Source organism: Pseudomonas sp. GW704-F2, assembly GCF_059423025.1.
On record NZ_JBWKXO010000025.1, the window covers coordinates 1 to 92,896 of the forward strand.

78 protein-coding genes and 1 pseudogene are annotated in these 92,896 nt (G+C 63.1%); 39 read left to right on the forward strand and 40 right to left on the reverse strand.

The genetic code is table 11. The features are described 5' to 3' along the window. Positions 1 to 179: 179 nt before the first annotated feature. Together nfuA and AC07W0_RS20295 are read right to left on the reverse strand one after the other, a co-directional pair. Positions 180 to 764, reverse strand: coding sequence for a Fe-S biogenesis protein NfuA (gene nfuA, locus AC07W0_RS20290; protein ID WP_003190728.1), 585 nt, complete (start codon positions 762 to 764; stop codon positions 180 to 182). A 94-nt stretch (positions 765 to 858) separates the two neighbouring features. Continuing rightward, positions 859 to 3,153, reverse strand: a complete 2,295-nt coding sequence (locus tag AC07W0_RS20295) for a fatty acid cis/trans isomerase (RefSeq protein WP_017846601.1) — start codon at positions 3,151 to 3,153, stop codon at positions 859 to 861. 164 nt (positions 3,154 to 3,317) lie between these two features. Between AC07W0_RS20295 and metH the strand changes: the two genes are divergently transcribed. Together metH and AC07W0_RS20305 are read left to right on the forward strand one after the other, a co-directional pair. After that, on the forward strand, positions 3,318 to 7,028 hold the full coding sequence (gene metH, locus AC07W0_RS20300; RefSeq protein ID WP_046485987.1) for a methionine synthase: 3,711 nt from the start codon (positions 3,318 to 3,320) through the stop codon (positions 7,026 to 7,028). A gap of 51 nt (positions 7,029 to 7,079) precedes the next feature. Further along, on the forward strand, positions 7,080 to 7,298 hold the full coding sequence (locus tag AC07W0_RS20305) for a DUF2970 domain-containing protein (protein WP_017846603.1): 219 nt from the start codon (positions 7,080 to 7,082) through the stop codon (positions 7,296 to 7,298). On the opposite strand, the gene AC07W0_RS20310 is transcribed toward AC07W0_RS20305, so the two are convergent. Beyond that, entirely contained in the window at positions 7,295 to 8,362 is a 1,068-nt protein-coding gene (locus AC07W0_RS20310; protein ID WP_017846604.1) for an ABC transporter substrate-binding protein, read from the reverse strand. The genes AC07W0_RS20305 and AC07W0_RS20310 overlap by 4 nt on opposite strands. A 422-nt stretch (positions 8,363 to 8,784) precedes the next feature. Here AC07W0_RS20310 and AC07W0_RS20315 point away from each other — a divergent pair, with 422 nt between their 5' ends. Together AC07W0_RS20315 and AC07W0_RS20320 are read left to right on the forward strand one after the other, a co-directional pair. After that, positions 8,785 to 10,443, forward strand: coding sequence for a nitrite/sulfite reductase (locus tag AC07W0_RS20315; RefSeq protein WP_017846606.1), 1,659 nt, complete (start codon positions 8,785 to 8,787; stop codon positions 10,441 to 10,443). After that, positions 10,427 to 10,921, forward strand: coding sequence for a DUF934 domain-containing protein (locus tag AC07W0_RS20320; RefSeq protein WP_017846607.1), 495 nt, complete (start codon positions 10,427 to 10,429; stop codon positions 10,919 to 10,921). Before AC07W0_RS20315 ends, AC07W0_RS20320 begins: the two co-directional genes overlap by 17 nt. 40 nt (positions 10,922 to 10,961) lie before the next feature. Here the strand turns inward: AC07W0_RS20320 and AC07W0_RS20325 are convergent, their stop codons facing one another. Continuing rightward, entirely contained in the window at positions 10,962 to 11,366 is a 405-nt protein-coding gene (locus tag AC07W0_RS20325) for a MerR family transcriptional regulator (protein ID WP_102618070.1), read from the reverse strand. Positions 11,367 to 11,436: 70 nt separating this feature from the next. Here AC07W0_RS20325 and AC07W0_RS20330 point away from each other — a divergent pair, with 70 nt between their 5' ends. Both AC07W0_RS20330 and poxB read left to right on the forward strand, forming a co-directional pair. Beyond that, positions 11,437 to 12,660 carry an NADH:flavin oxidoreductase/NADH oxidase family protein gene (locus tag AC07W0_RS20330; protein ID WP_046485990.1) on the forward strand — a complete coding sequence of 408 codons (1,224 nt, stop codon included), beginning with the start codon at positions 11,437 to 11,439 and terminating at the stop codon, positions 12,658 to 12,660. Positions 12,661 to 12,737: 77 nt separating this feature from the next. After that, positions 12,738 to 14,462 carry a ubiquinone-dependent pyruvate dehydrogenase gene (gene poxB, locus AC07W0_RS20335; RefSeq protein ID WP_102618071.1) on the forward strand — a complete coding sequence of 575 codons (1,725 nt, stop codon included), beginning with the start codon at positions 12,738 to 12,740 and terminating at the stop codon, positions 14,460 to 14,462. 104 nt (positions 14,463 to 14,566) lie between these two features. On the opposite strand, the gene AC07W0_RS20340 is transcribed toward poxB, so the two are convergent. Then, positions 14,567 to 15,124, reverse strand: coding sequence for an NADPH-dependent FMN reductase (locus AC07W0_RS20340; RefSeq protein ID WP_017846611.1), 558 nt, complete (start codon positions 15,122 to 15,124; stop codon positions 14,567 to 14,569). Between the two features lie 227 nt (positions 15,125 to 15,351). Between AC07W0_RS20340 and AC07W0_RS20345 the strand changes: the two genes are divergently transcribed. After that, positions 15,352 to 15,588: a hypothetical protein gene (locus AC07W0_RS20345; RefSeq protein WP_046383133.1), complete on the forward strand. Its 237-nt coding sequence runs from the start codon at positions 15,352 to 15,354 to the stop codon at positions 15,586 to 15,588. Positions 15,589 to 15,651: 63 nt separating this feature from the next. On the opposite strand, the gene AC07W0_RS20350 is transcribed toward AC07W0_RS20345, so the two are convergent. Then, on the reverse strand, positions 15,652 to 15,996 hold the full coding sequence (locus AC07W0_RS20350; protein ID WP_017846613.1) for a hypothetical protein: 345 nt from the start codon (positions 15,994 to 15,996) through the stop codon (positions 15,652 to 15,654). A 103-nt stretch (positions 15,997 to 16,099) separates the two neighbouring features. After that, on the reverse strand, positions 16,100 to 16,546 hold the full coding sequence (gene gspG / locus AC07W0_RS20355) for a type II secretion system major pseudopilin GspG (protein WP_057005423.1): 447 nt from the start codon (positions 16,544 to 16,546) through the stop codon (positions 16,100 to 16,102). Positions 16,547 to 16,697: 151 nt separating this feature from the next. Between gspG and AC07W0_RS20360 the strand changes: the two genes are divergently transcribed. After that, positions 16,698 to 17,591, forward strand: a complete 894-nt coding sequence (locus AC07W0_RS20360; RefSeq protein WP_017846615.1) for a LysR substrate-binding domain-containing protein — start codon at positions 16,698 to 16,700, stop codon at positions 17,589 to 17,591. Positions 17,592 to 17,596: 5 nt separating this feature from the next. Here the strand turns inward: AC07W0_RS20360 and AC07W0_RS20365 are convergent, their stop codons facing one another. From AC07W0_RS20365 to AC07W0_RS20385, 5 genes are all read right to left on the reverse strand, one after another. Next, positions 17,597 to 18,166 carry a GNAT family N-acetyltransferase gene (locus AC07W0_RS20365; RefSeq protein WP_102618072.1) on the reverse strand — a complete coding sequence of 190 codons (570 nt, stop codon included), beginning with the start codon at positions 18,164 to 18,166 and terminating at the stop codon, positions 17,597 to 17,599. Between the two features lie 20 nt (positions 18,167 to 18,186). After that, complete coding sequence (locus AC07W0_RS20370) at positions 18,187 to 20,442, reverse strand: Orn/Lys/Arg family decarboxylase (protein ID WP_017846617.1); 2,256 nt, start codon at positions 20,440 to 20,442, stop codon at positions 18,187 to 18,189. Between the two features lie 202 nt (positions 20,443 to 20,644). Beyond that, positions 20,645 to 21,385: a DNA polymerase III subunit epsilon gene (gene dnaQ / locus AC07W0_RS20375; protein WP_173677823.1), complete on the reverse strand. Its 741-nt coding sequence runs from the start codon at positions 21,383 to 21,385 to the stop codon at positions 20,645 to 20,647. 70 nt (positions 21,386 to 21,455) lie between these two features. Further along, positions 21,456 to 21,908, reverse strand: coding sequence for a ribonuclease HI (gene rnhA / locus AC07W0_RS20380; RefSeq protein WP_017846619.1), 453 nt, complete (start codon positions 21,906 to 21,908; stop codon positions 21,456 to 21,458). 87 nt (positions 21,909 to 21,995) lie between these two features. Further along, positions 21,996 to 22,754 (reverse strand): class I SAM-dependent methyltransferase, encoded by a 759-nt coding sequence (locus AC07W0_RS20385; protein ID WP_017846620.1) that lies wholly within the window; start codon positions 22,752 to 22,754, stop codon positions 21,996 to 21,998. 65 nt (positions 22,755 to 22,819) lie between these two features. Between AC07W0_RS20385 and gloB the strand changes: the two genes are divergently transcribed. The 7 genes from gloB to AC07W0_RS20420 all read left to right on the forward strand — a co-directional run bounded on the left by gloB (position 22,820) and on the right by AC07W0_RS20420 (position 32,692). Then, the gene (gloB, locus tag AC07W0_RS20390) at positions 22,820 to 23,587 is read left to right on the forward strand and encodes a hydroxyacylglutathione hydrolase (protein ID WP_017846621.1); all 768 of its coding nucleotides are present in this window, start codon (positions 22,820 to 22,822) and stop codon (positions 23,585 to 23,587) included. A 98-nt stretch (positions 23,588 to 23,685) separates the two neighbouring features. After that, positions 23,686 to 25,098: a lytic transglycosylase domain-containing protein gene (locus tag AC07W0_RS20395; RefSeq protein ID WP_026139979.1), complete on the forward strand. Its 1,413-nt coding sequence runs from the start codon at positions 23,686 to 23,688 to the stop codon at positions 25,096 to 25,098. 234 nt (positions 25,099 to 25,332) lie between these two features. Continuing rightward, positions 25,333 to 27,162, forward strand: coding sequence for an extracellular solute-binding protein (locus AC07W0_RS20400; RefSeq protein WP_102618074.1), 1,830 nt, complete (start codon positions 25,333 to 25,335; stop codon positions 27,160 to 27,162). Beyond that, positions 27,159 to 28,991 carry an extracellular solute-binding protein gene (locus AC07W0_RS20405; protein WP_102618075.1) on the forward strand — a complete coding sequence of 611 codons (1,833 nt, stop codon included), beginning with the start codon at positions 27,159 to 27,161 and terminating at the stop codon, positions 28,989 to 28,991. Before AC07W0_RS20400 ends, AC07W0_RS20405 begins: the two co-directional genes overlap by 4 nt. Then, complete coding sequence (locus tag AC07W0_RS20410; protein WP_102618076.1) at positions 28,992 to 30,065, forward strand: microcin C ABC transporter permease YejB; 1,074 nt, start codon at positions 28,992 to 28,994, stop codon at positions 30,063 to 30,065. 1 nt (position 30,066) lies between these two features. Continuing rightward, the gene (locus AC07W0_RS20415) at positions 30,067 to 31,086 is read left to right on the forward strand and encodes an ABC transporter permease (protein WP_102618077.1); all 1,020 of its coding nucleotides are present in this window, start codon (positions 30,067 to 30,069) and stop codon (positions 31,084 to 31,086) included. Position 31,087: 1 nt separating this feature from the next. Then, entirely contained in the window at positions 31,088 to 32,692 is a 1,605-nt protein-coding gene (locus tag AC07W0_RS20420; protein WP_046486006.1) for an ABC transporter ATP-binding protein, read from the forward strand. Between the two features lie 49 nt (positions 32,693 to 32,741). On the opposite strand, the gene ubiT is transcribed toward AC07W0_RS20420, so the two are convergent. The 8 genes from ubiT to AC07W0_RS20460 all read right to left on the reverse strand — a co-directional run bounded on the left by ubiT (position 32,742) and on the right by AC07W0_RS20460 (position 39,344). Further along, the gene (gene ubiT / locus AC07W0_RS20425) at positions 32,742 to 33,209 is read right to left on the reverse strand and encodes a ubiquinone anaerobic biosynthesis accessory factor UbiT (protein ID WP_017846628.1); all 468 of its coding nucleotides are present in this window, start codon (positions 33,207 to 33,209) and stop codon (positions 32,742 to 32,744) included. Continuing rightward, positions 33,203 to 34,093 (reverse strand): U32 family peptidase, encoded by an 891-nt coding sequence (locus tag AC07W0_RS20430; RefSeq protein ID WP_017846629.1) that lies wholly within the window; start codon positions 34,091 to 34,093, stop codon positions 33,203 to 33,205. Before AC07W0_RS20430 ends, ubiT begins: the two co-directional genes overlap by 7 nt. A 10-nt stretch (positions 34,094 to 34,103) precedes the next feature. After that, a complete protein-coding gene (ubiU, locus tag AC07W0_RS20435) occupies positions 34,104 to 35,099 on the reverse strand; it encodes a ubiquinone anaerobic biosynthesis protein UbiU (RefSeq protein ID WP_017846630.1) in 996 nt (331 codons plus the stop codon). A gap of 9 nt (positions 35,100 to 35,108) precedes the next feature. After that, complete coding sequence (locus tag AC07W0_RS20440) at positions 35,109 to 36,341, reverse strand: molybdopterin molybdotransferase MoeA (RefSeq protein ID WP_046383124.1); 1,233 nt, start codon at positions 36,339 to 36,341, stop codon at positions 35,109 to 35,111. Next, positions 36,338 to 36,892, reverse strand: a complete 555-nt coding sequence (moaB, locus tag AC07W0_RS20445) for a molybdenum cofactor biosynthesis protein B (RefSeq protein WP_046383123.1) — start codon at positions 36,890 to 36,892, stop codon at positions 36,338 to 36,340. The genes AC07W0_RS20440 and moaB overlap by 4 nt, the downstream gene beginning before the upstream one ends. Before the next feature lie 84 nt (positions 36,893 to 36,976). Continuing rightward, positions 36,977 to 37,624: a pyridoxamine 5'-phosphate oxidase gene (gene pdxH / locus AC07W0_RS20450; RefSeq protein ID WP_102618078.1), complete on the reverse strand. Its 648-nt coding sequence runs from the start codon at positions 37,622 to 37,624 to the stop codon at positions 36,977 to 36,979. 100 nt (positions 37,625 to 37,724) lie between these two features. Continuing rightward, positions 37,725 to 38,144, reverse strand: coding sequence for a membrane protein (locus tag AC07W0_RS20455; RefSeq protein WP_017846634.1), 420 nt, complete (start codon positions 38,142 to 38,144; stop codon positions 37,725 to 37,727). Positions 38,145 to 38,153: 9 nt separating this feature from the next. Then, a complete protein-coding gene (locus AC07W0_RS20460; protein ID WP_017846635.1) occupies positions 38,154 to 39,344 on the reverse strand; it encodes an NnrS family protein in 1,191 nt (396 codons plus the stop codon). Between the two features lie 161 nt (positions 39,345 to 39,505). Here AC07W0_RS20460 and AC07W0_RS20465 point away from each other — a divergent pair, with 161 nt between their 5' ends. The 11 genes from AC07W0_RS20465 (at position 39,506) to AC07W0_RS20515 (ending at position 53,798) form a co-directional block, all read left to right on the forward strand. Next, entirely contained in the window at positions 39,506 to 39,787 is a 282-nt protein-coding gene (locus AC07W0_RS20465) for a peptidylprolyl isomerase (protein ID WP_003208024.1), read from the forward strand. A gap of 130 nt (positions 39,788 to 39,917) precedes the next feature. Then, complete coding sequence (locus AC07W0_RS20470; RefSeq protein WP_102618079.1) at positions 39,918 to 41,777, forward strand: extracellular solute-binding protein; 1,860 nt, start codon at positions 39,918 to 39,920, stop codon at positions 41,775 to 41,777. Next, a complete protein-coding gene (locus AC07W0_RS20475) occupies positions 41,777 to 42,838 on the forward strand; it encodes a microcin C ABC transporter permease YejB (RefSeq protein ID WP_057005432.1) in 1,062 nt (353 codons plus the stop codon). The genes AC07W0_RS20470 and AC07W0_RS20475 overlap by 1 nt, the downstream gene beginning before the upstream one ends. Beyond that, on the forward strand, positions 42,838 to 43,860 hold the full coding sequence (locus tag AC07W0_RS20480) for an ABC transporter permease (protein WP_017846638.1): 1,023 nt from the start codon (positions 42,838 to 42,840) through the stop codon (positions 43,858 to 43,860). Before AC07W0_RS20475 ends, AC07W0_RS20480 begins: the two co-directional genes overlap by 1 nt. A 10-nt stretch (positions 43,861 to 43,870) precedes the next feature. Then, positions 43,871 to 45,448: an ABC transporter ATP-binding protein gene (locus AC07W0_RS20485; protein ID WP_017846639.1), complete on the forward strand. Its 1,578-nt coding sequence runs from the start codon at positions 43,871 to 43,873 to the stop codon at positions 45,446 to 45,448. A 106-nt stretch (positions 45,449 to 45,554) separates the two neighbouring features. After that, entirely contained in the window at positions 45,555 to 46,955 is a 1,401-nt protein-coding gene (locus AC07W0_RS20490) for a sigma-54 interaction domain-containing protein (protein ID WP_102618080.1), read from the forward strand. Between the two features lie 285 nt (positions 46,956 to 47,240). Continuing rightward, on the forward strand, positions 47,241 to 48,632 hold the full coding sequence (locus AC07W0_RS20495; protein WP_046486021.1) for a GntP family permease: 1,392 nt from the start codon (positions 47,241 to 47,243) through the stop codon (positions 48,630 to 48,632). A 7-nt stretch (positions 48,633 to 48,639) separates the two neighbouring features. Continuing rightward, on the forward strand, positions 48,640 to 49,413 hold the full coding sequence (locus AC07W0_RS20500) for a 3-hydroxybutyrate dehydrogenase (RefSeq protein ID WP_017846642.1): 774 nt from the start codon (positions 48,640 to 48,642) through the stop codon (positions 49,411 to 49,413). Between the two features lie 173 nt (positions 49,414 to 49,586). Further along, positions 49,587 to 51,542 carry an acetoacetate--CoA ligase gene (locus tag AC07W0_RS20505; RefSeq protein ID WP_102618081.1) on the forward strand — a complete coding sequence of 652 codons (1,956 nt, stop codon included), beginning with the start codon at positions 49,587 to 49,589 and terminating at the stop codon, positions 51,540 to 51,542. 139 nt (positions 51,543 to 51,681) lie between these two features. Then, complete coding sequence (locus tag AC07W0_RS20510; protein WP_102618082.1) at positions 51,682 to 53,490, forward strand: ATP-binding protein; 1,809 nt, start codon at positions 51,682 to 51,684, stop codon at positions 53,488 to 53,490. 32 nt (positions 53,491 to 53,522) lie between these two features. Beyond that, entirely contained in the window at positions 53,523 to 53,798 is a 276-nt protein-coding gene (locus AC07W0_RS20515) for a peptidylprolyl isomerase (protein WP_046383114.1), read from the forward strand. A gap of 105 nt (positions 53,799 to 53,903) precedes the next feature. Here the strand turns inward: AC07W0_RS20515 and AC07W0_RS20520 are convergent, their stop codons facing one another. From AC07W0_RS20520 to AC07W0_RS20555, 8 genes are all read right to left on the reverse strand, one after another. Beyond that, positions 53,904 to 54,812: a sugar kinase gene (locus AC07W0_RS20520; protein WP_102618083.1), complete on the reverse strand. Its 909-nt coding sequence runs from the start codon at positions 54,810 to 54,812 to the stop codon at positions 53,904 to 53,906. A gap of 117 nt (positions 54,813 to 54,929) precedes the next feature. Next, entirely contained in the window at positions 54,930 to 56,138 is a 1,209-nt protein-coding gene (locus tag AC07W0_RS20525; protein ID WP_017846647.1) for an amino acid deaminase, read from the reverse strand. Between the two features lie 9 nt (positions 56,139 to 56,147). Then, positions 56,148 to 56,912: an IclR family transcriptional regulator gene (locus AC07W0_RS20530; protein ID WP_026139982.1), complete on the reverse strand. Its 765-nt coding sequence runs from the start codon at positions 56,910 to 56,912 to the stop codon at positions 56,148 to 56,150. 166 nt (positions 56,913 to 57,078) lie between these two features. Further along, the gene (locus tag AC07W0_RS20535; RefSeq protein WP_017846649.1) at positions 57,079 to 57,468 is read right to left on the reverse strand and encodes a RidA family protein; all 390 of its coding nucleotides are present in this window, start codon (positions 57,466 to 57,468) and stop codon (positions 57,079 to 57,081) included. 23 nt (positions 57,469 to 57,491) lie between these two features. After that, the gene (locus tag AC07W0_RS20540; protein WP_102618084.1) at positions 57,492 to 58,274 is read right to left on the reverse strand and encodes an amino acid ABC transporter ATP-binding protein; all 783 of its coding nucleotides are present in this window, start codon (positions 58,272 to 58,274) and stop codon (positions 57,492 to 57,494) included. Continuing rightward, positions 58,271 to 58,933 (reverse strand): amino acid ABC transporter permease, encoded by a 663-nt coding sequence (locus AC07W0_RS20545; RefSeq protein WP_017846651.1) that lies wholly within the window; start codon positions 58,931 to 58,933, stop codon positions 58,271 to 58,273. Before AC07W0_RS20545 ends, AC07W0_RS20540 begins: the two co-directional genes overlap by 4 nt. An 11-nt stretch (positions 58,934 to 58,944) precedes the next feature. After that, entirely contained in the window at positions 58,945 to 59,607 is a 663-nt protein-coding gene (locus tag AC07W0_RS20550) for an amino acid ABC transporter permease (RefSeq protein ID WP_017846652.1), read from the reverse strand. Positions 59,608 to 59,659: 52 nt separating this feature from the next. Then, positions 59,660 to 60,508: a transporter substrate-binding protein gene (locus tag AC07W0_RS20555; protein ID WP_017846653.1), complete on the reverse strand. Its 849-nt coding sequence runs from the start codon at positions 60,506 to 60,508 to the stop codon at positions 59,660 to 59,662. A gap of 372 nt (positions 60,509 to 60,880) precedes the next feature. On the opposite strand from AC07W0_RS20555, the gene AC07W0_RS20560 reads away from it, so the two are divergent. Beyond that, entirely contained in the window at positions 60,881 to 61,243 is a 363-nt protein-coding gene (locus AC07W0_RS20560) for a thioredoxin family protein (RefSeq protein WP_046487241.1), read from the forward strand. Positions 61,244 to 61,248: 5 nt separating this feature from the next. On the opposite strand, the pseudogene AC07W0_RS20565 reads toward AC07W0_RS20560, so the two are convergent. The 3 genes and pseudogenes from AC07W0_RS20565 to rpiB form a co-directional block, all read right to left on the reverse strand. After that, positions 61,249 to 62,541: pseudogene (locus tag AC07W0_RS20565) on the reverse strand (TerC family protein); the annotation flags it as partial. A gap of 376 nt (positions 62,542 to 62,917) precedes the next feature. Continuing rightward, on the reverse strand, positions 62,918 to 63,898 hold the full coding sequence (locus tag AC07W0_RS20570; protein WP_017846656.1) for a sugar-binding transcriptional regulator: 981 nt from the start codon (positions 63,896 to 63,898) through the stop codon (positions 62,918 to 62,920). 63 nt (positions 63,899 to 63,961) lie between these two features. Beyond that, positions 63,962 to 64,423, reverse strand: coding sequence for a ribose 5-phosphate isomerase B (gene rpiB / locus AC07W0_RS20575; protein ID WP_017846657.1), 462 nt, complete (start codon positions 64,421 to 64,423; stop codon positions 63,962 to 63,964). Between the two features lie 283 nt (positions 64,424 to 64,706). On the opposite strand from rpiB, the gene AC07W0_RS20580 reads away from it, so the two are divergent. The 7 genes from AC07W0_RS20580 to dhaL all read left to right on the forward strand — a co-directional run bounded on the left by AC07W0_RS20580 (position 64,707) and on the right by dhaL (position 72,096). Continuing rightward, entirely contained in the window at positions 64,707 to 66,194 is a 1,488-nt protein-coding gene (locus AC07W0_RS20580) for a sugar ABC transporter ATP-binding protein (RefSeq protein ID WP_102618085.1), read from the forward strand. After that, positions 66,191 to 67,177 (forward strand): ABC transporter permease, encoded by a 987-nt coding sequence (locus tag AC07W0_RS20585; protein ID WP_017846659.1) that lies wholly within the window; start codon positions 66,191 to 66,193, stop codon positions 67,175 to 67,177. The genes AC07W0_RS20580 and AC07W0_RS20585 overlap by 4 nt, the downstream gene beginning before the upstream one ends. A 37-nt stretch (positions 67,178 to 67,214) precedes the next feature. Further along, positions 67,215 to 68,222 carry a substrate-binding domain-containing protein gene (locus AC07W0_RS20590; protein ID WP_017846660.1) on the forward strand — a complete coding sequence of 336 codons (1,008 nt, stop codon included), beginning with the start codon at positions 67,215 to 67,217 and terminating at the stop codon, positions 68,220 to 68,222. A 172-nt stretch (positions 68,223 to 68,394) separates the two neighbouring features. Continuing rightward, positions 68,395 to 69,150 carry an SDR family oxidoreductase gene (locus AC07W0_RS20595; protein WP_046383107.1) on the forward strand — a complete coding sequence of 252 codons (756 nt, stop codon included), beginning with the start codon at positions 68,395 to 68,397 and terminating at the stop codon, positions 69,148 to 69,150. A gap of 27 nt (positions 69,151 to 69,177) precedes the next feature. Beyond that, a complete protein-coding gene (locus AC07W0_RS20600) occupies positions 69,178 to 70,293 on the forward strand; it encodes an MDR/zinc-dependent alcohol dehydrogenase-like family protein (RefSeq protein ID WP_046383106.1) in 1,116 nt (371 codons plus the stop codon). Positions 70,294 to 70,446: 153 nt separating this feature from the next. After that, positions 70,447 to 71,448 carry a dihydroxyacetone kinase subunit DhaK gene (locus tag AC07W0_RS20605; protein ID WP_017846663.1) on the forward strand — a complete coding sequence of 334 codons (1,002 nt, stop codon included), beginning with the start codon at positions 70,447 to 70,449 and terminating at the stop codon, positions 71,446 to 71,448. A 3-nt stretch (positions 71,449 to 71,451) separates the two neighbouring features. Beyond that, positions 71,452 to 72,096 (forward strand): dihydroxyacetone kinase subunit DhaL, encoded by a 645-nt coding sequence (gene dhaL / locus AC07W0_RS20610; protein ID WP_017846664.1) that lies wholly within the window; start codon positions 71,452 to 71,454, stop codon positions 72,094 to 72,096. Between the two features lie 4 nt (positions 72,097 to 72,100). Here the strand turns inward: dhaL and AC07W0_RS20615 are convergent, their stop codons facing one another. Further along, entirely contained in the window at positions 72,101 to 72,973 is an 873-nt protein-coding gene (locus AC07W0_RS20615; RefSeq protein WP_046383104.1) for a LysR family transcriptional regulator, read from the reverse strand. 150 nt (positions 72,974 to 73,123) lie between these two features. Between AC07W0_RS20615 and AC07W0_RS20620 the strand changes: the two genes are divergently transcribed. Then, on the forward strand, positions 73,124 to 74,632 hold the full coding sequence (locus tag AC07W0_RS20620) for an MFS transporter (protein ID WP_102618086.1): 1,509 nt from the start codon (positions 73,124 to 73,126) through the stop codon (positions 74,630 to 74,632). 54 nt (positions 74,633 to 74,686) lie between these two features. Here AC07W0_RS20620 and sohB read toward each other — a convergent pair whose 3' ends face one another. Then, positions 74,687 to 75,712, reverse strand: a complete 1,026-nt coding sequence (gene sohB / locus AC07W0_RS20625) for a protease SohB (protein ID WP_046383102.1) — start codon at positions 75,710 to 75,712, stop codon at positions 74,687 to 74,689. Between the two features lie 195 nt (positions 75,713 to 75,907). Between sohB and AC07W0_RS20630 the strand changes: the two genes are divergently transcribed. Both AC07W0_RS20630 and AC07W0_RS20635 read left to right on the forward strand, forming a co-directional pair. Further along, positions 75,908 to 76,618, forward strand: coding sequence for a histidine phosphatase family protein (locus AC07W0_RS20630; protein WP_017846668.1), 711 nt, complete (start codon positions 75,908 to 75,910; stop codon positions 76,616 to 76,618). 56 nt (positions 76,619 to 76,674) lie between these two features. Beyond that, on the forward strand, positions 76,675 to 76,989 hold the full coding sequence (locus tag AC07W0_RS20635; protein WP_046487128.1) for an SCP2 sterol-binding domain-containing protein: 315 nt from the start codon (positions 76,675 to 76,677) through the stop codon (positions 76,987 to 76,989). Between the two features lie 179 nt (positions 76,990 to 77,168). Here AC07W0_RS20635 and AC07W0_RS20640 read toward each other — a convergent pair whose 3' ends face one another. Beyond that, on the reverse strand, positions 77,169 to 79,799 hold the full coding sequence (locus tag AC07W0_RS20640) for an MGH1-like glycoside hydrolase domain-containing protein (protein WP_102618087.1): 2,631 nt from the start codon (positions 79,797 to 79,799) through the stop codon (positions 77,169 to 77,171). 195 nt (positions 79,800 to 79,994) lie between these two features. Between AC07W0_RS20640 and hglS the strand changes: the two genes are divergently transcribed. Continuing rightward, a complete protein-coding gene (hglS, locus tag AC07W0_RS20645; protein WP_102618088.1) occupies positions 79,995 to 81,371 on the forward strand; it encodes a 2-oxoadipate dioxygenase/decarboxylase HglS in 1,377 nt (458 codons plus the stop codon). A 174-nt stretch (positions 81,372 to 81,545) separates the two neighbouring features. Here the strand turns inward: hglS and AC07W0_RS20650 are convergent, their stop codons facing one another. Further along, positions 81,546 to 81,770: a DUF465 domain-containing protein gene (locus tag AC07W0_RS20650; RefSeq protein WP_046383097.1), complete on the reverse strand. Its 225-nt coding sequence runs from the start codon at positions 81,768 to 81,770 to the stop codon at positions 81,546 to 81,548. A 174-nt stretch (positions 81,771 to 81,944) separates the two neighbouring features. On the opposite strand from AC07W0_RS20650, the gene tkt reads away from it, so the two are divergent. After that, positions 81,945 to 83,999, forward strand: a complete 2,055-nt coding sequence (gene tkt, locus AC07W0_RS20655) for a transketolase (RefSeq protein WP_102618089.1) — start codon at positions 81,945 to 81,947, stop codon at positions 83,997 to 83,999. 213 nt (positions 84,000 to 84,212) lie between these two features. Here tkt and AC07W0_RS20660 read toward each other — a convergent pair whose 3' ends face one another. The 5 genes from AC07W0_RS20660 to lexA form a co-directional block, all read right to left on the reverse strand. Continuing rightward, positions 84,213 to 86,732, reverse strand: a complete 2,520-nt coding sequence (locus tag AC07W0_RS20660) for an excinuclease ABC subunit UvrA (protein ID WP_102618090.1) — start codon at positions 86,730 to 86,732, stop codon at positions 84,213 to 84,215. Positions 86,733 to 86,981: 249 nt separating this feature from the next. After that, the gene (locus AC07W0_RS20665; RefSeq protein ID WP_162231508.1) at positions 86,982 to 90,074 is read right to left on the reverse strand and encodes an error-prone DNA polymerase; all 3,093 of its coding nucleotides are present in this window, start codon (positions 90,072 to 90,074) and stop codon (positions 86,982 to 86,984) included. Continuing rightward, complete coding sequence (locus AC07W0_RS20670; RefSeq protein WP_017846676.1) at positions 90,050 to 91,465, reverse strand: Y-family DNA polymerase; 1,416 nt, start codon at positions 91,463 to 91,465, stop codon at positions 90,050 to 90,052. The genes AC07W0_RS20665 and AC07W0_RS20670 overlap by 25 nt, the downstream gene beginning before the upstream one ends. Before the next feature lie 7 nt (positions 91,466 to 91,472). Then, positions 91,473 to 92,087, reverse strand: a complete 615-nt coding sequence (gene imuA, locus AC07W0_RS20675; protein WP_017846677.1) for a translesion DNA synthesis-associated protein ImuA — start codon at positions 92,085 to 92,087, stop codon at positions 91,473 to 91,475. Next, positions 92,087 to 92,704 carry a transcriptional repressor LexA gene (gene lexA / locus AC07W0_RS20680; RefSeq protein WP_017846678.1) on the reverse strand — a complete coding sequence of 206 codons (618 nt, stop codon included), beginning with the start codon at positions 92,702 to 92,704 and terminating at the stop codon, positions 92,087 to 92,089. The genes imuA and lexA overlap by 1 nt, the downstream gene beginning before the upstream one ends. Positions 92,705 to 92,896: the final 192 nt, after the last annotated feature.

Genomic DNA, 92,896 nt, shown 5'->3' on the forward strand with positions numbered 1-92,896 from the left:
GCTCCCGATAGCGGTGTATCTGTTGCTTGATAAGTCGACTGACCCGCCGCTATCGGGAGCAAGCTCCCTCCCACACTTAATGTTCAGCGTTAGGTAGGTCGCGTAAGAAGCTGAATTTTAAGCATAAAAAAACGGCGCTCACGGGGCGCCGTTTTTTTTGCTCGCAGTGAACACCTGACTCAGTAGTAGGCGTTTTCTTTCTGCGTATGGTCAGTCACATCACGAACGCCCTTGAGCTCCGGAATGCGCTCCAGCAAGGTACGCTCGATGCCTTCACGCAGGGTCACATCCGCCTGACCGCAGCCCTGGCAGCCGCCGCCGAACTTCAATACGGCGATACCGTCATCCACCACGTCGATCAAGCTGACCTGCCCACCGTGGCTGGCCAGCCCAGGGTTGATCTCGGTTTGCAGGTAGTAATTGATGCGCTCGTTGACCGGGCTGTCGGCATTGACGTTCGGCACCTTGGCGTTCGGCGCCTTGATGGTCAATTGGCCGCCCATGCGGTCAGTGGCGTAGTCGACCACCGCGTCGTCGAGGAACGCTTCGCTGAAGGCATCGATATACGCGGTGAAGCTTTTCAGCCCCAGCGCGGTGTCTTCCGGCTTCTCTTCGCCCGGCTTGCAGTAGGCGATGCACGTCTCGGCGTACTGGGTGCCAGGCTGGGTGATAAAGACGCGGATGCCGATACCCGGGGTGTTCTGCTTGGACAGCAGGTCAGCCAGGTAATCGTGGGCGGCGTCGGTAATGGTTATGGCAGTCATGGAAACTCCTCACAGGCTTGCTGGCAGTTTACGCCAAAATATTACGCAGATACAAAGCCCCAGTAATTTTGTCGGAAAAGCCTCACCATCGCCGTCAGAGGTTTTCATAGCGGTTCATATCCAGCACACCCTCTTCCACCGGCGTGGTTTCGCGGATGTAGGTCGACAGATCGTGGAAGTACTCCCAGAACTGCGGATGGCTGCGGCGCACCCCCCAACGATCGACGATCTTCTCGAAGTGCTGGGCGTCGCGGGCACTTTCCATGGCCGCGACGAACGCCGGCACTTGCTCGGCCGGGATATTGAACATGAAGTTCGGATAACTGCTCAGCACGCCGGGGTAGACCGTCAACGTGTCCAGGCCCGGTTGATAGCGAGAAGCCTCACCCAGCATGAACGCGACATTAGTGTGGGCACGGTTGCGCAGCAGGCTGTAGACCTCACGATGACCGGTGCGGGTTTCGATGCGCAGCATGGTCGCTTCCGGCAATTGGTCGATGACCTTGAGCCCCGCCGCCGGGCGCAACGTCAGGCGACTCAGGGCCTGCTCGGCATCGCGCAGCACCGGTTCGAGGCCCGGCCGCGAGCAGTAGGCGCCGGCACAGCGATTGATCGGGTCCGGGCTGGCATTGAGGTCGCCATAACGCGCTAGCAACTGGTTGACGAAATCGCGTTTCGGGTCTTTTTCATTCAGTTTCAGGCCGGTGGGTTTATCGTCGTCGATCGACTCATAGTCCATCCACAACTTGACCTTGCCGCCGTTCTGATACCAATCGTCGAGGAAATCGTCCCGCGAATTGGCCGGCATCAGGCGCAGGAAGTTCTGTTCGGCGCCATTGCGGATCAGGTCGAAGTACAAACGGGTCTGGGCCTGATGGGAGACGTTGCCGAACACGTCAAAATTGACCACCAATTGGTAGTAGGTGCGCTCCAGCAACGGGTAATCGAACAACCACATCGTCTGCGGGACTTCACCGATCAGGCCTTTATTGACCGACGCGCTGTCGAAGTGACGGAAGATGCTCAACAACGCATTGTCGTTGCCGGCCCACAGCGTCGACCAACCGGGCGCCGGCAACTCGCCATAGCGGTAGCGACGCAGCGCTTCGTACTCGTTGCGCTTGTCACGGTACTTGAGCCACAGGCTGAGCACGCTGCCCACGTCGTCGTTCTGCCCGGGCATTGCCAGCAACGGCGTGGCCCGGCCGCGATAGAGCGGATCGGTGATGTACAGGTCGTGTTCGGGGGCCTGGAACAGCGCCCAGAAATTGTCGCGGATCACGTCCGTGGCGATCTGGCCCCGGCACACCGGGCCACGGATGAAGGTGCGGACAAAGTACTCGGCGTTATCGAGCATGAACTGGTAGCGCGCCTGGGCCGGAATCGCCTCGAACGTCTCGAACGGGTTGGCACGACGGCCCGGACCGTAGCCCGGCAAGGCGCTGACCTGCCAGTCGCCGCTGTAGAACAAGGCTTTGACCCGTTCCATTTTCGCCGCGCTGAGCGGGTACGTGATGTGGGTCTTATGGACGATCACCCCTTGTATCGGCCACAGCCGGTAGTAGATCCGGGTACCGGGATCGTCGTTGGGGCGACGGGTATTGATCAGGTCGATCGGCTGCCCGCTGGGGGTGCGCGAGCGGACCCACTGGAAGAAATGCCCCGGCTCACCGCCTTCGAAATACAGATGTGCGATAAACAGGTGTTCAAACAGCCAGCGGGCGACCAGGCTTTCGCGGGCGCCGGGGGCGTTGAGCAGGTTTTCCCACTGCAGCACTTGCGCGGCTTCCTGGGCACTTGGCGCCACGCCCTGCTGGTCAATCGGCGCACCTGAGGCCAGCCAGCGTCGCAGGGTCTGGTACTGCTGGTCGCTCAAGCCGGTCACGGCCAGCGGCATGCCTTCATTGGGGTGCACGTCGGCGTAAGTGTCGAACTCCTCTGGCAGCGGGCACATGTTCTCGCGGTTCAGGCCCAGCACGATGTCGTCCGGCAGCTTGCCGTTGGGCTGCAACGGCGCGCGGCTGTGGCCCAGTTCGAGCATGCGCGCCATCAACGCAGCCTGGCTGCCTTGGGCGTCGAGCACGGAAGTGAAGCCTTCGTGCCGCCAGGCAGCCTTGCCGAACGCGTCGTAGAACAGACGCGTCGGCTTGGTCGCCTGACTGCGATCACCATCGTAGACCAGTACCTTGGTCGCCCCCCGCGCCGCGCCCTCGCCACTGCCCAGGTTCAACTGGCAGGCCGAGTCGTAGCAGGCATGGCACGCCACGCACTTCTCAGTGAAGATCGGTTGGATATCACGGGTGTAGGAAAGCGCCGGAGCGGGATCTTGGGCCTGTGTAGTGCTGCCAATCAGCAACAAAACGAAGCTGATGATGATGCGATACGGCATGAGCCTGGTCCCGATATGAAGCCAAAATAGAAAACCCCGCGGATTCTACCGATCTAACACGCGCACCAACATGAACGATATTCATGCAAAACCTGCACATGCTCCAAATCCACACAGGTTTGCTATGATCCACGCCCTCCGTAATGCCTGAACAGAGTAGTCCCATGTCCGATCGTAGCGCTCGTCTGCAAGCCCTTCACCAAGCCCTCAAGGAACGCATCCTGATCCTCGACGGCGGCATGGGCACGATGATCCAGAGCTATAAGCTGGAAGAACAGGACTACCGCGGCAAACGGTTTGCCGACTGGCCGAGCGACGTCAAGGGTAACAACGACCTGTTGCTGCTCAGCCGTCCGGACGTCATCGCCTCCATCGAGAAGGCGTACCTGGATGCCGGCGCCGACATCCTCGAAACCAACACCTTCAACGCCACCCAAGTGTCCCAGGCCGATTACGGCATGGAGTCGCTCGCCTACGAGTTGAACGTAGAAGGTGCCCGCGTCGCGCGCAAGGTGGCCGACGCCAAGACCCTGGAGACGCCGGACAAGCCACGCTTCGTCGCCGGCGTGCTCGGCCCGACCAGCCGTACCTGCTCGCTGTCGCCGGATGTGAACAACCCCGGCTACCGCAACGTGACCTTCGATGAACTGGTGGAGAACTACACCGAGGCCACCAAGGGCCTGATCGAAGGCGGCGCGGACCTGATCCTCATCGAAACCATTTTCGACACCCTCAACGCCAAGGCCGCGATCTTTGCCGTGCAGGGTGTATTCGAAGAGCTGGGCTTCGAATTGCCGATCATGATCTCCGGCACCATCACCGACGCCTCCGGCCGCACCCTGTCGGGCCAGACCACCGAAGCGTTCTGGAACTCGGTCAGCCACGCCAAGCCGATTTCCGTGGGCCTCAACTGCGCCCTGGGCGCCAGCGAGTTGCGTCCGTACCTCGAAGAGCTGTCGAACAAGGCCAACACTTATGTGTCCGCGCACCCTAACGCCGGCCTGCCCAACGAATTCGGCGAATACGACGAATTGCCGGCGCAAACCGCCAAAGTCATCGAGGAATTCGCCCAGAGCGGCTTCCTGAACATCGTCGGCGGCTGCTGCGGCACCACGCCGGGGCATATCGAAGCCATCGCCAAGGCCGTGGCCGGTTACGCGCCGCGCCAGATCCCGGACATCCCCAAGGCCTGCCGCCTGTCGGGCCTGGAGCCGTTCACCATCGATCGCCAGTCGTTGTTCGTCAACGTCGGCGAACGTACCAACATCACCGGCTCCGCCCGTTTCGCCCGGCTGATCCGCGAAGACAACTACACCGAAGCCCTCGAAGTCGCCCTGCAGCAGGTGGAAGCCGGCGCCCAGGTGATCGACATCAACATGGACGAAGGCATGCTCGATTCGAAGAAGGCCATGGTGACCTTCCTCAATCTGATTGCCGGCGAGCCGGACATCTCCCGCGTGCCGATCATGATCGACTCCTCCAAGTGGGAAGTGATCGAAGCCGGCCTCAAGTGCATCCAGGGCAAGGGCATCGTCAACTCCATCAGCATGAAGGAAGGCGTCGAGCAGTTCATCCATCACGCCAAGCTGTGCAAACGCTACGGTGCCGCCGTGGTGGTGATGGCCTTCGACGAAGCCGGCCAGGCCGACACCGAAGCGCGCAAGAAAGAGATCTGCAAACGCTCCTACGACATCCTGGTCAATGAAGTCGGCTTCCCGCCGGAAGACATCATCTTCGACCCGAACATCTTCGCGGTCGCCACCGGTATCGAAGAGCACAACAACTACGCCGTCGACTTCATCAACGCCTGCGCCTACATCCGCGACGAGCTGCCGTATGCGCTGACGTCCGGCGGCGTGTCCAACGTGTCGTTCTCGTTCCGCGGCAACAACCCGGTGCGCGAGGCGATCCACTCGGTGTTCCTGCTGTATGCGATCCGCAACGGCCTGACCATGGGCATCGTCAACGCCGGCCAGTTGGAGATCTACGACCAGATCCCCGCCGAACTGCGCGACGCGGTGGAAGACGTGGTGCTCAACCGCACCCCGGACGGCACCGATGCCCTGCTCGCCATCGCCGACAAGTACAAGGGCGACGGCAGCGTCAAGGAAGCCGAAACCGAGGAATGGCGCGGCTGGCCGGTCAACAAGCGCCTGGAACACGCGCTGGTCAAGGGCATCACCACGCACATCGTCGAAGACACCGAAGAGTCCCGGCAGTCGTTCGCGCGCCCGATCGAAGTGATCGAAGGCCCGCTGATGTCCGGCATGAACATCGTCGGCGACCTGTTTGGCGCGGGCAAAATGTTCCTGCCGCAGGTGGTCAAGTCGGCGCGGGTGATGAAACAGGCCGTGGCCCACTTGATCCCGTTCATCGAACTGGAAAAAGGCGACAAGCCGGAAGCCAAGGGCAAGATCCTCATGGCCACGGTGAAGGGCGACGTGCATGACATCGGCAAGAACATCGTCGGCGTGGTGCTGGGATGCAACGGCTATGACATCGTCGATCTGGGCGTGATGGTACCGGCGGAGAAGATCCTGCAGGTGGCCAAAGAACAGAAGTGCGACATCATCGGGCTGTCCGGCCTGATCACCCCGTCCCTTGATGAGATGGTCCACGTCGCCCGCGAAATGCAGCGCCAGGACTTCCACCTGCCGCTGATGATCGGTGGCGCCACCACCTCCAAGGCGCACACGGCGGTGAAGATCGAGCCCAAGTACAGCAATGATGCGGTGATCTACGTGACCGACGCCTCGCGCGCGGTGGGCGTGGCCACGCAACTGCTGTCCAAGGAATTGAAGGCCGGTTTCGTCGAGAAGACCCGCCTGGAATACATCGAAGTGCGCGAGCGCACCTCGAACCGCAGCGCGCGCACCGAACGCCTGAGCTACCCGGCGGCGATCGCCAAGAAGCCGCAGTTCGACTGGAGCGCTTACACGCCGGTCACGCCGACCTTTACCGGCGCCAAGGTGCTGGACAACATCGACCTCAAGGTGCTCGCCGAATACATCGACTGGACCCCGTTCTTCATCTCCTGGGACCTGGCCGGCAAGTTCCCGCGCATCCTCACCGATGAAGTGGTGGGTGAAGCCGCCACGGCGCTGTATGCCGACGCCCAGGAAATGCTCGCCAAGCTGATCGACGAGAAGCTGATCAGCGCTCGCGCGGTGTTTGGCTTCTGGCCGGCCAACCAGGTGAACGATGATGACCTGGAAGTCTACGGCGACGACGGGCAGCCCCTGGCAACCTTGCACCACCTGCGCCAGCAGATCATCAAGACCGACGGCAAGCCGAACTTCTCCCTGGCCGACTTCGTCGCGCCCAAAGACAGCGGCATCACCGACTACGTGGGAGGGTTTATCACCACCGCGGGCATCGGCGCCGAGGAAGTGGCCAAGGCTTACCAGGACGCGGGCGACGACTACAACTCGATCATGGTCAAGGCCCTGGCCGACCGCCTGGCCGAAGCCTGCGCCGAATGGCTGCACCAACAGGTGCGCAAAGATTACTGGGGTTATGCCAAGGACGAGCAACTGGACAATGACGCGCTGATCAAGGAACAGTACAGCGGCATCCGCCCTGCCCCCGGCTACCCGGCGTGCCCCGACCACACCGAGAAAGGCACCCTGTTCCAACTGCTGGACCCCGAGGCCCGCGAGATGCATGCCGGCCGCAGCGGCGTGTTCCTTACCGAGCACTACGCGATGTTCCCGGCGGCTGCGGTCAGCGGCTGGTACTTCGCCCACCCGCAGGCGCAGTACTTCGCCGTGGGCAAGGTCGACAAAGACCAGGTGGCGAGCTACACCGCACGCAAAGGCCAGGACCTGGCCGTGACCGAGCGCTGGTTGGCACCGAACCTGGGTTACGACAACTAAGCACGCGCAGATTGTCTATGCTTGCCTCACACATCTTGTGTCGAGGCACGTATGGACGATCCAGCCAACAACAAACCGCCTACCCTGTGGCAGATGCTGCACAGCGTCGTCGCCGCCGCCTTTGGCGTGCAGAGCGGCAAGAACCGCGCCCGCGACTTTACCCATGGCAAGCCCAGCCACTTTGTGGTCCTGGGCATTCTGTTCACAGTGGTGTTTGCCTTGACGCTGTTCGGCATCGTCAAGCTGGTGTTGCTGCTGGCCGGGGTCTAGTGCAGCAGCAGACGCATGCTGAAGGGGTAACCATAGGACGCAGGCTTGCCCAGGGCGGACAGTGCGCGGAAATTTACCGTCGGCATGGGCCCCAGCAAGCGCCGCGCCTGGGCGGAATCGATCAGTTGGAATAGCGCCTCCTGGCGGTCGCGCCCGCCGTGAGCGACGATGTCCACGCCCTTGGCATCATCATTGATCAGCACCATCGCCCACCCGCCCACGGTGAAATGCCCGGCGACCAGGGACGACAACTGCCCGTTCAGACGCGCCTGCAAGATCTCCGGCGAACTGTTGACCGCACTGAACAGCGCGTCCTTGCCAGGCACGCGCCCGCTGTCCCGAAACGCCTGCATGGCACCCAGCGCCATCTGATCGTTGGCCGACCACACCAGCGCCGTGTGCGGGTAACGCTTGAACAGCTGCGTCGCTTGCTCGAAGGCGCGCTCGCGGCTCCACTCTCCATAAACCAACTGACGCAGGCGCACCTCGGGGTGTTCGGCCAGCGCCCGGTGCATGCCCTGCTCTCGCAACAGGGCAACGGGAGTGGTCTTGATGCCGGAGAAGGCCAGCAGGTCGAGGGATTCGCCGGGCGCAACACGGCCGTGCTGGCGCAACATGTCCTTGAGCATCAGGTAGCCGGCCTCTTCGTCGTCGGCGACCAGGCTGCCGATCAGATCGATGCCCGTGCGGGCGCCCAACAATTGCACCTGGTCGGCGGTCAGCGCGCTGTTCACCACCAGTAATTTCACCCCACTGCCCTGGGCCATGCGCAGAATCTGCGGGGCGACATACTGCTCATTGACCAGCACCAGATAATCCGGCCGCTCGCGGCCTTGCAGTTCCTCCCGGGCCTGGACCAATGTGGTGTGAAGATCGCGCTCGCCATAGCGCACGCGCAAATCCAGGCCGAGGTCCTTGGCCGCGGCCTGCATGAATTGCGCGTAACTGACCCAAAAGGTTTCCGTCGACATGCCCGGGTTGAGAAACACCACCGACGCCGCCTGAGCCACGCCACAAAATGCTGGCCCCAGCAACCACACACACGCAAACAGAACCTTCACCATGGTTATTCAAGCCTTGAACATTGACCGCCATGATACTGGCAATCGGACAGTCATTCGAGGCTCAGTCAACGCTGTTTACTGGTGGCCAACCCAGAACACCGCCGTCCCTACCACGAGAATGATCAGAAATAGAATGGCCCAGGCATCCACGGTACTGTCGGGTTTACGGGCTTTTGTCGGATGGCTCATCGCATCGCCTCTTGTCGGTTTTATAGGTGATTGCATTCAGACTCGCCCACAGTAAAGTTGATGATTGCCCGCATGACAAATGCGTGTATACCGACAATCGTTCCCATTAGTCGATTTGGTTCTTTGCATATACTCAAACATCACTTTTGCGCATAAACGCAAACTGGTATCGTGCCCCGGCTCCGTTGGGAGTGCGCGGCCGTGCGCGCAGATTTGCCGAGAACAGGACCTATATGTACGTATACGACGAATACGATCAGCGCATCATCGAGGACCGCGTCAAGCAGTTCCGTGATCAGACCCGACGCTACCTAGCAGGTGAACTGAGCGAAGAAGAGTTCCGCCCTCTGCGCCTGCAAAATGGCCTTTATGTTCAGCGCTTTGCGCCGATGCTGCGGGTGGCCGTGCCCTATGGCCAACTGACTTCGCGCCAGACACGCATGATGGCCAAGATTGCCCGCGACTTCGACAAGGGCTACGCCCACATCAGTACCCGCCAAAACGTGCAGTTCAACTGGCCGGCGCTGGAAGACGTGCCGGACATCCTGGCTGAACTGGCCACCGTGCAGATGCACGCCATTCAGACCAGCGGTAACTGCCTGCGCAACGTGACCACCGACCAATTCGCCGGGGTTGCCGCCGACGAACTGATCGACCCGCGCCCCTGGTGTGAAATCGTCCGCCAATGGACCACGTTCCACCCAGAATTCGCTTACCTGCCGCGCAAGTTCAAGATCGCCATCAATGGCTCGACATCGGACCGTGCGGCGATCGAAGTACACGACATCGGCCTGGAGCCGGTCCACAACGCCGCCGGCGAGTTGGGCTTCCGTGTACTGGTAGGCGGTGGCCTGGGGCGTACCCCGGTGGTCGGCGCGTTTATCAACGAGTTCCTGCCGTGGCAGGACCTGCTGAGCTACCTCGACGCGATCCTGCGGGTCTACAACCGCTATGGCCGTCGCGACAACAAATACAAGGCGCGGATCAAGATCCTGGTCAAGGCGCTGACCCCTGAGGTGTTCGCGCAGAAAGTCGACGCCGAGATGGAACACCTGCGCGGCGGCCAGACCACCCTGACCGACGCCGAAGTCCACCGCGTGGCCAAACACTTCGTCGACCCCGAGTACAAAGCCCTGGGCAATCAGGACGCCGAACTCGCCGCGCTCGACCAGCAGCACCCAGGCTTCGCCCGCTGGCGTGTGCGCAACACCCTGGCGCACAAAAAGCCGGGCTATGTCGCCGTGACCCTGTCGCTCAAGCCTACCGGCGTCGCCCCCGGCGATATCACCGACAAGCAGCTGGACGCCGTGGCCGACTTGGCCGAGCGCTACAGCTTCGGTCAACTGCGCACCTCCCACGAGCAGAACATCATTCTCGCGGACGTTGAGCAGAGCCAACTGTTCACCCTGTGGGGCGAACTGCGCGAAGGGGGTTTCGCCACGCCGAACATCGGCCTGCTGACCGACATCATCTGCTGCCCGGGCGGCGACTTCTGCTCCCTGGCCAACGCCAAGTCGATCCCGATTGCCGAATCGATCCAGCGCCGTTTCGACGACCTGGACTACCTGTTCGACATCGGCGAGCTGGACCTGAACATTTCCGGTTGCATGAACGCCTGTGGTCACCACCACGTCGGCCACATCGGCATCCTGGGCGTGGACAAGAAAGGCGAAGAATTCTACCAAGTGTCCCTGGGTGGCAGCGCCAGCCGCGATGCGAGCCTGGGCAAGATCCTCGGCCCATCCTTCGCCCAGGAAGCCATGCCCGAGGTGATCGGCAAACTGATCGATGTGTACATCGAGCAGCGCACCGAAGATGAGCGTTTCATCGACACCTACCAGCGCATCGGCATTGACCTGTTCAAGGAGCGCGTCTATGCAGCGAATCATTAAGAACAACGAAGTCGTCGACGAAACCTGGCACCTGCTGCCCAAGGACGCGACCTTCGACGGCATCTCCAACTGCGACGACCTGATCGTGCCGCTGGCGCTGTGGCGCGAGCACGGTCATGCGCTCAAGGCCCGTGACGGCGGCCTGGGCGTGTGGCTGGACGCCGATGAAGAAGCCGAAGAGATCGGTGACGACGTGGCGCACTTCCAGGTCATCGCCCTGAACTTCCCGGCCTTCACCGACGGGCGCAACTACTCCAATGCGCGCCTGCTGCGTGACCGCTACGGTTACAAAGGCGAATTGCGCGCGATTGGCGACGTGTTGCGCGACCAACTGTTCTACCTGCACCGCTGCGGGTTCGATGCCTTCGCCTTGCGCCCCGACAAAGACCCGTATGAAGCGCTGGAAAGCCTCAAGGACTTTTCCGTGACGTACCAGGCTGCAACGGACGAGCCGCTGCCGCTGTTCCGTCGCCGTTAAGCGTTAACGTAGTGAAAAGCCCTGGCATGCCAGGGCTTTTTTATACATCGAGTTTGATCGACGCCAGCACCTGTTTCTGCTCCATGGAACACGGCACACCCTCCGGCTGCGCGCGTACCGCCGCGATCACGCCCAGCAACTGCGCCTTGCTGTGCGCCAGTTGCGCCTGCATCCCTTCGATCTGCTGCACCTTACGCTCCAACGCCTCAATCAGCGCCTCGCGCTTGTGCTCGCCCGGCGTCGGCATCAGCGCCTTGAGTTCCTGCAAGGTAAACCCGGCCTGTTGCGCGCTCTGGATCAGTTGCAGGGTTTGCAGGGCCTCGGCGGCATAACGCCGATAGCCGTTGGCCTGCCTGCCCACCTGGCTGATCAACCCTTCGGCCTCATAAAACCGAATACGCGACGCCGCCAGCCCGCTCTGTTTCGCCAGTTCACCAATATTCATCGCCATGCCCGCTTGACATTAAAGTTAACTTTAAGCTTAGCCTGAGGCCTCCCCCGCTCAGGAGTCAACCATGTCACCTTTCGAACCCTTGCAACTGCCCAACGGCCAAGTCCTTGTCAACCGTATCGCCAAGGCTGCGATGGAGGAGAATATGGCCGACGCCCAACAAGCGCCGTCCCGTGAATTGAAGCAGTTGTACCAGGCCTGGGCGGATGGCGAGCCCGGCTTGCTGCTGACCGGTAACGTGATGATCGACCGCCGCGCCATGACCGGCCCCGGCGGCGTTGCGCTGGAGGACGAGCGGTCACTGGATAGCTTTCGCGAATGGGCGGCCGTCGGACGCAACAACGGCGGGCACTTCTGGGTGCAGCTCAATCATCCAGGGCGCCAGACGCCGGCCAACCTGCGCCAGCAAGCCTTGGCGCCGTCCGCCGTGGCCCTCGACCTGGGTATTTTTTCGAAGATGTTCGCCAAGCCCAGGGCTATGTCCGAAGACGAGATCCAGAACGTGATCACGCGCTTTGCCACCAGCGCGCGCCTGGCCGAGAAAGCCGGGTTTACAGGCGTGCAGATCCACGCAGCGCATGGCTACTTGCTCAGCCAGTTTCTCTCGCCCTTGAGCAACCGGCGCACCGATCACTGGGGCGGCTCGCTGCAGAACCGCGCACGCTTGCTGATTGAAGTGATCAAGGCTGTTCGCGCCAGTGTCAGCCCCTCGTTTTGCGTGGGGGTGAAACTCAACTCGGCAGACTTCCAGCGCGGCGGCTTCGACGCGGACGACGCGCGCGCCGTGATTGAGCTGCTCAATGCCCTGCCCATCGACCTGCTGGAGCTGTCCGGCGGCAGCTACGAAGCACCGGCCATGCAGGGCGAAGCCCGGGACGGGCGGACCCTGGCCCGCGAAGCGTATTTCCTGGAAATGGCCCGCGAACTGGCGACCCTCGCAAACATGCCGGTGATGGTCACCGGTGGCATTCGCCGCCTGCCGGTGGTGCAGCAAGTCCTCGACAGCGGCATCGCCATGGCCGGTATCGCCACCGCCCTGACCCTGGAACCGCAACTGATCAAACACTGGCGCGAAGGTCGCGACCCCAACCCGCAACTCACATCGATCAGTTGGCAGCGCAAGCCCCTCGCCGCCCTCGCCGTGGTGCGTCACCAGATGCGTTGCCTGAGCCGCGGCCATCGCCCCAATCCCAAGGTTGCGCCGTGCATGGCACTGGTCCGCGATCAATGGTTTATCGCCCGGCGCACTCGCCAATACCGCGCAACCATGACGCAATCTTCACATTAAGCACGGAGCATTCGCCGTGATCGAACTGTCCTCTATTGATCAGCCACTTTTAACCTCACTGACGATTGGAGTTCTTCATGGCGAAAATCAACCTGGCCCAGCAATTGGCAACCACCCTTGAACAGGCGGGCATCAAGCGCATCTGGGGCCTGACCGGCGACAGCCTCAATGGCCTCACCGACGCACTGCGCACCATGGACAGCATCGAGTGGATGCATGTGCGCCACGAAGAGGTCGCCGCGTTCGCCGCCGGTGCCGAAGCCGCCGCCACCGGCGAGTTGGCGGTGTGCGCCGGCAGTTGCGGGCCGGGGAATCTGCATTTGATCAACGGCCTGTTCGACTGCCATCGCAACCATGTACCGGTGTTGGCCATCGCCGCACAAATCCCCTCTTCCGAAATCGGTTTGAACTACTTCCAGGAAACCCATCCCCAGGAACTGTTCAAAGAGTGCAGCCACTTCATCGAACTGGTGACCAACCCCGAGCAGATGCCCCAAGTGCTGCATCGCGCCATGCGCGCGGCAATCCTCAATCGCGGCGTGGCGGTGGTGGTGATCCCCGGGGATGTGTCGCTGCTGGAAGTGGAAGACACGCTCAAACCTTGGCCGGCCCTGCATGCGCCGCGCACCCTGCCGGCGGAACAGGACCTGCAACGCCTCAGCGAAATCCTCGACAGCAGCCAGAAAGTCACCTTGCTGTGCGGCAGCGGTTGCGCCGGCGCCCATGCCCAAGTGGTGGCCCTGGCCGATGCCTTGGGCGCGCCAGTGGTACACGCCTTGCGCGGTAAGGAGCACGTGGAATGGGACAACCCGTTCGACGTGGGCATGACCGGCCTGATCGGTTTCAGCTCCGGTTACCACGCCATGCTCAATTGCGACACGCTGATCATGCTCGGCACCGACTTTCCGTACCGCCAGTTCTACCCCACCGACGCGAAGATCATCCAGATCGATCGCAACCCCCAGGCGCTGGGTCGACGTGCCACCCTGGACCTGGGCATCGCCGCTGACGTGAGCGAGACCATCGATGCACTGCTGCCGCGCCTGACCCGTAAGGCCGACCGCAGCTTCCTCGAAACGTCCTTGAAACACTACGAGAAAGCCCGCCAGGGCCTCGATGACCTGGCGCAAGCATCGAAGGCCAACCGGCCGATTCACCCGCAATACGTGGCGCGCCTGCTCAGCGAACTGGCCGACGACAATGCGATCTTCACCGCCGACGTCGGCTCGCCCACCGTGTGGGCGGCGCGCTACCTGAAAATGAATGGCAAACGGCGCCTGATCGGCTCGTTCAACCACGGCTCGATGGCCAACGCCATGCCCCAGGCCATCGGTGCCCAGGCGGCTTTCCCCGGGCGACAGGTGATCTCAATGTCCGGCGACGGCGGTTTTACCATGTTGATGGGGGATTTCATTTCGTTGGCGCAGCTGAAACTGCCGGTGAAGGTCATCGTGTTCGATAACGCATCACTCGGTTTTGTCGCCATGGAAATGAAAGCCGCCGGCTACCTTGAGGCCGGCACCGAGCTGAAAAACCCGGACTTCGCCGCCATGTCCAACGCGATGGGCATCCTGGGCATTCGCGTGGAGCAATCCGAAGACCTCGAACCGGCCCTGCGCCGCGCCCTGGCCCATGACGGCCCGGTGCTGGTGGACGTGGTGACGGCGACCCAGGAGCTGGTGATGCCACCCAGTATCAAGCTGGAACAGGCCAAGGGTTTCAGCCTGTACATGCTCAAGGCAGTGATGAGCGGGCGCGGGGATGAAGTGATCGAGCTGGCGCGCACCAACTGGTTACGCTGATGTGAACACAGGCTGACGGGCTTGCTCGCGATTGCGCGGCTTCAGTGCATGCATCTTCAACTGATACATCGCCATCGCGAGCCAGCCCGTTTCCACATCGGCGATCAGCCGTGCTGTTTTTCTACCCACTTGCCGTAGGCATCGATAAACGCCTGCAGGAACGGCTTGGTTTTCTCCGACAGCTTGCCCGCCTCGTCGAACACACTGCCCGCGCCGCCCAGGTAGGCTTCCGGCTGCTGCATGCACGGCACGTCGAGGAACACCAGGGACTGGCGCAGATGGTGGTTGGCGCCAAAGCCGCCGACAGCCCCCGGCGACACACTGATAATCGCCCCCGGCTTGCCGCTCCAGGCGCTTTGCCCGTAAGGGCGCGAGCCCACATCGATGGCATTCTTCAGCGGGGCGGGCACGGAGCGGTTGTATTCGGGGGTCACGAACAGCACTGCGTCGGATGAACGCACTTGTTGACGGAAAGTACTGTAGGCTGCGGGCGGTGATGCCCCGTCGATGTCCTCGTTGTAGAGCGGCAAATCGCCAATTTCGACAATGTTCAATGTGAGGTTGGCGGGGGCCAGTTCGGCCAATGCCAGGGCGACCTTGCGGTTGATCGACTCTTTTCTCAAGCTGCCCACCAGGACGGCAATCGTGTAGACCTTGCTCATTGAGGTTTCCCGACGTCTGACTAAAGGAGCTTGTAGTTATAGAGCCTTCGCGACGCGTTCACCAGAAGGTTTTGATAATTCCCCCGGCGTCTGCCTCGCGACCACCCGCGTAGGAAGCGTCTGAAAACATCAACGAATAGTATTTTTTTTCCATAGGTAAACTACCCCGCTCCATGACGGTCTACAGAACCGCAAATCGAGTGTTTATCTCCAGAGGTTCTAAACAGATGGCAGCAGTACTTGTCGGACAGTTCCATGCCAGAGACGCAGAAGGACGCGTGTATTCGGTGCATGAGTTCCAGGAATCCACCCCGCCGCTAGACGGCCTGGCTGGCTCGGCGCCCACCACAACCTACAAGCTGGCCATTGGCGACCGTGTAGAAAAACTGGAAGGCGATGAATTCAAATTGATTCAGTCCGGGACCATTATCGTCCGCGAATCGGAAACCGTCCGCGCGCAATAAGCTTGAGCCCCCGAGCGTACCAGCTCAGTCCTGGCCATTGACGGCATAGACTGGGCCGGGCGATCACGGCCGGCGAACCTCCGTCACTTCAATCCCAGGGTCTCCCTCAACCTGTTTGAGCGTGACCATCAGTCGCCCCTTCTCGCCCTCGACGTCATACATCAAGCGCTTGTAGCCCGGCGTACCATACGCGGGATACGCCACCACCTGCCTGACCAGCGTGATGCCCAACACCGCACCCACCTGCGCGCCCACCTGTTCCTGGGAACGGATGAACGCATCGAGTGCGAGGTTTTCGGACGTAGTGTCGTCGGGATTGCTCAAGAGATAAGCGGCCACGCCTCCCACGGTCACCAGGACCAGCAGTTGCCTGGCCGTTACCCCGAAGAAGTTCGCGGGCATCGGCATTTGAGACCAGACCTGTTTTTGTTGTAAGTACCGGGTAACCGGCATTGGTCGTTGATGATCAGACCAACCATTCTAAACAGGTCGATGGGTAATGCCAGATGAATCAGTTGTCGCCGTAGGTAATATCCTTGTTATCCCCGACACCGCCCAACGTCCGATCCTTGCCGAAGGAGAACAGGTCGAACGGAACCTGGGGTTGGCTCGGCGGAAAGTGATACTGATAAGCAACACCCCACGGATCGGTCAGCAGCTCCTCGTTGACATAGGGGCCTTTCCAATTCGCGTCGGCGGCGGGCGGCTTGATCAACCCCTCCAGGCCTTCCTCATCGGTCGGATAGCGGCCAGTGTCTTGATGGAAGTGCTCGACGGCCTTGCCCAGCTCGGCGACCTGGGCCTTGGCCGTAGCGATTTCCGTCAGGGTCATCTCGCCAAACAGCCGCGGCCACAATGCCAGGGCCAACACGCCGATGACGACGAGCACCACCAGCACCGCCCACCGCGTAAAGCCGCCGTGGGTGCGCCGGTTGCCGACTATGACTGGTGCAGACATTCTGAGCCCCCTTGTCGCTCGGTTGATACGCTCGTTATATGCCCTGCTTGTTGCAGTTGCGCAAGGCTAACGTAAGTCGATGCGAATCAACGCTCCCGCTGTTTTTTTCCAGGCCATTGAATCCCGGCCCTGCTGACCCTAGACTCCGGCCATGCGTTTACGTCATATCGAAGTGATTCAGGCCATCTTGCAGACCGGACACCTCGGCACGGCCGCCGAATGGTTGCAGCTTTCTGTGGGCGATGTGGACGCGACGCTCAAGGACGCCGAGCAGCAATTGGGCTTTATGTTGTTCGCCAGCGTGCGTGGACGCCTGCAGCCAACACGGGAAACCCTGGAGTTACAGGCGCAAATCGCCCATGTGTATGAAGCGCTGGAGCCGGTACAACGCTTGGCCAGCCGCCTGAAGCACCATCACGCGCCAACCCTGCGTGCCCTGTGTACGCCGCCCCTGGCCAATCAACTGCTGCCGCAAAGCATCGCCGTGCTGCGCCGACGCTTCCAGGACACGCCGTGCAACCTGTCGAGCCAGCCGACCCGCGAGATTGTCAGGAGCCTGTTGCTGCACGAGGCCGACGTGGGCCTGAGCCTGCATGACCCGGAACATCCGCAAATCCAAAGCAGCGTATTGGCCCAGGGCAAACTGCAACTGCTCGCGCCCCATGGCTGGCTCAAACCCAAGCAGAAGTACATCGCCCTGCAGGACCTGGCCGGGCAGTCGATGATCGGGCTGGAGGGCCAGGACCCGCTCAGTCGCCTGCTCGACGCCAAGCTGCAAGCCCTGCGCCCGCTGCCGGTGGTGCAGACGCGGGTGCAGACTTACCAGATGATGCGCAGCATGGTGGAGGCCGGTGAAGGCCTGGCGATCGTCGATCCGTTCACCGCGTTCGGCGCCCGGGAGGCCGGGCTGGACGCGTGCCCGGTATCGCCGCCGATCATGGTCAGCCTGTATGCGCTGACCCTCCGGGAGGGCGTGACCTCACCGGCACTGAATGCACTGCTGGAGATTGTCACGCAGAAAGCCGAAGGCCTGCTCGCGAGCTGAACGCGTCAGACCGCTTCGACTTCCGCCTTGAACAAGCGATACCAGAAAATCGCCACCTCACGGGTTTGCGGGTCGATCCCGCGATAGCGCAGGTGGTCGATCCCGCCCACCACGTACCCACAACGCTCATACAGGCGGCAGGCGCCGAGGTTGTTGTTCTGGGTCTCCAACATCATGCCCGGCAGGTTTTTCTTGCGACTCCAGAACTGCGCCACGTCCAGCAGCGCCTTGGCCACGCCGTGACGGCGCGCGGGCAACGCCACGGCCAGCTCATCGACGTGCGCGAAGCCATTCCAATTGGTACTGACCACGACATGCCCGACCGGTCTGTCGTCCAGAAAGGCCATGAAGATCGCGCTGTCGGGCGCGTCGCGAAAGCTGGCGAACTCCTCCGGGTCGATGCCGTAGCACTTGCGGTACGGCAGGATGCGCTCCACGAGCCACTGTTCGACCCGCTTGCCCAGCTCCGGCACGCCATAGGCGCTGACCTCAAAACTGAAATCATTGCCCCACACGTAGGCGTCGAAGCCTTCGTCGGCGACCCGCACACTGAGCCCTGGATACTTCGGGTTCATTACAGCTTGCATAAACATCCTTATCCCTTGATGCAATCGACGGTGTAACAACGACCACTGCCGTCGTCTTCGTGTTGCAACCCATGAACATCCGCGACAAAGCCGGGGAAACTGCTATCGAACGTGCGGGCAAAGGCCAGGTAGTCGATGATCGAACGCGTTGACTCGGTAAAGCGCTCACCCGGCATGATCAACGGAATGCCCGGCGGATAAGGCACCAGCATCACCGCGGCGATGCGCCCAGCCAAGGCATCGATGGACACCGCCTCGACGTCACCCCTGACCAATTGGTCATAGGCGTCGGCCGGTTTCATCGCGATTTCGGGCAACACGGTGTACATCCGCTTGAGGTGTTTGGCGGTGGCGTTGCTACGGTAACAGCTATGTAATTGGTCGCACAGGTCGCGCAGCCCCAGGCCTTGATAACGCACTGGGCCCTGGGCAAATACCGAAGGCAGGCAACTGGCAAGGCTGACATTGGCGTCGTAGTTGCGTTTGAATTCCAGCAATTCGGTGAGCAAGGTACTCCATTTGCCCTTGGTGATGCCCATGGAAAACAGCACGAGGAACGAATACAGGCCGGTTTTTTCCACCACCAGGCCACGCTCCCAGAGGAATTTGCTGACCACCGCAGCGGGAATCCCGCAGTCGCTCAACGCGCCGCCAGCAGTGAGCCCGGGCATCACCAACGTGACTTTGATGGGGTCCAGCAGCACGTAATCTTCGGCCACGTCGCCAAAGCCATGCCAGTCGTCCTCGGGCTGCAACAGCCAATCCGCCGTGGCGACCCGGTCGATGCCGGCCACGGACGGCGGCTGCCAGATGGAAAACCACCAGTCTTCGGCAGCGATGTGCTGGCGCAGGTTGGCCAGGGCACGGCGGAAGCTCAAGGCTTCGTCGAACATTTCCTGCAGCAGCGAGCGCCCCGCCGGGCCTTCCATCATCGCCGACGCCACGTCCAGCGAGGCGATGATGCTGTATTGCGGCGAGGTGGAGATATGCATCATGAACGCTTCGTTGAACCGATCGCGGTCCAACTGCCGAGCGCCGCCGTCCTGCACATGGATCATCGAGGCCTGGCTGAATGCCGCCAGCAACTTGTGCGTGGAATGCGTGGTGAACACCAGCGGGCTGTCCGGCGTGCGCGACGTGCCCATGCCATAGCGCCCGGCAAAGAACTCGTGGAACGCCGCGTAGGCGTACCAGGCCTCGTCGAAGTGCAGCACCTCGACACTGTTGCCCAATTGCTGCTTGATCAGCTCGGCGTTGTAGCACAGGCCGTCGTAGGTGGAGTTGGTGACCACCGCCAGCTTCACTTTCGCCGGCCGCCCGCGGGTCAATGGGCTGGCCTCGATCTTGGCGCGGATCGACGCGGGGCTGAATTCACTGAGGGGAATCGGGCCGATAATGCCCAGTTCGTTGCGCTCCGGGCACAAGTACAGCGGGATCGCGCCGGTCATGATGATCGAGTGCAACACCGATTTGTGGCAATTGCGGTCGACCAGCACCAGATCATCTCGAGCGACCATCGAGTGCCAGACGATCTTGTTGGCGGTCGAGGTGCCATTGATCACAAAGAAGGTGTGATCGGCACCGAAATTCCGCGCAGCACGCGCTTCGGCTTCGGCCAACGGCCCGGTGTGATCGAGCAGCGAACCCAGTTCCGGCACAGACACGGACAGGTCGGAGCGCAGCGTGTTTTCCCCGAAGAACTGATGAAACGCCTGCCCCACCGGGCTTTTGCGATAGGCCACGCCGCCACCGTGACCGGGGGTGTGCCAGGAATAATTGGAGTCGGCGGTGTGTTGCACCAGGGCTTTGAAGAAGGGCGGCAGCAAGCCGTCGAGGTACGTGCGCGCGGCGCGGGCGACTTGCCTGGCGAGAAACGGCACGGTGTCTTCGAACAGGTAAAGAATGCCGCGCAGTTGGTTGAGTTCGCTCATCGCATCAGCCGGGGCGTTTTCCAGGGTGACTTGTTCACCCAGGGCGAAAATCGGCAGGTTGGGCGCCCTCAGTCGCGCGAGGCGGATCAGTTCGACCATGTTTTGCAGCAGATGGGTGTTTTCCCCAGCACCTTCGGCGGCGATCAGCATGCAGGCCAGGCCATGGTGGGTCGAGGCCACCAGCCGGCCTTCGGCGTAGTCCACCGCAGAAAAGATACTGAAGCCCTCTTGTTCCAACTCTTGAGCGATACCCCGAACCCGGTCGCCGGCAACGGTGTCGGCCTTGATGTCGCGATGCACGATAAGGATGGGGAACTTCAGGTCTTTGTACATGGGGGCTTTGAGTCCTGAGGATGATGCACTCAGGGTAGAAGCTGTGAGCGGATGTAGCGAATGAAGATTTTGAAAGCAGCGACTGACCAATGTGGGAGGGAGCTTGCTCCCGATAGCGGCGTGCCAGTCGACATTGATGCCACAGATCCACCGCTATCGGGAGCAAGCTCCCTCCCACATTGCTGGATTGCGCTCAACCAGATTATTGCTGGGTCAGTTGGGTCCACAACGCCGGCGCACCCGCCGACTTGGCAATCGCTTCAAGCCGCGCCGCATGCTCGGCCAGGTCCTGCTCGCTGGCGCGGATGATCGGCGTCGGTTTGCGATCCGCCGGCAGGCGACGGATTTCCGAAGGGCGATTGCCCGAACCCTCCGCCGAACCGGCACCGTCAGAAGCATTGCCGGCCAGGGACAGGCTGGTCTGCCCGCCGGTCATGGTCAGGTAAACGTCGGCCAGGATCTCGGAGTCGAGCAACGCGCCGTGCAGCTCACGGCCGGAGTTGTCGACGCCATAGCGTTTGCACAAGGCATCCAGGCTGTTGCGCTGGCCCGGGTGACGCTCACGGGCCATCATCAAGGTGTCGAGGATCGAGCAGTGCCGGGAAATATCCGCGCGATCCGTCTGCCCCATCAGGGCAAATTCGTTATTGATGAAGCCGACGTCGAACGCCGCGTTATGGATGATCAACTGCGCGCCGTTGATGAACTCGAAGAACTCGTCGGCGACTTCCGCGAAGCGCGGCTTGCCTTTGAGGAATTCGTCGGTGATACCGTGGACGCCGATCGCGCCCTCGTCACTTTCGCGGTCCGGTTGCAGGTAGACGTGGAAGTGACGACCGGTGAGGCGACGGCCCATGAGTTCGACACAGCCGATTTCAATGATCCGGTGACCATCGGTCACCGGCATGCCGGTGGTTTCGGTATCGAGTACAACAGATCGGATGGCCATCAGGGTTCAGCTCTCAACGGTGTGGTGTATTTCAAGGGGCGCAATCTTAACACGTCAGCCGGCATCAGCCCTGCTTGTAGCCCCGCACTTCGTCGACGCCACGGTTGGCCAACTGGTCGGCACGCTCGTTGCCATGGTGGCCGATGTGCCCGCGCACCCATTTCCAGGTGATGTTATGGCGGTTGCATTGCTCATCGAGCAGTTGCCACAGGTCGGCGTTCTTGACCGGCTCTTTGGCCGCCGTCTTCCAGCCGCGCTTCTTCCAGTTGACCATCCACTCGTTGATGCCCTTCATCACATATTGCGAGTCGGTCACCAGCAGCACGTCGCAACGCCGCTTGAGCTCTTCGAGGCCGCGAATGGCGCCCATCAGCTCCATGCGGTTGTTGGTGGTGTTGGCTTCGCCGCCCCACAATTCCTTCTCCACGCCCTTGCACACCAGCAAGGCGCCCCAGCCGCCGGGGCCAGGGTTGCCTTTACAGGCGCCATCGGTGAAGAGTTCAACGCTATCGGTCATCGGTTACATCCATCAAAACGGGTTGCCGGGCTTAGGCCGGCAGTATCCCGAGGCCGACTGATCCGGCCTGAAATCAAAAAGAGGGTTCTACGGTTGGCTTTGCTTGCGGTTGACCTTGGCCATCGGCATCGGCACCAGCTTGCCCATGGGTTGGCGTAGCACCTGACGCACCGGCCGCAGCCCGACCACGATCTTGCGTGCGACCAGTAAATAGAAGCCGCCACCCGACAGTTGCCAAGCCCCCGCCCGACGCTCCCAGCCGGCCAGACGGGCCTGCCACTTGGTCGACGCCAGCGGCGGACGATAGCACCCGAAGCGGCGTTTCTCCAGCGCGAAGCCCAGCAGGTTCAGCCAGTCCCCCACCCGCGACGGCGAAATGCAACGGGCCTGGCGCAGGCCGTCATGGGCGAACACATGGCGCAGGCCCCAGCTGCTCCAGGGGTTGATACCGACAATCAGCAAATGGCCACCTGGACGCACGCTGCTGGCGGCTTCGCGCAACAAACCATGGGGTGACAGGCAGAAATCCAGGCCATGCTGCAGCACCACCACATCGGCGGCGTGCTCGCTCAACGGCCAGGCCTGCTCTTCGCAGACGATCTCCACCCCCGGCAACGGCGCGCCCAGGCGCACATTGCGTTGCACCTGCGGCGCGGACGGCGGCGTCTGGGCCGACGGGCCGTAATGCACCAGGTAACCGCCAAAGAACCGGCCCAGCTCGTCTTCGAGCATGCGCCGTTCTTCATCCAGCAAAAATTGCCCGATCGGCCCGGACAGCCAGTCACGGGCCGCGCTGATCAGGGCCAGCCATTCAGGATCGGCCTGGGCGAACGCTTTATCAGTCATTGCATTCTCCAACTCGCCTAGACGTTCTAAGATGCACCAATGTGTTCAGCTTGGCGAATCGAAGAATGATACAGATCAGTGCCCTGCCCGCCTTCACCGATAACTACATCTGGTTGTTACAGGAACCCCAGTCCCGCCGCTGCGCCGTGGTCGACCCCGGCGATGCCGCCCCCGTGCTGGCCTGGCTCAAGCAGAACCCGGGGTGGACGCTCAGCGACATTCTCGTCACCCACCATCACCATGATCATGTGGGCGGCGTCGAAGCGCTGAAACGCGTGAGCGGCGCCACGGTCTACGGTCCGGCCCACGAAACGATCCCGGCGCGGGACGTTGCCCTGCAGGACAACCAGCGCATCAGCGTGCTCGGCTGGGACTTCGCGGTGTACGCCGTACCCGGCCACACCCTCGGCCATATCGCCTTTTACCACCCAGGCGTGCTGTTCTGCGGCGACACGCTCTTCGCCGGCGGTTGCGGCCGCCTGTTCGAAGGCACGCCGGCACAAATGCATGCCTCGCTGCAACGCCTGGCCGCCCTGCCCGCCGACACGCGGGTGTACTGCACCCATGAATATACACAGAGCAATCTCAGGTTTGCCCAGGCAGTGGAACCGGACAACGCCGATATCGCCGAACGGGTGGAAAACGTCAACCGACTGCGCGCCCGTGGCGAGATCACGCTGCCGTCCAACCTGGCCCTGGAAAAACGCACCAACCCGTTCCTGCGTACCGCTGAAACATCCGTTAAACAAAAAGCGGACGAACGGAACGGCCGCGACAACCGCTCTGGGGACGAGGTATTTGCTAGCTTGAGGGCTTGGAAAGATAAGTTCTAACGTGACGCAATCTGATACGTAATTTCTGAATGGTTGACCGGAACCAAAGCGCTTTCTAGAATCGCCCGACATTTTTGCCCGGAACTTACTTCCAGCCAATGTCGTCATCTACTCGTAAATCCAATCATTCAGACGCATTGACCCGCCTGGCTCAAGCCGTGGCGGTGGCTGTCTCCGCAACTCTGGCGGGCTGCCAATCAACAAATTTCGCTGCACAATCCACCGTGCAACCCAAACCGAATCTTGCTGCCAAGATCAAGCAAAAACCTATTTGGCTCTCAGAGAAGCCGAGCCCCGAAGCGCCCCAGGATGTCTGGGAACGCATGCGTCGGGGCTTTCAATTGCAAGACGGTCTCGGCGTCAACCCGCGTATCGAGCAACAACGCCTGTGGTTCGCCAGCAACCCGTCCTTCCTGGAGAACGCCGGCGAACGCGGCAGCCTCTACATTCATTACATCGTCGAACGCCTTGAAGAACGCAACATGCCCCTGGAGCTGGCGCTGCTGCCAGTGATTGAAAGTGCCTACAACCCAATGGCCTATTCGCGCAGCGATGCCGTCGGCTTGTGGCAGTTCATTCCCTCCACCGGGCGCTACTTCAACCTGCGCCAGACCCGCGCCTACGACGGTCGTCGCGATATCACCGCGTCCACCACCGCCGCCCTGGACTATCTGACACGTCTGCATGACATGTTCAACGGCGACTGGCTGCTGGCCCTGGCCGCGTATAACGCCGGCGAAGGCACGGTAAGCCGGGCGATCGAACGCAATGAGAAGCTCGGCCTGCCGACCGACTACTGGAACCTGCCCCTGCCCCAGGAAACCAAGGACTACGTGCCCAAGTTCCTGGCGCTGTCCCAGGTGGTGCTGGCCCCCGAGGCCTACGGCATCAACCTGAACCCGATTGCCAACACGCCGTACTTCAAAATGGTTGAAGTCAAGCAAAGCATGGACCTGTCACGGGTCGCCGCGCTGGCCGAGATCGACGAAGACGAACTGTTCCAGCTCAACCCGGCGCTGAAACAACGCACCACCCTGGACGGTCCCCAGCATTTGCTGGTGCCCAGCTCCAAGGCACAACTGCTGACCAGCAGCCTTTCGGCGATGAAGCCTGAAGAATTGCTGGCATTACGCCCTAAAAAGCCGGTTTTCGACGAAGTCGAGAGCAAATCCGTGGCCGGCCGCAGCCGTAGCTACAAAGTGCGCAACGGCGACAACCTGACGCTGATCGCCAAGGCCAACAAGGTCGACGTGCATGATCTGCAGCGCTGGAACAAGCTCAACGGCCAGGCACTCAAGGTCGGCCAGACCCTGGTGATGCAGGACACGCGCAAGCTGGTGGCCAAGGCCGACAGCAAGAAGCCGGTGCAGTACAAGGTCAAGAAAGGCGACTCGCTGTATATCGTCGCCAAGCGTTTCAACGTCGAGATGCAACATCTCAAGCGCTGGAACCCACGCACTGGCATGGCGCTCAAGCCTGGGCAGATGCTGGTGGTTTCCGGGCCAAGATAAACCGCAGGCAAGCGCGCTCCTGTGGGAGCTGGCTTGCCTGCGATGCAGACACCGAGGTGTATCAGTTACATCAGGGTGATGCCATCGCAGGCAAGCCAGCTCCCACATTTGATCTCTACGCCGCTCAATACCTCGCCAGCCTCCTGCCACCCTTCCCAACAGCCTTTTTCCAACCGGAACAAGCTGTTACTGTACCGATTATAAAGCCCAAGCTGCCTGGATCGGATCTCTGACTTGACGCGTCCCCTCCTTCTACTAATAAGTCTGGCCTTGAGCTTTGCTGCGCACGCGACGATTACCGAAAGCCACGGTTATGCGCAGTTCGGCACGCTCAAGTACCCGACCAAATTCACCCACTTCGATTGGGTAAACCCTGCAGCGCCGAAAGGCGGGACGTTGCGGGTCATGGCGTTTGGCACGTTCGACACCCTCAACCCTTATACCTTCAAGGGTTCGAGCCCGGTTTCCACACCGAACTTCCTGCAATACGGCGTCAATGAGCTGAACGAACCGTTGATGGTCGGCACCAGCCAGTACGCGCCGTCCGGCGATGAGCCGACCTCCAGCTACGGGCTGATTGCCCAATCGGTGGAGTACAGCGAGGACCGCAGCTGGGTGGTGTTCAACCTGCGCCCGGAAGCGCGCTTTCACGATGGCAAGCCGATCACCGCGTATGACGTGGCGTTTTCCTATCGTACCCTGCTGACCGAAGGTCATCCGCAGTACCGCACCAACCTGCAGGAAGTCGCGCGGGTCGACATCCTCAACCGCCACCGTATCCGTTTTGTGTTCAAGCGCGCCGGCAACCCGTTGCTGATCCTGCGCCTGGGCGAACTGCCGGTGCTGCCCCAGCATTACTGGAAAAACCGCGACTTCAAGGCCACCACCTTCGAACCACCGCTGGGCAGCGGGCCCTATCGCCTCAGCAAGGTCACCCCAGGCCGGCAACTGGTGTTCGAGCGGGTCAAGGATTATTGGGGCAAGGACCTGCCGGTCAACCAGGGTTTCTATAACTACGACAAGGTCGAAGTGGAGTTCTACCGCGACAGCGACGTCGCCTTCGAAGCCTTCAAGGCCGGCGAGTTCGATATCTATATCGAGCATCAGGCCAAAAACTGGGCGAATGGTTATGACTTCCCGGCGGTCAGCCGCGGCGACGTGATCAAGGCGCAGATCGCCCACCAGATCCCGACCCAAAGCCAGGGCCTGTTCATGAACACGCGGCGCCCGACCTTCAGCCAGGCCAAGGTGCGTGAAGCCCTGGGGCTGATGTTCGACTTTGAATGGACCAACCGCACCCTGTTCAGCAACGCCTATAAACGCACCTTGAGCTATTACCCCAACAGCGAATTTTCGGCGACCGGCGTCCCGGTCGGCCATGAATGGTTGATGCTCTCGCCCTACCGCGACCAACTGCCGGCCAATCTCTATACCCAACCGTTCAGCCTGCCCCGGACCGACGGGCACGGCATCCCTCGCGAGACCTTGCGCCGTGCCCTGGCCCTGCTCGGCGAAGGCGGCTGGAAGCTGTCCGGGCAGCGCCTGCTCAACAAGGACGGGCAACCGCTACGCTTCGAGATCCTGCTGGTCAACCCGAACCTGGAGCGCATCCTGCAGCCCTACGTGGAAAACCTGAACAGTGTCGGTATCGACGCGCGCCTGCGCACGGTCGACCGGGCGCAGTACAAACAACGCCTTGATCAGTTCGACTTCGACATGATCCTGATGACCCTCAACCAGACCCTCAGCCCCGGCCTTGAGCAGTGGCAGTACTTCCACTCCAGCCAGGCGGCGATCAAGGGCAGCAAGAACTACGCCGGCATCGCCAACCCGGTGGTCGACCGCCTGCTCGAACAACTGCTGGCGGCACACACCCGCGACGAACAACTGGCCGCCGGCCGGGCCCTGGACCGGGTCCTGCTGTGGCAGCATTACAGCATTCCCAACTGGTACCTCAACTATCATCGCCTGGCCTACCGCAACCGGTTCGCCTTTGTCACCACGCCGCCCTACAGCCTGGGCCTGAGCGCGTGGTGGCTGAAAGCTTCGGAGAAAGCCCAATGATGTCTTTGCGTACGGCACTGCTCGGCAGTCTGTTGCTCTGCACGGCGGCCAACGCCGCCCCGCAACATGCGCTGACCCTCTACGACGAGCCACCCAAGTACCCCGCCACCTTCAAGCACTTCGACTACGTCAACCCCGATGCCCCCAAGGGCGGCACCTTTCGCGAGTCGAGCATGGGCGGTTTCGACAGCCTCAACCCCTACATCAGCAAGGGCGTGCCGGCGGACAATATCAGCCTGATCTACGACACCCTGGCCATGCAGAGCCTGGACGAACCCATCACCGAATACGGCCTGGTGGCCGGCAAGATCGAAAAAGCCCCGGACAACAGCTGGGTGCGCTTCTACCTGCGCCCCGAAGCACGCTTCCACGATGGCCACCCGATCCACGCCGAAGACGTGGTGTTCACCTTCCAGATGCTGATGAAGGAAGGCTCGCCGCTCTACCGCACTTACTACGCCGACGTCGACGAAGTGGTCGCCGAAGACCCGCTGCGGGTGCTGTTCAAATTCAAGCGCACCAACAACCGCGAATTGCCGCTGATCCTCGGGCAACTGCCGGTATTGCCCAAGCATTGGTGGGCCACCCGCGACTTCACCAAGGGCAACCTGGAAATCCCGCTGGGCAGCGGGCCGTACAAGGTCGCCGAGGTCAAGGCCGGGCGCATGATCCGCTACGAGCGGGTCAAGGACTACTGGGCCAAGGACCTGCCGGTCACCCAAGGTTTCTACAACTTCGATCAGCGCATCACCGACTATTACCGTGACAGCACGGTAGCCCTGGAAGCGTTGAAGGCCGGGCAGTTCGACTACTGGCTGGAGTTCAGCGCAAAGAACTGGGCCAACGCCTACAACATTCCGGCGGTGGCCGAGGGGCGCCTGGTCAAGGAAGAGATCCCCAACGGCAACCCCACCGGCATGCAGGGTTTCGTGTTCAACACACGCAAGCCGATGTTCCAGGACGTGCGCGTGCGCAAGGCCATCAGCCTGTTGCTGGATTTCGAATGGAGCAACAAGCAGCTGTTCAACGGCGCCTACACCCGCACCCGCAGCTACTTCGAGAACTCGGAGATGGCCGCCACCGGCCTGCCCGGCCCGGACGAACTGGCGATCCTCGAACCGCTGCGCGACAAGATCCCCGCCGAAGTCTTCACCCAGGCCTTCGAACCGTCCAAGACCGACGGCAGCGGCATGATCCGCACCCAGCAGCGCGAGGCCTACCAACTGTTGCAGGAAGCCGGCTGGCGCATCGTCGACGACAAGATGGTCGACGCCACCGGCAAACCGGTGAGCATTGAATTTTTGCTGGCGCAGACCGAGTTCGAACGCATCCTGCTGCCCTTCAAGCGCAACCTGGCAGACCTGGGCATCGACCTGGTGATTCGCCGGGTCGACGTCTCGCAATTCGTCAATCGCCTGCGCTCGCGGGATTTCGACATGCTGGTGGGCAGCTTCCCGCAGTCCACCTCGCCGGGTAATGAACAACGCGAATTCTGGAAATCCTCCAGCGCCGACAAGCCCGGCAGCCGCAACTACATGGGCCTCAAGGACCCGGCCGTCGACCAACTGGTCGAAGAACTGATCGACGCCGACTCGCGCAAAAGCCTGATCGCCCATGCCAAGGCCCTGGATCGCGTGTTGCAATTTGGCTACTACGTGATCCCCAACTGGCACATCAAGACCTTCCGCGTGGCGTACTGGGACCATCTCGGTCATCCCAAAGTGCCACCGCGTTATGACGTCGGCACCGCCACCTGGTGGGCCAAACCCGACGTCAAACCTGCCACCACCCTGGACACGAGCGCCGACCCGGCGAGCGGAGGCGATTAAATGCTGGCCTATATCATTCGCCGCCTGTTGCTGATCATCCCCACGCTGTTCGGGATTCTGCTGATCAACTTCGTCATCATCCAGGCCGCCCCGGGTGGCCCGGTGGAGCAGATGATCGCCAAGCTCGAAGGCTTCGAAGGCGCCACCAGCCGCATTGCCGGCGGCGGCGCCGAAGTCGCAGTGGCCGGCTCCAGCTACCGTGGCGCCCAAGGCCTGGACCCGGCGCTGATCAAGGAAATCGAAAACATGTACGGTTTCGACAAGTCGGCACCGGAACGCTTGTGGATCATGGTCAAGAACTATGCCCGGCTGGATTTCGGCGACAGCTTCTTTCGCGACGCCAAGGTCATCGACCTGATCAAGGAAAAGATGCCGGTGTCGATCTCCCTCGGGCTGTGGAGCACGCTGATCATGTACCTGGTCTCGATCCCGCTGGGGATCGCCAAGGCCACGCGACACGGCAGCCACTTCGACGTATGGACCAGCTCGGCGATCATCGTCGGCTACGCGATCCCGGCGTTCCTGTTCGCGATCCTGCTGATCGTGGTGTTTGCCGGCGGCAGTTACTTCGACTGGTTCCCCTTGCGCGGGCTGACCTCCAACAATTTCGATGAGCTGAGCTGGGGCGGCAAGATCCTCGACTACTTCTGGCACCTGGCCTTGCCCATCACCGCGCTGGTGATCGGCAACTTCGCGACCATGACGCTGCTGACCAAAAACAGCTTTCTCGACGAGATCAACAAACAGTACGTGGTCACCGCCAAGGCCAAGGGCCTGACCAACCACCGCGTGCTCTACGGCCATGTGTTCCGCAACGCCATGCTGCTGGTGATCGCCGGTTTCCCCTCGGCGTTCATCGGGATCTTCTTCACCGGCTCGCTGCTGGTGGAAGTGATCTTCTCCCTCGACGGCCTCGGCCTGATGAGCTTTGAAGCCGCGATCAACCGCGATTACCCGGTGGTGTTCGGCACGCTGTTTATCTTCACCCTGCTCGGGCTGGTGGTGAAGCTGATCGGTGACCTCACCTACACCCTGGTCGATCCGCGTATCGACTTCGCCAGCCGGGAGCATTGAGATGAATCTGTCCCCCCTCAATCGCCGCCGGTTCGAGCGGTTCAAGGCAAACAAACGTGGCTGGTGGTCGCTGTGGCTGTTCCTGATCCTGTTCGGCCTGAGCCTGGGCGCCGAGCTGATCGCCAACGACAAACCGCTGGTGGTGCATTACGACGGCGACTGGTATTTCCCGGCGCTCAAACGCTACCCGGAGACCACCTTCGGCGGCGAGTTCCCCCTGGAGGCCAACTACAAGAGCCCGTATATCCAGGAGCTGCTCAAGGCCAAGGACGCGTGGACGCTGTGGGCGCCGATCCCGTTCAGCTATCAGAGCATCAACTACGACCTGAAGGTGCCGGCCCCCGCGCCGCCGTCTTCGGTCAACCTGCTGGGCACCGACGACCAGGGCCGCGACGTCTTGGCGCGGGTGATCTATGGCTTTCGCGTGTCGGTGCTGTTTGCCCTGACCCTGACCGTGCTCAGCTCGATCATCGGCGTGATCGCCGGGGCCCTGCAGGGCTTCTATGGCGGCTGGGTCGACCTGGCCGGGCAACGCTTCCTGGAGATCTGGTCGGGCTTGCCGGTGCTGTACCTGCTGATCATCCTCGCCAGTTTCGTGCAGCCCAACTTCTGGTGGCTGCTGGGGATCATGCTGCTGTTCTCGTGGATGAGCCTGGTGGACGTGGTCCGCGCCGAGTTCCTGCGCGGGCGCAACCTGGAATACGTGCGTGCGGCCAGGGCGCTGGGCATGCAGAACGGCGCGATCATGTTCCGCCATATCCTGCCCAATGCCATGGTCTCGACCATGACCTTCATGCCGTTCATCCTCACCGGCGCCATCGGCACCCTGACCGCCCTGGACTTCCTCGGCTTCGGCCTGCCGGCGGGTTCGCCGTCGCTGGGGGAACTGGTGGCCCAGGGCAAATCCAACCTGCAAGCGCCGTGGCTGGGCATGAGTGCCTTTGCCGTGCTGGCGATCATGTTGAGTTTGCTGGTGTTTATCGGCGAGTCCGCTCGCGATGCCTTCGACCCGAGGAAATGAGATGAATCAGGACAATCTGATCGAAGTCCGCGACCTCTGCGTCGAGTTCGTCACCGGCGAGCATCACCACCGCGTGGTGAACCACGTCAGCTTCGACATCAAGCGCGGCGAAACCCTGGCGCTGGTCGGCGAAAGCGGCTCCGGCAAATCGGTGACCGCCCACTCGATCCTGCGCCTGCTGCCCTACCCTTTGGCGCGGCACCCCGCCGGCACCATCGAATACGTCGGCCAGGACCTGCTGACCCTCAACGAAAAAACCATCCGGCATATTCGCGGCAACCGCATTGCGATGATCTTCCAGGAGCCGATGACCTCGTTGAACCCGCTGCACTGCATCGAGAAGCAGATCAACGAAGTGCTCGGCCTGCACAAAGGGCTGACCGGCAAAGTCGCGACCCGGCGCACCCTCGAGTTGCTCGAACTGGTGGGCATTCCCGAGCCGCATAAACGCCTCAAGGCGCTGCCCCACGAACTGTCCGGCGGCCAGCGCCAACGGGTGATGATCGCCATGGCCCTGGCCAACGAGCCGGAGCTGTTGATTGCCGACGAACCGACCACCGCCCTCGACGTGACGGTGCAGTTGAAGATCCTCGAGCTGCTCAAGGAACTGCAGGCGCGCCTGGGCATGGCGTTGCTGCTGATCAGCCACGACTTGAACCTGGTGCGGCGCATTGCCCACCGTGTGTGCGTGATGCAACAGGGTTGCATCGTCGAACAAGCCGATTGCGAAACCTTGTTCCAGTCGCCGCAGCACCCTTACACCCAGGAGCTGCTCGCCGCCGAACCCAGCGGCGGGCCCGCCGCCACCGCCGTCGGGCCACCGTTGCTGGAAGTGGACGACTTGAAAGTCTGGTTTGCGATCAAGAAAGGCTTTTTGCGCAACACCGTCGATTACGTCAAGGCGGTGGACGGCATCAACTTCAGCCTGCCCCAGGGGCAAACCCTGGGCATCGTCGGCGAAAGCGGCTCGGGCAAGTCCACCCTCGGCCTGGCGATCCTGCGCCTGATCGCGAGCAAAGGCGGGATTCGCTTCGAAGGCCAGCAACTCGACCGCCTGAGCCAGCAACAGGTGCGCCCGTTGCGCCGGGAAATGCAGGTGGTGTTCCAGGACCCGTTCGGCAGCCTCAGCCCGCGCATGTGCGTCAGCGAGATCGTCGGCGAAGGCCTGCGCATTCACAAGATGGGCAGCCCGGCGGAGCAGGAAGCGGCGATCATCGCAGCGCTCAAGGAAGTCGGCCTCGACCCGCAGTCGCGGCATCGCTACCCCCACGAGTTCTCCGGCGGCCAGCGCCAACGCATCGCCATTGCCCGCGCTCTGGTGCTCAAGCCGCGCCTGATTCTGCTCGACGAACCGACCTCGGCGCTCGACCGCACGGTGCAGCGCCAAGTGGTGGAATTGCTGCGCGGTTTGCAGGCCAAGTACAACCTGACCTATCTGTTCATCAGCCATGACCTGGCGGTGGTGAAAGCGTTGAGTCACCAGTTGATGGTGGTCAAGCATGGGCAGGTGGTGGAACAGGGCGACGCTCCGACGATTTTCGCCAACCCGCAGCATGCCTATACCCGGCAGTTGCTGGAGGCGGCGTTTCTGGTGCCGACGCCTTAGCCCAGGGCCGTGACCTATCCGTTCAGCGCGAAAGGATAGGTCGTTCGCCTCAGGCCGCCAGCCCGCGCCCGGCCCGCTCCAGGTTGCGCCACAACCAGCCCGGCAATACGTCCGGGTCCAGGCTGTCGATCAGGTTCTTCAAGCCCAGCCCCAACTCCGTGTCGCCTTCAATCACCAAGCGACGCCGGAAGAACAAGGTGTCCGGATCTTCCTGGCGACTGGCCAGCAACAAGAACTCGCGCCAGTTACCACTGATGGTCACCTGGGCCTCGGCTTTTTCAGCGATGCGCAAGCCATCCCGCGCCAGCGTCAGGTACCAGCACAGCCCAAGGTCGGGGATGCGCAGGCACATCCAGCGCCCGCGCAACAGGTCGAAGCCACCATCGCGCAACGGCTCGGCCAGGCAGCGGTTGAGGCCTTGCTGCAAGGCCAGGCGCTGCACCCGGAACGGCACGTGGCGCACCAGCGGCAACAAGCGATCGGCGCCCTTGAGCAGCCATTGTTTGCGACTCAACACAGGCCCACCTCCTCGACCCGCAGCATGCCGGCCTGGCCATGCCAATAACCGTTGCAACCGTCGACGCACAACGGCGGCATCGCGCCCTGGCGCACCTGGTCGAACGCCTGGACCACACCGACCATCCCTTCGGCGCGTGGGCTCAGGCGCAACAGGTCAGCGCCACACGCGACCAGGCCGGGGTAATCGGCGAGCAGGTTGGTGACATCGGCCGACATCGTCTGAATCCCGTTCAAGGTGAACAACGGTTGCCCTTCCTGGCTGGTCAGGGCCATGCCGTCGGGGTAGTTGATGCAACAGAACTGGCAATCGTCCTTGGGCCGGTTTTCCGCGCGGGCGGTGAAGCAACGGGCCGAGTACGCCAGGGGCAAATGCCCATAGGCGAAAATCTCCACTTCGGGCAGCGGCCGGCCGAGTTCGCGCACCTGTTCCAGCACATCGGCAATCAGGCTTTGCGAGCACTCCACCGGCGGCACCCAGCGCTGCATGCCCGCATCGAGCAATTGCACCAGGGCGTGGCCGTTGTACAGGTTGAGCGCCGGGCCGCCGACAAAGGGCAGCTTGCGCTCGATCAGCAACTGCACCGCGCCCATGTCGTTGGCCTCGACCAGCACCTCGCCGTTGTCGCACAGGCGGCGCAGGCTCGACAGTTCAGAGGCGGCTTCGATCAAGGTCAGGCTCGACAGCACGATCTGCGCCGAGCTGCACGACTGCAACTCGCGGCCCAGGCCCAACCATTGATCCAGGGAAAACGCGCGGCGTTTGGAGCACACGGTTTCCCCCAGGTAAATCACGTCCAGGGGCAAGCCGGCCATGTCTGAATAGAAGCGCCCCAAGTGTTCCTTATCCCAATAAAACAGCACCGGTCCCAGGCTGAGCTTCATCTGTGTTTCCTCATTGCCATGCGCGATGGTAAGCACCCAGGGTGGTCTGGCTGCCTTCGGAAAGTCCGGCCAGCACCTGGCGCCACTGGTCCTTGACCACAAAATTGGCCGGGGCGCTGCGGTGGGCGTCGAGGGCGGCGCGCCAGACTCGGGTGACTTGTTCCACATAGGCCGGGCTGCGTTGCCGGCCTTCGATCTTCACCGCCTCCACGCCGATGGCGCTGAGTTCGGGCAACAGGTCCAGGGTGTCGAGGCTGGTCGGTTCTTCGAGGGCATGGAAGCGCTTGCCGCCGACCAGGAAGCGGCCTTTGCACAAGGTCGGGTAGCCGGCCGGTTCCTCCGGGGTGTAGCGGTCGATCAGCACTTCACTGAGGCGCGCGCTGAGGCCATCGGCGTCGTCGCTCCAGCGCACCGCCTTGGCCGGCGAGCACACGCCGCACAGGTTGGGCGACTCACCGGTGATATACGACGACAAGTGGCAACGCCCTTCGGCCATGATGCACAGGCTGCCGAAGCCGAACACTTCGATCGGCACCACGCTGCTCGCCGCCACCTGTTTGACCTGGGCCAGCGACAGCACCCGCGGCAGCACCGCACGGCGGATGCCATAACGTTCGACGTAGAACTTCAGCGCCGCCGCATGGGTGGCCGAGCCCTGCACCGACAAGTGCAACGCCATCTGCGGATGGTGCGCGGCAGCATAGCCGAGCACACCCGGGTCGCCGGCGATCAGCGCATCCACGCCATGATCGGCCGCACGGTCGACGGCGCGTTGCCAGCGTGACCAGATCTTCGGTTGCGGGTAGGTATTGACCGCCACATACAGCTTGCGCTGGTGCTGGCGGATATGGGCGACGGCGGCGTCGAACTGCTTGTCGTCCATGTTCAGCCCGGCGAAATGCCGGGCATTGGTGTCATCGCGAAAACCGACATACACCGCATCGGCGCCTTGGCGCACCGCGGCTTTCAGCGCAGGCAGGTTGCCTGCCGGGCAGACCAGTTGCATGGAGACTCCTCATTGAAACTCGGCGAAAGACAAGAAAGGCACCGGTGCATCCTTGAGCAGCAGTTGCTCGCGCTCGACAATCACCAGGCCATCGGCCCAGCAGGCGGCGGTGAGCATCGCCGAGCTTTGCTGGGGGTGCAGGACGGCGCGCAATTGCCCATCCGCGCCGGGGCTCAAGCGCGCGCGCAGGTACTGGCGGCGCTTGTTAGGGGTAGGCCATTCAAAACCGGCCGGCACCTGGACCGGCACCGGCAACACGCGCTCGACGCCCTGGGCGCGCAACAGGAACGGGCGCACCACCACCAACGCGGTGATCAGCGCGGCAGACGGGTTGCCGGGCAGGCCGATCCACGGTTTGCCCGCCACTTCGCCAAACGCCAGGGGCTTGCCGGGCTGGATCGCCAGGCGCCAGAAATCCACGCGACCGAGTTCCTGGATGGCTTGTTTGAGATGATCCTCCTCGCCCACCGACACGCCGCCGGTGGTCAGCAGCAGGTCGCATTCGGACGACGCGAGGATCAACGCGTCGCGGCTGGCGGCCAACGCGTCGGCCATCACCCCGTAGTCGAGCACCTCCACGCCCCAACCGCGCAATAACGCGGTCACCAGGTGGCGGTTGCTGTTGTAGATCTGCCCCGGCGCCAGCGACTCGCCCGGCTCGCGCAGTTCATCGCCGCTGCTCAGCAGGCACACGCGCAGGGGGCGATAGACCTTGACCCACGGAATGCCGGCCGACGCCAGCAGGCCGACTTCCTGGGCGCGCAGGCGCTGGCCGACACGCAACAGGCGTTGCCCGCGCTGCATTTCTTCACCGCGCTTGCGCACGTGTTCGCCCAGGCGCAGCGGCGGGCACCAGATACGCTGGCCGTAGACGCGGCAACGCTCCTGGGGCACCACGCTGTCGGCGCCGGGCGGCAGCGGCGCACCGGTGAAAATCCGTACTGTCTGCCCGGCCTGTAAAAGCTCATCGCTGCTGTGCCCGGCAGCAATCCGCCCGGCCAGCACCAAGTAGCCGCCCTGCTCCGGCACATCGGCGGCGCGCAGGGCGTAGCCGTCCATGGCGCTGTTGTCCCAGCACGGCAGGTCGAGAGGTGAAAACAGTTCTTCGGCGATCACCCGACCTGCGGCCTGGCCGAGGGGGATGACTTCGGTGGGCGGCGCAGGTGGCGCCTGCGCCAGCAGTTGCTCGATCGCCTCGTCCACCGGCATCAATTGCCCGCTGTCGCACACGCGGGTGTTCATGACCGCGCCTCGCAGGCGCTGAGCGCTTGTTCGAACTGAGGCTTGAGGTGCGCAACGAAGTTGCACGGGCCGGTGCGGCTGTCCAATTGGCTGAGCAGAATCTGGTCCCAGGCAGTACGGCACGCGCCGGGCGAACCGGGCATGCAGCACACCAGCACGCCATTGCTCATGCCCGCCAGGGCGCGGGACTGCAAGGTGGACATGCCGATTTCCGCCAGGGACACCTGGCGGAACAGCTCGCCGAACCCGTCCACTTGTTTATCCAGCAGCGGCAACACCGCTTGCGGCGTGTTGTCGCGAGCGGTGAAGCCGGTGCCGCCGGTCATCAGGATCACTTGCACCTGAGGGTCGGCGATCCACTGCGAAACACGGGCGCGGATCTGGTAGATATCGTCCATCACCAGGCCACGGTCGATCAGCACATGGCCGGCACCTTCAAGGCGCTCTACCAGGGTCTGCCCGGAGGTATCGGTGTCAAAGGTGCGGGTGTCGCTGATGGTCAGTACGGCGATGTTCAGGGAGACAAAACTGCGTTGGGTCAAATGGGCCATGATCAAGGCTCCAGGCAGGTAAAAAGATGCGCTCAGCCTGCGCCGCAACGGGCGCAGGGCCTATTCCTCGAAGGAGGTACCTCGTCAGGGCGCCAGCCGTGTGCGCTGCCAGGCGCCGTTTCGCAGGCGGTAGTCGAGGCGGTCATGCAGGCGGTCGGGGCGGCCTTGCCAGAACTCGATGCGGCGCGGTTGCAGGCAGTACCCGCCCCAGTGCTCGGGTCGTGGCGGTTGCTGGCCGGCGAACCGCTCGGTGACCTCACGCAGCAAACCTTCCAGCTCGCTGCGGTGGGTCAGCGGCTGACTCTGCGGCGAGGCCCAGGCACCGAGTTGGCTGGCGGCCGGGCGGTCGAGGAAATAGGCGTCCGACAGCGCCGGATCAAGGCGCTCGACCGCGCCTTCAATACGCACCTGGCGCTCCAGGCCGGGCCAGAAAAACGTCATCGCGGCATGGGGGTTGCTCGCCAGCTCCTCGCCCTTGGCGCTCTGGTAATTGCCAAAAAACACAAAACCTTCGGCGCTGAAGCCCTTGAGCAGCAGGATGCGGCAATGGGCGTACCCTTCGCTGTCGACCGTGGCCAGGGCCATGCTGTTGGCCTCGGCGGGAGGCGCTTCGGTCTTGCGCGCCTGGCTCAGCCACTGGCCGAACAACACCAGCGGATCGTCTTGCTCGCCGTCGTCCCGCAGGCCGTAGAGGGTGTAGTTGCGGCGCAGTTGCGCGAGGGACAGGGGCATGGGACGAACCTCCAGAGAATTCGCCACAGTGTGGGAACTGCGCAGGTTTTAGCCCTTGACCGCGATCAACAATCCGCCGCGTCATGGCGCCGCAGGCGGCTCACCACAATGACTTCGCCAGCACCACGATCACCACCATGTGCGCGAGAATGCTGCGCCGTATCCACAGCGCACGCTGGGGGCTCAGGCGCTCGCGGGTCAGCCAGTAGGCCAGCAGCAGGTAGTGCCCGATGATGCTCAGGGCGAGGAAGATTTTCAGGCTCAGGAACAGTCCGAAATGACTGTTCCATGGCAGACCGCGGTAATGCCAGGCCAGGCCGATACCCGCGCCATACAGCAGCACCACCACGCCATGCAGCACCCGCCGCGAACGCCGGGCGATCGCGTGTTCCGCGGTGAAACGCGCCGACCAGGCCAGCTCCTCGCGGGCGCTGTGCCAGATCACCACTTCAAAGAACAGCGTGCCGATAAAGGCGATCGCCGCCAGCAGATGCACGATCAACAACCACGAATACAGCATGCAATGCTCCTAACCGGGGTGCCCGTCGACCCGCGCCCGCCACAACATCGGGCCATACCGCCACAGGTACAAGCCCAGGCCGACCGACCAGCACAGCCCCGCCAGCCACAAGGCCGCCACGGGCCAGATCAACACCAGTGCCACCCGGCACACAGCCGCCAGGTTCAACAGGGCGAACGCCAGGGTCATCCCGCCCGGTGGCTGCAACGGCCGACCGGTATGGCCCAGGCTGACCCGCGCCACCATCGCCAGGATCAGCCCGGCCATGGCGCCGATCGTCAGCGCATGCACGGCCAGGCTCGGGTTGAGCGGCGCGCCGAAATGCCACAGCGCCATGCCCAGGCAGGCCACGGCCAACCATGCGTAGGCCAGGTGCAGCGACCACAGCAGCGGCACGCGCCACAGGCCACGGTCATGCCAGCGCGCCAAGCGCAGCAAGTGGCCCAGGCCAAGCACAGCGAACAGTACGCCGCTCCACCGGCTGGGGAACACCGCCAGCCCGCTGGCGTAAAGCAACGCCACCAGGATCGAACCGCCCAGCAACACACGGTCCAGCCACGGCCACGGCTTGACCGCATCGACCCGGCCCAGGCCACGTTGGGTGAAGAATGGAATCACCCGACCGCCGATCAGCCCCATCATCGCCGCCACCAGCCACAACCCCGTGAGCACCGCCTGGCGCTCCACGCCTTCGTCATGGGTCAGCAACCCATACAACGCCAACGCGTCTGCCACGGCGAGCAAGCCCAGCACCAGTACAATCGGGTAGTTACGGGTTTGCCTGACCTTCCACAGCGTCCAGCCCATCACCCCGGCCACCGCCAGCGGAAAACTCAGTTCCAGCACCGCCAGCAGCGGCCACGGCAGGTTCAGCAACCAACCCAGGCGCGCCGCCAGCCATAACCCGGCGAGCAACGCCAGGGGCGCGCCGCTGAGGCCGGGGCGGCCGGTCCAGGTCTGCACCGCGGTCAGCAAAAAGCCGGCGATGATCGCCACGCCAAAGCCGAACAGCAGCTCATGCCGGTGCCAGGCCAGCCAGCCGCCGGCCGGTTGCCAAGTACCGGTGGCGCCGCCCAGGGCGAACAGCCACAGAGGAATGACCAGCACCGCCAACAGGCAGGCACCGAGGAAAAACGGGCGGAATGCCAGGCGAAACAATGGGGGAATAGCCATGGCCTTGCGTCGATCGAGCACTTGCATAGCACGGCTCCTAAACAGATGAATGCGACAATCTTGCGCTGCAGCCTGCGCTTTGCCCTTGTCGTAGATCAAGCACGCCCGCCACAGACAGGGGAACTTTGCCAGGAAATAACCGCCTGAATCCGGTACGCTCAGCGTTTTTACTCAAGGAGTTAATTCCCATGGCCAAAGCCACTGCCCGTCACATCCTCGTTGCCACCGAAGACAAGTGCAACGAACTCAAGGCCCAGATCGAAGGCGGCGCCGATTTCGCAGAAGTCGCCAAAGCCAATTCCAGCTGCCCATCCAGCCGTCAAGGCGGCGACCTGGGCTCGTTCGGTCCAGGCCAGATGGTTAAAGAATTCGACACCGTCGTGTTCAGCGCCCCGGTCAACACCGTGCAAGGCCCGGTGAAAACCCAGTTCGGTTATCACCTGCTGGAAGTCACCAGCCGTCAGGACTGATTCAGTCCACGCTGATGCTTGAAACAACGGCCCGCCTTTTGGTGGGCCGTTGTGCATGGGATGACTGGCGATGCTCAGGCCGTTAGCGTACAAATCCCTATTCTCCTTCACCCGGCGCTCAAGGCAGATAATGCGACTGGCTTTTTCGACTCTATTCAGCTCCACCCTGGCTCTGCTGCTGGCCAGCACCGCTGTGATCGCGGCCCCGCAAACCTACCTGACCGTGTATGGCGAACCGGCCAAATATGGCGCCGGCTTCAGCCATTTCGACTACGCCAACCCCAACGCGCCCAAGGGCGGCAGCCTGCGGCGTTCGGCCATCGAAATCGGGCGCTTCGACCATGTGCTGCCCTATATCGACAAAGGCATCGGCGTGTCCCAGATCGACGGCTGGCTCTACTCGCCCCTGGCCCTGCGCTCCCTGGACGAGCCGTACACGGTCTACGGCCTGGTCGCCGAGAAGATGGAACGCGCGGACGACGGCCTGTCGCTGCGCTTCTACCTCAACCCCAAGGCCCGTTTTGCCGATGGCACACCGATCACTGCCGAAGACGTGCGCTACAGCTTCGATTTGCTGATGACCCAGGGCAGCCTGCGCTTTCGCACGCTGTTCGCCGACGTCAAACACGTCGAAGTCGAAGGCGAACGCCAGGTGCGCTTCGATTTTTCCAGCGATGAAAACCGCACCCTGCCGCTGGATATCGCCACCCTGCCGGTGTTCCCCGAGCACTGGTGGAAAACCCGCGACTTCGCCAACGGCGGCGGCTACGAAGCGCCGCTGGGCAGCGGCCCGTATAAGGTCAGCAAGATCGACGCGGGCAGCACCATCACCTTTACCCGCAACCCTGACTGGTGGGGCAAGGACTTGCCGGTCAGCCGTGGCCTGTACAACTTCGATCACCTGAGCCTGGAATATTTTGGCGACACCGAAGTGGCGCGCCAGGTGCTGCGTGGCGGCGCGTATGATTTCAACCGCGAGTTCTCCGCCACCGGCTACTCCATCGGCTACAACGGCCCGGCGCTGGATGACGGCCGCCTGCAACGGGCGCACCTGGCCAAAGAGATGCCGCAACCGGCCCAAGGCTATGTGTTCAACGTGCAGAAACCGATGTTCCAGGACCGCCGCGTGCGCCAGGCCCTGGCGATGCTGTGGGATTTCGAATGGGCCAACCGGCAGATGATGCGCAACCTGTACATCCGCCAACAGAGCTACTTCTCCAATAGCCCGCTGGCCGCGAGCGAATTGCCGACCCCGGAAGAGCTGGCGATCCTCGAACCCCTGCGCGGCCAGGTGCCCGATGAGGTGTTCACCCAGGTCTTCAAAGCGCCGGTCACCGACGGCAGCGGCATGATCCGCGACAAGCAACTGCAAGCCTTGGCCCTGCTGGAAGAAGCCGGCTGGAACCCCGACGGCGACAAGCTGGTCAACGCCGAGGGCGAGCCGCTGGAGTTCACCTTCCTCTATGCCCAACCCGGCCTCGAGCGTCTGTTGCTGCCGTACAAGCGCAACCTGGCGCAGATCGGCATCACCCTGATCATCCGTCGCATCGACTCCTCGCAGTACGTCAACCGGCTGATGACGCGGGACTACGACATGATCGTCACCGGCTTCCCGGTCACCACCTCGCCGGGGATGGAGTTGTACAACTACTTCGGCTCCAGCGCCGCGTTCGACCCGGGCGCCAACAACTACATGGTGCTCAAGGACCCGGCCGTCGACAGCCTGATCAAGGGCCTGGTGAAAGCCAACACCCAGGCGCAGATGCTCACCTACGCCCACGCCCTGGACCGGGTGCTGCAATGGAACTACCTGTGGATCCCCAATTACTACCCGCCCGGCACGTCCGCCGCGTGGTGGAACCGCTTCGGCCGCCCGGCGATCGAGGCGAAGAATGACGAAGCCCTGGAAACCTGGTGGGAAATCAGCCCCACGCCACTGACGAACGCACAAATGAGCGCGGAACTTAAAAAACGCGGAGGGATGCGCTGATGTTTGCCTATATCGTGCGGCGCCTGCTGTTGATCATCCCGACGCTGGTGATCATCCTGCTGGTCAATTTCGTGATCGTGCAGGCCGCGCCCGGCGGGCCGGTGGAACAGGCGATCGCCCACCTGCAAGGGATCGGCGGCGGCGGCATCGGCGGTTCCGCCGGCGAAGGCCTCGGCAGCGGCTCGCGGGCCAGCCGTGGCCTGGACCCGAAACTGATCAAGGACATCGAAAAACAATACGGCTTCGACAAGCCGGCACCGGAGCGCCTGTGGCTGATGCTCAAGAGCTACGCCCGGCTGGACTTCGGCAACAGCTTTTTTCGCGGCGCGACCGTCACCGACCTGATCCTGGAAAAGATGCCGGTGACCATCTCCCTCGGCCTGTGGGCCACGCTGATCACCTACCTGGTGTCGATCCCCCTGGGGATCCGCAAGGCGGTGCGCCATGGCAGCAACTTCGATGTGTGGAGCAGCACCGCCATCGTGATCGGCTATGCGATGCCGGCGTTCCTGTTTGCGATGTTCCTGATCGTGGTGTTCGCCGGCGGCACCTCGCTGAACTGGTTCCCGGTGCGCGGCCTGGTCTCGGAAAACTTCGACGAACTGAGCACGGTGGGCAAGGTCGCCGACTATTTCTGGCACCTGGTCTTGCCGGTTACGGCGCTGGTGATCGGCGGGTTCGCCACCCTGACCATCCTGACGAAAAACTCGTTCCTCAATGAGATCACGCGCCAATACGTGGTCACCGCCCGCGCCAAAGGCTTGAGCGAACGGCAGGTGCTGTACGGGCATGTGTTCCGCAATGCGATGCTGCTGGTGATCTCGGGGATTCCCCAGGCGTTTATCAGCGTGTTCTTTGCCGGCTCGCTGCTGATCGAGGTGATCTTTTCCCTCGACGGCCTCGGGCGCATGAGCTACGAAGCCGCGGTGTCCCGCGACTACCCGGTGGTGTTCGGTTCGCTGTTTATCTTTACCCTGTTCGGCCTCTTGATAAAACTGATCGGCGACCTCTGCTACACCCTGGTGGACCCGCGTATCGACTTCGCCGCGAGGAACGCCTGATGTTCAATCTATCTCCCGTGGCCCGTCGGCGTTTCGAGCGGTTCAAGAAGAACCGCCGCGGCTGGTGGTCACTGTGGCTGTTTATCGGCCTGTTCATCCTGACCCTGGGCGGCGAGTTGATCGCCAATGACAAGCCCTTGGTGTTGAGCTTCAAGAACGAGCTGTATTTTCCAGTGTTCAAGCGCTACACCGAGCAGCAGTTCGGCGGGCAATTGCCGTTCCAGGCCGACTATCGCAGCGACTACGTGCAGAAGCTGATCAAGCAGGACGGCGGCTGGATGCTGTTCCCGCCAGTGCCGTTCAGCGACGACACGCCCAACTACGAACTGACCCGCCCTGCCCCCAGCCCGCCCTCGGCGGTGAACTGGCTGGGCACCGACGACCAGTCGCGCGACGTGGTGGCGCGGGTGATCTTCGGCGCGCGGGTGTCGATCCTGTTTGCCCTGGCCCTCACCGCGATCAGTGCGAGCATCGGCATCGCCGCGGGCGCGTTGCAGGGTTACTACGGCGGCTGGGTCGACCTGATCGGCCAGCGGGTGCTGGAAGTGTGGTCCGGGTTGCCGGTGCTGTACCTGCTGATCATCCTGTCCGGTTTTGTCGAACCGAACTTCTGGTGGCTGCTGGGGATCATGGCACTGTTTTCCTGGCTGGCCCTGGTGGATGTGGTGCGCGCCGAGTTCCTGCGCGGGCGCAACCTGGAGTACGTCAAGGCGGCGCGGGCCTTGGGTTTGAGCGACGCCAAGATCATGCGCCGACACATCCTGCCCAATGCCATGACGGCCACCCTGAGCTACCTGCCGTTTATTTTGACCGGCGCGATTTCCACCTTGAGCGCCCTGGATTTCCTCGGCTTCGGCATGCCGGCGGGCAGCGCGTCGCTGGGTGAGTTGATCGCCCAGGGCAAGCAGAACCTGCAAGCGCCATGGCTGGGCCTGACGGCGTTTTTCACCTTGGCGCTGATTCTGTCGCTGCTGGTATTTATCGGCGAGGCGTTGCGCGATGCCTTCGACCCCCGTGCATGAGTGAGTCTGTATGAGCGACAACCTGATCGAGATCCGCGACCTCTGCGTCGCCTTCAGCGGCCAGACCGTGGTGCGCAACCTGAGCCTGGATGTGCGCCCCGGCGAGTGCCTGGCGCTGGTCGGCGAGTCGGGCTCGGGCAAGTCGGTGACGGCCCTTTCGATTCTGCAACTGCTGCCCGAAGCCGGCACGCAAACCAGCGGCTCCGTGCGCTATCGCGGCCAAGAGTTGATCGGCGCACCGGCGGCCACCCTGCAAAAGCTGCGTGGCGACCGCATCGCCATGATCTTCCAGGAGCCGATGACCTCCCTCAACCCGCTGCACAGCATCGAAAAGCAGATCGGCGAAACCCTGCTGTTGCACAAAGGTATGGGCGGCAAAGCAGCACAGGCGCGCATCATCGAGTTGCTCGAACTGGTCGGCCTCCAGAACCCCCTGGAACGGCTCAAGGCCTATCCGCACCAACTCTCCGGCGGCCAGCGCCAACGCGTGATGATCGCCATGGCCCTGGCCTGCGAGCCGGAACTGCTGATCGCCGACGAGCCCACCACCGCGTTGGACGTGACCGTGCAGCGCAAGATCCTGCTGCTGCTCAAGTCCTTGCAGCAACGCCTGGGCATGTCGCTGCTGCTGATCAGCCACGACCTCAACCTGGTGCGCAGCATGGCGCAGCGCGTGTGTGTGATGCATACCGGCGAGATCGTCGAACAGGCCGACTGCGAAACCTTGTTCAACGCGCCACAACACCCCTACAGCCGCTTGCTGCTCGACGCTGAACCGGCGGGCGAGGTGCTGTGCGGCGAAACGCGCGAAACGGTGTTGCAGGTCGACGACCTGAGCGTGCAATTCCCCCTCGGCGGCGGCCTGTTTCAGCGCAAGACCTACCTGCGCGCGGTGGACGGCATCAGCCTCAGCGTGCAGCGCGGCAAGACGCTGGGCATCGTCGGCGAGTCGGGCTCGGGCAAATCCACCCTGGGCCAGGCGATCCTGCGCCTGCTGGACTCCACCGGCAGCATCCGCTTCCAGGGCGTCGCCCTCGACGCGCTCAACCACAAACAGATGCGCCCGTGGCGCAAACAGATGCAGGTGGTGTTCCAGGACCCCTACGGCAGCCTCAGCCCGCGCATGTCGGTGCAGCAGATCATCAGCGAAGGCCTGGAAGTCCACGCACCGTGCAGCCTCGCCGAGTGTGACGCACAGGTGATCCAGGTGCTCAAGGACGTCGGCCTCGACCCGGCCAGCCGGTATCGTTACCCCCACGAGTTTTCCGGTGGCCAGCGCCAGCGCATCGCCATCGCCCGCGCACTGGTGCTCAAGCCGGCGCTGATGCTGCTCGACGAACCCACCTCGGCCCTCGACCGCACGGTGCAGAAGCAAGTGGTAGCGTTGCTGCGCGAGCTGCAGGACAAATACGGCCTGACCTACCTGTTCATCAGCCATGACCTGGCCGTGGTGCGCGCCATGGCCCACGACATGATCGTGATCAAGGACGGCAAAGTGGTGGAGCATGGCGCCAGCCATGATGTGTTTGAATCGCCGCAACACCCGTACACCCAGGAACTGCTGGCCGCCGCACACATCCCCTTGTAGGAGCGAGCTTGCTCGCGAAAAGCGCAAGGACACCGCGTTCAACCAGCAGGCGCGTCATCGTTAACGTTTTTCGCGAGCAAGCTCGCTCCTACAGGATTCTGCACGCATGAACACCAGCCTCAAGGACTACCAACAGGTTCGCGGCCTGGCCATCCAGTCGCTGTTCGAGATCATCGAGCAGTCCAGCGAAGGCACGGTGATTGTCGACCGCGACGCGAACATCGTGTGGATGAACGAGCGCTACGCCAAGCGCTTCGGCCTCAAGAGCGCCGACGAAGCCATCGGCCAACCCTGCGAACAGGTCATCGCCAACAGCCTGTTGCGCCAGGTGGTGCGCAACGACCAGCCGATCCTGCTGGATATCCAGGACACGCCCAAAGGCCCGTTGGTGGTGATGCGCCTGCCGATCCACAACGACGCCGGCGCGGTGATCGGCGCCATCGGCTTTGCGCTGTTCGATGAGCTGCGCAACCTGTCGCCGCTGATCGAGCGTTACCTGAGCATGCAGCAAGAGCTGGCGTCCACCCGTTCGCTGCTGCGTTCACGCCAGAGCAAGTACACCTTTGCGCACTTTATCGGCACCAGCGCCACCAGCCTCGAAGTCAAACGCCGTGCGCGGCGCAGTGCGAGTGCCGAGTCGCCGGTGTTGCTGCTCGGCGAAACCGGCACCGGCAAGGAGTTGCTGGCCCAGGCGATCCACGGCGCCTCGACGCGGGCGCACAAGGCATTTGTCAGCATCAACAGCGCCGCCATTCCCCATGACCTGCTCGAAGCCGAGTTCTTCGGCACCGCGCCCGGCGCGTTTACCGGCGCCGACCGCAAAGGCCGCCCCGGCAAGTTGCAGATCGCCCAGGGCGGCACGCTGTTTCTCGATGAAATCGGCGACATGCCCCTGCCGCTGCAAAGCAAGCTGTTACGGGTGTTGCAGGAGAAGGAATACGAACCGGTCGGCTCCAACGAGATGCGGCACAGCGACGTGCGGGTGATCGCCGCCACGTCCATGGACCTGGAAGCGGCGATCAAACGCGGCGAGTTTCGCGCCGACCTGTATTACCGGCTGAATGTGCTGCCGATCCAGGTGCCGCCGTTGCGCGAACGCCTGGAGGATATTCCGGCGCTGAGCGAAGCGATCCTCGAAGACCTGCGCAGCCACCACGAACTGGACCGCGAGGCCCTGGCGTTGTTGGCGCGGCATGCATGGCCGGGGAATATCCGCGAACTGCGCAACGTGCTGGAACGCGCGGCGTTGTTGAGCGATGACCGGGTGTTGGGCGCGGCTGAGATTCGCGCCGCGATCGGCACGTTCAGCCCGGTGGCGCACGAGGCGATGGAAACGCTCGAAGGCGAGACGTTCGCGGCGGCGCGGGAGCGCTTCGATCGGCAGTTGATCACCGCGGCGCTCAAGGCCTGCAGCGGGAATGTGGTGGACGCGGCCCAGCGCTTGGGGCTGGGCAGGTCGACCTTGTACAAGAAAATGGTCGCGCTGGGCCTGGCCGCATCTCAATAAAGAGACAAAATTCTCAAAACAAAGACAATCCTTGTGGGAGGGGGCTTGCCCCCGATGGCAGTGCCTCAGTCAGCCTATTCTTTACAGACCCACCGCTATCGGGGGCAAGCCCCCTCCCACCTTTGATGTGCTTTTGTCTCAGAATTGAGACCAGATCTGAAAAGCTTGTTCATGGATACAATAATATCTATTTATTTCAATAGGTTATGAACATGGCACGCATCTCGCTATAGCCCTCCTCCAACGCATCACCCCACAAAAATAACAATCTGATGGAGACACACCATGAGTGTGATCATTGCCTTGGCAGCCCTCGCGCTGCTGATGCTGGCTGCCTACCGTGGCTACAGCGTCATCTTGTTTGCCCCCATCGCCGCCCTCGGCGCTGTCCTGCTCACCGACCCGTCCGCGGTCGCCCCGGCGTTTACCGGGGTGTTCATGGAGAAAATGGTCGGTTTCATCAAACTGTATTTTCCGGTGTTCCTGCTCGGTGCCGTGTTCGGCAAGCTGATCGAGTTGTCGGGTTTCTCGCGCTCGATCGTGGCGGCCGCAATCCGCTTGCTCGGTACGCGCCAGGCGATGCTGGTGATCGTGCTGGTCTGCGCCCTGCTCACCTACGGCGGCGTGTCGCTGTTCGTGGTGGTGTTTGCGGTGTACCCGTTCGCGGCGGAGATGTTCCGCCAGAGCGACATCCCCAAGCGCCTGATCCCGGCGACCATCGCCCTCGGCGCGTTCTCGTTCACCATGGACGCGCTGCCCGGCACGCCGCAGATCCAGAACATCATCCCCAGCACGTTCTTCAACACCACCGCCTGGGCTGCGCCGTGGCTGGGGCTGATCGGCACGATCTTCGTGTTCTGCACCGGCATGCTCTACCTGGCGCGCCAGCGCAACAAGGCGCAACGGGCCGGTGAAGGCTACGGCACCGAACTGCGCAACGAGCCGGAAACCGCCGAGAACCTGAACCTGCCCAACCCCTGGATCGCGCTGTCGCCGCTGCTCCTGGTGGGCGTGATGAACCTGCTGTTCACCCACTGGATCCCGCAGTGGTACGGCAAGACCCACAGCCTCAGCCTGCCGGGCATGAGCGCGCCGGTGACCACCGAAATCGCCAAGCTCACCGCGATCTGGGCGGTGCAGGCGGCGTTGCTGGTGGGCATCGTCATGGTGCTGGTGTTCGGCTGGTCGGCGATCAAAAGCAAGCTCGCCGAAGGCAGTAAGAGCGCGGTCAGCGGTGCGCTGCTGGCGGCGATGAACACCGCCTCGGAATACGGCTTCGGTGCGGTGATCGCCTCGCTGCCGGGCTTTCTGGTGCTGGCGGACTGGCTCAAGGGCATCCCCAACCCGCTGGTCAACGAAGCGATTACGGTGACGCTGCTGGCCGGTATCACTGGCTCGGCGTCCGGCGGCATGAGCATCGCCCTGGCGGCGATGTCCGAGAGTTTCATTGCGGCGGCCCATGCGGCGAATATCCCCCTTGAAGTGCTGCACCGGGTCGCGGCCATGGCCAGCGGCGGCATGGACACCCTGCCCCACAACGGCGCGGTGATCACCTTGCTGGCGGTCACCGGGCTGACCCACCGCGAAGCCTACAAGGACATCTTCGGCATCACGATCATCAAGACCCTCGCGGTGTTCGTGGTGATCGGTACTTTCTACGCCACCGGCATTGTGTGAGGTTTTCATGACGAACTTGAACGGCAAGACCGCCCTGGTCACCGGCTCCACCAGCGGTATCGGCCTGGGCATAGCGCTGAGCCTGGCCGAGGCCGGCGCCAACCTGATCCTCAACGGCTTCGGCGACGCCAGCGCGGTGATCGCCCAGGTACAGGCGTTCGGCGGCAAGGTCGGGCATCACCCGGCGGACGTCAGCGACCCGGCGCAGATCGCCGACATGCTCGCCTACGCCGAGCGCGAATTCGGCGGTGTGGATATTCTGGTCAACAACGCCGGCATCCAGCATGTGGCGGCGGTGGACGAGTTTCCGGTGGAGCGCTGGGATGCGATCATCGCGATCAACCTGTCGTCGGTGTTCCACAGCACGCGCCTGAGCCTGCCGGGCATGAAGGCCAAGGGCTGGGGGCGCATCGTCAATATCGCCTCGGTGCATGGCCTGGTGGGTTCGGTGGGCAAGGCCGCCTACGTCGCGGCCAAGCATGGCGTGATCGGCCTGACCAAGGTAGTCGGCCTGGAAACCGCCACCAGCAACGTGACCTGCAACGCGATCTGCCCCGGCTGGGTGCTGACGCCGCTGGTGCAGAAGCAGATCGATGATCGCGCGGCCAATGGTGTCGACCCGCAGCAGGCGCAACATGATTTACTGGCAGAGAAGCAGCCGTCGCTGGAGTTCGTCACCCCGCCGCAACTGGGTGAGCTGGTGTTGTTTTTGTGCAGCGAGGCCGGTGCCCAAGTGCGCGGCGCGGCATGGAACATCGATGGTGGTTGGCTGGCCCAATAGACCAAACACAGAAAATCCAATGTGGGAAGGGGCTTGCCCCCGATGGCAGTGGGTCAGTACCGCATGTGCTAGCTGATACTCCGCCATCGGGGGCAAGTCGAATCGTCGCACCGCCCCTCCCACATTCGAACTCCACTGTTTGGAAGAACTGTACAAGAATAAGAGACGTGCTTATGTCCGAGATCCTCTGGCAACCCTCCGCCGAACGCATCCGTCACACCCGGATGGACCAGTTCCGGCGCTTTATCAATGACCGCTACAGCGTGCAGCTCGACGACTACCCGGCGTTGCACCAGTGGAGCATCGACCAGCGCGCCGACTTCTGGCAGGCGATCGTGGCGTTTTTCGACGTGCAGTTTCGCAGCCCGCCCAGCGCGGTATTGATCGAAGGCGCCGCGATGCCGAGCGCCGAGTGGTTCCCCGGCGCAACCCTGAACTTTGCCGAGCACCTGCTGCGCCGTCGCGACGCTCACCCCGCCGTGGTCGCCATCAGCGAAGACGGCCAGCGCGAGCAACTGAGCTACGCCGAACTGGCCGCCCACGTCGCCGGCCTGCAACGCAGCCTGCGGGCGGCCGGGGTCGGGCTGGGCGATCGGGTTGCCGCGTGCATGCCCAACACCTGGCAAACCCTGGTCGGCATGCTGGCCACCACCAGCTTGGGCGCGATCTGGTCGTGCTCATCGCCAGACTTCGGCACCCAAGGCGTGATCGACCGTTTCGGCCAGATCGAGCCCAAGGTGCTGATCGCCTGCGCCGGTTACCGCTACGCCGGCAAAACCATCGACCAGAGCGCCAAGCTCAACGAGATCCTCGAACGCCTGCCATCCCTGCAGCACCTGATCGTCGTGCCGTATGCCCGGCCCCAGGCGCGGGTCGAGGACTATCGGAGCGACGCCAACGTCGCGCTGTGGAGTGACTTCTACCAACCCGGCGGCACGCCTGAGTTCGTCGCGGTGCCGTTCGACCATCCGCTGTATATCCTCTATTCCAGCGGCACCACCGGCGTGCCCAAATGCATCATCCACGGCACCGGCGGCGTGCTGCTCACCCACCTCAAGGAGCACGGCCTGCATGCGGACCTGTCCCGCGAGGATTGCCTGTTCTACTACACCACCTGCGGCTGGATGATGTGGAACTGGCTGGTTTCGGTACTCGCGCTCGGCGCCACCGCCGTGCTGTATGACGGCTCGCCATTTCACCCTGGCCCCGAGCGCTTGATCGACCTGATCGACGCGGAACGGATCAGCGTGTTCGGCACCAGCCCCAAGTTCCTCGCCACCCTGGAAAAAGCCGGCCTGCAGCCGCGCCTGAGCCATGACCTGAGCAGCCTCAAGGGCCTGATTTCGACTGGCTCGCCGCTGTCGCCGCAGAGCTACGACTACGTGTACCGCGAGATCAAGGCCGAGGTGTGCCTGTCATCGATGTCTGGCGGTACCGATATCGTCTCCTGCTTCGTCATCGGCAACCCGGTGCTGCCGGTACGCCGCGGCGAAATGCAATGCAAGAGCCTGGCGATGGCCATCGAGGTGTGGGACGACCAGGGGCGGCCGTTGCTCGGTGAAAAAGGCGAACTGGTGTGTACCCGGCACTTCCCCGCCATGCCCATCGGCCTGTGGAACGACCCGCAGCAGAGCAAACTGCGCGCCTCCTATTTCAGCCAATTCCCCGGCGTGTGGGCCCAGGGCGACTACGCCGAACAGCGGCCCAACGGCAGCCTGCTGATTCACGGGCGCTCCGACGCGGTGCTCAACCCTGGCGGCGTGCGGATCGGCACCGCCGAGATCTATCGGCAGGTGGAAAAAGTCCCGCAGGTGCTGGAAAGCCTGGCCATTGGCCAACGCTGGCAAGACGATGTGCGAGTCGTGCTGTTCGTGCGACTCGACGATGGCGTCGAGCTGAATGACGCCCTCGAACAGCAGATCCGCCAGGTGATCCGCGCCAACACCACGCCACGCCATGTACCGGCGAAGATCCTCGCTGTCAGCGATATCCCGCGCACCATCAGCGGCAAGATCGTCGAACTGGCGGTGCGCAATGTGGTACACGGCGAACCGGTGAAAAACACCGACGCGCTGGCCAACCCGGAGGCCCTGGCACAGTTTCGCGACCGGCCTGAGCTGGCGCTTTAAGATGAAAGGTTTCAGCGCCAACGCACTCATTTGCAGAAAAAAACCCAATGCATGCTATTTTTCGGGGGTAGTCACCCACCGCTATCCCACCGGATAATCGCTGTTGTCATTTTTCAAAGCGTTACGCTCAGGGCTTTTTATGAAGGAAACATCCACCGGTAGCGAAGCCGCCGCATTGATTGCGCGGCTGGACTGGGCCAAAAACCCGCTCGGTGAGGCCAATGATTGGCCGCAAAGCCTGCGTACCGCCGTGGATATCGTCGTCCACTCGCCGATGCCGATGCAGCTGTTGTGGGGCCGCGAACTCATCCAACTCTACAACGACGCCTTCGCCCTGCTGGCGGGCAACAAGCATCCCGACGCAATGGGCCAGCCGGCGCACCAGACCTGGCCGGAATTGCACAGTTTCACCGCGCCGATCTATGACGCGGTCTTCAGCGGCCAGGTGCGCTCCTTCAGCGAGCAGCGCTTTGTGCTGCAACGCAACCAGCGCGACACCGAGATCTGGCTCGACCTGACCTACAGCCCGATCCGCGATGAACGCGGCAGCGTCGCCGGCATCCTCGTCACCGCCATCGAAACCAACGAACGCCGCCAGTTCACCCAGGAACTGCAACAGCGCTCCGAAGCCAGCCTCAAAGCCCAGCAAAGCACCGAGCAACGCCTGCGCCACCTCAACGAAAACCTCGAAGAGCGTGTGGCCCAGCGCACCCTGGCACTGGCCGAGGCCAACCAGCGCCTGCAAAACGAGATGGTCGAACGCGAACGCGCCGAAGACGCCCTGCGCCACGCGCAGAAGATGGAAGCGGTGGGCCAACTCACCGGCGGCATCGCCCATGACTTCAACAATATGCTCACTGGCATCATCGGCAGCCTGGACCTGATGCAACGCTACATCGCCGCCGGGCGCAGCGACGACATCGGCCGCTTTGCCGACGCCGCCGTGGCCTCCGCCCATCGCGCCGCCGCCCTCACCCACCGCCTGCTGGCGTTCTCGCGGCGCCAGTCACTGGACCGCCGCCCGCTCGACCCGAACCAGTTGGTGGCCTCGCTGGAAGACTTGTTCCAGCGCACCAAGGGCGCGCACATCACGCTCAAGGTGCAACTGGGCCACGATATCTGGCCGGTGAACAGCGACGCCAGCCAGCTGGAAAACGCCCTGCTCAACCTGGTGATCAACGCGCGGGATGCCATGCCCGATGGTGGCGAACTGCTGATCGAAACCGCCAACAGCTACCTCGACGGCACCGACATCTCCACCCCGGAACCGGTCAAGGCCGGTGATTACGTGATGCTCGGCGTGCGCGACAACGGCACCGGCATGGCGCCGAAAATCCTGGCCAAAGCCTTCGATCCGTTTTTCACCACCAAGCCCATCGGCCAGGGCACCGGCCTGGGGCTGTCGATGATCTATGGCTTCGCCCAGCAATCCGGTGGCCATGTGACCCTCCACAGCGAACCGGGCCAGGGCACCTGCGTGCGCTTGTATCTGCCGCGCCTGCACGGCACTTCCCTGGCAAGCAGCTTGCCGGCCAGCCTCAGTGAGGCCGCGCCCGTGGCCCTGGCCGGGGAGGCTGTGGTGGTGGTCGAGGACGACCCGGCGGTCCGCATGCTGGTGGTCAATGTCCTCGATGAACTGGGCTATACCGCGCACCAGGCCGCGGATGCACGCACCGCCTTGCCGCTGCTGGAATCAGACTTGCGCGTGGATTTGCTGGTGACCGACGTCGGCCTGCCGGGCATGAACGGCCGGCAACTGGCGGAAATCGCCCGTCAGCACCGCCCGGGCCTGCGCATCCTGTTCATGACCGGTTATGCGGAAAAAGCCGCCGAACGCCAAGGCTTTCTGGAAGACGGCATGGACATGGTGGCCAAGCCGTTTTCCATCGATGTGCTCGCCACCAAAATCCGCAGCATGATCAGCGTCGACGATCCAGTTCAGGCATAATCGCGCGCCGTCGCACACCCCGGTAGAGAACCATGAAAGCCCAAGCCCGCCATATCCTGGTGAAAACCAGTGAAGAAGCCGAACAGCTCAAGCAGCGCATCGCCAAGGGCGAAGCGTTCGATGTGCTGGCCAAGAAGTATTCCACCTGCCCGTCCGGCAAGCGCGGCGGCGACCTGGGCGAGATCCGGCCGGGGCAGATGGTCGGCGCGATTGATGCGGTGATCTTCAAGAAGCCGCTGCGGGTGGTGCATGGGCCGGTCAAGAGCAAGTTTGGGTATCACTTGGTGCAGGTGTTTTATCGGGATTGAGGGGTTGGCTTTAGGGCGCTATCGGGGGCAAGCCCCCTCCCACAGTTGACCGCATTGCGCTCACTGTGGGAGGGGGCTTGCCCCCGATCCGCCGCAGGCGGCCATTCACCCCCTAGGAATCAACGCCCCCGGCACCTGGATCACCCGGCTCGCCAACCGATGCCCGGCCAAGGCCGCCTCTTGCGGCGAGCCGCCCTTGAGCCGACTGGCCAGGTACGCCGCGCTGAACGAGTCCCCCGCCGCCGTGGTGTCTACCACCGTCTCGACCGGCAACGCCGGCACCGCAAAGCGCTGGCCTGCGCAACGAATCAAACAGTCCTCGGCACCGCGCTTGAGCACGACTTCCGCGACTGCCGGGTACGCCGCGAACACCTGTTCGCTGTCGGCATGACCAAACAATGCGCGCTCGTCATCTTCGGTCAGCAAGGCCATATCCACCTCGGCCAACACTTTGTGATAGGCCGCACGCGCCACCTCGACACTCGCCCACAAACGCGGCCGGTAGTTGTTGTCGAACACCACCCGGCCGCCGCGCCGACGGGTTTCGATCAAGGCCTGCAACAAGCGCTCGCGCCCGACTTCACCGAGCACCGCCAGGGTGATGCCGCTGAAATACACCACGTCATAGCCCGGCAACGCTGCCAGGATCGGAGCGGCGGCGGGCGTGGTGAAGCAGTCGCGCACGGCCGCTTCGTTGCGCCAGTAGAGGAATTTGCGCTCGCCGTTGGCGTCGGTCTGGATGCAGTACAAGCCCGGCAACCGCCCGGGCAGGCGCTGGACCATGCTCAGGCCCAGGCCTTCGTCGGTCCACTGTTGGCACATGGCGTCGCTGAAGCTGTCATCGCCCAGGGCGGTGACGTAGTCGACGTGGCCGAGCGCCCCCAACTCGCGGCGCAGGTACACCGCGGCGTTCAGGGTGTCGCCGCCAAAACTCTGGTGCAGGCTGCCGTCGGCGCGGTGTTGCAGTTCGATCATGCATTCGCCGATGAGGGCGATGCGGGGTGTGGTGTTCATGCCTGTTGTCTCCGGTGCGGCTGATGGCCCCTTCGCGGGCAAGCCCGCTCCCACCTTTGAATGTGTTCACACATCCAAAGGGCGCAGCGGGTTTGCCTGCGATGGAGGCGACGCGGTCTAGAAGCAGGTATGCAGTGACTCGATCACCTGCAGTTGCTCATCCACCAGGCAACCGACCTGCCACTTGTCGAACGTCAGGCACGGGTGGGAAGTGCCGAAGGAAATAATGTCGCCGATGCGCAGTTCAACCCCCGGCGCGACGCTCATGAACGCATGCTGGTCCATCACCGCGGTGACCTTGCACGCGCTCACATCATCGCCTTGCGCCGGCACGATCCCGGCCTTGTAGCGCTTGAGCGGCACCGGCAAACCGGCGTCGTAGGCCACATCGCGCTTGCCCAGGGCGACCACCGCGAAGCCAGGCTCAGGCAACGATTGCACGTGGGCCCAGACTTCCAGCGCCGGGCGCAGGCCTTCGCTGAGGTCGCTGCGCCGGTCGAGCACGCAGCATTGCGCATCTTTGTAGATGCCATGGTCATGGGCCACGTAGCTGCCGGGACGCAGCACGCTGAGGAAACGCCCGGCGGCGTTTTGCGCTTCGAAGGACTCGGCGATCAGGTCATACCAGGCCGACCCCGACGCGGTGACGATGGGCTTGGCCAGATCGAACGAGCCGTTGTTCTGCAGGTCCACCGCCAGGCGCACCAGGCTCGCGGCGAAGTCGCGGATGCCAGTGATGGCGTGTTCGCCGTGGATCACGCCTTCGTAGCCTTCGATACCGGTCAGGGCCAGCGCCGGCTGGGCCTTGATCGCCGTGGCCAGGTCGCGCACCTCCTGCTCGCTGCGGCAACCGCAACGGCCGCCGACCACGCCGTACTCGATCATCACGTTCAGGCGCAGGCCACGGGCGGCGAAGAACAGGCCCAGGTCGGCGACGTTGTCCGGGTGGTCGACCAGGCAGTGGAAGTCGAAGTCTGCGTCGGCCAGCAAGTCGGCGATCAACGCCATGTTCGGCGCGCCCACCAGTTGGTTGGCCATCAACACACGGCGCACACCGCCGGCATAGGCGGCGCGGGTCTGTACCGCGCTGGCCAGGGTGATGCCCCAGGCACCGGCGGCGATCTGGCGCTGGAACAGGGCCGGCATCATGCTGGTTTTGCCATGGGGCGCAAGCTCGGCACCGCTGTTGCTGACAAAGGCCTGCATCCAGCGGATGTTGTGTTCGAGGGCGTCGCGGTGCAGCACCAGGGCCGGCAGGCTGACGTCACGGACCAGATGGGCGCCGACAGCGGCGGCGCCCTTTGCAACGGCGTTGATGGCAGGCATGAACTGCTCCTATTCGTTGATGCGACGGGCCAGGTTGTTGGCGCTTTCGATCAACACCCGGCGATAGTCGTTGTAGTTTTTACTGGCATCGGCGCGGGGCGCGACGATGCACAGGGTCGCAATGCTGATGCCCTGCGCGTCCCGGACCGGGGCGGCAAAGCAATGGGTAAAGGTGTCGGCCACGCTGTCGAAGGAAAAGAAGCCATCGACGCTGGCCTGACGGATCTGTGCGAGGAAGGTCTCCAGCGGCAAGCGCTGGCCGTCCGGCAGGATGAAATCGTCGGGGTCGATCAGGTCGACGATCTGCTGGTCGCTCAAATGCCCCAGCAACAGGCGCCCGGACGCGGTCCACGGGATCGGTGCGTTTTCGCCGATGTCCGAGGAAATGCGGAAATGCCGCTCGCCTTCACGCATCAGCGCCACCGTGTATTTGCGCCCGTTGAGCAGGCACATCTGCGCGGTTTCGTGGGTCTGGCTGACGATTGCCTGCAAGGCGTGGTCGGCCTCGCGGGTCAGGTCGAAATGGCGCAGGTGCGCCTGCCCGAGGAAGTACAGCTGACGGCCGAGGTAGACGTGCCCGTCCTTGCCCACGGTTTCCAGGATGCGGCGTTCCAGTAAGGAGGCGACCAACTCGTAGACCGTGGACTTGGGGCTGCCGATGCCGCTGGCGATATCATTCGGGCGCAGGGGCTGGCCGACTTCCTTGAGGAAATCGAGGATGTCGAATGCACGGTCCAGGCCTTTGGCGCGGCGTTTGATGGTGTCTTCGGTCATGGAAGTTTCGGTCCGCTCGAAATGGTAGGGCTGGCGCAGGTCCACTGTGGGAGGGGGCTTGCCCCCGATGGCGGTGTGCCAGTGGACACATCTGTTGCTGATACACCGCTATCGGGGGCAAGCCCCCTCCCACATTGGATTTACTGTGGTTTCAAGAGTGGGGCATTTAGCCCTTTTTCTTGTAGGCCACGCAATCGATCTCGACCTTGCAATCCACCATCATGTTGGCCTGCACGCAGGCACGTGCCGGGGCGTGTTCGGGGCTGAAGTATTCGCCGAAGACTTTGTTGAAGCTCCAGAAATCCCGTGGGTCTTCCAGCCACACGCCGACGCGCACCACGTCGTTCAAGGCGTAGCCAGCCTCTTCGAGAATCGCCACCACGTTGCGCATCGTCTGGCGGGTTTGCTCGACGATGCCGCCGCTGATGATTTCACCGTCCACCGCTGGCACCTGGCCCGAGACGTAGAGCCAGCCGTCCGCTTCCACCGCGCGGGCGAAAGGCCGAGGCTGGCCGCCGCCGGCGGTGCTGCCGGTGCCGTAACGAGTAATGCTCATAAATAGTGCTCCTTGACTGACAGTTAAAAACGAATGTTCTTCAGGAATTCCGCCAGGCGCGGCGACTGCGGGCGTTCGAAGATGTCCTTCGCCGAGCCCTGTTCTTCAATGCGCCCCTGGTTCATGAAGACGATTTTGTCCGAGACTTCGTAGGCAAAGCGCATCTCATGGGTCACCAGCAACATGGTCATGCCCTCTTCCGCCAGGCCCTTGATCACGCTGAGCACTTCGCCCACCAGTTCCGGGTCGAGGGCCGAGGTGACTTCGTCGAACAGCATCAGGCTGGGGTTCATCGCAATCGCACGGGCGATGGCCACGCGCTGTTGCTGGCCGCCGGACAACTGGCCGGGGAAATGATTGCGGCGTTCCAGGAGCCCTACACGGTCCAACCATTTTTCCGCCAAGGCCACGGCTTCGTCCTTAGGCATTTTCTTAACTTTCAACAAGCCCAGGGTGACGTTCTGCAGCGCCGTCAGGTGCGGGAACAGGTTGAACTGCTGGAAGGCCATGCCGGTCATGGCGCGGTGCTGGGCGATTACCCGCTCCGGGTGGCGCACGCGCTTGCCGGCGACGTCGCTGTAGCCGATGGATTCGCCATCCAGGCTGATCTGACCGCCCTGGAACTCTTCGAGCAGGTTGACGCAGCGCAGCAGCGTGGTCTTGCCCGAGCCGCTGGAGCCGATCAACGTCACCACGTTGCCGCGCTGCATGGACAGGTCGACGCCCTTGAGCACTTCCACCGTGCCGTATTGTTTGCGCAGGCCGCGAATGTCCAGCAGCGGTTGGGTCGTTTGAGGTTGGTTCATGGCAAGGCCACCCGCTTTTCAATGTAGCGCCCGAATAACTCGATGGCGTAGTTGATGACAAAAAACAGAAAACCCGCGAACAGGTAGAACTCCAGGGTCATGAAAGTGCGCGCGATCACCTGCTGGGTACTGAGCAGCAACTCGGCGACACCGATCACCGACAGCAGGGTCGAGGCCTTGACGATTTCCGTGGAGGAATTGACCCAGGTCGGCAAAATCTGCCGCAGCGCCTGGGGCAACAGCACGTAGCCCAGGGACTGGTAGAACGTCAGGCCAATCGCCTTGCCCGCTTCCATTTGCCCGCGGGGAATGGCTTGCAGCGCGCCGCGCACGATCTCCGCGACGTGGGAGCCGCAGAACAGTGTGAGCCCGACCGCACCGGCCTGGAACGCGCTGATCTGCCAACCGAGCGCCGGCAGCATGTAGAAACACGCCAGCACCAGCACAAACACCGGCGTGCCACGGATCAGGTCGACATACAGACGAAACGGCAGACGCATCCAGAATCTGCCGTAGGTCAGGATCAACCCGGCGACGATGCCGATCAGGGTGCCGAAGATAATCGCCAGCGCCGAGACATAGACGCTGGCCTGGAACCCGGCCCAGAGGGTGTCCCGGGCGATCCACAACTCATGCAGCCAGCTGGGGGATTGGTACATGCGAGCCTCTTCTAACGACGGATTGCCAGACGCTGTTCCAAGTAACGGAGCAGCATGGCGATCAGGTAACAGGCGGCCACGTAGAGCGCGGTCGTGACCAGCCAGGTTTCAATCACCCGGTAGCTTTCGACGTTGATCTTGCGGGCGTAATAGGTCAGCTCCGGCACCGCGATCGCGGCGGCCAGCGAGGTGTCCTTGAACAGCGAAATGAAGTTGTTCGACAGCGCCGGCAGTACGTTGCGCAGCATCACCGGCACGGTGATATAGGCGCGGATCCGCCACTCGCCCAGGCCGATGGCCAACCCGGCTTCGCGCAAGCCCTTGGGAATATTCAGCAGCCCGGCGCGGAACACTTCGGTCAGGTAGGCACCGGCGTACAGCGACAGGGTGATGATGAACGACGGGATCTTGTCCAGGCGGATACCCAGGCTGGGCAAGGCGAAGTAGATCAACAGGATCAGCACCAGGATCGGCGTATTGCGCACCACCGTCACATACACCGAGGCCAACAGGCGCAGCGCGCGGTGCTTGGACAGCATGGCAAACGCCATCAGCAGGCCGATCACGCAACCGATGGCGATCGACAGCAGCGCCAATTCGAGGCCGAGCCCCAGCCCCGCCAGCAAGGTGTCGAAGTCGCGCCACACGGCGGCAAAGTTCAACTGATAGTTCATGGTCGACAGTACCTGATGGGGGCGCCGTTCGCGGCGCCCCGGTTTTCACGAATCACTTGAACTCGACGGGGAAACCAATCGCCGGCTCCGGCAGGTCGACGCCGAACCATTGCTTGAACGAGGCCTTGTAGGTGGGGAATTCGACACCGGTCATGGCTTCGTGCAGCGCGGTGTTGACGAAGTTCAGCCAGTCCTGGTCGCCACGCTTGACCGCGCACGCGTAGGTTTGCGGGCTCCAGGCATACGCCGGGCTGCGGTAGCGGCCGGGGTTCTGCACCATCAGGTACTTGACCGAAGACTGGTCGGTGGCGGCCGCATCGGCGCGGCCGGAGTTCACCGCCTGGTACATCAGGTCGACGCTGTCGTACTGGTCGACCTTGGCCTTGGGCAGCGCCTGGTGGACCAGTTCTTCGGCGTAGACGTTTTGCAGCACGGCCACGGTGACACCGTCGCCGGCGGCCTGCAGGTCTTCGATCTCCTTGTACTTGCTGTTGTTCGGCAGCAGCAGGCCGACGCCTTCGCGGTAGTACGGCAGGGTAAACGCCACCTGCTGCGCACGGCTGGCGGTGACGGTAATGAACTGGCAACTCATGTCGACTTTGTCGGTCAGCAGGTTGGGAATCCGCGCGTCGGAGGACTGCACCACAAACTCGACCTTGCTCGGGTCGTTGAACAAACCCTTGGCCACGATGCGGCCGATGTCGATATCAAACCCCTGCAACTTGCCATCCGCTCCCTGGAAGTGCCACGGCGCATTGGTACTGCCTGTACCCACGATCAGATGCCCACGCTTGAGCACATCATCGAGCTTGCTACCCGCCGCCTGCACAGTGCTTGCGAGGGAAGCCGATGCGGCGAAGAGAAAAACACACGCTTTGAACACGGAAGGTCGGTGATGCATGACAAGCACTCCAGGAGTTGTGTATTCCGCTATACCGGAACTTAGTATGTAACAACGGAATAGACAGCAGAAAGTGTGCCATACGCACGAGCGGGAAAATAGGTTGGGAATAAACTCGTTTTAAATCAGCGATATAAACATTCATGCGACACAAGGCGTATCGCCAGCAGGTGCAATCCCTTTGCTACCCAAGGCCCCACACTGCGGTGACAGGCTCACCTGGGCGCACCAGCCTGGCGTTACCGCGCACCATGGCAGTGCGCGCACTTGAACGGGTTCTGACGGGCGTGCGAGCGACCTGTGAAGATTGACAGTAGACGCAGGCGTTCTTCCCACCTAGCGTAAGCGCAGGTACAACATGGAGAAGCCCTCGTGAACTATGTCAACGCGGTGGTTGAGGACAAGGCTGCGTTTGAACGGGAACTGAATACCCCGCAGCCTGTGTTTATCGTGTTCATGTCACATGACTGCACCGCGTGCAGTGACGCGATGCCGCGCTTCATGCGAATCAGCGAGCGTTACAAGGACCAGGCCAAAGTCTTGATCCTTGACTGCGTCAACACGCCCAGGCATCCGCGTGTCGACCGCATTCCGATGCTGCTGATCTACCGCGACCAGGTACTGCTCGACGCCCTCCCCGGCCTTGCCGAAGACGCGCTGGAAAGCGCCTTCGAGCAGTACACCCAAGCCTATCCGGTCACGCCTGTGGCACCAGCCCCCGGAAAACCTGCATGAACCATGGCGTCCGGCAACTCACCGGCAATGGACTCAAGAATATCGGTCATGCTCAACACGCCGATGAACTCACCGCACTCGTTGATCACGAAGGCGATGTGGGTCGAGGCCTGGCGCATCTGTTCCAGGGCGTTGAGGATCGAGCAACTCGCCAGCAAGTTGATTGCCCGGCGCGCCAGTTGCTCAAGGTCCGGTTCGTTACCGGCCAGGTAATCCTTGAGCAATTCCTTCTTATGCACAAAACCTAATGGCTCATCGACAGCACCGTTGCGGATCAACGGCAGGCGCGAGTAGGACGAACGCATCAGTTTCAGGCGGATAGTGTCGCGATCGTCCGCCAAATCGATAAAGTCGACCTTGGCCCGCGGCGTCATCAAGCTGCGGATCGGCCGCGCGGCCAGTTGCAGCACGCCGCTGATCATTACGCGCTCACGTCGGTCGAACAGCGGGCCCTGAGTCACATCCGGTTCACCCAGCAGGTCAGCCACCTCTTCGCCCACCTCGTCCTCCGCCAGGCTGCGACCGCCGAGCAAGCGCATCACCGCATGGGCGGTGCGCTCACGCACGGGCAACACGCCTTGCGCCGACTTCTTGCGCCGTGCCCGGGCAATCTGGTTGAACACCTCGATCAGAATCGAGAAACCAATCGCCGCGTACAGGTAGCCTTTCGGAATGTGGAAGCCCAGGCCTTCGGCGGTCAGGGCGAAACCGATCATCATCAAGAAGCCCAGGCACAGCATGATCACTGTGGGGTGCGCGTTGACGAAGCGGGTCAGCGGCTTGCTCGCGACGATCATCAGGCCGATGGAAATGATCACCGCGATCATCATCACCGCCAACTCATCGACCATGCCCACGGCGGTAATCACCGCGTCGAGGGAGAACACCGCGTCGAGCACCACGATCTGCGCGACAATCGGCCAGAACATCGCATAGGCCACATTGCCCGAGCGTTGCACCACATGGCCCTCAAGGCGTTCATGCAATTCCATGGTGGCCTTGAACAACAGGAACACACCACCGAACAGCATGATCAGGTCACGCCCGGAGAAGCTCTTGTCGAACACCTCGAACAACGGCTGGGTGAGGGTCACCAACCAGGAAATACTCGCCAGCAAGCCCAGGCGCATCAGCAAGGCCAGGGACAAGCCGATCAACCGCGCACGGTCGCGCTGCTCCGGCGGCAACTTGTCCGCCAGGATCGCGATAAACACCAGGTTGTCGATGCCCAGCACCAGTTCCAACACAATCAACGTCAACAGGCCAAGCCAGGCCGTAGGGTCCGCTAACCATTCCATTTATAGAGTCTCTTTATCAGTGTTCAGAATGCCGGGCACGGCAAAGCGCGGTCAGGGGACCGGGAAAGGGTTAACCATTGGAATACGAGGTGCTTCAGCGGGAACAGCAACAACGGTTGTCTTGGGGAAAGACGACTGGGGGGCTCCGAAAGGGCGTTCATGCAAGTCCTGAAATAACAAAAGGACCTCAATCCTACATTCGAAATACAAATTCCCTACAACACAAAACCATTACAAAACCTGTACCCAAACCCCATGTGGGAGGGGGCTTGCCCCCGATGACGGTGTATCAGCCAGCATATGAGTAACTGAAAAACCACTATCGGAAGCAAGTCAAATCGTCGCACCGCCCTCCCACACCTTGACCTGTGGCGTGTCAGGCTTTACGGGTCGCTTCATCCAGCGCCAATATGGTATGAGCATTCGTGACCGTGGTCGCAAGAGTGTTGATCACCCCCGACCGCAACGCCCCCAGCGTGGCCGCCGCCTTGGTGTTCTCGCTGGCAATCGCCACCACATCCGGAATCCGGAACAACTCCTGCACCGTCAGCCCGATCACCCGCCCCTGGATGGCGTTGACCGCCGGCTGCCCGTGGATATCGATAAAGTCATACCCCATCATGTCGCCCACCGTGCCGGACAATCGCGCCTGGGCAATCTCCTGGGGCGAGAACCAGCCCATGCGTACCATGTTGCTGTTCTCGCTCATGTCGCCGATGCCGATCAGCGCAATGTCGGCACGCCGCGCCCGATCGAGGGTCGAGCGCACCGTATCGTTATTGATCAGCACGCCGCGCAGTTCTGGGTTGGCCACCAGGGCCGGCGCGTACAGGCTTTCACTCTCGCCGCCAAAGCGCAGGGCCAGGCGCCGGCAGATATGGTCGGGGTTCATGTATTCGCCAGCCTTGAGCGAACCGCCGATGGCGCAGACAAATGTGCAATTGCGCGTCACCGGCAGGAACACGTTATCGGCCACCGCGCCAACGTTACGGCCCATGCCCACGGCGACGATCATGCCGTCGCTCAAAGTCTTGTTCAGGTAATTGGCCACCAGGCTGGCGACGGCCGAGCGCTGGGTGTCGGGGTCGCTGTGGTCGACGGCGATCAGGGCACGGTCGAGCTTGAAGCGCTCCACCAAAGCGCGTTCCAGCTCATTGTTCATCGCCGGGTGCTGCAACACGCGCACTTCGACAATGCCTTCATCGCGCGCACGTTTGAGCAGGCGGCTGACTTTTGCCCGCGACAGGTCAAAGCGCTTGGCAATAGCTTCCTGAGTGACGTTTTCGAGGTAATAGAGCATCGCCACTTCGGTCATCTGATCGATATCGCTGGCAATGCGCTGGCTACTGTCACTCATGGGGACGGGCTTCCGTTTCGGCGTCAAAGGCACATTCTCCCGACTCTTGCCCCGCCACGTCCACTACTGATGCCCATCGCGCTCGATCGCATTGATGCGCGCGACCTTGGCCCCGGAACGCGCCGCCTCGAACTCCGAGGCCAGGAATGCAGTGACGATGCTCTTGGCCAGCTCGGCGCCGATCACCCGTGCGCCGATGGACAGGATCTGTGCATCGTTGCTCTTGCGCGCGCGCTCCGCCGAGTACGTGTCATGGGCCTGCGCCGCGCGAATCCCCAACACCTTGTTCGCCGAGATGGCCATGCCGATCCCGGTGCCGCACACCAGCACGCCCAGGCGCTGCTGCCCGGCATTGATGGCATTGGCCACGGCCAGCGCGATGTCCGGGTAGAGCACTGGCGCGGTGGAATGGGTGCCGAAGTCGGTCACTGGGTAGCCCAGCGTCTCGATATGGCGCTTTAACAGCTCTTTGAGCTCAAAACCCGCTTCATCGCATCCGATAGCCACCGGGAAAGGTGTGTTCATGGCGTCTGGCTCCGCTGCCGAGGTCGTACTTATGACTGATCAGATGATCACTCAGTGAAATATCGTTCAGTCATTTCGCGGGCATCACCCCCTCTCTGTCAAGCATGATTTAACTGACCCGGCAGTCAAAGCGGTCTAGAAAGGCGTTATTGGCGAAAAACATCAGAATCCCAGCTTTTACATGAAAGAGATTGACTGATCAGAATTTCATTTGATACACATATGCTCACAGCGAAACATGACTGTGCGACCTAATAAGAATTCACAGCACGAGGACACGCCGATGGCCACGCCATTACTGCTCCAGGCTGAACACGTCGCCAAGGCTTACGCCGGTATCCCTGCCCTGCGTGACGGGCGCCTCTCTCTGCGTGCCGGCAGCGTCCACGCCCTGTGCGGCGGCAATGGCGCGGGCAAGTCGACGTTCCTGAGCATCCTGATGGGCATCACCCCGCGCGACGCCGGCACCATCCTGCTCAACGGCACAGCGGTGCAGTTCAACCGCCCGAGTGAAGCCCTGGCATCGGGGATCGCAATGATCACCCAAGAGCTGGAACCCATCCCCTACATGACCGTCGCCGAAAATATCTGGCTGGGCCGCGAACCACGCCGCGCAGGCTGCATCGTCGACAACAAGGCCCTGAACCGGCACACCCGCGAGCTGCTCGAAAGCCTGGAGTTCGACGTCGACGCCAGCAGCCCGATGCACCGCCTCAGCGTGGCGCAGATCCAACTGGTGGAAATCGCCAAGGCGTTCAGCCATGACTGCCAAGTGATGATCATGGACGAGCCTACCTCGGCCATCGGCGAGCACGAAGCGCAGACCCTGTTCAAGGCGATCCGCCGCCTCACCGCCCGTGGCGCCGGCATCGTGTATGTGTCGCACCGCTTGAGCGAACTGGCGCAGATTGCCGATGACTACAGCATCTTCCGAGACGGCGCCTTCGTGGAAAGCGGGCGCATGGCGGATATCGACCGCGACCATTTGGTGCGCGGCATCGTCGGCCAGGAACTGACGCGCATCGACCACAAGGTCGGCCGCGAATGCGCCGCCGCCACCTGCCTGCAGGTCGACAACCTGAGCCGTAAAGGCGAGTTCCACGACATCAGCCTGCAACTGCGCCAGGGCGAGATCCTTGGCATCTATGGCCTGATGGGTTCGGGGCGCAGCGAGTTCCTCAATTGCATCTACGGGCTGACGGTAGCCGATTCCGGCAACGTCACCCTGCAAGGCAAGCCCATGCCGGTCGGGCAGCCCAAGGCAACCATCGACGCCGGCATGTCGCTGGTCACCGAAGACCGCAAAGACAGCGGCCTGGTGCTGACCGGCAGCATTCTGTCGAACATCGCCCTGTCGGCCTACAAACGCCTGTCGAGCTGGTCGCTGATCAACGCGCGCAAGGAAACCCGCTTGGCCCAGGACATGGTCAAGCGCCTGCAGATCAAGACCACCTCCCTGGAACTGCCGGTGGCCTCCATGAGCGGCGGCAACCAGCAGAAAGTCGTGCTCGCCAAATGCCTGTCGACCGAACCGGTGTGCCTGCTGTGCGACGAGCCCACTCGCGGCATCGACGAAGGCGCCAAGCAGGAGATCTACCACCTGCTCGACCAGTTCGTGCGTGCCGGCGGCGCCGCCATCGTGGTGTCGTCGGAAGCCCCGGAACTGCTGCACTTGAGCGATCGCATCGCCGTATTCAAAGGCGGCCGGCTGGTGACCATCAGCACCGACACCGCCCTTTCCCAGGAAGCCTTGTTGAGTCTTGCCTCATGAATGCCAAAACCCTGTCCACCCCCGCCACCTCCATCACCGCCGCGCCGCGCAATCGCCTGCGCCTGTCCCTCGACCGCTTCGGCCTGCCGCTGGTGTTCATCCTGCTGTGCGTGGTGATGGCGTTTTCCAGCGAATACTTCATGACCTGGCGCAACTGGATGGACATCCTGCGCCAGACCTCCATCAACGGCATCCTCGCCGTGGGCATGACCTACGTGATCCTGACCAAGGGCATCGACCTGTCCGTGGGTTCGATCCTCGCGTTTGCCGGACTGTGCAGCGCGATGGTCGCGACCCAGGGTTACGGCCTGCTGGCGGCAGTGAGCGCCGGGATGTTCGCCGGGGCGATGCTCGGCGTGGTGAATGGCTTCATGGTCGCCAACCTGTCGATCCCGCCGTTCGTGGCCACCCTCGGCATGCTCAGCATTGCGCGCGGCATGACCTTCATCCTCAACGACGGCAGCCCGATCACCGACCTGCCGGATGCCTACCTGGCGCTGGGCATCGGCAAGATCGGCCCGATCGGCATCCCCATCATCATCTTTGCCGTGGTCGCGCTGATCTTCTGGATGGTGCTGCGCTACACCACTTACGGCCGCTATGTGTACGCGGTGGGCGGCAATGAAAAGAGCGCGCGCACCTCCGGCATCGGCGTGCGCAAGGTGATGTTTTCGGTGTACGTGGTCTCGGGCCTGCTCGCCGGACTGGCCGGCGTGGTGTTGTCGGCGCGCACCACTTCCGCCCTGCCCCAGGCTGGGGTGTCCTATGAGCTGGACGCGATTGCCGCCGTGGTGATCGGCGGCACCAGCTTGTCGGGCGGCACCGGCAGCATTGTCGGCACGCTGTTCGGCGCGCTGTTGATCGGCGTGATCAACAACGGGCTGAACCTGCTCGGCGTGTCGTCCTATTACCAGCAGGTCGCCAAGGGCCTGATCATCGTGTTCGCAGTACTGATCGACGTGTGGCGCAAGAAAAAACGCTAGAGAACGACCCAACTACAACAATAACGGAGTTCCCCTCATGAAACTTGGTACCACCTTGGCCGCCGTGGCGGCCCTCTCCCTGCTCGCCAGCAGTATCGCCGTGGCCGCCGACGGCAAGACCTACAAGGTCGGCGCAGCCGTCTACGGCCTCAAGGGCCAGTTCATGCAGAACTGGGTCCGCGAGCTCAAGGAACACCCGGCGGTCAAGGACGGCACCGTGCAATTGACCGTGTTCGACGGCAATTACGACGCCCTGACGCAGAACAACCAGATCGAAAACATGGTGACCCAGCACTACGACGCGATCCTGTTCGTGCCCATCGACACCAAGGCCGGCGTCGGCAGCGTGAAGCAGGCCATGAGCAACGACGTGGTGGTGATCGCCTCCAACACCAAAGTGGCCGACGCCGCCGTGCCGTATGTGGGCAACGACGACGTCGAAGGCGGCCGCCTGCAGGCCCAGGCCATGGTCGACAAGCTCAACGGCAAGGGTAACGTGGTGATCATCCAGGGCCCGATTGGCCAGTCGGCGCAGATCGACCGGGAAAAAGGCGAGCTGGAAGTGCTGGGCAAGCACCCCGGCATCAAGATCATCGAGAAAAAAACCGCCAACTGGGACCGCGCCCAGGCCCTGGCGCTGACTGAAGACTGGCTCAACGCCCACCCCAAAGGCATCAACGGCGTGATCGCGCAGAACGACGACATGGCCCTGGGCGCTGTGCAGGCCCTGAAGTCCCACGGACTGACCTCCAAGGACGTGCCCGTCACCTCGATCGACGGTATGCCGGATGCGATCCAGGCGGCGAAGAAAGACGAAGTCACCACCTTCCTCCAGGACGCCCAGGCCCAGTCCCAAGGCGCATTGGACGTGGCATTGCGCGCCCTCGCCGGCAAGGACTACAAACCGCAATCGGTGATCTGGGAACGTTATGCCAAGGACGTGAAATGGGCCGACGGCACCGCCAAGACCTACATCCTGCCGTGGGTGCCGGTGACCAACGCCAATGCCGACGCGCTGTACCAACAAGTCAGCGGCGGCAAGTAGCTACTGGCTTGAAACACACTCAAGTGTGGGAGCAAATGTGGGAGCAAATGTGGGAGGGGGCTTGCCCCCGATAGCGGTGCACCAGTGATAGATCAGGTGACTGACACACCGCCATCGGGGGCAAGCCCCCTCCCACATTGAATCTCCAGTGCTATTAAAAGAGGAGTCATTCATGTCTGGATTCTGGAACCAAGCCTTCGACCTCACCGGCCGTTGCGCGGTGATCACCGGCGGTGCCGCCGGCATCGGCCTGGCCTGCGCCAGCCTGCTGGTCGAACGCGGCGCGCGGGTGGCGCTGCTGGACCGCGACCCGGCGGTGGTGGCCGTGGCCGCCGGCCTCGGCGCCGAGCATCTGGGCATTGCCGTCGATCTCAGCCAGATCGACCAGGTGCAACACAGCGTCGACCGGGTTTTCGCCCACTTCCAACGCCTCGATTACCTGATCAACAGCGCCGGCGTGGCCTTGCTGGACAAGGCCATCGACGTCAGCGAAAGCGCCTGGGACACCACCCTCGACATCAACCTCAAGGCCAGCTTCTTCGTCGCCCAGGCCTGCGCCCGGCACATGCTCGCCCAGGGCGGCGGGCGCATCGTCAACCTGGCCTCCCAGGCCGCGGTGATCGGCCTGGACCGGCATGTCGCGTATTGCGCGAGCAAAGCGGCCATCGTCGGCATGACCAAGGTATTGGCCATGGAATGGGCGCCACAGATCAACGTCAACGCCATCTCCCCCACCATCGTCGAGACCGCGCTGGGCAAACAGGCCTGGGCCGGCGAAGTCGGCGAACGGGCCAAATTGCAGATCCCGGCGGGCCGCTTTGCCCAGCCGGAAGAAATCGCCGGGCTGGCGCTGTACCTGCTCAGCGACGCGGCGCAAATGATCACCGGCGCCAACATGGTGATCGACGGCGGCTACAGCATTCAATAATTCATCTATTTGTCGTGAGGTTTTGTCATGTCCACCGTTACCGAACGCACGCCCGAGCAACTCACCCCGATCATCCCGAAAACCATGCAGGCCGTGGTCTGCCATGGCCCGGAAGACTACCGCCTGGAAACCGTCGACGTGCCCACCCCCGGCCCCGATGAAATCCTCACCAAGGTCGAGCTGTGCGGCATTTGCATGGGCGACATCAAGACCTATCGCGGCGCCCCGTCGTTCTGGGGCGACGCCGAACAACCGCGCTACGTCAAACCGCCGATGATCCCCGGCCACGAATTCGTCTGCCGCGTGGTGGCCCTCGGCCCCGGCGCGGAAAAGCGTGGGGTGAAGGTCGGCGACCGGGTGATCTCGGAACAGATCGTGCCGTGCTGGGGCTGCCGCTTCTGCAACCACGGCCAGTACTGGATGTGCCAGAAACACGACCTGTATGGCTTCCAGAACAATGTGCAGGGCGCCATGGCGCAGTACATGATCTTCACCAAGGAAGGCATCATCCATAAAGTGCCGGACTCGATTGCGCCGGACGAGGCGATCCTGATCGAACCGCTGGCCTGCTCGCTGCACGCGGCGGAACGCGCCAATGTGGATTTCGACGACGTGGTGGTGGTCGCCGGCGCCGGTACGCTGGGCCTGGGGATCATCGGCGCGGTACGCATGCGCAATCCGAAAAAACTGATCGTGCTCGACATGAAACCCGAACGCGCCGCCCTCGCCCTGCGCATGGGCGCCGACGAAGTGTGGAACCCGGCCGAGGTCGACGTGCTGGCGAAGATCCGCGCAATCACCGACGGCTACGGCTGCGACATCTATATCGAAGCCACCGGTCATCACAAGGCCGTCAACCAGGGCCTGGCGATGCTGCGCAAACTCGGGCGTTTCGTTGAGTTCAGCGTGTTCAACGACGAGGCTACGGTGGATTGGTCGATCATCGGCGACCGCAAGGAACTGGACATCCTCGGCTCGCACCTGGGGCCGTACATGTACCCGCGCGCCATCGACTTTATCGGCAACCGCAAGATCGACATGCGTGACGTGGTGACCCACAAGTTCGCCCTGGCGGACTTCAAGGAAGCGTTTGCGGTAATGGAACGAGGCGACAAATCACTCAAGGTCGTCCTCGAACCCTAAGCACACCACACATCCCAATGTGGGAGGGGGCTTGCCCCCGATAGCGGTGGCTCAGTAATTGATGAGCTCACTGTCACGCCGCCATCGGGAGCAAGCCCCCTCCCACACTGAACAGCTGTGAACCCATAAAACAAGAACACAGGAACCCGCGTTATGAATCGAGTCATCAACGATCCGGACCACGTGGTCGAGGACATGCTGCGCGGCATCCTGGTCGCGCATCCGCAATTGCGCCAGTACGAAACCAATCCACGGGTCATCGTCAAAGCCAAACCGTCGGGCCAAGGCTGCGTCGGCATCGTCACCGGCGGCGGTTCGGGCCATGAGCCGGCCTTCCTCGGCTACGTCGGCCCCGGCCTGGTCGACGCCGTGGCCGTCGGCGAGATCTTTTCCTCGCCCACCGCCAAGAGCTTCTTCGATGCGTTCCGCGCCGCCGACCACGGCGCTGGCGTGGCCTGCCTGTACGGCAACTATGCCGGCGACAACATGAACGTGAAGCTGGCAATGAAAATGGCCGCCAGCAAAGACATGCGTATCCGCACCGTGGTCGCCAACGACGACGTGGCGTCCGCGCCCAAGGCCGAGATCGCCAAGCGGCGCGGCGTGGCCGGGGAAATCTTCATGTGGAAGATCGGCGGTGCCGCCGCTGCCCAGCACTACGACCTCGACGGTGTGATCCGCGTCGCCCAGAAAGCCGTCGACCACTGCCGCTCGATCGGCATCGGCCTCACCCCCTGCACCATTGCCGCGGTGGGCAAGCCGAACTTCGAGATTGCGGACGGCCAGATGGAACTGGGCATCGGCCATCACGGCGAACCGGGCATCGAAGTCATCCCGATCGAACCCGCCGCCGCCATGGCCGAGCGCATGCTCGCGCCGATCCTCGCCGACCGCGACTTCAGCCAGGACGACAGCGTGGTGGTGCTGGTCTCCGGCCTCGGCGCCACGCCGGTGATGGAGCTGTATATTTTCTACGCCGAGGTGGAACGCCAACTCACCGCCAAGGGTTTGAAGATCCACCGTTGCTACGTGGGCAACTACTTCACGTCCCTGGAAATGATGGGCGTGACCCTGACCCTGCTCGGCCTCGACACCGAGCTGAAAACCCTGATCGACCAACCCTGCCGTTCCATCGGCATGACCCAGGCGGAGTGAACCATGAGCGAGCATTTTTCCACCCGCGACGGCAGCGCCATCGTCGCCGACCTGGTCAGCGTGATCGTGGCCAACCGTGAGTACCTCAGCGAAATCGACGGTGCGATTGGCGACGGCGACCACGGCATCAACATGGCCAAGGGCTTCGCCCATTGCGGGCGTGCGATCGAAGGCCGCCAACTGAGCCTGGCCGAAGCCCTGGACGAACTGACCCTGAGCCTGATGGAAGGCATCGGCGGCTCCATGGGGCCGTTGTACGGTAGCCTGTTTATCGGCATGGCCGATGAAGTGCGCGGCTGCGAAGACATCGACGCGGCCACCTTCGCCCACCTGCTACGCGGCGGCCTGACCTCGTTGCAGGACATCACCGAGGCCGGCGTGGGTGACAAGTGCCTGATGGACACCTTGATCCCGGCGGTCGAAGCGTTCGAGCGGGCCCATGCACAGGGGGCGTCCTTCGGCGATGCGCTCGACGCGATGAAAACCGCCGCCTCACAGGGGCGCGACTCGACCAAGGACCTGGTGGCCAAGATCGGCCGCGCCAGCCGCCTGGGCGAACGCTCGCTGGGCGTGCTGGATGCCGGCGCGGTGTCGTGCTGCCTGATCCTCACCCGCCTGGCCGATTCCGTGCAGCCGCGGCTGGTGTAACGCTTCAGGCTGGCGCTTGTTTGACCTGCTGGATATACCGCGCCACCGCCGGCGCTTGCTCGAAGCGCCGGTGAATCAATGACAGCCACGACGCCGCCTCACTGCCCTGGATACTGCGATAGACCACGCCCGGCAGACTCACATGCCCGACCACCGACGCCGGCACCACGGCCACGCCCTGCCCCAACGACACCAATGCCACCACCGCGACCAACCCGCCCGGCTGCGGCCCCAGGCGCGGCGCATAACCGCCTTGGGCGGCGACGTGCAACGTGCCGCTGATCTGCTCCGGCAGGATAAACGTCTCGTTTTGCAGATGCTCGCAACCGATGCCCTTCAAGCCCAGTAACCAGGAATCCTGGGGCAGCGCCAGCACGAAACCTTCGCGGTGCAGGCGTACCGCCTCCACGCCATCGGGCAACGTCATCGGCGAACGGATGTAGCCTATGTCGTAGCGCCCATCCGCCACCGCGCCGGGCAAGGTCGCCATCGCACATTCGCGCACGTTCACGCTGACGTCGGGAAACGCCTGGCTGAACCCGTGCATTTGTCGCTGCAACAGCCCGGAATACACCGCCGAAGCCACGTAGCCCAATTCGATGTGGCCGGTCTCGCCACGCCCGGCACGCTGGGCACTGCGCTGGGCAAATTCGAATTGACGCACGGTGGCTTCGGCCTCGACCAACAGCGCGGCGCCGGCTTCGGTCAGGCTGACTTCGCGCTGCTGACGGATAAACAAGCGCGTGCCCAGGCTGGTTTCCATGTCCTGGATCTGCCGGCTCAAGGTCGGCGGTGCGATGCCCAGTTGCTCGGCGGCGCGGGTGAAGTTGCGCTGTCGGGCCACGGCCAGGAAGTAGCGAAAATGGCGGATGTCCATACGAGGATTAGCTCAAAGGTAATGAAGTGCTTCGCCGTGGCTAACAAAGGCAGCAGCGTGCGGGGATAAGCTCAAGGTACTTCAACAGTAGAGAGCCCTTGCGATGTCCGTCAACTGTCTTTTCCATATTGCCTGTAGGGTAATTACAGCATGAACCGGGTCAGTCCACGCCTGACACTGCTGACCGCTTCCGGCGTCTGCTCGCTGATCGTGCTCGACACCAATATCGTCGCCGTCACCCTGCCGAGTATCGCCCGCGACCTGGGGGCCAACTTCGCGGATATCGAGTGGGTGGTCAGCGCCTATATGCTCGCCTTCGCCGCGCTGTTGTTGCCCGCCGGCAGCGTCGCCGACCGCTTCGGCCACAAGAGGAGCCTGACCTGGGGCCTGGGTATTTTTATCCTCGCCTCCCTCGGCTGCGGCGCCGCGCCCAGCGCGCTGTGGCTGGATATCGCGCGCGCCGTCAAAGGCGTCGGCGCTGCGCTGCTGCTCACCTCGGCGCTCGCCTCCATTGGCCACACCTTCCACGACGAAGTGGAACGGGCCAAGGCCTGGGCGTTCTGGGGCGCGTGCATGGGTGTGGCAATGACCGCCGCACCGACCCTCGGCGGCTTGATCACCGAGTACCTGGGCTGGCGCTGGATTTTCTACCTCAACCTGCCGGTGGGCCTGGGGTTGATGGCGCTGGTGCTGCACGCCATCCCCGAGTCCCGCGATACCCTGGCTGCGCGGCTCGACCCGTGGGGCAGCCTGGCGTTCAGCGCCAGCCTGCTGTGTTTGATCTGGGGGTTGATCGAGGCCAACCGCATCGGCTGGGACAACCCGCTGACCTACGCGCGCCTGCTCGGTGGCGGGTTGCTCCTGGGCGTGTTCGTACTGGTCGAGCGGCTGCAACAGCGGCCGATGGTCGACCTGCAACTGTTCCGTCACCCGCGCTTTATCGGCGCCCTGCTGGGCATGTTCGCCTACGCCGGCTGCGCCCAGGTGATGATGACGTTGCTGCCGTTTTACCTGCAGAACGGCCTGGGCTTTTCCGCGATTGCCTCGGGCCTGGGCATGCTGCCGTTCGCGCTGACAATGCTGATTGGCCCACGGATCGGCGCACGCCTGGCGCAACGCTTGGCGCCGGCGACCATGATGGCCAGCGGTTTGACCCTCGTCGGCTGCGGCAACCTGTTGAGCGCCTGGGCGCTGAATGTCGGCGGCTACCTGCCCTTTGCCCTGGCGATTGCAGTCACCGGGGCCGGGGCCGGTTTGCTCAACGGCGATACGCAGAAAAACATCATGGCCTGCGTGCCACGGGAGCGTGCGGGGATGGCCTCGGGCATGAGCACCACCATGCGCTTCAGCGCGATCATGTTGGCGATTGGCGTGTATGGGGCACTGCTGAGCAGCCACAGCGAACAGTTGTTGCGCGCAAGTATCGACCCGCAATGGCAGGCGCAGGTGGCGGGAATCGCTTCGCGGGTGGTGGCGGGTGATATGCCGGCGGCGCTGAACCTGGTGCCTGAGTCGGCACGGGTGATGGTACAACCTCTGGCGCGGCAGGCGTTTGTGGACGGGTTCAGCGGGGTGTTGTGGGTGGCAGGGTTATTGGGATTGCTCGGAGCGCTGGTGGTGGGGAGGCTGATGCGCAAGCCGATACCCACACCGAACTAAATGTGGGAGGGGGCAAGCCCCCTCCCACAGGTATTACCTATACCCCAAAGAGGCTTACCAGAACCGCTGCTGGGTCAACCGGCTCCACCAGGTCAGCAGCACGCGGTCCACCGAACCGCTGGCCGCCAGGCCCACGCGCTCTTGCAGGCTCTTGCGCTCAGAGTAATGCAGGTGGAATACCTCGGCGGTCTTGGCCTTGGTGGCCAGGTATTCGTCGCTGGTTTGCAGCTCGTCGACCAGTTGCTTGTCGAGGGCTGCAACACCCAGCCACACTTCCCCGGTCGCCACTTCGTCGATCGCCAGCTGCGGGCGATAGCGCGACACGAAGTTCTTGAACAACTGGTGGGTGATGTCCAGGTCTTCCTGGAACTTCTCCCGGCCCTTCTCGGTGTTTTCGCCAAACACGGTGAGGGTGCGTTTGTATTCGCCGGCGGTCAGCACTTCAAAGTCGATATCGTGCTTTTTCAACAGGCGGTTGACGTTGGGCAACTGCGCCACCACCCCGATGGAACCGAGGATCGCGAACGGTGCACTGATGATCTTCTCGCCAATGCACGCCATCATGTAGCCGCCGCTGGCCGCGACCTTGTCGATGCACACGGTCAACGGCACGCCCGCCTGGCGAATCCGCGCCAGTTGCGACGACGCCAACCCGTAGCTGTGAACCATGCCGCCGCCGCTTTCCAGGCGCAGCACCACTTCGTCCTTGGGCGTGGCCAGGCTCAGCAAGCCAGTGATTTCATGACGCAGGCTCTCGGTGGCCGAGGCCTTGATGTCGCCGTCGAAGTCGAGCACGAACACCCGTGGCTTGGCCTCGGGTTTCTTTTTGCTGTTCTTCTTTTCGGCTTTGCTTTCAGACTTGCGCAGGGCCTTGAGCTGATCCTTGTCGAGCACGGTCGATTCAAGGCGCTCGCGCAGGCCTTTGTAGAAATCATTCAGCTTGCTGACCTGCAACTGGCCAGCCGATTTGCGACGACCTTTGCTGCGCAGTGCCGCGAAGCTGATCAGTACCACCAGAATCGCGACCACCAGGGTGACGGTCTTCGCCAGAAAGCTCGCGTATTCAGCCAAAAAATCCATGTGTCTCCTTAACAATGCACGGCGCCAGGCGCGGATCGCCCAAGCATACCGACGGGACCGCCGGGGAGCCAGTGCTCAAACCGCCAGCAGGCAGGCGCTCTAACACGCTTTTAAAACAAGCGTATGTTTTTTCATTGACAGCTCGCAGGCATCCTCATAACCTCGCCAGACTTTCAACGTACCGGGAAAACGGACGTGGGCAGCATCTATCTGATTCGACATGGCCAGGCCTCCTTCGGTGCAGACGACTATGACGTCCTGTCGCCCGTCGGCGTGGAACAAGCGCAAATCCTCGGTCGCCACCTGGCAGACATGGGCGTGACGTTCGACCGCTGCGTCGCCGGCGACCTACGCCGCCAGCAGCACACCGCCACGGCCGCGTTCGATCAATACAGCGCCCTCGGCCTGGCGGTTCCAGCCCTGGAAGTCGACAGCGCCTTCAACGAATTCGACGCCGACGCGATCATCCGCGCCCTGCTCCCCGACCTGCTCACCCGCGAACCCGACGCCCTGGACATCCTGCGCAACGCCGCGCAGAACCGCAGCGAATTCCAGCGCATCTTCGCCCTGATCATCGAGCGCTGGGTGGCCGGCACTTACGATACGCCGGGGCTGGAAAGCTGGCTGGGGTTTGTCGAGCGCGTCCAGGGTGGCCTGCAGCGTCTGCTGGAAGCGGCCGACAACACGCACAAGATCGCCGTGTTTACCTCCGGCGGCACTATTACCGCCCTGCTCCACCTGATTACCCGGATGCCGGCCGCCCAGGCCTTCGAACTGAACTGGCAAATTGTTAACACCTCGCTCAACCAGCTGAAATTCCGCGGTCGCGAGGTGGCACTGGCTTCCTTCAACAGTCATACCCACTTGCAACTGTTGAAGGCGCCGCAGCTCATCACTTTCCGATGAAGTGCGGCCAACCGTGACCCCAAGGTCGCTGGACTCTACCCTAAAGGATCGAAACCATGACTGACGTAGCTAAAGCCGTAGAAGCAATGAAAGCCAAATTCAACCCAGCCGCTGCTGCCGGCCTGGACCTGGTATTCGGTTTCTGTATCGATGACAGCAAACACTTCTCGCTGATCGTCAAAGACGGCACCTGTGAACTGCAGGAAGGCGAAAACCCTGACGCCCAGGTGACCCTGGTCATGAACGGCGAAACACTGGAAGGCATCGTCAGCGGCGACACCGACGGCATGCAGGCCTTCATGAGCGGCAACCTGCGCACCGAAGGCGACATGATGCTGGCGATGAAGCTGAGCGATCTGTTCCCTTCCTGAGAACGCTGGCTGTAACGCACGCATTGAAATGACAAATCCCGCCAATGGCGGGATTTGTCGTTTCTCGGCCGGCGATCAGCGGCGTCGACTTTCTTGAACTGCTCCAAATCTGGTGGGGGATGGCAGCGTTCGCCATGATCTACATCCCTGTAAAAGTCGGGGCGGCGAATTTACCCGATTCAAGGCGTGGAGGGTACATGCAACAGCAACGCCACCAACGCACTCCACCCCGTCTGGTGTGACGCCCCCAACCCGCGCCCGGTCTCCCCATGGAAATACTCATGGAACAACACCAGATCACGGCTGGCCGGGTCCGCCTCCAACTGCGCATACCCGGCCATCGACGGACGCAGGCCATTGTCATCCCTGAGGACCAATCGGCTCAGGCGCTGGCTGAGGCTGTCGGCGACTTCCTCCAGGGACGACAGATAACCACTGCCCGTCGGGTACTCCACCGAGAAGTTATCCGCGTAGTACCGATGAAACTCGCGCAACGATTCGATCAGCATGTAATTCACCGGCATCCACAACGGCCCGCGCCAGTTGGAATTGCCGCCGTACAGACGCGAATCGGATTCACCGGGTTGGTAGCGCGCGCACAACGTGTCGCCGTTCATCTTCAGCGCCAGGGGCTGCTCGGCGAAGGCCTTGGACATTGAGCGCACGCCAAACGCCGAAAGAAACTCACCGTCATCCAGCATCCGCCGCAGCAAGTCCTTGGTGCGCTCGCCGCGCAATAACGCCAGCAACAGGCGATTGCCCTGCCCCGGTTCGTTCCAGCGCGAGACCAGCTTGGCCAGGTCCGGCCGGTGGTGCATGAAGCCCAACAACCGCTCACGCAAGCCTTCGAGGCCCTCATGCTCGCGCTGTTCCAGTACCAGCACGGCGAACAGCGGCATCAGGCCGACGATGGAACGCAGGCGCACCGGTTCGTTCTGACCGTCGGGACGGTGCAGTACGTCGTAGAAGAACAGGTCCTGTTCGTCCCACAGGCCCTCGGCGCTGTCGTCGACACGGTTGATCGCACCGGCGATATACAGGAAGTGCTCGAAAAACTTCACCGCGATATCGACGTACACGACATTGCGCTTGGCCAGTTCCAGCGCGATACGCATCAGGTCCAGCGCATACGCCGCCACCCACGCCGTGCCGTCGGCCTGATCCAGTTGGTAGCCCGGCGGCAGTGCGGCCGAGCGGTCGAACAAGGCGATATTGTCCAGGCCGAGGAACCCACCCTGGAACAGGTTGCGCCCTTCGGCATCCTTGCGGTTGACCCACCAGGAGAAATTCAACAGCAACTTGTGGAAGATCCGCTCCAGGAAATCCATGTCGCCGACGCCGGTCAACGCCTTGTCCTGCTGATACACCCGCCAACAGGCCCAGGCATGCACCGGCGGGTTGGCGTCGTCGAAGCGCCATTCATAGGCCGGCAACTGGCCGTTGGGGTGCATGAAGCGGTCCTTCACCAGCAGCAACAATTGTTGCTTGGCATACCCCGGATCGATCAGCGCCATGGCCACCGCCTGAAAGCCCTGGTCCCAGGAGGCGTACCACGGGTATTCCCAGGTGTCGGGCATGGAGAGGATGTCGAAGTTGGACAGGTGCCGCCAATGGCTATTGCGCCGTTGCAAACGCTCGGGCGGCGGCGCGGGTTGGGTCGGGTCGCCGTCGAGCCATTGGTTCACGTCGAAGTAATAGAGCTGCTTGGACCACAGCAAACCGGCCAGGGCCTGGCGCTGCACATTGCGCGCGTCGGCATCGGCGATGCCCTGCTGCAACGCGGCGTAGAAGTCATCGGCTTCCTGGCGGCGCTGTTCAAACAGCTTGCGCGCATTGACCTCGGGCGCGTCCTTGGGCGCAAAACGCAGATACACGACTTTGCGCTCCAGCCCCGCCAACTCCAGGATGAAACGCGCGGCCGCCTTGGTGCCGCTGTCGCGGCGAATCGCGGTTTCCTGCCCCGCCACCACGTAATCGTTGATCCCATCCTTGAACGGCCCCGGCGCCGGTTGCCCGTCCAGCTTGGGGGCGTTGCTTTCGTTTTCGCAGAACAGCCATTCGACGCCGTCCTGGCCCCAGGCACTGAGGTGGCGGTCCGGCAATTCATGATGCCGCGCCAGCACGCGCTCGCCGTCCAGCCGCAACTGCGGTTTCGGCGCGCCGACGGCCCAGCTCCAATCATTGCGCGCCCACACCTGCGGCAGCACTTGCAGGCGTGTCGGCTGGTCGGAGCGGTTGTGGACGCTGACGCGCATGAAGATATCGTCGGGCTGGTGCTTGGCGTATTCGACGCTGACGTCGCAATACCGGTTGTCTTCGAACACGCCGGTATCGAGGATTTCGTACTCGGCGTCCGCCAGCCCGCGCTGGGCGTTTTCGGCGATCAGGTCGGCGTAGGGAAACGCCGCGTGGGGATATTTGTAGAGCATACGCATGTAGGCATGACTCGGCACACCGTCGACGAAAAAGTACAGTTCCTTGACGTCCTCACCGTGGTTGCCCTCGGCGTTGTTCAGGCCGAACAGGCGCTCCTTGATGATCGCGTCATGCTCGTTCCACAGCGCCAGGCCCAGGCACCAGCGTTGCGCCTTGTCACTGAACCCGGCCAGGCCATCCTCGCCCCAGCGGTAAGCGCGGCTGCGCGCATGTTCGTGCGGGAAGTAACGCCAGGCATCGCCGTCGGCGCTGTAGTCCTCGCGCACCGTGCCCCATTGGCGTTCGCTCAGGTACGGGCCCCACTCGCGCCAGCACTCGGCGGAATCGGCGGCCAGGCGCTGGCCTTCAGTGGTTTGCACAATAGTGGCGCTCATCCAATCCTCCCTCAGCCATCGCGTAAGGCCAGTGTAGAACCCATTCCCGGCGGGATGCACATGAAGACGGTTTTACCCCACTCATTCGTTTGCAGAATGAAGTCCAGAGGAATCTTCGTTTGCGCGGGCCTGCGGCGCCCAACAGAATCGGGGGTAACGGCATTCATTACTCTTACCGCAGCCAGGAATTTTTCTATGCCCAGCACCGCGTTTATCAGCCCCGACGACATCCGCAAAGGCTTTTCCAAGGCCATGTCCGACATGTACCGCGATGAAGTGCCCCTGTACGGCGCGCTGATGGAGCTGGTGGCCGACATCAACCGCCGCGTGCTCGACGCCGACCCGAGCCTGGCGCAACAGCTGCAACGGACCGGCGAAATCCAGCGCCTGGACATGGAACGCCACGGCGCCATTCGCCTGGGTACCGCCGCCGAACTGGCGACCATCCGCCGCCTGTTCGCGGTGATGGGCATGCAACCGGTGGGCTACTACGACCTGACCCCGGCCGGCGTGCCGGTGCATTCCACCGCATTTCGCGCCGTGCATGAATGCGCGCTGCAAACCAGCCCGTTTCGCGTATTCACCTCGTTGCTGCGCCTGGAACTGATCGAAAACCCCGAACTGCGCGCCTTCGCCGAAGCCGCCCTGGCCAAGCGTTCGATCTTCACCCCCGGCGCCCTCGCCCTGATCGAACAAGCGGAACGCGATGGCGGCCTCAACGCTGACGACGCCGAGGCATTCATCCGCCAGGCCCTGGAAACCTTCCGCTGGCACCACACCGCCACCGTCACCGCTGCGCAGTACCGGCAACTGAGCGACCAGCATCGCCTGATCGCCGACGTGGTGGCCTTCAAGGGCCCGCACATCAACCACCTGACCCCGCGCACCCTGGATATCGACCAGGTCCAGGCCGCCATGCCCGGCAAAGGCATCACCCCCAAAGCCGTGATCGAAGGCCCGCCGCGCCGCCACTGCCCGATCCTGCTGCGCCAGACCAGCTTCAAGGCCCTCGACGAAACCATCGCCTTCACCGACGCCCAAGGCAGCCACAGCGCACGTTTCGGCGAAATCGAACAACGCGGCGTCGCCCTCACACCCAAAGGCCGCGCGCTGTACGACCAACTGCTGAATGCCGCCCGCGACGCACTCGGCGCCTTCCCCAACGAAGCCAACGCCGCGCATTACATGCACTTGATGGAACAGCACTTCCAGGCCTTCCCGGACGACCACACACAAATGCGCGAACAAGGCCTGGCCTACTTCCGCTACTTCGCCACCGACAAAGGCCTCGCGGCACGCGGCCAAGCCGACCAACCGCGCACGCTGGACGCGCTGATCGCCGCCGGTCACGTCGATGTAGAACCGCTGGTGTATGAGGATTTTCTGCCGGTGAGTGCCGCGGGGATTTTCCAGTCGAACCTGGGGGATGCAGCGCAAAGTCACTACGCAGCCAATTCGAACCAGGCCGAATTCGAACAGGCACTGGGGCGCAAGACTCTTGATGAGTTGGCGCTGTATGCCGAGACGCAACAACGCTCGATGGATGAATGCACTCGCACGCTACTGGCCTGAAACAAACTGCCCGCCCGGCTCAGCAGCGCAATCCTCGCGCCCTATAATCCCCCAGAGCCGGGTGGACGGCGGGCATCATAAGTATCGGCGGGAAGGATGTCGTTCAGCCAAATCTGAAAAAATGTGCAAGGGAGCGACTGACGCGCTCCCTGCGGGGTGAATGGATCGCGCGCTTTACTCCAGCAAACCCTTGATCTCATCTTTAACCAACAAGCGTTTTTCCTTTAACTTCTTCAGCTCCTCATCGCTGCCGGCCGCCTTTTCAGCGCTCACCACCAGTTCGTCGACGGCGTTGTATTTATCAAACAGCGCGTTCAGACGCGGATTTTTCGCCCGGTGTCCATCGACTTCGTCCTTGCTCAAACCCAAGTCCTGATACAGGTCGTGTTTCACTGGCATGGCCTACCTCCGCAAGTTGATCAATGATTACGCCCTTGAAGCTAGCCCATTCCAGGGGGTCTTGTCATGTTTGCGGGCAAACCAGTTCCGTTCGTCGCTACACCGGCGATGGAATCAAACCTTTGCCGCGCCCTGCCCTCCACTGTAGATCGCTACCCGAGGGAGACCGGTTTCATGAATCACGCCGCCACCGCTGTCGACACCCAATGCATCAACACCCTGCGCACCCTGGCCATGGATGCCGTGCAGAAGGCCAATTCCGGCCACCCCGGCACGCCCATGGGCCTGGCGCCGGTGGGGTATACGTTGTGGAGTCGCTTCCTGCGTTATCACCCGGAGCATCCCGACTGGCCCAACCGCGACCGTTTTGTGTTGTCGGTGGGGCATGCATCGATGCTGCTGTATTCGTTGCTGCACCTGGCCGGCGTGGTCGAGATCGATGCCCAGGGCCAGCGCTCGGGGCAGCCGGCGATCAGCCTGGACGATATCCAGCAGTTCCGGCAGATGGGTTCCAAGACCCCAGGCCACCCCGAGTACCGCATGACCACCGGCGTAGAAACCACCACCGGCCCCCTCGGCCAGGGGTGCGCCAACAGCGTCGGCATGGCCATGGCCGGGCGCTGGCTGGGCGAGCGCTTCAACCGCGACGGCCAGGTGCTGTTCGACTACAACGTCTACACCCTGTGCGGCGACGGCGACATGATGGAAGGCATCAGCAGCGAAGCCGCCTCCCTGGCCGGGCATTTGCGGTTGGACAACCTGTGTTGGATCTATGACAACAACACCATCAGCATCGAAGGCCACACCGAACTGGCCTTCAGCGAGGACGTGATCCAGCGCTTCCAGGCCTATGGCTGGCACACCTTGCACGTGACCGATGCCAACGACCTGCACGCTCTGAGCACGGCGCTGCAGACCTTCCAGCGCAATACCGGTGCGCCGACCCTGATCGTGGTCGACAGCGTGATCGGCTACGGCTCGCCGCACAAACACAACACCGCCGCCGCCCATGGCGAGCCGCTGGGCGAGGCGGAGATCCGCCTGACCAAGGCCGCGTATGGCTGGCCGGAAGACGCCAGCTTCCTGGTGCCCGAGGAGGCGCGCACGGTGTTGCGTGATGCATTGCACGCGCGCGCCGAGCCGTCGTACCGACAGTGGCAGCAAACCCTGGCGTCCCTCGACCCGCAACTGGCCGACGAACTGCAACGCATGCGCGCCGGGAACATGCCCGAGCAATGGCAAGCTGAACTGCCCAGCTTCGACTCCGACGCCAAAGGCGTGGCCAGCCGTGCCGCCGGCGGCGCGGTGCTGAATGCCTTCGCCCGGCAGATTCCCTGGCTGCTGGGCGGCTCGGCGGATTTGTCGCCGTCGACCAAAACCAACCTGACCTTCGACGGCGCCGGACGTTTCAGTGCCGACGACTACAGCGGACGCAACCTGCACTTCGGCATCCGTGAACATGCCATGGGGGCGATCGCCAATGGCATGGCGCTGTCCTACCTGCGCCCGTACACCTCGACGTTCCTGGTGTTCAGCGACTACATGAAGCCGCCGGTCCGCCTCGCGGCAATCATGGAATTGCCGGTGGTGTTCGTGTTTACCCATGACTCGATCGGCGTCGGCGAAGACGGCCCGACACACCAGCCGATCGAACACCTGAGCCAACTGCGCGCCACGCCGGGGTTGCTGACCCTGCGTCCCGGCGACGCGAATGAAACCCTGGAACTGTGGAAGGTCGCCCTGGCCCAGACCCACCGGCCGAGCTGCATGGTGTTGTCGCGCCAACCGCTGCCGACTCTGGACCGCACGCAGTACGCAGCCGCGTCCGGTGCCGCCCAGGGAGCCTATGTGCTGGCCGGCGCCGCACACCCCGAGGTCATCCTGCTGGCAACCGGCAGCGAAGTCAGCCTGGCGGTGGCGGCGTATGAACAGCTCAAAGGCGAAGGCATTGCCGCGCAGGTGGTCTCGATGCCCAGCTGGGAGCTGTTCGAAGAGCAGCCCACCGCCTACCGCGACAGCGTACTGCCGCCAGCGGTGACCGCGCGGGTGGTGGTGGAACAGGCCGGTCCGTTGGGCTGGGACCGCTATGTCGGACAGACCGGCGCCAAAGTGGTGATGAACAGCTTTGGCGCATCGGCGCCCCTGGCCAAGTTGCAGGAGAAGTTCGGGTTTACCGTGGAGAATGTGGTGAAGCTGGCCAAGCAACAGATCCAACGGCAGGAACATTGATCACAACGGTGACTGACACACCGCTATCGGGGGCAAGCCCCCTCCCACATGGGAGAGTGGGGCTCACCGCCGGCACCCGAGCATGAGCAAATGCCACTAACCCCGCCGATCAACCAAGGGAATGCGGTCAATGTGGGAGGGGGCTTGCCCCCGATAGCGGTGCATCAGTCACTGCATGAGTACCCGAACCACTGAAGTGCGCCCCATTGATGGTCAGACCAGCTCCCGGGCGAGAAACGGCGCAGTGCGGCTTTTCTTGCTCTTCGCCACCTGTCGCGGCGTGCCGCTGGCAACCACCTTGCCGCCCAGGTCCCCAGCGCCCGGCCCGATATCGATCACCCAGTCACTCTGGGCCACCACGCGCATTTCATGCTCCACCACAACCACCGTATGCCCGGCGTCGACCAGATGGTTCAGCTGGCGGAGCAAGCGGTCCACATCCCGTGGGTGCAGGCCGGTCGTCGGCTCGTCCAGCACATACAAGGTGGCGCCCCGGGCATTGCGTTGCAGTTCGGTGGCCAGTTTGATGCGCTGTGCTTCGCCCCCGGACAGTTCCGTCGCCGGTTGGCCGAGGCGCAGATAGCCCAGGCCGATGTCGCGCAGCACCAGCAACGACCGCAGCACCCCCGGCTGCTCGGCGAACACCGCCACCGCCTGCTCGACGGTCAAACCGAGCACTTGGGCAATGTTCAAACCTTGCCATTGGATCGCCAGGGTCTCGGGGTTGTAGCGCGCCCCGTGGCAGGTCGGGCACGGCGCGTACACGCTGGGCATGAACAGCAACTCAACGCTGACGAACCCTTCGCCCTCGCAATTCGCGCAGCGGCCCTTGGCGACATTGAAAGAAAACTGCCCCGCATCGTAATCACGCTGCTTCGCGGCCGCTGTGGCAGCGAACAGTTTGCGCACGTTGTCGAACAGCCCGGTGTAGGTCGCCAGGTTGGAGCGCGGGGTGCGGCCGATGGGTTTCTGGTCCACCTGCACCAGCCGGTGAATCCGTTCCAGCCCGGCGCTGATGCACCCGCCGCTGGTGGGCGGGGCATCGTCTTCCAGGCTCGGTTCGTCGTCGCTTTCCGGCACGCGGCCGAGGCCGCTGCCCACCAATTCCAACAGCGCCTGGCTGACCAGGCTGGATTTGCCCGAGCCGGAAATACCGGTCACCGCAGTGAAGCAACCCAGCGGGAAATCGACACTCAAATCCTTGAGATTATTACGTGTCACGCCCTCCAGGCTCAGCCAGCCGGTCGGTTCGCGGCGCCGGGGATTGGCCGGGCGCCGTTCGGCAAACAGGTACTCACGGGTCTGCGACGCTTCAACCTGCGCCAAACCCGCCGGAGGTCCGCTGTACAGCACTTGCCCGCCGTGTTCACCGGCCGCCGGGCCGACGTCGATCAGCCAGTCGGCGCGGCGCATGGTTTCCAGGTCGTGTTCCACCACAAACAACGAATTGCCGGCGGCTTTCAAACGCGCCAGCGCAGTGAACAGCGCTTCGCCATCGGCCGGGTGCAGCCCCGCCGACGGCTCATCCAACACATAGATCACGCCGAACAACTGCGAGCCCAGTTGCGTAGCCAGGCGCAAGCGCTGCAACTCGCCGGACGACAAGGTCGGCGTGCTGCGCTCCAGGGACAGATAGCCCAGCCCCAGCTCGGTCAGGGTGCTGACCCGCTCGAGCAGATCCTCGGCGATGCGCTGGGCAGCCAGGCGCTTTTCCAGCGACAGTTTCATCGTGTCCTGCCCCGCCGCCACCGGCCGCAGCAGCTCGGCCAATTGAGTCAGCGACAGTTGCGAGAGTTCGCCGATGTCCACCCCGGCAAACTTCACCGACAACGCCGCCCGGGTCAGCCGTTTGCCGTCACACAACGGGCAGGCGCTGCCCTGCATGAACTGCGCGACACGCTTTTTCATCAGCGCACTTTGGGTGTGGCTGAAGGTGTGCAGGATATAGCGCCGCGCGCCGCTGAACGTGCCCTGGTAGCTCGGCTCCAGCTTGCGTTTCAGCGCCTCGCAGGTCTGCTCCGGGGTGAAACCGGCGTACACCGGCACGGTCGGGGTTTCTTCGGTGAACAGGATCCAGTCGCGCTGCTTTTTCGGCAAATCACGCCACGGGATGTCGACGTCATAGCCCAGGGTCACCAGGATGTCGCGCAGGTTCTGGCCTTGCCACGCCAAGGGCCAGGACGCGACCGCACGCTGGCGGATGGTCAGCGAGGGATCGGGCACCATCAGCGCCTCGGTCACCTCATACACGCGGCCCAGGCCGTGGCATTGCGGGCAGGCGCCCTGGGGCAGGTTCGGCGAAAAATCCTCGGCATACAGCATCGCCTGCCCCGGCGGATAACTGCCGGCGCGCGAATAGAGCATGCGGATCAGGCTGGACAACGTCGTGACACTGCCCACCGACGAACGCGCACTCGGCGTGCCGCGCTGTTGTTGCAGGGCCACGGCAGGCGGCAGGCCTTCGATGGAGTCCACATCGGGCACGCCGACCTGATCGATCAGGCGTCGCGCATAGGGCGCCACCGATTCGAAATAGCGCCGCTGGGCCTCGGCATACACCGTGGAAAAAGCCAGGGACGACTTGCCGGAACCCGACACGCCGGTAAACACCACCAGGGCATCCCGCGGGATATCCACATCGACGTTACGCAGGTTATGTTCGCGAGCGCCGCGAACCCGGACGAACCCAAGCTGTTGGGCAGTGATCTGAGGGATGTTGCGCGATGAAGTCATGGTCAACCTTGTGGCGCGGCAAGCACGCGGCGCACCCGATGCGTCTGGGTTTCGGGGTTATAGGGCTTGCTCAGCAGATGAATATCGGGGCTCAGCAGGTGCGGAATTGGCTAAAAAATGCATCGGTTGGCTCTTGGCGAAGAGAAGCGTGGGTTGGTGGTACAGCACCACGCATAGAAAATAGGAGCCTGCCGACAATCATTCGTTTCATTGCATATAGCTTATCCACGCAGGCCAGGGCAACTGCGCTCAGTGAAAATCCCGGCTGCGCACAGCGATGCCTTGCAGCAGCGGCGACAGGTCGGTGAGGCGCCCGGCGATCAGGTGCCGCACCTCGCCCACCGCCTCCCAGCGCCCGTCCACCTTGAGCAGGCGCGAGCCGACCAGGGCCTGGCGCTGACGTTCTGCCAGGTCACGCCAGACCACCACATTCAGGTTGCCGAATTCATCCTCCAAGGTGACAAAGGTCACACCGCTGGCGGTGCCGGGGCGCTGGCGACCGGTCACCAGGCCGGCGACGCTGACAGTGCGGCCATGCTCCACCGCCATCAGCTCACGGGAACTGCGGCAGCGCCGTTTGCGCAATTCATCGCGCAACAACGCCAATGGATGCGGGCCCAGGGTGGTGCCGAGCGTGGCGTAATCGGCCTGCAGGTCTTCGCCCACCGTGGGTGTCGGCAACTCCACCCGCGCTTCGTCGGGGCTGGGCAGGCCGGCGAACAGCCCGAGTTGTTTGTGTACCCCCGCCACTTCCCAGCGCGCCGTGTGCCGGTTGCCGGCCAACGCCCGCAAGGCTCCGGCATCCGCCAGCAAGGCTTGGGCGCGGGGATCCAGCCCGGCGCGTCGGTCGAGGTCGGCAATGTCACTGAATGCACGGTGCTCGCGCGCCGCTTCGATCCGTCGCCCATCCTCTTCGCGAAACCCCGCGATCATGCGCAACCCCAGGCGAATCGCCGGTTGCGCGCCGCTGATGGGTTCCAGGCTGCAATCCCAGTCACTGGCCTGCACGTCCACCGGGCGGATCTGCAAACGATGGCGCCGCGCGTCCTGCAGGATCTGGTCCGGGCTGTAGAACCCCATGGGCCAACTGTTGATCAACGCACAGGCGAAGGCCGCCGGTTCATGGCATTTGAGCCAGCAACTGGCGTAAGTCAACAAGGCAAAACTGGCAGCGTGGGATTCCGGAAAGCCATAGCTGCCAAAACCCTTGATCTGCTCGAAGATCTGCGCGGCGAAGGCTTCGCTGTAGCCGTTTTTGAGCATGCCGGTGCGCAAGCGTTGCTGGTGCGGCTCAAGGCCGCCGTGACGCTTCCAGGCCGCCATGGAACGGCGCAACTGATCAGCTTCGCCAGGGCTGTAATCGGCGGCGACCATGGCGATCTGCATCACCTGTTCCTGGAACAACGGCACGCCGAGGGTGCGTTCGAGCACCGCTTCAAGCTGCGGCGACGGATAGGTGGTGGGCTCCTCTTTGTTCCGCCGCCGCAGGTACGGATGCACCATGCCGCCCTGGATCGGCCCCGGGCGCACGATGGCGACTTCAATCACCAGGTCGTAAAAGGTCTGCGGCTTGAGCCTGGGCAACATCGACATCTGCGCCCGCGACTCGATCTGGAACACGCCGAGGGTGTCGGCCTTGCTGATCATTGCGTAGGTGGCCGGGTCTTCCTTGGGGATCGTCGCCAGGCACAGGTCGTGGCCACGGTGGCGACGCAGCAGGTCGAAACAGCGGCGGATCGCGCTGAGCATGCCCAGGGCGAGGATATCCACCTTGAGCAGGCCGACGGCGTCGAGGTCGTCCTTGTCCCACTGGATGATGGTGCGCTCGGCCATCGCCGCATTTTCCACCGGCACCAGGGTGTCCAGCGGGTGTTCGGAAATCACGAAGCCGCCGGGGTGCTGGGACAGGTGCCGGGGGAAGCCGATCAGTTGCTGGGTCAGCGCGAGTATGCGGCGCAGCACCGGGCTGTCGGGGTCGAAACCGCCTTCACGCAGGCGTTCCAGGGGTGGCGCTTGGTCACTCCAGCGCCCGCAGCACTCGGCCAGGGCATTGACCTGGTCCGGCGGCAACCCCAGGGCCTTGGCCACATCGCGCACCGCGCCGGCACCGTGGTAGCTGCTGACCACCGCCGTCAGTGCTGCGCGGGTGCGGCCGTAGCGCTGGAATACGTATTGCAGCACCTCTTCGCGGCGTTCGTGCTCGAAGTCGACGTCGATGTCCGGCGGCTCGTTACGCTCCCGGGACAGGAAGCGCTCGAACAGCATGTTCATCAGGCTCGGGTTGATCTCGGTGATGCCCAAGGCGAAACACACCGCCGAGTTGGCCGCCGAACCCCGCCCCTGACACAGGATCGAACGGCTGCGGGCAAAGCGCACGATGTCATGCACCGTGAGGAAATAGCTTTCATAGCCCAGCTCGCTGATCAGTTCCAACTCGCGGTCGATCTGCTGCCGGGTCTTGGCGTCGACCCCTTGCGGCCAGCGCCGGGCGATGCCTTCTTCGGTGACGGCGCGCAGCCAGGATCGGGCGTCATGGCCGGCGGGCACCAGCTCACGCGGATAGTGGTAGCGCAGTTGGCTAAGGTCGAAGGTGCAACGGCGCGCGATGGCCAGGGTTTCGTCGAGCAACGACGGCGGATACAACGCCTGTAACGCCGGCAGGCTGCGCAGATGCCGCTCGCCATTGGGATGCAGGCGCGTGCCGGCTTCGGCCACCGGTACGTGATGGCGGATGGCGGTCATGGTGTCTTGCAGGGCGCGGCGGCCGCGGGCATGCATATGCACATCGCCGCAGGCCACCGCCGGGAGCTGCAGGCTGGCGGCCAGGGCCAGGCGTTGCTCCAGGTGACGCGCATCGTCCTGCCCGCAATGCAGGTGCACCGCCAGCCACAGGCGCTCGGCGAAGGTACGGCGCAGCCATTGGATCGAGGCCTGGGTGTCGCTGTCTTCGGCAATCCAGAGCGCCAACAGGCCGGGCAGCGGTTGGTCGAAGTCTTCTGGCAGCAGGCGATAACGGCCCTTCTCCGCCCGTCGTCGGGCCAGGGTGATCAAGCGGCACAGGTGCTGGTAGCCGCTGAGGTCTTCCACCAGCAGTAGCAGTTTCGGGCCGTTTTCGACGCGCATCTCACTGCCGATGATCAGCGGCAAACCCACCGCTTTCGCCGCCTGCCAGGCGCGCACGATGCCGGCCAGGGTGCATTCGTCAGTGATCGCCAGGGCGCTGTAGCCCTCGCGCTTGGCCCGCTCGAACAACTCCAGCGCCGTGGAGGCGCCGCGCTGGAAGCTGAAGTTGGACAGGCAATGCAGCTCGGCGTAACTCATGCGAACCAGCCTTGCAGCCACAACCCGTCGCATTGCCCCACGGTGCGGTAGGCCCAGCCTTGCTGGCCGGCGCGGGTCTGGATCAGGTAATAGTCGCGGCGGATATCGGCGCCATCCCACCAGCCCGATTCGATGCGCTCCGGGCCCTTCAGGATCTGCACGCCCGCCTCGGCCAACAAGGTCGGCTCGGCGAGCAGCCAGCCGGGGCGTTGCACGTTGTTCAAAGTGGGGCACGGGTTTTTATCGGTCGCCGCTTGCCAGGCACATTCGGGGCGGTGGTCGGCGTGAAAGCGCAGGCCGTGTACCGCCTCATCGCCAAGCCGGGCGCGCAGGCGTTCGCGCAGCTGCGCCCAGGGCAGGGTCTGTTGCGGGCGGTCGTCGAACAGGTCCTGGCGTTGCGGCACGAACACCGGCAGGTCCTGGGCCACCAGGCGAACACCGCGCACGGGTGACGTCACTTGCACCTGCTCCAGGCGTCCGCGGGCCAGTTCGAACAGCATCGGCGCTTCACGCTCGGCGCTGAGCAGGCCGACCGGGATCACGCTGTCGGGGGCCTGGGCGTGTTCCAGGTGCAGGGCGAAACGCTGGACGCCACTGTCGCGGCCACAGAGGAAGGCGGACAGGTCGCCGGTCAGGCGGCGCAGCGGGAATAACAGGGCCTGGTGGGATTGCACGTCGTAGTTCAGCTCGATGCGTACATCGAAGCGGTCCGGCGGCTGATAGAAGCCCAGCGCCAACGGCCGCTGCCCGCTCAGGGCATCCAGATGCTTGAGCAACGCCGCATCGAAGCGCCGCGCCAGGGTGTGCCGGGGCAACGCCTGCACCTGGGCCAGGCTGCGCAAGCCCATCCGCGACAAAGCGATGGCCGCCTGCGGGTCCAGGCCGGCGCGGTCGATGGGCAGTGGCGCCAAGGCCTGCATCAACGCGTGATCATCGGCCACGGCCAGGCCATCGTAGCGGTTCGCCAGCACCCGCGCCGCCGCCGGGTTGGGTGCGGCGACGATGCGATGACGAAAGCCCAGCTCGCTCAGCTCTTTGCGCAGGCGGGCCTCGAAGCGCGGCCAGGGCCCGAACAGGCCCAGGCTCGACTCGATCTCAAACAGCAAGGCGCGCGGGTAAAACACGCTGACCTGGGAACTGAACTGGTAGGCCCAGGCCGCCAGAAACTGCTGCCAGCGTTCGATCTCCACGGGGTCGTATTCGGCGCAGGCAAAGGTTTTGACCAGCGCATGCGCCGCCGTCAGCGATTGACCGGGGCGCAGGCCCAAGGCATGCGCGGCCGCGTTGACGGTTTGCAGGACGCGCCGCTGCGGCGTGCCGGCCAGCAGCGCCAGCGGCTCGTGCGGCGTCGGATGCATACGCTGCACCGCGTCCAGCGCCAATTGCGGGAAGACAATACACACCCAGCGCATGCCAACCTCAGTGCCCGGCCAGCGCAATCGGCGCCGGGTGGGCCAGCCCGCCCCGGCACTTGAGCACCCGCACTTGCGCGGGCCGGGCGTCGACCGCCAGGCGCAGAGCGGCCGGCGAGGCGTTGAGCGCGTCACTCAGGGCGCGCCAGGCAAACGCCAGGGTCTGCCCGGTTTCCGCCGCCACCTGCAAGCGCCGCAAGGCACGATCATCGGCCTTGCGCGGCCAGCACAACACCGCACCGCAACTGCCCGAACGCAGGCACTGCTCGACCGCCCACAACGCATCCCGCTCCTCGGCCCGGACCACCGCGAGCTGACGCAAATCCACCCCGGCGTTCTGCCAGGCGTGGGGGTACGGCGTGTAGGGCGGCGCCACCAGCACTATGCGCTCCCCCGCCGCTGACAAACGCGCCAGGGTCGGCAACACCAGTTGCAGTTCGCCCACGCCGTCCTTGGCCATGAGGATTTCGCTGAGGGCCGACTCCGGCCAGCCGCCCGTGGGCAGCACCGCATCCAGCGCCGCCAGCCCCGTGGGGTGGACACTGGCCGGTGGCGCGGCGGGCCGGCCCTTCCACACACGCCCGCCATTGAACAGCGCGTCCAGGGCAACGACGGCGCCCATCAGCCTTGCCTCACCAGGCCGCAGAACACGCCTTCGATGGCCAGGTCCTGATCGGGCCCGACCACGATGGGTTGATACGCGGGGTTGCGCGGCAGCAGCCGCACGCTGTCGCCATTGCGTTCGAAACGCTTGATGGTGACTTCACCGTCCAGGCGCGCCACCACAATCTGCCCGTTCACGGCTTCGGCACTGCGGCGCACGCCCACCAAATCGCCGTCGAGGATGCCGTCTTCGATCATTGAGTCGCCCTGCACCCGCAACAGATAGTCCGGGGTTTTCGCGAAAGTGGCCGGGTCGAGTTGCAGGCGGCTGTGGACTTCGGCATCGGCGCCGATGGGCAAGCCGGCGGCGACACGGCCCAGGACCGGGACGTCCAGCCATTCGGGCCGCGCTGGCGGGTTGAGCAGGCGAATGCCACGGGCCTGGTTGGGGTTGACTTCGATGAAGCCGGCTTCGGTCAGGGCCACAACGTGTTTGCGGGCGACGCTGCGGGAGGCGAAGCCGAATGCCTCGGCGATCTCGGCGAGGCTGGGGGATTGGCCTTGTTGCGCGATGCGGTCGCGGATGAAGGTCAGGATGGCGGTGCGGCGGGGGGTTAGGGTTGTCATGGAGTACATTTGTACTCTTGCGGGAGATTTCTGACAAGAGCCGGTAGTCGGGGTTGGCCTGGGGGGGGTGACCGTGTACATATCCGTTATTTAGGTCACGGCGGCTTATGGTTCCGCTCTTACAGCGGGTCACTTTGGAAAAGCCCCAAAGTAACCAAAGGGCTCTTGCCCCACCACTCGGCACCTCGCCTAGGCTCGGTG

What these genes read in the sequence shown, in the direction of transcription:
- nfuA (WP_003190728.1), bottom strand. Translation starts at nt 764, where the DNA reads ATGACTGCCATAACCATTACCGACGCCGCCCACGATTACCTGGCTGAC.
- AC07W0_RS20295 (WP_017846601.1), bottom strand. Translation starts at nt 3,153, where the DNA reads ATGCCGTATCGCATCATCATCAGCTTCGTTTTGTTGCTGATTGGCAGC.
- metH (WP_046485987.1), top strand. Translation starts at nt 3,318, where the DNA reads ATGTCCGATCGTAGCGCTCGTCTGCAAGCCCTTCACCAAGCCCTCAAG.
- AC07W0_RS20305 (WP_017846603.1), top strand. Translation starts at nt 7,080, where the DNA reads ATGGACGATCCAGCCAACAACAAACCGCCTACCCTGTGGCAGATGCTG.
- AC07W0_RS20310 (WP_017846604.1), bottom strand. Translation starts at nt 8,362, where the DNA reads ATGGTGAAGGTTCTGTTTGCGTGTGTGTGGTTGCTGGGGCCAGCATTT.
- AC07W0_RS20315 (WP_017846606.1), top strand. Translation starts at nt 8,785, where the DNA reads ATGTACGTATACGACGAATACGATCAGCGCATCATCGAGGACCGCGTC.
- AC07W0_RS20320 (WP_017846607.1), top strand. Translation starts at nt 10,427, where the DNA reads ATGCAGCGAATCATTAAGAACAACGAAGTCGTCGACGAAACCTGGCAC.
- AC07W0_RS20325 (WP_102618070.1), bottom strand. Translation starts at nt 11,366, where the DNA reads ATGAATATTGGTGAACTGGCGAAACAGAGCGGGCTGGCGGCGTCGCGT.
- AC07W0_RS20330 (WP_046485990.1), top strand. Translation starts at nt 11,437, where the DNA reads ATGTCACCTTTCGAACCCTTGCAACTGCCCAACGGCCAAGTCCTTGTC.
- poxB (WP_102618071.1), top strand. Translation starts at nt 12,738, where the DNA reads ATGGCGAAAATCAACCTGGCCCAGCAATTGGCAACCACCCTTGAACAG.
- AC07W0_RS20340 (WP_017846611.1), bottom strand. Translation starts at nt 15,124, where the DNA reads ATGAGCAAGGTCTACACGATTGCCGTCCTGGTGGGCAGCTTGAGAAAA.
- AC07W0_RS20345 (WP_046383133.1), top strand. Translation starts at nt 15,352, where the DNA reads ATGGCAGCAGTACTTGTCGGACAGTTCCATGCCAGAGACGCAGAAGGA.
- AC07W0_RS20350 (WP_017846613.1), bottom strand. Translation starts at nt 15,996, where the DNA reads ATGCCGATGCCCGCGAACTTCTTCGGGGTAACGGCCAGGCAACTGCTG.
- gspG (WP_057005423.1), bottom strand. Translation starts at nt 16,546, where the DNA reads ATGTCTGCACCAGTCATAGTCGGCAACCGGCGCACCCACGGCGGCTTT.
- AC07W0_RS20360 (WP_017846615.1), top strand. Translation starts at nt 16,698, where the DNA reads ATGCGTTTACGTCATATCGAAGTGATTCAGGCCATCTTGCAGACCGGA.
- AC07W0_RS20365 (WP_102618072.1), bottom strand. Translation starts at nt 18,166, where the DNA reads ATGAACCCGAAGTATCCAGGGCTCAGTGTGCGGGTCGCCGACGAAGGC.
- AC07W0_RS20370 (WP_017846617.1), bottom strand. Translation starts at nt 20,442, where the DNA reads ATGTACAAAGACCTGAAGTTCCCCATCCTTATCGTGCATCGCGACATC.
- rnhA (WP_017846619.1), bottom strand. Translation starts at nt 21,908, where the DNA reads ATGACCGATAGCGTTGAACTCTTCACCGATGGCGCCTGTAAAGGCAAC.
- AC07W0_RS20385 (WP_017846620.1), bottom strand. Translation starts at nt 22,754, where the DNA reads ATGACTGATAAAGCGTTCGCCCAGGCCGATCCTGAATGGCTGGCCCTG.
- gloB (WP_017846621.1), top strand. Translation starts at nt 22,820, where the DNA reads ATGATACAGATCAGTGCCCTGCCCGCCTTCACCGATAACTACATCTGG.
- AC07W0_RS20395 (WP_026139979.1), top strand. Translation starts at nt 23,686, where the DNA reads ATGTCGTCATCTACTCGTAAATCCAATCATTCAGACGCATTGACCCGC.
- AC07W0_RS20405 (WP_102618075.1), top strand. Translation starts at nt 27,159, where the DNA reads ATGATGTCTTTGCGTACGGCACTGCTCGGCAGTCTGTTGCTCTGCACG.
- AC07W0_RS20410 (WP_102618076.1), top strand. Translation starts at nt 28,992, where the DNA reads ATGCTGGCCTATATCATTCGCCGCCTGTTGCTGATCATCCCCACGCTG.
- AC07W0_RS20415 (WP_102618077.1), top strand. Translation starts at nt 30,067, where the DNA reads ATGAATCTGTCCCCCCTCAATCGCCGCCGGTTCGAGCGGTTCAAGGCA.
- AC07W0_RS20420 (WP_046486006.1), top strand. Translation starts at nt 31,088, where the DNA reads ATGAATCAGGACAATCTGATCGAAGTCCGCGACCTCTGCGTCGAGTTC.
- AC07W0_RS20430 (WP_017846629.1), bottom strand. Translation starts at nt 34,093, where the DNA reads ATGAAGCTCAGCCTGGGACCGGTGCTGTTTTATTGGGATAAGGAACAC.
- ubiU (WP_017846630.1), bottom strand. Translation starts at nt 35,099, where the DNA reads ATGCAACTGGTCTGCCCGGCAGGCAACCTGCCTGCGCTGAAAGCCGCG.
- AC07W0_RS20440 (WP_046383124.1), bottom strand. Translation starts at nt 36,341, where the DNA reads ATGAACACCCGCGTGTGCGACAGCGGGCAATTGATGCCGGTGGACGAG.
- moaB (WP_046383123.1), bottom strand. Translation starts at nt 36,892, where the DNA reads ATGGCCCATTTGACCCAACGCAGTTTTGTCTCCCTGAACATCGCCGTA.
- pdxH (WP_102618078.1), bottom strand. Translation starts at nt 37,624, where the DNA reads ATGCCCCTGTCCCTCGCGCAACTGCGCCGCAACTACACCCTCTACGGC.
- AC07W0_RS20455 (WP_017846634.1), bottom strand. Translation starts at nt 38,144, where the DNA reads ATGCTGTATTCGTGGTTGTTGATCGTGCATCTGCTGGCGGCGATCGCC.
- AC07W0_RS20460 (WP_017846635.1), bottom strand. Translation starts at nt 39,344, where the DNA reads ATGCAAGTGCTCGATCGACGCAAGGCCATGGCTATTCCCCCATTGTTT.
- AC07W0_RS20465 (WP_003208024.1), top strand. Translation starts at nt 39,506, where the DNA reads ATGGCCAAAGCCACTGCCCGTCACATCCTCGTTGCCACCGAAGACAAG.
- AC07W0_RS20470 (WP_102618079.1), top strand. Translation starts at nt 39,918, where the DNA reads ATGCGACTGGCTTTTTCGACTCTATTCAGCTCCACCCTGGCTCTGCTG.
- AC07W0_RS20475 (WP_057005432.1), top strand. Translation starts at nt 41,777, where the DNA reads ATGTTTGCCTATATCGTGCGGCGCCTGCTGTTGATCATCCCGACGCTG.
- AC07W0_RS20480 (WP_017846638.1), top strand. Translation starts at nt 42,838, where the DNA reads ATGTTCAATCTATCTCCCGTGGCCCGTCGGCGTTTCGAGCGGTTCAAG.
- AC07W0_RS20485 (WP_017846639.1), top strand. Translation starts at nt 43,871, where the DNA reads ATGAGCGACAACCTGATCGAGATCCGCGACCTCTGCGTCGCCTTCAGC.
- AC07W0_RS20490 (WP_102618080.1), top strand. Translation starts at nt 45,555, where the DNA reads ATGAACACCAGCCTCAAGGACTACCAACAGGTTCGCGGCCTGGCCATC.
- AC07W0_RS20495 (WP_046486021.1), top strand. Translation starts at nt 47,241, where the DNA reads ATGAGTGTGATCATTGCCTTGGCAGCCCTCGCGCTGCTGATGCTGGCT.
- AC07W0_RS20500 (WP_017846642.1), top strand. Translation starts at nt 48,640, where the DNA reads ATGACGAACTTGAACGGCAAGACCGCCCTGGTCACCGGCTCCACCAGC.
- AC07W0_RS20505 (WP_102618081.1), top strand. Translation starts at nt 49,587, where the DNA reads ATGTCCGAGATCCTCTGGCAACCCTCCGCCGAACGCATCCGTCACACC.
- AC07W0_RS20510 (WP_102618082.1), top strand. Translation starts at nt 51,682, where the DNA reads ATGAAGGAAACATCCACCGGTAGCGAAGCCGCCGCATTGATTGCGCGG.
- AC07W0_RS20515 (WP_046383114.1), top strand. Translation starts at nt 53,523, where the DNA reads ATGAAAGCCCAAGCCCGCCATATCCTGGTGAAAACCAGTGAAGAAGCC.
- AC07W0_RS20520 (WP_102618083.1), bottom strand. Translation starts at nt 54,812, where the DNA reads ATGAACACCACACCCCGCATCGCCCTCATCGGCGAATGCATGATCGAA.
- AC07W0_RS20525 (WP_017846647.1), bottom strand. Translation starts at nt 56,138, where the DNA reads ATGCCTGCCATCAACGCCGTTGCAAAGGGCGCCGCCGCTGTCGGCGCC.
- AC07W0_RS20530 (WP_026139982.1), bottom strand. Translation starts at nt 56,912, where the DNA reads ATGACCGAAGACACCATCAAACGCCGCGCCAAAGGCCTGGACCGTGCA.
- AC07W0_RS20535 (WP_017846649.1), bottom strand. Translation starts at nt 57,468, where the DNA reads ATGAGCATTACTCGTTACGGCACCGGCAGCACCGCCGGCGGCGGCCAG.
- AC07W0_RS20540 (WP_102618084.1), bottom strand. Translation starts at nt 58,274, where the DNA reads ATGAACCAACCTCAAACGACCCAACCGCTGCTGGACATTCGCGGCCTG.
- AC07W0_RS20545 (WP_017846651.1), bottom strand. Translation starts at nt 58,933, where the DNA reads ATGTACCAATCCCCCAGCTGGCTGCATGAGTTGTGGATCGCCCGGGAC.
- AC07W0_RS20550 (WP_017846652.1), bottom strand. Translation starts at nt 59,607, where the DNA reads ATGAACTATCAGTTGAACTTTGCCGCCGTGTGGCGCGACTTCGACACC.
- AC07W0_RS20555 (WP_017846653.1), bottom strand. Translation starts at nt 60,508, where the DNA reads ATGCATCACCGACCTTCCGTGTTCAAAGCGTGTGTTTTTCTCTTCGCC.
- AC07W0_RS20570 (WP_017846656.1), bottom strand. Translation starts at nt 63,898, where the DNA reads ATGAGTGACAGTAGCCAGCGCATTGCCAGCGATATCGATCAGATGACC.
- rpiB (WP_017846657.1), bottom strand. Translation starts at nt 64,423, where the DNA reads ATGAACACACCTTTCCCGGTGGCTATCGGATGCGATGAAGCGGGTTTT.
- AC07W0_RS20580 (WP_102618085.1), top strand. Translation starts at nt 64,707, where the DNA reads ATGGCCACGCCATTACTGCTCCAGGCTGAACACGTCGCCAAGGCTTAC.
- AC07W0_RS20585 (WP_017846659.1), top strand. Translation starts at nt 66,191, where the DNA reads ATGAATGCCAAAACCCTGTCCACCCCCGCCACCTCCATCACCGCCGCG.
- AC07W0_RS20590 (WP_017846660.1), top strand. Translation starts at nt 67,215, where the DNA reads ATGAAACTTGGTACCACCTTGGCCGCCGTGGCGGCCCTCTCCCTGCTC.
- AC07W0_RS20595 (WP_046383107.1), top strand. Translation starts at nt 68,395, where the DNA reads ATGTCTGGATTCTGGAACCAAGCCTTCGACCTCACCGGCCGTTGCGCG.
- AC07W0_RS20600 (WP_046383106.1), top strand. Translation starts at nt 69,178, where the DNA reads ATGTCCACCGTTACCGAACGCACGCCCGAGCAACTCACCCCGATCATC.
- AC07W0_RS20605 (WP_017846663.1), top strand. Translation starts at nt 70,447, where the DNA reads ATGAATCGAGTCATCAACGATCCGGACCACGTGGTCGAGGACATGCTG.
- dhaL (WP_017846664.1), top strand. Translation starts at nt 71,452, where the DNA reads ATGAGCGAGCATTTTTCCACCCGCGACGGCAGCGCCATCGTCGCCGAC.
- AC07W0_RS20615 (WP_046383104.1), bottom strand. Translation starts at nt 72,973, where the DNA reads ATGGACATCCGCCATTTTCGCTACTTCCTGGCCGTGGCCCGACAGCGC.
- AC07W0_RS20620 (WP_102618086.1), top strand. Translation starts at nt 73,124, where the DNA reads ATGAACCGGGTCAGTCCACGCCTGACACTGCTGACCGCTTCCGGCGTC.
- sohB (WP_046383102.1), bottom strand. Translation starts at nt 75,712, where the DNA reads ATGGATTTTTTGGCTGAATACGCGAGCTTTCTGGCGAAGACCGTCACC.
- AC07W0_RS20635 (WP_046487128.1), top strand. Translation starts at nt 76,675, where the DNA reads ATGACTGACGTAGCTAAAGCCGTAGAAGCAATGAAAGCCAAATTCAAC.
- AC07W0_RS20640 (WP_102618087.1), bottom strand. Translation starts at nt 79,799, where the DNA reads ATGAGCGCCACTATTGTGCAAACCACTGAAGGCCAGCGCCTGGCCGCC.
- hglS (WP_102618088.1), top strand. Translation starts at nt 79,995, where the DNA reads ATGCCCAGCACCGCGTTTATCAGCCCCGACGACATCCGCAAAGGCTTT.
- AC07W0_RS20650 (WP_046383097.1), bottom strand. Translation starts at nt 81,770, where the DNA reads ATGCCAGTGAAACACGACCTGTATCAGGACTTGGGTTTGAGCAAGGAC.
- tkt (WP_102618089.1), top strand. Translation starts at nt 81,945, where the DNA reads ATGAATCACGCCGCCACCGCTGTCGACACCCAATGCATCAACACCCTG.
- AC07W0_RS20660 (WP_102618090.1), bottom strand. Translation starts at nt 86,732, where the DNA reads ATGACTTCATCGCGCAACATCCCTCAGATCACTGCCCAACAGCTTGGG.
- AC07W0_RS20670 (WP_017846676.1), bottom strand. Translation starts at nt 91,465, where the DNA reads ATGCGCTGGGTGTGTATTGTCTTCCCGCAATTGGCGCTGGACGCGGTG.
- imuA (WP_017846677.1), bottom strand. Translation starts at nt 92,087, where the DNA reads ATGGGCGCCGTCGTTGCCCTGGACGCGCTGTTCAATGGCGGGCGTGTG.
- lexA (WP_017846678.1), bottom strand. Translation starts at nt 92,704, where the DNA reads ATGTACTCCATGACAACCCTAACCCCCCGCCGCACCGCCATCCTGACC.